Annotated in this window: 82 protein-coding genes, 2 tRNA genes and 1 pseudogene; 50 read left to right on the forward strand and 35 right to left on the reverse strand. The window is 51.4% G+C overall.

Translation table 11 applies throughout. From position 1 onward, the window contains the following. The coding region (locus tag LZ24_RS09710) for a M12 family metallo-peptidase (protein ID WP_222427598.1) at nucleotides 1-918 on the reverse strand (918 nt) is incomplete at its 3' end. Between the two features lie 78 nt (nucleotides 919-996). Next, entirely contained in the window at nucleotides 997-1,563 is a 567-nt protein-coding gene (locus LZ24_RS09715) for a hypothetical protein (RefSeq protein ID WP_144684971.1), read from the reverse strand. A 180-nt stretch (nucleotides 1,564-1,743) separates the two neighbouring features. On the opposite strand from LZ24_RS09715, the pseudogene LZ24_RS17855 reads away from it, so the two are divergent. From LZ24_RS17855 to LZ24_RS17605, 5 genes and pseudogenes are all read left to right on the forward strand, one after another. Next, nucleotides 1,744-1,842, forward strand: a pseudogene (locus tag LZ24_RS17855) (IS200/IS605 family transposase); the annotation flags it as partial. Between the two features lie 218 nt (nucleotides 1,843-2,060). After that, on the forward strand, nucleotides 2,061-3,089 hold the full coding sequence (locus LZ24_RS09720; RefSeq protein ID WP_144684973.1) for a hypothetical protein: 1,029 nt from the start codon (nucleotides 2,061-2,063) through the stop codon (nucleotides 3,087-3,089). Nucleotides 3,090-3,151: 62 nt separating this feature from the next. After that, nucleotides 3,152-3,748: a YigZ family protein gene (locus tag LZ24_RS09725; protein WP_186443049.1), complete on the forward strand. Its 597-nt coding sequence runs from the start codon at nucleotides 3,152-3,154 to the stop codon at nucleotides 3,746-3,748. Nucleotides 3,749-3,794: 46 nt separating this feature from the next. Continuing rightward, on the forward strand, nucleotides 3,795-4,079 hold the full coding sequence (locus LZ24_RS17600) for a flavodoxin family protein (protein WP_222427599.1): 285 nt from the start codon (nucleotides 3,795-3,797) through the stop codon (nucleotides 4,077-4,079). Nucleotides 4,080-4,148: 69 nt separating this feature from the next. Beyond that, nucleotides 4,149-4,613 (forward strand): 4Fe-4S dicluster domain-containing protein, encoded by a 465-nt coding sequence (locus LZ24_RS17605; RefSeq protein ID WP_222427600.1) that lies wholly within the window; start codon nucleotides 4,149-4,151, stop codon nucleotides 4,611-4,613. Between the two features lie 114 nt (nucleotides 4,614-4,727). On the opposite strand, the gene LZ24_RS09735 is transcribed toward LZ24_RS17605, so the two are convergent. Next, nucleotides 4,728-6,716: an acyl CoA:acetate/3-ketoacid CoA transferase gene (locus tag LZ24_RS09735; RefSeq protein WP_144684977.1), complete on the reverse strand. Its 1,989-nt coding sequence runs from the start codon at nucleotides 6,714-6,716 to the stop codon at nucleotides 4,728-4,730. A 243-nt stretch (nucleotides 6,717-6,959) separates the two neighbouring features. Between LZ24_RS09735 and LZ24_RS09740 the strand changes: the two genes are divergently transcribed. Continuing rightward, entirely contained in the window at nucleotides 6,960-7,424 is a 465-nt protein-coding gene (locus tag LZ24_RS09740) for a chemotaxis protein CheX (RefSeq protein ID WP_144684979.1), read from the forward strand. 5 nt (nucleotides 7,425-7,429) lie between these two features. On the opposite strand, the gene LZ24_RS09745 is transcribed toward LZ24_RS09740, so the two are convergent. Next, nucleotides 7,430-8,197: a prepilin peptidase gene (locus tag LZ24_RS09745; protein ID WP_144684981.1), complete on the reverse strand. Its 768-nt coding sequence runs from the start codon at nucleotides 8,195-8,197 to the stop codon at nucleotides 7,430-7,432. Between the two features lie 358 nt (nucleotides 8,198-8,555). Here LZ24_RS09745 and lon point away from each other — a divergent pair, with 358 nt between their 5' ends. Then, nucleotides 8,556-10,997 carry an endopeptidase La gene (gene lon, locus LZ24_RS09750; RefSeq protein ID WP_144684982.1) on the forward strand — a complete coding sequence of 814 codons (2,442 nt, stop codon included), beginning with the start codon at nucleotides 8,556-8,558 and terminating at the stop codon, nucleotides 10,995-10,997. Then, nucleotides 10,994-11,680: a tRNA (adenosine(37)-N6)-threonylcarbamoyltransferase complex dimerization subunit type 1 TsaB gene (tsaB, locus tag LZ24_RS09755; RefSeq protein ID WP_144684984.1), complete on the forward strand. Its 687-nt coding sequence runs from the start codon at nucleotides 10,994-10,996 to the stop codon at nucleotides 11,678-11,680. Before lon ends, tsaB begins: the two co-directional genes overlap by 4 nt. Before the next feature lie 6 nt (nucleotides 11,681-11,686). Here the strand turns inward: tsaB and LZ24_RS09760 are convergent, their stop codons facing one another. Further along, the gene (locus LZ24_RS09760) at nucleotides 11,687-12,619 is read right to left on the reverse strand and encodes a FecR family protein (protein WP_144684986.1); all 933 of its coding nucleotides are present in this window, start codon (nucleotides 12,617-12,619) and stop codon (nucleotides 11,687-11,689) included. Between the two features lie 192 nt (nucleotides 12,620-12,811). Between LZ24_RS09760 and LZ24_RS09765 the strand changes: the two genes are divergently transcribed. Further along, nucleotides 12,812-13,342: a hypothetical protein gene (locus LZ24_RS09765; protein WP_144684988.1), complete on the forward strand. Its 531-nt coding sequence runs from the start codon at nucleotides 12,812-12,814 to the stop codon at nucleotides 13,340-13,342. Between the two features lie 87 nt (nucleotides 13,343-13,429). On the opposite strand, the gene LZ24_RS09770 is transcribed toward LZ24_RS09765, so the two are convergent. The 3 genes from LZ24_RS09770 to LZ24_RS09780 all read right to left on the reverse strand — a co-directional run bounded on the left by LZ24_RS09770 (nucleotide 13,430) and on the right by LZ24_RS09780 (nucleotide 16,862). Further along, entirely contained in the window at nucleotides 13,430-15,088 is a 1,659-nt protein-coding gene (locus LZ24_RS09770) for a hypothetical protein (RefSeq protein ID WP_144684990.1), read from the reverse strand. A 64-nt stretch (nucleotides 15,089-15,152) separates the two neighbouring features. Further along, nucleotides 15,153-16,187 carry an LPP20 family lipoprotein gene (locus LZ24_RS09775; protein ID WP_144684992.1) on the reverse strand — a complete coding sequence of 345 codons (1,035 nt, stop codon included), beginning with the start codon at nucleotides 16,185-16,187 and terminating at the stop codon, nucleotides 15,153-15,155. Between the two features lie 60 nt (nucleotides 16,188-16,247). Further along, nucleotides 16,248-16,862 (reverse strand): penicillin-binding protein activator LpoB, encoded by a 615-nt coding sequence (locus LZ24_RS09780; protein ID WP_144684994.1) that lies wholly within the window; start codon nucleotides 16,860-16,862, stop codon nucleotides 16,248-16,250. A gap of 370 nt (nucleotides 16,863-17,232) precedes the next feature. Here LZ24_RS09780 and LZ24_RS09785 point away from each other — a divergent pair, with 370 nt between their 5' ends. Continuing rightward, entirely contained in the window at nucleotides 17,233-18,312 is a 1,080-nt protein-coding gene (locus tag LZ24_RS09785; RefSeq protein ID WP_144684996.1) for a type IV pilus twitching motility protein PilT, read from the forward strand. Then, nucleotides 18,299-19,393, forward strand: coding sequence for a type IV pilus twitching motility protein PilT (locus LZ24_RS09790; RefSeq protein ID WP_144684998.1), 1,095 nt, complete (start codon nucleotides 18,299-18,301; stop codon nucleotides 19,391-19,393). Before LZ24_RS09785 ends, LZ24_RS09790 begins: the two co-directional genes overlap by 14 nt. A 154-nt stretch (nucleotides 19,394-19,547) precedes the next feature. Here the strand turns inward: LZ24_RS09790 and LZ24_RS09795 are convergent, their stop codons facing one another. From LZ24_RS09795 to LZ24_RS09820, 6 genes are all read right to left on the reverse strand, one after another. Further along, entirely contained in the window at nucleotides 19,548-20,834 is a 1,287-nt protein-coding gene (locus LZ24_RS09795; RefSeq protein WP_144685000.1) for a TRAP transporter large permease, read from the reverse strand. Nucleotides 20,835-21,272: 438 nt separating this feature from the next. Continuing rightward, entirely contained in the window at nucleotides 21,273-21,704 is a 432-nt protein-coding gene (locus tag LZ24_RS09800; RefSeq protein ID WP_144685002.1) for a hypothetical protein, read from the reverse strand. A 129-nt stretch (nucleotides 21,705-21,833) separates the two neighbouring features. Further along, entirely contained in the window at nucleotides 21,834-23,582 is a 1,749-nt protein-coding gene (gene recJ / locus LZ24_RS09805) for a single-stranded-DNA-specific exonuclease RecJ (RefSeq protein WP_186443050.1), read from the reverse strand. Between the two features lie 20 nt (nucleotides 23,583-23,602). Continuing rightward, nucleotides 23,603-24,256 carry a YkgJ family cysteine cluster protein gene (locus LZ24_RS09810; RefSeq protein WP_144685005.1) on the reverse strand — a complete coding sequence of 218 codons (654 nt, stop codon included), beginning with the start codon at nucleotides 24,254-24,256 and terminating at the stop codon, nucleotides 23,603-23,605. 100 nt (nucleotides 24,257-24,356) lie between these two features. Next, nucleotides 24,357-24,782, reverse strand: a complete 426-nt coding sequence (locus LZ24_RS09815; RefSeq protein WP_144685007.1) for a MarR family winged helix-turn-helix transcriptional regulator — start codon at nucleotides 24,780-24,782, stop codon at nucleotides 24,357-24,359. A gap of 217 nt (nucleotides 24,783-24,999) precedes the next feature. Continuing rightward, entirely contained in the window at nucleotides 25,000-25,575 is a 576-nt protein-coding gene (locus LZ24_RS09820; protein WP_186443051.1) for a porin family protein, read from the reverse strand. A gap of 538 nt (nucleotides 25,576-26,113) precedes the next feature. Here LZ24_RS09820 and LZ24_RS09825 point away from each other — a divergent pair. The 3 genes from LZ24_RS09825 to LZ24_RS09835 all read left to right on the forward strand — a co-directional run bounded on the left by LZ24_RS09825 (nucleotide 26,114) and on the right by LZ24_RS09835 (nucleotide 29,152). Beyond that, nucleotides 26,114-26,506: a DUF2914 domain-containing protein gene (locus LZ24_RS09825; RefSeq protein WP_144685011.1), complete on the forward strand. Its 393-nt coding sequence runs from the start codon at nucleotides 26,114-26,116 to the stop codon at nucleotides 26,504-26,506. 182 nt (nucleotides 26,507-26,688) lie between these two features. After that, a complete protein-coding gene (locus LZ24_RS09830; RefSeq protein ID WP_222427601.1) occupies nucleotides 26,689-27,669 on the forward strand; it encodes a protein phosphatase 2C domain-containing protein in 981 nt (326 codons plus the stop codon). Then, nucleotides 27,620-29,152, forward strand: a complete 1,533-nt coding sequence (locus LZ24_RS09835) for an NAD(P)/FAD-dependent oxidoreductase (protein WP_246118573.1) — start codon at nucleotides 27,620-27,622, stop codon at nucleotides 29,150-29,152. Before LZ24_RS09830 ends, LZ24_RS09835 begins: the two co-directional genes overlap by 50 nt. On the opposite strand, the gene mqnB is transcribed toward LZ24_RS09835, so the two are convergent. From mqnB to LZ24_RS09885, 10 genes are all read right to left on the reverse strand, one after another. After that, the gene (mqnB, locus tag LZ24_RS09840; protein ID WP_144685015.1) at nucleotides 29,073-29,819 is read right to left on the reverse strand and encodes a futalosine hydrolase; all 747 of its coding nucleotides are present in this window, start codon (nucleotides 29,817-29,819) and stop codon (nucleotides 29,073-29,075) included. The genes LZ24_RS09835 and mqnB overlap by 80 nt on opposite strands. After that, on the reverse strand, nucleotides 29,816-30,454 hold the full coding sequence (locus LZ24_RS09845; RefSeq protein ID WP_144685017.1) for a TetR/AcrR family transcriptional regulator: 639 nt from the start codon (nucleotides 30,452-30,454) through the stop codon (nucleotides 29,816-29,818). Before LZ24_RS09845 ends, mqnB begins: the two co-directional genes overlap by 4 nt. After that, the gene (aroQ, locus tag LZ24_RS09850) at nucleotides 30,451-30,906 is read right to left on the reverse strand and encodes a type II 3-dehydroquinate dehydratase (protein WP_144685019.1); all 456 of its coding nucleotides are present in this window, start codon (nucleotides 30,904-30,906) and stop codon (nucleotides 30,451-30,453) included. The genes LZ24_RS09845 and aroQ overlap by 4 nt, the downstream gene beginning before the upstream one ends. After that, the gene (gene rpe / locus LZ24_RS09855; RefSeq protein ID WP_144685022.1) at nucleotides 30,906-31,583 is read right to left on the reverse strand and encodes a ribulose-phosphate 3-epimerase; all 678 of its coding nucleotides are present in this window, start codon (nucleotides 31,581-31,583) and stop codon (nucleotides 30,906-30,908) included. The genes aroQ and rpe overlap by 1 nt, the downstream gene beginning before the upstream one ends. Then, nucleotides 31,580-32,680 (reverse strand): PASTA domain-containing protein, encoded by a 1,101-nt coding sequence (locus tag LZ24_RS09860; RefSeq protein WP_144685024.1) that lies wholly within the window; start codon nucleotides 32,678-32,680, stop codon nucleotides 31,580-31,582. The genes rpe and LZ24_RS09860 overlap by 4 nt, the downstream gene beginning before the upstream one ends. 8 nt (nucleotides 32,681-32,688) lie before the next feature. Further along, complete coding sequence (rsmB, locus tag LZ24_RS09865) at nucleotides 32,689-34,071, reverse strand: 16S rRNA (cytosine(967)-C(5))-methyltransferase RsmB (protein WP_144685026.1); 1,383 nt, start codon at nucleotides 34,069-34,071, stop codon at nucleotides 32,689-32,691. Between the two features lie 25 nt (nucleotides 34,072-34,096). Beyond that, nucleotides 34,097-35,035, reverse strand: coding sequence for a methionyl-tRNA formyltransferase (gene fmt, locus LZ24_RS09870; RefSeq protein ID WP_186443052.1), 939 nt, complete (start codon nucleotides 35,033-35,035; stop codon nucleotides 34,097-34,099). Further along, nucleotides 35,032-35,547 carry a peptide deformylase gene (def, locus tag LZ24_RS09875; RefSeq protein WP_144685028.1) on the reverse strand — a complete coding sequence of 172 codons (516 nt, stop codon included), beginning with the start codon at nucleotides 35,545-35,547 and terminating at the stop codon, nucleotides 35,032-35,034. Before def ends, fmt begins: the two co-directional genes overlap by 4 nt. Nucleotides 35,548-35,730: 183 nt before the next feature. Further along, nucleotides 35,731-36,822 carry a lysylphosphatidylglycerol synthase transmembrane domain-containing protein gene (locus tag LZ24_RS09880; protein WP_144685030.1) on the reverse strand — a complete coding sequence of 364 codons (1,092 nt, stop codon included), beginning with the start codon at nucleotides 36,820-36,822 and terminating at the stop codon, nucleotides 35,731-35,733. Between the two features lie 3 nt (nucleotides 36,823-36,825). Then, nucleotides 36,826-37,773 (reverse strand): bifunctional riboflavin kinase/FAD synthetase, encoded by a 948-nt coding sequence (locus LZ24_RS09885; protein ID WP_144685032.1) that lies wholly within the window; start codon nucleotides 37,771-37,773, stop codon nucleotides 36,826-36,828. Between the two features lie 180 nt (nucleotides 37,774-37,953). On the opposite strand from LZ24_RS09885, the gene LZ24_RS09890 reads away from it, so the two are divergent. The 3 genes from LZ24_RS09890 to LZ24_RS09900 all read left to right on the forward strand — a co-directional run bounded on the left by LZ24_RS09890 (nucleotide 37,954) and on the right by LZ24_RS09900 (nucleotide 38,611). Beyond that, nucleotides 37,954-38,040 (forward strand) — tRNA-Leu (locus LZ24_RS09890). Nucleotides 38,041-38,108: 68 nt separating this feature from the next. Continuing rightward, nucleotides 38,109-38,195 (forward strand) — tRNA-Leu (locus LZ24_RS09895). Between the two features lie 209 nt (nucleotides 38,196-38,404). After that, on the forward strand, nucleotides 38,405-38,611 hold the full coding sequence (locus tag LZ24_RS09900) for a hypothetical protein (RefSeq protein ID WP_144685033.1): 207 nt from the start codon (nucleotides 38,405-38,407) through the stop codon (nucleotides 38,609-38,611). 481 nt (nucleotides 38,612-39,092) lie between these two features. On the opposite strand, the gene LZ24_RS09905 is transcribed toward LZ24_RS09900, so the two are convergent. Continuing rightward, nucleotides 39,093-40,043, reverse strand: a complete 951-nt coding sequence (locus tag LZ24_RS09905) for a YbgA family protein (protein ID WP_144685035.1) — start codon at nucleotides 40,041-40,043, stop codon at nucleotides 39,093-39,095. A gap of 514 nt (nucleotides 40,044-40,557) precedes the next feature. Beyond that, entirely contained in the window at nucleotides 40,558-41,748 is a 1,191-nt protein-coding gene (locus LZ24_RS09910) for an exo-beta-N-acetylmuramidase NamZ family protein (RefSeq protein ID WP_144685037.1), read from the reverse strand. A 138-nt stretch (nucleotides 41,749-41,886) separates the two neighbouring features. Here LZ24_RS09910 and LZ24_RS09915 point away from each other — a divergent pair, with 138 nt between their 5' ends. The 11 genes from LZ24_RS09915 (at nucleotide 41,887) to sppA (ending at nucleotide 54,197) form a co-directional block, all read left to right on the forward strand. Further along, nucleotides 41,887-42,297: a response regulator gene (locus LZ24_RS09915; RefSeq protein WP_144685039.1), complete on the forward strand. Its 411-nt coding sequence runs from the start codon at nucleotides 41,887-41,889 to the stop codon at nucleotides 42,295-42,297. An 8-nt stretch (nucleotides 42,298-42,305) separates the two neighbouring features. Further along, on the forward strand, nucleotides 42,306-42,584 hold the full coding sequence (locus tag LZ24_RS09920; RefSeq protein WP_186443053.1) for an STAS domain-containing protein: 279 nt from the start codon (nucleotides 42,306-42,308) through the stop codon (nucleotides 42,582-42,584). Between the two features lie 12 nt (nucleotides 42,585-42,596). Further along, a complete protein-coding gene (locus LZ24_RS09925) occupies nucleotides 42,597-42,977 on the forward strand; it encodes a response regulator (protein WP_144685043.1) in 381 nt (126 codons plus the stop codon). Nucleotide 42,978: 1 nt separating this feature from the next. Beyond that, nucleotides 42,979-45,105 (forward strand): chemotaxis protein CheA, encoded by a 2,127-nt coding sequence (locus LZ24_RS09930; protein ID WP_144685045.1) that lies wholly within the window; start codon nucleotides 42,979-42,981, stop codon nucleotides 45,103-45,105. 4 nt (nucleotides 45,106-45,109) lie between these two features. Next, on the forward strand, nucleotides 45,110-47,782 hold the full coding sequence (locus LZ24_RS09935) for a methyl-accepting chemotaxis protein (protein WP_144685047.1): 2,673 nt from the start codon (nucleotides 45,110-45,112) through the stop codon (nucleotides 47,780-47,782). Next, nucleotides 47,775-48,278 (forward strand): chemotaxis protein CheW, encoded by a 504-nt coding sequence (locus tag LZ24_RS09940; protein WP_144685049.1) that lies wholly within the window; start codon nucleotides 47,775-47,777, stop codon nucleotides 48,276-48,278. Before LZ24_RS09935 ends, LZ24_RS09940 begins: the two co-directional genes overlap by 8 nt. Then, on the forward strand, nucleotides 48,268-48,741 hold the full coding sequence (locus LZ24_RS09945) for a response regulator (RefSeq protein ID WP_246118574.1): 474 nt from the start codon (nucleotides 48,268-48,270) through the stop codon (nucleotides 48,739-48,741). The genes LZ24_RS09940 and LZ24_RS09945 overlap by 11 nt, the downstream gene beginning before the upstream one ends. Before the next feature lie 256 nt (nucleotides 48,742-48,997). Beyond that, the gene (gene hisC / locus LZ24_RS09950; RefSeq protein ID WP_144685117.1) at nucleotides 48,998-50,107 is read left to right on the forward strand and encodes a histidinol-phosphate transaminase; all 1,110 of its coding nucleotides are present in this window, start codon (nucleotides 48,998-49,000) and stop codon (nucleotides 50,105-50,107) included. 484 nt (nucleotides 50,108-50,591) lie between these two features. Then, nucleotides 50,592-51,275 carry a (d)CMP kinase gene (gene cmk / locus LZ24_RS09955; protein ID WP_144685051.1) on the forward strand — a complete coding sequence of 228 codons (684 nt, stop codon included), beginning with the start codon at nucleotides 50,592-50,594 and terminating at the stop codon, nucleotides 51,273-51,275. 105 nt (nucleotides 51,276-51,380) lie between these two features. Beyond that, nucleotides 51,381-53,144 (forward strand): 30S ribosomal protein S1, encoded by a 1,764-nt coding sequence (locus tag LZ24_RS09960; RefSeq protein ID WP_144685053.1) that lies wholly within the window; start codon nucleotides 51,381-51,383, stop codon nucleotides 53,142-53,144. Nucleotides 53,145-53,297: 153 nt separating this feature from the next. Beyond that, nucleotides 53,298-54,197: a signal peptide peptidase SppA gene (gene sppA / locus LZ24_RS09965; RefSeq protein ID WP_144685055.1), complete on the forward strand. Its 900-nt coding sequence runs from the start codon at nucleotides 53,298-53,300 to the stop codon at nucleotides 54,195-54,197. On the opposite strand, the gene LZ24_RS09970 is transcribed toward sppA, so the two are convergent. Continuing rightward, entirely contained in the window at nucleotides 54,192-54,800 is a 609-nt protein-coding gene (locus LZ24_RS09970) for an L-threonylcarbamoyladenylate synthase (protein ID WP_144685057.1), read from the reverse strand. The two genes, sppA and LZ24_RS09970, sit on opposite strands and share 6 nt — an antisense overlap. A 452-nt stretch (nucleotides 54,801-55,252) precedes the next feature. Between LZ24_RS09970 and guaB the strand changes: the two genes are divergently transcribed. From guaB to bioA, 7 genes are all read left to right on the forward strand, one after another. Next, nucleotides 55,253-56,716: an IMP dehydrogenase gene (guaB, locus tag LZ24_RS09975; protein WP_144685059.1), complete on the forward strand. Its 1,464-nt coding sequence runs from the start codon at nucleotides 55,253-55,255 to the stop codon at nucleotides 56,714-56,716. 472 nt (nucleotides 56,717-57,188) lie between these two features. After that, nucleotides 57,189-60,776 carry a DNA polymerase III subunit alpha gene (dnaE, locus tag LZ24_RS09980; RefSeq protein ID WP_342779287.1) on the forward strand — a complete coding sequence of 1,196 codons (3,588 nt, stop codon included), beginning with the start codon at nucleotides 57,189-57,191 and terminating at the stop codon, nucleotides 60,774-60,776. After that, nucleotides 60,754-61,935 (forward strand): aminotransferase class I/II-fold pyridoxal phosphate-dependent enzyme, encoded by a 1,182-nt coding sequence (locus tag LZ24_RS09985; RefSeq protein ID WP_144685061.1) that lies wholly within the window; start codon nucleotides 60,754-60,756, stop codon nucleotides 61,933-61,935. Before dnaE ends, LZ24_RS09985 begins: the two co-directional genes overlap by 23 nt. 9 nt (nucleotides 61,936-61,944) lie before the next feature. Beyond that, nucleotides 61,945-62,619 carry an alpha/beta hydrolase gene (locus LZ24_RS09990; protein WP_144685063.1) on the forward strand — a complete coding sequence of 225 codons (675 nt, stop codon included), beginning with the start codon at nucleotides 61,945-61,947 and terminating at the stop codon, nucleotides 62,617-62,619. Continuing rightward, nucleotides 62,616-63,704, forward strand: coding sequence for a methyltransferase domain-containing protein (locus tag LZ24_RS09995; RefSeq protein ID WP_144685065.1), 1,089 nt, complete (start codon nucleotides 62,616-62,618; stop codon nucleotides 63,702-63,704). Before LZ24_RS09990 ends, LZ24_RS09995 begins: the two co-directional genes overlap by 4 nt. Further along, nucleotides 63,674-64,312 carry a dethiobiotin synthase gene (gene bioD / locus LZ24_RS10000; protein WP_144685067.1) on the forward strand — a complete coding sequence of 213 codons (639 nt, stop codon included), beginning with the start codon at nucleotides 63,674-63,676 and terminating at the stop codon, nucleotides 64,310-64,312. The genes LZ24_RS09995 and bioD overlap by 31 nt, the downstream gene beginning before the upstream one ends. Before the next feature lie 32 nt (nucleotides 64,313-64,344). Continuing rightward, on the forward strand, nucleotides 64,345-65,625 hold the full coding sequence (gene bioA / locus LZ24_RS10005) for an adenosylmethionine--8-amino-7-oxononanoate transaminase (RefSeq protein WP_144685069.1): 1,281 nt from the start codon (nucleotides 64,345-64,347) through the stop codon (nucleotides 65,623-65,625). A 196-nt stretch (nucleotides 65,626-65,821) separates the two neighbouring features. On the opposite strand, the gene LZ24_RS10010 is transcribed toward bioA, so the two are convergent. The 3 genes from LZ24_RS10010 to LZ24_RS10020 all read right to left on the reverse strand — a co-directional run bounded on the left by LZ24_RS10010 (nucleotide 65,822) and on the right by LZ24_RS10020 (nucleotide 69,620). Then, nucleotides 65,822-67,753, reverse strand: a complete 1,932-nt coding sequence (locus tag LZ24_RS10010; protein WP_186443054.1) for a Gldg family protein — start codon at nucleotides 67,751-67,753, stop codon at nucleotides 65,822-65,824. A gap of 65 nt (nucleotides 67,754-67,818) precedes the next feature. Next, on the reverse strand, nucleotides 67,819-68,565 hold the full coding sequence (locus LZ24_RS10015; protein WP_144685073.1) for an ABC transporter permease subunit: 747 nt from the start codon (nucleotides 68,563-68,565) through the stop codon (nucleotides 67,819-67,821). 110 nt (nucleotides 68,566-68,675) lie between these two features. Then, the gene (locus tag LZ24_RS10020; RefSeq protein ID WP_144685075.1) at nucleotides 68,676-69,620 is read right to left on the reverse strand and encodes an ABC transporter ATP-binding protein; all 945 of its coding nucleotides are present in this window, start codon (nucleotides 69,618-69,620) and stop codon (nucleotides 68,676-68,678) included. Between the two features lie 572 nt (nucleotides 69,621-70,192). Here LZ24_RS10020 and resB point away from each other — a divergent pair. From resB to LZ24_RS10050, 6 genes are all read left to right on the forward strand, one after another. Further along, on the forward strand, nucleotides 70,193-71,569 hold the full coding sequence (gene resB / locus LZ24_RS10025; protein ID WP_144685077.1) for a cytochrome c biogenesis protein ResB: 1,377 nt from the start codon (nucleotides 70,193-70,195) through the stop codon (nucleotides 71,567-71,569). A gap of 58 nt (nucleotides 71,570-71,627) precedes the next feature. Beyond that, the gene (gene ccsB / locus LZ24_RS10030) at nucleotides 71,628-72,464 is read left to right on the forward strand and encodes a c-type cytochrome biogenesis protein CcsB (protein ID WP_144685079.1); all 837 of its coding nucleotides are present in this window, start codon (nucleotides 71,628-71,630) and stop codon (nucleotides 72,462-72,464) included. Nucleotides 72,465-72,475: 11 nt separating this feature from the next. Continuing rightward, nucleotides 72,476-73,729 (forward strand): UDP-N-acetylglucosamine 1-carboxyvinyltransferase, encoded by a 1,254-nt coding sequence (murA, locus tag LZ24_RS10035; RefSeq protein ID WP_144685081.1) that lies wholly within the window; start codon nucleotides 72,476-72,478, stop codon nucleotides 73,727-73,729. Between the two features lie 89 nt (nucleotides 73,730-73,818). Then, nucleotides 73,819-74,262, forward strand: coding sequence for a bacteriohemerythrin (locus LZ24_RS10040; RefSeq protein ID WP_144685083.1), 444 nt, complete (start codon nucleotides 73,819-73,821; stop codon nucleotides 74,260-74,262). A 72-nt stretch (nucleotides 74,263-74,334) separates the two neighbouring features. Further along, nucleotides 74,335-76,794: a DNA internalization-related competence protein ComEC/Rec2 gene (locus tag LZ24_RS10045; RefSeq protein WP_186443055.1), complete on the forward strand. Its 2,460-nt coding sequence runs from the start codon at nucleotides 74,335-74,337 to the stop codon at nucleotides 76,792-76,794. 438 nt (nucleotides 76,795-77,232) lie between these two features. Continuing rightward, entirely contained in the window at nucleotides 77,233-78,018 is a 786-nt protein-coding gene (locus LZ24_RS10050; RefSeq protein WP_186443056.1) for a TIGR02757 family protein, read from the forward strand. Here the strand turns inward: LZ24_RS10050 and LZ24_RS10055 are convergent. Beyond that, on the reverse strand, nucleotides 78,008-78,385 hold the full coding sequence (locus tag LZ24_RS10055) for a hypothetical protein (RefSeq protein ID WP_144685089.1): 378 nt from the start codon (nucleotides 78,383-78,385) through the stop codon (nucleotides 78,008-78,010). The two genes, LZ24_RS10050 and LZ24_RS10055, sit on opposite strands and share 11 nt — an antisense overlap. Nucleotides 78,386-78,636: 251 nt before the next feature. Between LZ24_RS10055 and LZ24_RS10060 the strand changes: the two genes are divergently transcribed. The 9 genes from LZ24_RS10060 (at nucleotide 78,637) to LZ24_RS10095 (ending at nucleotide 88,044) form a co-directional block, all read left to right on the forward strand. Then, a complete protein-coding gene (locus tag LZ24_RS10060; protein ID WP_144685091.1) occupies nucleotides 78,637-80,169 on the forward strand; it encodes a RimK family protein in 1,533 nt (510 codons plus the stop codon). A 117-nt stretch (nucleotides 80,170-80,286) separates the two neighbouring features. Then, entirely contained in the window at nucleotides 80,287-80,670 is a 384-nt protein-coding gene (locus LZ24_RS10065; protein WP_144685093.1) for a response regulator transcription factor, read from the forward strand. Next, nucleotides 80,667-80,801 (forward strand): hypothetical protein, encoded by a 135-nt coding sequence (locus tag LZ24_RS17955; protein WP_281282285.1) that lies wholly within the window; start codon nucleotides 80,667-80,669, stop codon nucleotides 80,799-80,801. The genes LZ24_RS10065 and LZ24_RS17955 overlap by 4 nt, the downstream gene beginning before the upstream one ends. 71 nt (nucleotides 80,802-80,872) lie before the next feature. After that, on the forward strand, nucleotides 80,873-82,576 hold the full coding sequence (locus LZ24_RS10070) for a GspE/PulE family protein (RefSeq protein ID WP_144685095.1): 1,704 nt from the start codon (nucleotides 80,873-80,875) through the stop codon (nucleotides 82,574-82,576). 148 nt (nucleotides 82,577-82,724) lie between these two features. Continuing rightward, a complete protein-coding gene (locus LZ24_RS10075; protein WP_144685097.1) occupies nucleotides 82,725-84,344 on the forward strand; it encodes a FumA C-terminus/TtdB family hydratase beta subunit in 1,620 nt (539 codons plus the stop codon). A gap of 44 nt (nucleotides 84,345-84,388) precedes the next feature. Continuing rightward, nucleotides 84,389-85,168, forward strand: coding sequence for a co-chaperone DjlA (djlA, locus tag LZ24_RS10080; protein WP_144685099.1), 780 nt, complete (start codon nucleotides 84,389-84,391; stop codon nucleotides 85,166-85,168). 141 nt (nucleotides 85,169-85,309) lie between these two features. After that, the gene (locus LZ24_RS10085; RefSeq protein ID WP_144685101.1) at nucleotides 85,310-86,065 is read left to right on the forward strand and encodes a substrate-binding periplasmic protein; all 756 of its coding nucleotides are present in this window, start codon (nucleotides 85,310-85,312) and stop codon (nucleotides 86,063-86,065) included. A 505-nt stretch (nucleotides 86,066-86,570) separates the two neighbouring features. Further along, complete coding sequence (locus LZ24_RS10090) at nucleotides 86,571-87,599, forward strand: OmpA family protein (protein WP_144685103.1); 1,029 nt, start codon at nucleotides 86,571-86,573, stop codon at nucleotides 87,597-87,599. Nucleotides 87,600-87,669: 70 nt separating this feature from the next. After that, nucleotides 87,670-88,044, forward strand: coding sequence for a hypothetical protein (locus LZ24_RS10095; RefSeq protein ID WP_144685104.1), 375 nt, complete (start codon nucleotides 87,670-87,672; stop codon nucleotides 88,042-88,044). A gap of 332 nt (nucleotides 88,045-88,376) precedes the next feature. Here the strand turns inward: LZ24_RS10095 and LZ24_RS10100 are convergent, their stop codons facing one another. From LZ24_RS10100 to LZ24_RS10115, 4 genes are all read right to left on the reverse strand, one after another. Next, on the reverse strand, nucleotides 88,377-89,684 hold the full coding sequence (locus tag LZ24_RS10100) for an HlyD family type I secretion periplasmic adaptor subunit (RefSeq protein WP_144685106.1): 1,308 nt from the start codon (nucleotides 89,682-89,684) through the stop codon (nucleotides 88,377-88,379). A 3-nt stretch (nucleotides 89,685-89,687) separates the two neighbouring features. Continuing rightward, nucleotides 89,688-91,784, reverse strand: coding sequence for a peptidase domain-containing ABC transporter (locus LZ24_RS10105; RefSeq protein WP_144685108.1), 2,097 nt, complete (start codon nucleotides 91,782-91,784; stop codon nucleotides 89,688-89,690). Continuing rightward, nucleotides 91,781-93,115, reverse strand: coding sequence for a TolC family protein (locus tag LZ24_RS10110; protein WP_246118576.1), 1,335 nt, complete (start codon nucleotides 93,113-93,115; stop codon nucleotides 91,781-91,783). The genes LZ24_RS10105 and LZ24_RS10110 overlap by 4 nt, the downstream gene beginning before the upstream one ends. Before the next feature lie 64 nt (nucleotides 93,116-93,179). Beyond that, a partial coding sequence (locus tag LZ24_RS10115) for a calcium-binding protein (protein ID WP_281282286.1) occupies nucleotides 93,180-94,063 on the reverse strand: 884 nt, incomplete at its 5' end.

Raw genomic sequence — 94,063 nt, forward strand, 5'->3', positions numbered from 1 at the left:
CGGTACAAGGGTGAAGCTTGTGCTTTCACCATGATTGACGGTTCTTATCGATGGGACGATGCTTCCTCCTGTTCCTGTCTGGGTATTGACCGTATGGGAGGAGGCAACGGTGGCTCTGTAGGCTGCGATGATGTTTTTGGTCTCCCTTATCAGGCGGGCATTGTCCCCATCCTGGGAATGCCCTGCAACCGCTCCTTGCCAATTCACCAAGGGTGTTGAAAAGAGAGGGGCTGGCTGGTGGTGCGTTCCAAACCTGTCTGTGCTGTAGGCCATGATGGTATGGTAACGGGTGCTGTTTGTCCCGGTGAAATACCACCCTGCGGAGTAGGAGCCAAGGGAGGTGTTGGGGCCCGGGGATGTGTTTTGGGTTTTGGCGTGATGGGCTCCAAAGTTGTGACCGACCTCATGGGTCAGGGTATGGCTGACGGCAACGGCTCGAATGCTGCTCACGGTGTATCCGTATGCGGGGCTTCCCCCCCATGAGGAGAGGAGGTAACCCAGCCCGACGGTTCCATAGGCTGAGCCCGTATCTACCAGCAGTGCAACAAGATCTGCGCCATACTGATTCCGAAGGCTGTGGACCAGGGAAAGGGAACCGATGCCCGCCTGTATGGAGGTCAGATCATCACTGAGTCCTTGGTGGGTATAGGCTACGGATACGGCATGTACAAGCCGGAATGTCAGATCAATGTCACTGTTTTGCATGGCTTGGTTCATACGGTTGACGGCTTCTTCTGAAAAAGTGGCGATGCCCCCGTTCTTGCTGACCCAGGTGCTGGCTGTTGTGTCGTAGACCAGCATGATGTCTACCGTTGCGGCTCTGGCAGTATGCCCATGGAAAAAGAGCAGACACAGAAAGAGGATAGAGGTCAGAAGAAAGCATTGTGTCCGTCCGGGCAGTCTCGTGTAGCTGGGCATGAATCCCCCTTTGTCGTATGGTCAGGATTGGTAGGGGCTGGCAGGGAATTTTTCCTTTTGAGAAACAGAAGGATGGTTTTATTCTTCCATCGGGATCAGAGGAGGGGCATGTTCCATGGGTGGCATGGCCAGAAGATCCATCTCCCTGACCCTCCCTTCTCCTGTTTCAGTATTTCCTGTGACGCGGTAAAGCATGGCCGTATCCAGATCCTGCAGGGTGATGAGATAATTTTCCGGTGTCAGGGTGGCGGAAAAGGAGGCTAAAGAGTGTCCTTCCATTTTGCCACTGAGGGAAAGGGTATTGTTCCGAGGCCTTGATTCTCCGTTGATGATGATGGTGTAGGTCTGTTCAGGAAAAAAAGAGAGGGACAGGGGGATGCTATGGAAGCTTATCATGGAGGCAAGCCTGTCTGAGGTATCGGATTTGGGAAGAAAAATATCGGTTTTGAATGTGACCCAGCCTGTACGGCGAAGGGCTGTATCCCACTCTGTAGCGGGCTCTGATGTATTTTCCCTGATGTGGTAGGGTTTGAGGGAAGGAGAGAGTACTTCAAGCTTTGATCCGGCATGAGAGAAGGAAGAAACAAGGATGAGGAATATGAACAGAAAAAAAAACCGCAGGGGGATATCTGACTGACATCTCATGCATGCCTCCTGTAGTACCTTCGGACTCAGATTTAATGATAAACGGGCCTCAGATCGCCAGGACACAGAACCTCACCCTGCCGGGGTTTCCCAAAGTTTGACATTTCCGGGATTAAAAAGGAAACCATCCTTTCAGAACCGCTCAAAGCTCTAAGAAGGAAGATTTCCTATGTATGATTACAAAGTTTAAATCATACCCGGTGGGATTGCAAGTATCATGCTGTCTGGATTCCAAAATGCCGTAAGCAGAAGATTTGTGGAGCAATCCATGAAGCCCTCAACCCTGTGGGATCGGACAACCGCTGTCCCATGGACCGTGCAGCAAAGGAGCTGGGTTATAAACCCCGCATCTCCTATGCAGAAGGCATAAGCCGGGTTGGTGCATATATCAGGGCAGGTGCAAAGGCCTGATCATACGGCCTGCTTTCAGATTTTCCATCTGATGTTATGTCTGTTTTCCCCATCATCCGGTTTTATGAAATGAAAGGAAAAAGGCCATGTTCCGGGTTTTTATTGCAGCCACGGCTCAGGGAGCCATGGAAACGGATACCGTCCGAATCCGGGAAAAATTTTCTTTTTTGCTGAACGATCCGGATCTTAAGGGGCTTTCCCTTACCATAGACCCCCTGAGGGCGGGATGGAACACCCCTATGCAGACGAATCATTACAGGTCAGGCTGTGCTCCCATGGAAGCCCTCCATGATGCCTGTATCCAACTGCGGCAGGGTCGCATCCATTTTGCCACCATTACGGGCAGTGATGCCCTTAAAACAGGATATCTACGGGAAGAAAGAAACCGTATGATGCAGATTTATGGCAGTGATATTTCTCTTCCCGAGGCCTATACGGCACTGGCAGAGAGTTTCTGCCGGAGGCACCATATTGCTGTGGAGACCTTCAGGGAACTGCGGGATGCCCTCTTTGATAATTATCGGCGCTCTGTCCCCTATGCCCGGATTGATCCCCTGCGAATGGGGGCGGTCACGCGCCTTTTCCGGGCCGTGGACTGTGCCAATCCCCTGATGGATTACAGCGGCTGGATTCTCCTGTGCCGGGAGGATGTGCTGGAAATCATCGGAGCGGATCATTCTCCCGTTGAAGTGCTGGGAACAGGTTTTGCCATGGCGGGGGGGGACGGTCCCGCTCATGTGGATGAAATTGCATCCTATCATCATCTGAAAAGGGCATGCAGCATGGCCAATGATCAGGCAGGTTTTGATTTTGCTGATATCTTCAATCGAAAAAAAGCTTTTCTTGAGGCTTATACCTGTTACCCCGTTGTACCCATGGGCTTGCTGCTCGCCGGGGGTTTTGTTCAGGATTGTCGTGACATACCCGACTGGCTTGGGGAACACAGTCTGACCCTGAAGGGAGGCATGAATCTTGACCGGGCTCCCTGGAACCTGCCCGCATTGAGGGCTCTCATTGACATGGGCCGGAAACTCAAGCAGCATACGGGCATGATCGGTGGGGTTCATGGTAACGGAGGGCTGGGTGGCAGGCAGGGCTTTGCCATTCTTGCCTGAGTTTTCCGGCTTGCAGTGTTAAGGTAAAATGACTGGCAGGATGTATGGGAAAAGGGAGGTATATGCGTTCCTGTTTTTATCCGTTGAAAAAAGTGGAAGCAGAGACAGAAGTCCGGAAATCCCGTTTTCTTTCCTTTCTTTTTCCCTGTACCGGAGAAGATGAGGCAAGGGAGCAGATCAGAAGCATGAAGGCTGCGCATAAAAACGCCGCCCATGTGGTCCACGCCTTTGTGCTGGGCCAGAAGGAGCCGCTGATACGGGGAATGTCCGATGACGGGGAGCCGTCCGGAACGGCGGGAAGGCCTGTCATGGCCCTTATGGATGGCAGGGGACTTGTGAATATTCTGCTGGTGATTGTGCGTTATTTCGGGGGCATCAGGCTTGGAACGGGCGGGCTGGTCAAAGCCTATGGGGATGCGGCCATGGCTGTACTGGAAAGGGCAGAACTGGCTGTCTTCATCGAAGAAACAGAGGTTGAAATTGCTTTTCCCTATGCCCTGCTGGGTGCTGTTTCTGCCTGCCTGGCATCCGAAAAAATTATCATCCGCGATGAAGCCTATGGGGAAGAGGTCCGGATGAGCCTGCGTATCCCGAAGGAAAAAGAGGATGTCCTGCGCCAAAAGCTTCGGGATTGCAGCAGTGGCCGTATTTTTTTCTGACATACAGATAGGGTTGAATACAATCCCCTGGAGGGAGGAGTCTGCCATGGATGCAAAAATCAAAACACTTTGTTTCAGCCCAACGGGTACAACCCGGAAAGTGGTCAGGGGGATTGCGGAAAAACTTGCAGTACTTTCCGGTTCGAGTGAAGAGATCAAGCACCATGACTTTACCCTTCCGGCGGCCCGAAGAAGGATTTATTCCTTTGATAAAAAGGATCTTCTTGTGGCCGGGGTTCCGGTGTACGCAGGCCGTGTGCCCAACCTTCTGCTGAAATTTCTGGAGACCCTTTCCGGCAATGAAGCAAAGGCCGTGGCCGTGGTCCTTTAGGGGAACCGCCATTATGATGATGCCCTGATCGAGTTCAGGGACATCCTGACCTCAAGGGGCTTTCGTGTCATGGCAGCCGGGGCCTTCATTGGCGAGCATTCCTTTTCCACCACCCTTGGAGCAGGAAGGCCCGATGCGCAGGATATGGCTGTGGCACTGGATTTTGCTACAGGAATATATGCAAAAGCAGACAATCCCGGATCCTGCCCCGTTGCTGTGAAGGGGAACACCCCCTACAGGCCCCATTACCGGCCAAGGGCGCAGGACGGTAATTTTGTGAATATCCTGAAGGTCAGGCCCAAAGCGGGCAAAGACTGCATAGACTGTAAGCTTTGTGCGGAAGTCTGTCCCATGGGTTCCATTGATGGGGATGATGTTTCCATTGTCAGTGGTGTCTGCATCAAGTGCGGTGCCTGTATCAAAAAATGTCCGGTGGGTGCCAGGTATTTTGATGATGAAAATTATCTGTGGCACAAGCATGAGCTGGAGGTGGATTTTACGGATATAAGGCGGGAGCCGGAGTGCTTTGTCTGATGGGGAGCAGGAGCACTCCCCAAATCCTCCATCGTTCCGGGTTTATATTGCAGTCATGGATGACCGCTGCCACCTGGCCCATAGCAGTCGAAACCGATGAAATTAACAGAAGAGCTATGACTGAAGGTTTTCCAGCGCTTTTCTGGCTTCCTCCGGGCTTTCGTAGATGTGGGGGGCTGCCTGTCGTTTTGCGAGGGCATCCCCCAGTTTCATGCGCATGAAGGTGCTGGTTGTGTAGCGGGTAACACCCGTATAAAAGCGTTTTACAAGGCGGTCAACCATATCAATATATTTATCCATGAGTTCCGGATGGATACGGAAGTTGTCATAGTTGATGATGGCGGCAACTTTGTGCCCGAGGGGTTCCAGTATGGATGTGGCCGTATCCTCAATGGCGTGGATATCCGCCTCCGTCCATATGGAAAATCCTTCAAAATTAACAAAGAAGGTGTTGTCTTCGCTCTGGTAATGCAGCCGGTGGGCAAGGGGAAGTTCCAGAAGGTCTTTTTTAAGCCCCATGGTTTCCGGGGTGAAGATTCTCGGGTCCATGGTGGTGAGGTTGTCTGCGATATTGGGCGTAAAATCCATGTGAGCAAGGATGTCTTTTTCAAGATTCATCCCCGGAGCAATTTCCGTGAGAAGAAGCCCGTCTGTGGTGAGCCGGAAAACGCAGCGTTCCGTAATATACATGACATCCTGCCCCTTTTGTGCCGCAACCCTGCCACTGAAGGTAACCTGTTCCACATCTTTTACAAATTTCCGGCTTTTGCCTTCCTCAAGGATGGTGAGCTGATCGTTTTTGATGGTGATTTCAAGGCCGCATGCGGTGAAGGAACCCAGAAAAACCACCCGTTTGGAATTCTGGCTGATATTGATAAAGCCGCCTGCTCCCGTAAGACTTGTGCCAAAGCGGCTGACATTGAGGTTGCCGAAACGGTCCGCCTGAGCCAGTCCCAGAAAAGCGATGTCCAGACCGCCGCCGTCATAGAAATCAAACTGGGAAGGCTGGTCTATAATGGCATCCGTGTTGCTGCCCGTGCCGAAATCCAGTCCCCCCGATGGAATCCCCCCAATCACCCCCGGTTCTGCCGTAAGGGTGAGATAATCCAGAACCTTTTCTTCGTGGGCAACGGTTGCGACACCTTCGGGCATACCAATACCCAGGTTCACCACGCTGTTGGGCCGCAGCTCCAGAGCGGCCCTGCGGGCAATGATTTTTCTAAGCCCCATGGGCATATCCTCAAGGGACTGGGATGGCACCCGGATTTCTCCGCTGTAGGCAGGATTGTAAAAGGAGGAAAGGGTCTGCCAGTGATTTTCAGGCTTTGCCTGCACCACGCAGTCCACAAGCATGCCGGGTATTTTTACGGAGCGGGGGCAGAGGCTGTGCCGTTTGGCGATGCGTTCCACCTGTACAATGACAAAGCCGCCGGAATTGTGGGCTGCCATGGCCATGGCCTGGGCTTCCAGGGTGAGGGCTTCCTTTTCCATGGTGATATTGCCGTCAAGGTCTGCGGTGGTGCCCCTGAGAATGGCCACATGGATGGGAAAGGTTTTATAGGCGAGATACTCTTTGCCATCAAAATGGATCAGTTCCACCAGATCTTCTTTGGTGCAGGCATTCACCCTGCCGCCTTCCAGACGGGGGTCCACAAAGGTGCCAAGGCCCACGGAACTGATGGTTCGGGGTTTGCCTGCGGCAATATCCCTGTACATATGGGAGATGACACCCTGGGGCAGATTGTAGGCTTCAATCTGGTTTTCCATGGCCAGTTTCTGGAGTTTGGGTACAAGGCCCCAGTGACCGCCGATGACCCTTTTCACCAGCCCTTTGTGACCGAAACGGTTCATACCTTTGTCTTTTCTGTCGCCGATACCTGCAGTATATACAAGGGTAAGATCTCCCGGGGCTCCGGTGCTTAGAAAGTTTTCTTCCAGAGCCAGAAGAATTTCTTCGGGTATACCTGTGGTTACAAAGCCACTGACCACAATGGTATCCCCGGTTCGGATGACGCGTATGGCTTCCTTTGCCGTAACAATTTTACCTTTATTTACCTTAGTGGATGCCAGATTGGAGACGATGGGGTGGCGGGGCTGTGTCATTCATGCTCCTTGTGAAAAATAGAACGGGTTCATTGTGTTGCAGATTGATTGTTCAGGGTTTATAGTTTGAAATCCGTGCTTGGCATCCAAGTGTTATCGGATGTTCTGTGCAGCAAAACCTGAACGACCAGATGATAAGGGAAAACGGGGCTTTCTTACAAGCTGAAATCCCTTAAAAGTTCAGGGAGCCCTGCGGCTCTTTTTGCATATACCCTGAAATGCTACATTATAAAGGAGAGCAGAGTGGATGCATCCCTGATCAACCCCTTTATAGAAGCCGGTCTGAAGGTGATGAAAACCACGGCCACGCTGGATGGCCGCACCCAGGCTCCCTATATAAAAAAAAATAAAAAATGCCTTGGGCCTGTAACGGGTTGCATCCGTATGACGGGAAGTCCGAAGATCTCCATTGCCTTAAGTTTTTCTGAATCCTGTATTCTTACGGTGGTTTCCCGCATGTTTGGAGAAGAGCTTACGGAAATCAATGATGAAATCAAGGACGCCGTGGGTGAAATGATGAACATGATCTGCGGTCAGGTGAACAATACCTTTGGTCAGTCGGGGATTTCCCGCAAGGCTGCCTTTGAACAGGTGCTGTCCGGCCCGGATCATCTTGTGGAACATGGAGAAGAGGGGCCGGTACTGGCGGTTCCCATTAAAACCGAATCCGGGGATTTTTTTATAGAAATCCTCTTTCAGCAGTCATAATCGTTTTACCGGCCAAGACTTTGCATATAAAGACCTATAATTTCAGGCCCCCAGAAGAGATAGAGCAGGGCACCAAAGGCAAGGAAAGGGCCGAAGGGAATGGCAAGGCGCATGCCTTCTTTCTGTCGGATCATGGCCAGTATACCGATGAGGGTACCTGTCAGTGAAGAGGCAAATATGGTGAATAGTACCCCCTGCCATCCGATGAATGCGCCAATCATGGCCAGCAGCTTGATGTCTCCGCCACCCATGCCATCCCTGCCCGTGAGAAGACGGTAGCCAAGGGCCACAGCCAGAAGGCTTCCTCCCCCCACAAGAATGCCGATACCTGAATCCACAAATCCTGTGTAAAAAAAACCGCTGGCAAGAAACCCCAGAGGAATACCCGGAAGGGAAATCACATCGGGTATAATCCGGTGATCCATATCAATAAAGGTAATGACAACCAGTGCAGCGGTAAAAAGGAAAAAAATCAGTGTAACGGGCTGGAGGCCGAAACGCCACATCAGGGCGGTGGCGAGGCAGGCTGTAATCACTTCCACCAGCGGGTATCTGGGGGAAATTTTTATCTGGCAGTTCCTGCATTTTCCCCGCAGCATAAGCCATGAGAGAATGGGGATATTGTCATAAAATGCTATTTTTTTTTCACAGCCCGGACAACGGGAGGGGGGATGCACAATGGAAAGGCCTTCGGGGATTCTTAAAATACAGACATTGAGGAAACTGCCCACAATGGCACCGAAAATAAAAGAAGAAACAAGAAAAAAAGTCACGGGAGTGTTTCCTTAAAGGGGTCAAAAAGATTCTGGTCTGATGCAGTGCATACCATTTTTTCATGGGCATTATGAAAAAAGGAGCTTAAAAAATCAATCCCCCGGTTTATGGTTCATAAGGCTTTTTTTCTAATCTCCCTTGCGTAGCGGACATTCTTCACTATAATTAAGGGTTGGATTCGGGTATGACCCGGATTCATTGTCCGGTCGGCAGCGCAGAGGGCATCCTTTTCCTGTCTTTTAAAAAGACCATGTTTTTATTAATCATTGTCTTTTTCTGACACATTGTTTTGTGTTTAAAAAGGCTTGTACATAAATGTGAGATCCTTCCCATGAAGGATAAGTGCAAGGAGATTCAATGGCAGAAATCGATAAGGACGATCTCATCAGCATCATAGAAGAAAGTTATGATGTGGAGGATGTTCCTGAAATTCTCCCCCTCATGCCTGTCCGGGATGTGGTGATTTTTACCGATATGTTACTGCCCCTGTTTATTTCAAGGGAACGCTCCATTCAGGCCGTGGACAAATCCCTGAGTACAGACCGTTATCTGATGGTGGCGACCCAGAAGGACCCTTCCGACGAAGATCCGGGCCCCGAGGGTATTTATACCGTTGGTACGGCCTGTCGGGTGCTGCGTATGCTCAAGCTCCCCGATGGCCGCATGAAAACCCTGGTTCAGGGAATATGTAAGGTCAGAATCATTGAGTATATCTCCGATGACAATGCCCTGATGGTTCGCATTGAACGCATGCAGGAAGAAGAGATTGGGCAGGAGCTTTCCATGGAAACCGAGGCCCTTATGCGGACGGTCCGGGATCAGAGCGAAAGAATTATGGCCTTCCGCGGAGAATTTTCCGGAGATGTGGGGAGTATTCTTGAGAGTATTGAAGAACCGGGTCGCCTTGCGGATATTGTGACATCCAACCTCCGGTTGAAACTTTCCGAAGCCCAGGAACTCCTTGAAATAGAAGATCCTCTGGCACGGCTGCGCAGGGTCAGTGATTTTCTGATCCGGGAGGCGGAGCTTTCGGCCATGCAGGCCAAGATTCAGTCGGAAGTACGGGAGGAAATATCTAAAACCCAGCGGGATTATTTCCTGAGGGAACAGGTGCGCCTGATTCACAGGGAACTGGGGGAGGCGGATGAGCGTACCCAGGAAGTGGGTGAGTACAATAAGCGCATCAAAAAGGCGAAAATGCCCAAGCCTGCCCAGGAAGAGGCCAGAAAGCAGTTGCGCCGCATGGAGCAGATGCATCCGGATTCTTCGGAAACCGCTGTGGTGCGAACCTATCTGGACTGGCTGCTGGATATGCCATGGAGCAAGAGCACAAAGGACGTGCTGGATATCAAAAAGGCCAAAAAACTGCTGGATCAGGAGCATTTTGGTCTGGAGCGGGTCAAGGAGCGTATTCTTGATTATCTCAGTGTACGCAAGCTGAACCCTGCCATGAAAGGCCCCATTCTCTGCTTTTTAGGCCCTCCCGGTGTGGGTAAGACCTCCCTTGGCCGTGCCATTGCTGCAGCCATGGACCGGAAGTTTTATCGTCTTTCCCTTGGAGGCATCAGGGATGAGGCGGAAATCAGGGGGCATCGCAGAACCTATATCGGTGCCATGCCCGGCCGTATTCTTCAGGGCCTGAAGCAGTGTGAGTCGAAAAATCCCGTATTCATGATGGATGAGATAGACAAGGTGGGGTCCGACTACAGGGGAGATCCTTCATCAGCCCTGCTGGAGGCGCTGGATCCCGAGCAGAACTTTGAATTTTCTGATCATTACCTGAACCTTGCCTTTGATCTTTCGTCTGTCATGTTCATTCTCACGGCCAACATGACGGACACCATTCCTTCGGCACTTCTGGATCGTATGGAAATCATAGAGATTCCCGGATATACACCGGAGGAAAAGCTTGAGATTGCAAAGCGTTATCTTCTTCCTCGTCAAATCAGGGAAAACGGTTTGAAGGAGGATGCCCTGATTCTCGGGGATGCGGTCTTAAAGCTGATCATTGAAGAATATACGGCAGAGGCCGGTGTCCGTAACCTTGAGCGTGAAATTGGTACCATCTGCCGTAAGGCTGCCAGAAAAACAGCAGAAGGCCACAAGGGGAAAATCCGGGTGGACAGGGCCAATCTTTCAAAATTTCTGGGTGTCGCAAAATTTCAGCCGGAGATGGACAAGGATGAGAATCAGGTGGGCCTTGCCACGGGCCTTGCCTGGACTTCCGTTGGGGGTGAGGTGCTGTACATAGAAGCCTCTCTGCTTCCGGGCAAGGGGGAGCTGATCATGACAGGACAGATCGGAGAGATCATGCAGGAGTCCGCCCGTGCGGCCCTGACCTATGTGAAGGCCAATCTGGGACGCATGGGAAAAGAGACTTCCTACCTTGATGATCTGGATATTCATATCCATGTCCCTGCGGGTGCTATCCCCAAAGATGGACCGTCTGCGGGTGTTGCCATGATAACGGCGCTGGCTTCGGCCATAACGGAAAAGCCGGTGAATCAGGATATTGCCATGACAGGGGAGGTGACGCTCCGGGGAAGGGTGCTGCCCATCGGCGGTCTCAAGGAAAAGGCACTGGGCGCCTTGCGGGGTGGGGTGACAACCATTTTTATTCCGGAAAAAAACCGCAAGGATCTTGCGGAGATTCCTTCTGCTCTGAAGCGCAGAATCCAGTTTATTCCTGTGAAGGATGTGGATGAGGTGCTGGAAAAAGCCATCTCCGAAGATATTCTTTCGGCGGCCCCGCCAGCCCCTAAGGCGGTGAAATCTACGAAAAAGAAGGCTTCTTCATGAAAATTCTGGCTGCGGATACCACAACGGCTTCGGCCAGTGTCTGTGTCATGGAAGAATCAAAGATGCTGGCAAGGCGTTTCAGGAATCCGGGCCAGACCCATTCCCGCCATCTTCTCCCCATGATTGAAGGGGTTCTTGGGGATGCGGGGATGGATATGCGTCACCTTGATGCTCTGGTAACCACCCTTGGTCCGGGCAGTTTTACGGGCCTGCGTATCGGTGTGAGCACCATGAAAGGCCTTGCCATGGCAAAGGGACTGCCCATGTTTGGTTTTTCTACCCTTGAGGTCATGGCTGCCCGTTTTCTTTCCCATCCGGCGCCTGTCTGTATCATGATGGATGCCCGGCGCGGGGAGGTATATGCTCAGAATTTTGATGTTTCCGGAAATATTCCAAAAGCTATGGGGCCTGCAGTGGTTGCATCTCCCCATGATGTTTTGGCTCAGATCCAAGGTGCTTTCCTTTTTGCTGGAAGCGGGGCCCTGCTTTACAGGAAAGAGATTATGGAACAGGCAGGGTTGCAGGCCCTGTGGCCCGGAATCTTAGCCCATGAACCCGATGCAGGGGAAGCGGCATTCCTTGCCATGGCGGCAGGCCGGGATGCTGCTCTGCCTCCGCACCTGATCATGCCTCTTTATCTGAGAAAATCCGATGCGGAGCTGCAGTGGGAAAAAAAGCTTTAAAAGGCATCATTCCTTTTCCTGTGTTTGTTTCGGGCTGTTTTCAGTCCGTTTTTTCCACTGTTGAAGGGATCTGGCCTTGTCTCTGGTTTCCTTATCAAGATCAGCTTCCACGGCTTCGGGTTTTTCTCCTGCACCGATGGTGAGTTTTTTTCCAGGCGTCAGATCGATTTCTTCTTTGAAGGCCTGAAATTCTGCAGCCATCGTGGCTTTGTAATCGTTAAAATCCTGCAGCAGCATTTCTCTGTAATCTCCAAAGCTTTTTTTCTGGAATGCCGCATACTCAGAAAAGGTCATTTCCCCCGGTTTTTTTGCCGTATAATGGGCCATGGCCTGTTTATCCTGCCTTTCTATGCCCACATGTCCTTTGAACAGTGCCACATCTTCACGTTTTTCATTGGATGAAACGAGAAAATTTGTGCCCTTGACACCGATGACCACCAGAGGGGTCTGGGCCGTTACCCTGCGACCATCCCTTGCTGTTATTTCAAAAAGGGCCACGCCGGATTCCAGTTGTGCGGAATCGGCTTCCAGCACCTTGAAAACACTTTCCGCATCCAGTATGACTTCACTGTCCGGGGAAAGAATGAGGGCACGGGCATTGCGCTGGGTCTGCACCTTGTCCCCTGCCTTTAATATTCTGGGCAGTTCCCCCGGAGATTTTGGAAAGGGTGATCCTGCTTCAAGGATACGTACCGGACCCTCGGTCTGTATCAGGCTCAGTGCTGAAGATGCCCCATTGTTTTCAGAAGCCAGATCCGCTTCTGCCATCTTTTTTTCCTGGGAGAGGGCAGGGGAGAGAGATTCATTTTCGGATAGTCTGGTTTCCGTCTCTGGGGGGCTCTGGGGAGAGGTACCCAGAGCAGAGGCTGGGCTGAAAATAAAAAATGACAGAAAAATATACAGGAGAAAGACATGGGAACGGGCGGATGAAATAGGCATGGAAGGCTCCTTGTTATTATCGGATTTTTAAAACGGCCTTGTTTTTTACTATAATTTTTTTTGTTGCCTTTGTCATCCTGTAAAGGGCCATGGATTTTTCTCCTTTTTTCCGGCGGGAATTTTTTGTATCGGGGCTTTGTAAACTCTCCTGCCGACTGAGGAGATGCGGATTAAGCAATTCTGGAGAAAACGATGTTTATTGCAGGTATTCAGGAAGTATCCATGCAGGGAGCGTGGGTCACGGTTCTCCATATGGACCGCAGGAATGTTCAGAAAAAATACCGGATGGAGCGTTTGTTTTTTTATCCATGGGAGTCAGAAAAAAGCGCTGGCGCTCTCTTTACGGATCTCTGTCAGGATAAGGGGCTGGTAACGGTAAAAAAACAGTTCAGTCAGATAGGCAGGCCCCCCAAGTACAGACAGGTGATGCCCAGAATCCTTTTTTGTCCGGGCAAAGGTATTCTGTCAGAAGGGCACCGAAGCATGCTGGCTTCCCTCTCCACTCCCCTGCCCTTTATTCTGCTGCCGGAAAAGGATGAAAACATGGCATCTGAAAGGGCAGGGGAAGACGATCTGGTAGCACTTGCGGAAAAGGTGCTGGCAGAAGGCAGGCTGGATGTAAAGGACGGGCAGCCTGAACTCAGGAGTCCAGCCGGGATGAGCCTCGGGGCCGCCTTATGGGGTGGAGAAAAAATATGGCGTCTGGTTCGGTATGGAGGGTGATGCTGACATCAAAAGTCCCATGGCATCATGACCTGCGCAGACCCTGACCAGAAAAAAGTAGCCGGTCAGGGTCTGCGCAGATGGTTTTCATGGTCTGTAAACGGTTCTTTGCCTTATGATCTTAATGCTTCCGGGAATCAGTTCTTTTGTAAAACTGTCAACGTTTCTGAAATTTCTATTTTCGCTGATGATACTGATCTCGTACTCTCCTTCGGGCAGAATCAGTCTTTGCATACGGATGGTGTGGGGAAGGGTAAGCCAGGAGCGGGTATCCGCCATGCATGTGGCTGCTGCTGCCAGTGAACACCCAAAGGACGGCATTCCTGTAAGAAGGCAGCTGGAAAGACGGAGGGATTCCACGGCCATGGCCTCCGTCAGTTCCCTCTGGGCCCGAACCAGGGTATTGGCCATGTGAAGACCTGCAATATTATCCGCATCCATCATGCTGACTGTGCTGTGACCATCTACCATAAGCCTGCTTGTAAAAGGAGGGGCATCGTAATAGAAGAGCGGCACTGCCAGACGGACACCGGTTTCAAGGGCATTAATGAGCCCAGGAATCTGTTCCATGACAGACATGACAGGGCCCACCCCTATGGTTTTTGGGCGGATTTCGTTGGGGTTATAGTAGCCTTCCCGATGGATACGCTGTACGGCATTGAGAATTCCCTTGGGTGCGTAAAGATAGTAAAACCATGAAAGCTGATATCCCTGTTCCTCCTTTGTTCCTATAAGCAAAGGGCGTATTTCAAGCTGATTTTTATTTTTATTCAGCTTCATTACAAGATTCAGCTCCCCCTTGGGAGAAGTGAGGTCTACTTCCTGAAGAACGAGGAGGTTGGCCTCTTTGTCGGGTATATACTGATTCAACAGATTTTTCAGGTCTCTGCTGCTTATGGTGCTGGCAACACGCTGCCATCGCGAATCTCTTTGGTGTTTCAGAATTCTGGCGGTGTCAAATTTTGCCTGGTCCACCATTCCTGGATCAAGTTCATATTGTTTTACATATCCCCTTTCATAGACATTGGCAGCCCTTTCGTAACTGATGCGGGCATTGTCCAGTTCTCCGTATTTTTCATACATGACTCCCATGATATAATGCATGAAGGCATTGTCCCTGAAGGTCAGCTCCCTTGGATTGATAACCTCGCCATTAAGCTTTGCATACAGCGCCAGTATCTGGTTGAGCAGCCTTGCTTTATCTTCTTCAGCTTCTTCGTAGGAGCCAGTTTGAAAAACCCGTTCATCCAACAGTATCTGTGCCCTGCGTCCTTCTATACGGACGGCATCCAGTAACTGATTTTTTTCTTGCCTGCTGAGATCGCCCTGGGCCAGAAAGATGTAGTTGAGCATCTTGTAATAGTGAATGTAAGTTCTTTCAAAAACCTCGCTTTTATAGGGCAGCATGCCCGCATTGCTGCTGGCGCGGGTCATCAGTTCTCTGATGGAAGTGCCATACAGTCCTTCTGAGAGCTGATAGGCCTGTTCCAGAAGACGGTTGCTCTCTCTGTAATCTCCCAGCTCATGCCTGATGACCCCAAGTTCCATATAGCGCAGCAGTTTGTTGCGATCAGCCTCCAGAACTTCCTGCATTTTCTGTTCGGCTGTGGCGTAATCACCATCCCGGAAAGCGTCTGTTGCCTGATCAATCTGTTTTGAATAGCTGGCACAGCCACTTATAATGATAACCAGGCAAATGGTGCTTAAAAATTTAATCAGAAAATCTGTGGCCTGCGGTTTTTTCATGGAAACTTCCTTAAAAAATTAAGTGTCCTGTGCCAACTTCCCTTTTTCACGCAGATCTTGCATTTTAAATGTTTTGAAAAAGTCCTGCAGCAAGGGCATCGGCCAGTTTTCGGGCCATGTCTTCTACGGCCATGTTTGATGCAATGGCTGCATCGCTGGACGTGGATCTGCCGGATTCCTGCAGGGCATAGAGAATTCTTCCCTGGGGATTTTTAACCTGTCCCCTGGCCTGGCTGACCACATGGTGAAGCTGATTGCGCTGTACGGGTGTCATGGTAATGGCAAGGGAAATAAGGAGGTCAGGATTGTCATCATGGATGTTAAATCCCATGCTGGTCAGGGTCTGCGCCAGAATACCTTTCATTTGCATGGCATCGTTGTTTTCCGGCTCCAGACGGATGGTGAGGCTGGCAAGGAGATTCTGAATTTCTGTCTCCAGGGCATCTACCTGCCTGCTGTTTTTCCGCTCGCTTATTTTTTGGCCTGCGGAGAGGAAATTGAGTTGATGTATCAGATGCCGACGCTCTTCCAGTTCTTTGAGGCTGGGAAAGATGTGCCGGATCCGGCTGAGGGTTGATCCGCTGCCCGTACCCCGTTCAAGGAGTTTATCTTCTATATCTTCCAGTGCAAAAATCAGTTCACTTTCTGTTTTTGCCCGGTTCATGCGTGCCAGTGCCCAGACTTCCGTTTCAGATGGATTGACCCATGTTTCAATGATTTCCATGCCGGTCATCTCAATTTCTTCCACTCTGGAGCTGGTCTGCTGCTGCACAATTCTCTGGATGCTGGTAAAACGGCTTTCATCCCCTTCCGCCCGGATACTGGTCTGTATATCTCCACCGACCGTAACCCTTAACTGGGATAAAAGATCCACCCGTGCCGCCCCATGGGCCCTCTGTACGGCGGCGCGGGTGTTACCGTAGGTTTCTACACTGCCAACCCCAAAGAGATAACCCGCCTGACGGGGGGGGGCCGTTGTCCATGCGGGTCTTGTAATTTCTGAACCCTGACTGGTTTTTACACCGGTACCGGATCCCATGCAGGCGCTGAAAAGAATAATTACAGGAATGAGTAACAGAATCTGTCTGTGTCTGAACATTACAGGATCTCCTTTTTGGGACCTTTCCAGAGGCTCCTTACCCGCTGCAGGCCTGATGATTTATAACCGAAGGCGACTTCTCTGCTGGAATTTCTGAATCCTTTTCTGACCTGTCCAGACTTCACGGTTGGTGGTCATGTCGATGAGGGTAAGGTCAATCTGGTAGCTGGTCACACGGCGTCCGTCCAGCTGGTCCACAAAGGAATCAATGGAGCCGGAGAGGGCGAAATTGGCACCGGTTTCCTGGGCCAGAGCCGCTGCGGTTTCAGGTGTTGCCTGAAACTCCTGATCCAGCCTTTCTTCCCGGATGGCATCCCTTGTATCCCCACCTGCAACAAAGTCCACCTTACCTGAGCGTATCATGGCCCTGCGGAGATCATTGACGAAGGTATCGACTGCGATATGTTCGTGGGAACGGTTGCGGATGCCCATGACAAGGACCGTAGGCTGGGGATTTCTGGGATTGCTGCTCTGCCAGCGGGATATCCATGGAAAGGAGAGCATGTCATTGATCATTTCTTCGGAAACCAGACGGGAGTCCGTGGCATTCCAGCGGTCCGTAAGAGCCACCTCTTCCGTTGTATCCAGTCTCTGGACAGTGGTTCCGGCGCAGCCCGTAAACATCAGTGCCCACGCAGCAAAAATACACAAAAACAACATGTGCTTCCGGATCATGACTACCTCCTTGGTTTGAGAAGAGACGATTCAGGTTTAAAGCATTTTTTCGGATAAAATGAAAGAAAAACAGAACTGATATTATTTATATTGTATCTTATTTTTTTAAAACATCATTATAAAAATGTCAATCCATCCCCGCTTTTTTCCTGTTTTTGAATCAAATGAGCTTGTTTTTTTATAGAAAACGACTGTTTTTTTGGGGGAGAACCATTGACTTCGACTCAAAAAAAACGGTATATATTTTAAAAATACATATTTAAAAAATACATGGGGGCTGATTTAAGGTTCGGCCACTTTGCAATGGGTGCTTCCCATTGGTGTCTTTTGTGCAGTTTTTCTGAATGCAACCCAGATATGGGAGGAAAACATGGCCACCCTTCATAAGCTGTTTAAAGCAGCCATAGATTATAAGGCATCGGATATCCATGTGGCCCCCGGAGAACCTTTCATGATCCGACGGATGGGCAGGCTGCAGAAACTGAAAGCCTCACCCCTTACGGCAGAGCAGAGCAGCAGTCTGATCTTTGAAGTTTTGAACAGGGAACAGCAGGCAAGGCTTGAGGCAGAACAACAGCTGGATTTTGCCCTGGATGTGGAAAACCTTGGCCGTTTCCGGGGAAGTGCCATGTATCACAACAATGGAATTTCTGCGGCTTTCCGGGTCATACCTGCCGGAATTCCAACCCTTGATTCTCTGGGGATGCCCGATACCATCAAAAGGGTGCTGGACAATCATCAGGGGCTGATACTTGTCACAGGTGCCACGGGCCATGGTAAATCCACCACACTGGCTGCCATGGTGGATTATATCAACAGCACCCGGAGCCACCATGTTCTCACGGTGGAAGACCCCATTGAGTTTGTCCATCCCATCAAAAAAAGTGTCGTCAACCAGCGGGAGCTGGGCAGGGATACGGGAAGTTATGCCAATGCCCTGAAAGGGGCACTGCGTCAGGATCCCGATGTGATTGTGATTGGGGAACTCAGGGATCTTGAAACTATTTCTTTGGCCATTTCCGCATCGGAGACAGGCCATCTGGTCATCGGAACCCTTTCTACCTCCAGTGCGGCCAAGACCATTGACAGAATCATTGATTCCTATCCTCCCAATGAGCAGAGCCAGATACGTGCCACCTTAAGCGAATCGTTCAAGGCGGTGATCACCCAGCGTCTGATTCCGGGGAAAGATGGCAAATCCATGGAGATGGCCCTTGAAATTCTTATCGGCACACTGCCCCTGACAAACCTGATCAAGGATGCCAAGACCTTTCAGATTCCATCCATCATGCAGACGGGCAGAGCCGTTGGAATGATGATGATGGATGACTCCATCATGGGCCTGCTCAATGCCGGGAAAATCACAGCGGCTGAAGCCTGTGCCAATGCCCTGAATCCCGGTCGCTTTCAACCCTTAGCAGAGAGGGAGAGTGCCAATGGCGATCATTGATGCCTATTTTAAGAAAATGAAGGACCGGGGTGGCAGTGATCTTCATATGACCATTGGTTTTCCGCCCCTGATCCGTTTCCGGGGAGAACTGGTTCCCCTTGATGAGCCGGTTCTGACTCCGGATTCCAACCGGAGAATCCTCACGGAAATCATGCCTTCGGATAAGCTTGCCCATCTGGATGAAAACCTGGACTGTGACATGGCCTATGCCCTTGAAGGGGTCGGCCGGTTCCGGTGCAATTTCTTTTTCCAGAACCGGGGGATCGCTGCGGTTTTTCGTATTATTCCTACGGAGATCATGACACTGGAGCAACTGAATCTGCCACCTGTGATACGGACCATTGCTGAATTCCGTAAGGGGCTGGTGCTGGTCACAGGCCCGACGGGCAGCGGTAAATCCACAACTCTGGCAGCAATCATCGATTATATCAACAACACCCGCAATGCCCATATCATCACCATCGAAGATCCTCTGGAGTTTGTCCATCCCAATAAACAATGCCTTTTCACCCAGCGGGAAATCGGAACCCATGCCAGAAGTTTTGCCGATGCCCTGCGGGTGGCAAGCCGTGAAAATCCCGATGTGATCCTTGTGGGGGAAATGCGGGATCTGGAGACCATCTCTCTGGCCCTGACCTGTGTGGAGCTGGGGATTCTTGTGTTCGGCACCCTGCACACCAACAGCGCGGCCAAGACCATTGACAGGATCATCAATGCCTTTCCGTCGGATCAGCAGGCCCAGACCCGGACCATGCTGGCCGATGCCTTGAGTGCCGTGGTGGCCCAGCAGCTTCTCAAAACCAGTGACGGAAAGGGCCGCTGTGCAGCCAACGAGGTGCTTTTGGGTTCTCCCGCCCTTGCCAGCATAATCCGGGACGGTAAAATTTCCCAGATCAGTTCCATTATCCAGACGGGCAGTGCAAGGGGGATGCAGACCATGGACCAGCATCTGACCCTGCTTGTGAGGGATAAGCGTATTACAAGGGAAGCGGCCTATGAAAAAGCCATAGATAAAAAACTTTTTGCATCCTCAGAAGAAAATCACGGTTATCTTACACGTGAAAACGCCAGGAATGCTTAAGTTTTTATGGCATAAGTATAAATATTTTTGACTTATTGCCTATCAGGGATTCAGCTGGAAAATGAACTGTATTTCAGGGCAAAGTCCTGCAAGGGCTTTTTTGCTGGTTGATTTTTTGGCAAATGCCTTTGTTTCTGCTGAGCGTTATTGCATTTTATGTTTGAAAGGCCATATCCCTTAAGAAAAGGGCAATTTGTGGAAAGGCAACGATGAGAACACCGACAAGAATCAAGATGAAAATAAAGGGCGGGGTTCCCCGGATGACTTCCCAGTAGGGTCTTTTGAAAATGGCGATGGCCGTAAAGATATCACAGCCAAAGGGGGGAGTGGCCGAACCGATGGCAACCATGAGGGTAATGAGAACGCCCACCAGCACGGGGTCGAGTCCAGCATTGGCAACGGCAGGAGAGAAGATGGGGGTGAGGATGAGGATCACCACAATGGGATCGACAAACATACAGGCAATGAAAAAAGCAAGGGCAATGGCAAACATGACCATATAGGGCCCGGCTTCGTTTATGCCGATATTTGCCAGCAGGGTCTGGGGGATCTGGGCAAAGGACAGAATCCAGGAGAAGCCGTTGCCTACGGCTACCAGAATAAAGACCACCGCCGTGATCAGTCCCGTTGATTTTGCTATCTTAAAAAGATCCGGCAGAAAAAGTGTGCGGAAAATCAGAAATTCCAGAATGATTGCATAGAGGACACAGACCGCAGCCGCTTCCGTAGGGCTGAAAATGCCGCCGTAGATACCACCGACAATAATAAAGGGAAAACCTAAGGGCCAGAGGGCCTCTTTTACGGCAAGTCCCCGTTCTTTCCAGGTGGATCTGGGCTCTGTGGGAACTTTTTTGATGCTTGCGTAAATCATGCAGTATATGGAGAAAAGAAGAAGGATCAGCAGCCCCGGTCCGATACCTGCAATGAAAAGCTCGCCAATGGATGTGCCCGATATAATACCATAAAGAATCAGGCCGATGCTGGGCGGTATGAGAAAGGCAATATCGCTGGAGTTGATGATGAGGGCAAGGGTGAAGGAATCCTTGTAGCCTGCTTCCAGCATTCTGGGCCGCAGGGGAGAGCCGATGGCCACAACCGTTGCCTGGGTGGAGCCGGAAACAGCGCCAAAAAGCGTACAGGAAGCAGCGGTACTTACTGCCAGTCCGCCCTTGATATGACCGATAAAGGCCATGACCAGATTGACAAGACGTTCCGATGAATGCCCCCTTGTCATGATTTCCGCAGCAAAGATGAACATGGGTACCGCAATGAGGGCTGTGGGACGGATTCCACCCATGAGCTGCTGTATCAGGATATTCATCTGGGAGAAACCGTCAAAGGTCATATAAAAACCTGCAATGGCACCAACAATGAGGGGAATCATCATTGGAAAACCCATAATCAGCAGTACAACCATAATGGTCAGCATGATGGCTGCCATGGATCTTTCCTTTCTGACTTCAGCTCCGAAAAATTATGAAACTATTACCTGAAAAGTATCTTATAATTTTTTAAAGATTATTTAATGCTCGTTGCTTCAGATGTCTGATTTTTTTATTTTTCAAAACTTTGTCACTTCTGTTCAAGCGTTTTTTTATGTGCTGTGAGTGATTTTTCTTTGAAACAAAAAATCCTCATGATTCAGTCTCTGGCAGATCAGGCGATGTGCCGTCTCGGAATGGATGCATGCCGGTGACAGTCATATTGTGAAAGCCATGCGCTTTCAGCATGGCTTTCACACTTTCTTCCGTGGCAATGCCAGATTAAAAAGCCAAAATCCCGATACTTTACGGGTTTCGGCTTTTATTTAATAAATGCTTGAGGATGGCTTCACCCCGGTTTTATTGAAAACCGGATTATGGGCAGGACTATTTTGTCTTCAGGCCTTTTCCAGTGCCATGAAACGTTCCACCTGGGGATGGATGCAGTGGTAGATATCCTCATCGGATCCGTACACATCCACAACATCTTTGTTTTTGATGAGATCCTCTATGACAAAGGCCGTGAGATACAGGGAGACCACATTGGGGTTGGCAACGACCTGACGGTAGGGAGCAATTTTAAAATCAAGATCAAAGTCTTCCATCTTGCCCAGCTTTTCGAGACCCTGTGCAATCTGTGCCTGGAGTCCGTTTTTATTCGTGGTTTCAATGATCTCATTTTCCACAAGTTTCATGGAAACGGTATTGCTCAGCATGTCGGCATGGTTGCGAACCATATGCAAGGCCTGCCCCCGCTCCCGTTCTTTGGAGGATTCGATCCTGGAGAGGATTTTTGATTCACGGTTACTCGGGCGGAAAACCTTTGCCATTGAATGACCTCTGCGGCTTATGGTGTCAATGTAAACAGGGCTCCTGAATTATTCTGAACACGCCCTGCGTCAGTAATTCTGTATCATAGGGAAAGCCTTGTTCCGAAGCAAGAAAAACCTTTGTTTTTTTCAGCACCAGGCTTCAATTTGTATCTGAACGGCTTCGTCTTTTCCCCATCCTTTGCGGATACGAAAAAGGATGGTGTCCAGATGATGGGGGAAAAAGGCATTTTTTCCTGCACCAAAGACCACGGCGGTGACCCTCCGGACGCGTATGCATGCAGCCTGCCGCAGAAGAAGGCGGCGGTGTTTCCCATCGCTACCCATGGCAGTGTTTCCCATGACTTCCAGGTGGCGTGCCACAAAAAGAGGGGCCGGATTTTCCATGCCAAAGGGACCTAGGGCCTGTATCTCATCCAGCAGTTCAGGACAAAGATCATCCAGGGTGATCAGGGCATCGGCAATGAAGGCCGGGGGCTGACCGATAATATCCTTGTGGCTGGTCATCAGAGAGCAGAATTCCTTCTGAAAGGAGAGGATATTTTTGGGTTGAATTCTGAACCCCGCTGCCATGGTGTGCCCTCCGAACTGTTCCAGCAGAGAACGGCAATGGCTTAAGCTTTTATAAAGATCAATGCCCGGAATGCTTCGGCCGGAAGCCTGACCATTTTCTCCGCGGGTGGCGATGAGGATGGCGGGTCTGTGGTGACGTCGGACCAGCCTTGAGGCCACAATGCCGATGACTCCGGGAGACCAGTCCTCACTGTGGAGAATCAGGGCCGGTTGTCGGGAAAGGGCTGGATTTTCTTTCAGGCAGTTTTCAATGGGCAGAAGAATACGGTTTTCTTCATCCTGACGGCTTCCGTTGAGCCGGTCCAGCTCCATGGCCATGGGCATGGCCTCTTCCACTGAGCTGGCACAGAGCAGGCGGGTGGCAATCTCCGGGTGGGCCATGCGGCCTGCGGCATTGATGCGGGGAGCCAGACGGAAGGCAATGGCTTCGCTGTCCAGATCCTCACAAGAGATACCAGCAACCCGGCACAGGGCCTGAATACCGGGCCTTGGATTTTTGCGTATGGCATTTATTCCTGCATGGACCAGAATGCGGTTGATGCCCGTAAGGGGGACGAGGTCCGCCACGGTTCCGATGGCCACCAGATCCGTTTCCTGAAGCAGGGGAGGCTCAGGAAAACCTTCTTGCCAGAAACCGGCTTCCCTCAGTTTTTTCCGGATAGCCATGACAAGGTAAAAGGCAACACCCACGCCGGCAAGTTCCCTGAGGCCGGATCTGCAGTCAGGGCGCTGGGGGTTCACAATGGCAGAGGCATCGGGCAGGTGATCTCCGGGTCTGTGGTGGTCCGTAATGATCACATCCATTCCGTTTTTTCCAGCCTCAAGTACGGCATCATGGCTGGATATGCCACAGTCCACGGTGATGATCAGGCGGATGCCTGAACGGGCAAAATCCGGAATATGGGAGCTTTTCAGACCATAGCCTTCCTTTTCCCTGTGGGGCAGATGAAACCGCACTTCGGGGGTAACCCGCAGAAGAAATCCATAGACAAGGGCTGTGGATGTGACACCATCGGCATCGTAATCCCCGAAAATCATGATGGGTTCCCGGTTAAAAACAGCCTGAACAATTCTTTCGGAAGCTCTGGAGAGGTCGCTGATGCTATCCGGATGGGGCAGGTTTTTCACGGAAGGGTGGAGGAACTTCCTTAAGGCCGTCATGCGGGTAAGGCCTCTGGCCGCCATGACTGCGGCGGTGGCAGGCAGGCAGCCTGTGGTCTGGATGATTCGCTCACAGGCTTCTTCCGGAGCCTGCCTGAGGTGCCAGAGCAGGGGAGGGCGGCCTTGGGGGCTGTTTTTTTCCAAATATGGGATATTGTGCATCATCAGTTTTTTGATCTGTCGTAGGCGGCCACCTTACGTGCCAGTTCTGCCCATCGGAGTCCCTGAAGCTCCTTGGCCGCATCATGCTGGAGGCCTTTTTTCAGAATTTTTCTCCGGTCTCCGGCCTTGGTGACACCATAAAAAGGCAGCATGTGGAAAAAAGCCTCATCCATATATTCCCGCAAGGGGATGAGAACATCCTTTTTTCTTGTAAAAAAGGCATCCTCTCCTTCGGCACAGGGAGTTGTAAAAACATTGAAATGCCGACATGCAAGGGGCCGCATGGGATGAATGGCGCAGATGCCCTTCACAAGAAAGACACAAGGATCACCGGGGGTATGCTTTTCAAGGCATGCGGCAAGATCGCTTCGCATGGGTTCTTCGAGTTTTTCCGTGACATACCATGTTATTCCCACCAGTTCAATGGGATATACGGGAATGGATCTGTGGGTGATGCAGCAGGCGGCACATCCCTTGGTACAGGCAAGTTTTCTTCCTTTTTTTTCTTCCCGGCGGATGGCCGCATCAACACCCTGATCGGCAATATGATAGGCGTCCAGCAGCATGGGCAGCCAGGCGTGTTTTTTTTCTGATTCCGGGAAAAAAAGGCGTTTGATGTGATGGGCAAGGGGCAGGGGGGTATTTTTTTTTGCCATGGAAAATCCTTAAGATCAGATGTCCGGTCCGGGGAACAGAATTTTTTAAGCATCTTTCCATGACCGGAGTATCCTGTAGTAAAGCGGGAGCTGAATGGGATCAGCGGTCGTTTTCCAGATAAAGATCCCTTAGAAGGCGTTTGAGAATGATGCGTTCCTCATGGGAAAAGGGAGCCAGAATTTCCTGGGAAACCTTTTCCCTGTCCCCATGGAGCATCTTTTGATGATCCATGGCCATCCGGGTAAGGGAGACGCGGATGACACGGCGGTCTTCCGTGTCACCGGTTTTATGAATCCATCCGGCCTCGGAAAGCCGTTCCAGCACACCGGATACGGTGGCATTATCCAGAAGAAGGCGTTTACCTATTTCTCCTGCAGTCAGGGTTGCCTCATTGTATAAAGCTTCAAGGACCAGCCCCTGAACGGGTGTGAGACCATAGGGCTTCAGGTAACGTTTAAGAACGCCTTGCGCCTTCTGATTGGCTTTGGCCAGAAGAAAGACAATAAAATTCTGATAGCTTGGCATAGTATTTCCCGGCGGTTCCGCCGGATATCCGGCTGATAAGGGGTGGTGGAGAAGGGGATGGCAGATTCCATTTTTTACTGCACAGACTTTTAGGAAGAACAGCGCGGTCTGTCAAGCGGGAGATTGTTTTCCTGCATTCTCCCTTGACATGGTATACTGCTCTGGCCTGCCCGCAGTAAAGGTTTTCTGCACGATATTCACGGGCAGGCCATTCATTTTAAAATCTGTACTTCAGCCCCACATGCCAGGTGAAATAGTCAATTTCATCCAGCCCGTCATGACCGCCCACATAGCCTGCTGCTCCTTCAAGGATCCAGTGTTCACTGATGCTGCGCTCAAGGCCCATGCCCAGTTTGCCACAGGCCCGGGTGCGGTTGCTTACATAGCCGGGCAGCTTTTTTTCATCACCTTTGTAATTCACCGTCACATCCATGAGTCCCACACCCAGTCCAAGATAGGCCCGGGTCACTTCACCAAAGGGAGGGTAGTATTTGAACATAAGGATATAGGTGTTCACATCCAGACTGTCCCGGGAAAAGGGATTATCCACATCAAATCTGCGCATGTGATCAAACTGGAATTCTGTTGCCAGAGCATCCATCCAGCGATACCCGATATTTATTTGGGCTGCAAATGAATTGTCCTGATCCGGATCTATGTTAAAGTTTTCCACGGCGTAACCAATGGCAGCACCCACGGTAAAGGGTCTATCCACGTTAGCCGCTGATGCGGAAAAGGCCAGTGCGATACTGCAGATGGCAGTAAGTGTGAAACAAAGAATACGGTTGCGCATAGGTGCCTCCTTAATAAAAGAGTGAAAAAGATGTGCCCCGTTTCTTAGCCTTCGGGGCTGATGGGTTTTATACTGAGAGCTTGTTTTTGCAAGCTTGATACCATGTGAATATATAATCACCTTTCGAATGTAAATCCATTTTTTATTATAAGATATCGCTTGTTTCTTTTTTAGTTCTTTGATTTTGCTTTGTTTTTTAGTCATCTTTTTTGAAAATAAAAGGAATTCTAAAGGCCTCAGCGATTGGGGTGGGAGACAGACGGATTCGGTGTCCGTAAATCAGCATTTTTTTTAAGAAGAGTGTCCGTTTTTTTGCCACTTTCAGCTTTTTACATATGAAACTGGCCGCTTTTTTTCTTTGTCCCGGAATATGCAAAGTGGTATGAATTAAAAACTTTGTTTCAATGCCAGATGATGCAGTATGGGATTTAATGGCCTGCAGGTCTGCGGATGGTTTCAGGGGAAGCAATCTTAGTCTGTAAAGCAGCTTTTCTAAAGTCGTCATTGCACCTAAAAAAATTACCGGAGGGGATTCTTTATGAAAAAAAGTATGCTGGTATGTTTTTTCACCATGTTGGCCATGGTTCTTTCTTCATCAGCATCTGCTGAAGGATTCAGCATCGGGCGTCTGATTGTTACGGAGGGCATTGAAGACAGGGAACCGGTGGGCAGAACCTCCTTGTTTCCTCCGGGTACATCCCGGGTTGTCTGCTTTCTTGAAGCAAGGGATATCCCCGAAGATACAAGGGCAACCGTTGTCTGGATTTATGGTGGCGTAGAAATTCATTCAGCAGAACTGCCCCTTTCGGCAGGCCCTCGCTGGCGGACCTGGGCAGAAAAAACGGTCCATGGTCTTCAGGGCTACTGGACTGTGGGCGTCCGTGATGAATCCGGAAATCTTGTCGGCGTGACCTCATTCATGATTGAATGATTTTAATAATATAATTGATGCCATTATTGTTTTTGGCAAACAGAATAAAATAGCCCATAGATTTTTTCCATGGTCCGGCTCTTTTACATTGGCATTAGCAATTTGAATAACGGCCTTTTCTATACTAATTTTAAAGCCTTAACATCTGTACCATCTGTTTTATTGGAAAGGGCCGGATATTCATGCTGAAAATGTCTTATCTGTTTGAAAAGGGGACGGGAACCCTGAATGAGGATGCCATTTTTTGCAATGGTTCATCCTTTGGTGTTTTTGACGGAGCCACCAGCCTGATGAAAACCAGCTGTGACAGGGGACTGACCGGTGGATTTCTTGCGGCCCATACGGCAAAGGATGTCTTTTCAAACAGCAGGGATTGTCTGGTCCGGCTTTCGGAACAGGCCAACAGGGCCATTTACAGAAAAATGCTGGAGCATGAGGTGGATACATCGGATAAATCCGCCCTCTGGAGTACGGCAGCGGCGGTGGTCAGGATGAAGAACGGAAAGCTCCACTGGGTTCAGATTGGTGACAGCCTGATTCTGCTCATCCACAAAGACGGCTCCTTCAGAATCCCCGTTACGGATTTTAACCATGATGCAGAAACCCTTGCCATGTGGAAAAAAATAGCGGATACAAGCCCTGCGCCCATCATGGATGCGCTGGGTCATCAGATCCGCAGGGTCCGCTGTCGGATGAATGTTTCCTATGGTGTCTTTAATGGTGAAAAAAACTATGCCTCCTTTCTCAGGTCCGGAGTGGAGGAGCTGAAGGATATCGCCCACGTGCTTTTATTCACCGACGGCCTTTTTATTCCTTCGGAAAATCCTTCTGAAAACCGCTTTGATATCATGGTCAGGCTTTATCAGGAGGGCGGACTGTCTGCCGTGAAAACATATGTGAGAACACTTGAAGAGAGTGACCCTGAGTGCAGGCGGTATCCCAGATTCAAAACCCATGATGACATTGCAGCCCTTGCCCTTGATATCCGGGATGGCGTACCTTGCAATCTCCCGTTTCTTTTCCACGATGCCCTTGAAAAAAATAGAGGCCAGATACTTGCAGCTTGTCATCCCTCTGAAAATTCCCATCGAAGAAAATACCCCGGAAAACATCATGCATGCGCTCCGGAAGCAACTGGCCCTGGACGATGTGCATATCCTTAGGGTTCTCAGCAGTGCTCTGGACATTTCGGATCCGGAACAGTTTTACTGCAAGATGATTTTTGCGGTTGCAGTCCCCGATAATTTCAGCAATCCCGAAAAACTTCCCTTTTATACAAAAAGCACCCCTCCCTTTAAAAAAAAGATTCAAAGCAGCCAGAATCCCCTTGTGGTGGGACTGGGTCCGGCCGGTATGTTTGCGGCACTGGAACTTCTGGACCATGGAATCAAGCCGGTCATTTTTGAGCGGGGGAAAAGCATAGAGGAGAGGTCTCTGGATGTCCGGCGCTTCATTGAAGAGCGCAGGCTGCATCCCGAATCCAATATTCAGTTCGGGGAGGGCGGGGCAGGATCCTATTCCGATGGCAAGCTTTTTTCCCGGCGTAACCGCAACACAGGCTATGTGAGCCGGGTGCTGGATACCTTTGTCCGCTTTGGTGCTCCCCCGGAAATTGCCTATATGGACAAACCCCACCTTGGAACCGATGTTCTTTGCCGGATTGTGGCCAATATCAGGGCATATATTTTGGAAATGGGCGGGGAAATCCATTTTTCCTCAAAAATGACGGATATCCTTCTTTCAGAAGACAAAATATCGGGTATCCGGATCAATGGGAAAAAGGAATATCACTCAGACACGCTCTTTCTTGCCATGGGCCACTCTTCACGGGATACCTTTGAGATGCTCCGGGAGAGGGGGGTTGCCATGGAACCCCGTTCCGTTACCGTGGGTCTGCGCATCGAGCACAGTGCAGAGACCATCAATCTCATGCGTTATGGGAAAAAGTATAAGGGGTATCCCGGTCTCGGGGCGGCCACCTATTCGATGAATTATACGGACCGGGCCAGCAAACGGGGAGTCTACACCTTCTGCATGTGCCCCGGTGGTGAGGTGGTGAATGCTTCTTCCGAAGAAGGAGGGCTTGTACTCAATGGCATGAGCTATGCCGCACGTTCATCCCCCTTTTCCAATGCCGCCCTTGTGGTCTCCTGCCATGTCAGTGATTATCCCGGAAAGGGGCCTCTGGCAGGGCTGGCTTTTCAAAGGGAGATAGAGGAGAAGGCTTTCCGGGCCGGGGGATCGGACTGGAAAGCGGCTGCCCAGAGTCTTAAAAATTTTTCAGAGAAAAAAACAGGGGACTTTCTACCTGAAAATTCATTTAAAATGGGCGTTCAGGCTGGGGACATGCATGATATTTTTCCCACCTTTATTCTTGATCAGCTCCATGCTGCCTTTGAAAAATGGAAAAAAGAGCAGCCCCTTTTTGTATCGGAAGGGGCCATACTGCTGGCTGCGGAAACACGGACATCCTCTCCCGTAAGAATCCTCCGCAAAGAAAATGTTGAGTCTGTCAATGTTCAGGGGCTTTTTCCCATCGGTGAGGGCTCCGGTCATACGGGCGGCATTACAAGTTCGGCTTCGGATGCCATATGTGCCGTGGAAGCGTATGCAGCAGATAAAGGGCGGCTTCCCCGGCGCGGATAAAGGCCGTTTCAAGGTCCCAGTCTTCGCTTTTTCTGGAGCCGACGGGGTTGCTGATACTCCGGATTTCAAAGATGGGAATGCCGAAAAGGGCTGCCGTGTGAAAGGCTGCGGCACCTTCCATGTTTTCCACAAGGCCGCCCGTTTCCCTGCCTATGGAAGCGGCGGTTTCTTTTGATGCCGTCACCGTACTGACGGTAATAAAGGGGCCATGGGGAAGCATGCGGCCTTCTTTTTTTGCAAAAAGGCTTAAGGCCCCATGGAGAAGTCCTGTATCCGCATCATAGTATCCGGGTATCCCGGGGCCGTTTTCCATAAGGGGAAAGGGCAGGGGAGAAGGGATGGCAGATTTTGACTCAAGGCCTGTGTGCAGATCCCTTTCGGAAGCTGCAAGGACAATATCTCCCATGGAAAGACCGCTTTCGGGGTACATGCCGCCGCAGCCTGCCTGAAGAATCCATTCCGGCTGCAAGGAGGGAAGAACTGCCCCAAGTTTTGCCGCCGTATTGAAAACACCCGGACCGGAGACAAGAATGTACACCCTTCTTTTTCCTGCGAATCCCAGAGTAAGGGGTATACCGGACAAAATAACATCTTTGGTCTGATCCAGTCCGGCCCGTACAGGGGCGGCTTCCCTGTCCACGGCTGTAAGTACAAGAAGGGATTTCAAGGTCTTTTATTTCCCATTCCCTTTTCAAGGATATCCATGAAACCGGGAATATGGTTTTCCATGGTTTTTTTATCGGAAAAACCCTCTCCGAGATAGGGCAGTACCGAGGCCAGCAGGAAGCGGTCCATCAGCGCTTCCAGAAGAAAGAGGGCTTCCTGCATGGGAAGATCCCTTCGGATTTCACCCCTGTCTGCGGCTTTTTCCAGAAGCTCTGCAAGGAAGTCTTTGCCTTCCTTCCGGATGCGGGTCAAAAGGAAATTTCTTAAGGGCATATCCGGTGTGCTGAGAAGATGGGTGTAGAGTCTGTAGATCAAAGGATGGGTCCGGGTAAAATCAAGGCCTGTGTGCAGAATCTGAGCAAGCCTTGTAAAAATATCCGTCCTGGCCGGATTGTCCCTCACCTTGCGGAGCTCATCCTTGACCTTTTCAAGGCTGTGGGCAAAAACCGCAGCAAAAAGACCTTCTTTATCTCCAAAATACTGAAAAACAGATCCCTTGGCGATTCCCGCTTTTTCCACCATGCGGTTGATGCTGGCCGCAGCATAGCCCTTTTCCGCAAACTCCATGAGGGCGGCCTGCATGATTCTCTCTTTTTTTTCTTCGGGAAGGCGCTCAAAGGTGGTGTTTGGTATCACATCAGGTCTTCCTTGTCCGTGAGTATGGCCATCATGGCATCCAGTGCCAGAAGATAGCCCCTGGCGCCCAGTCCGACAATCTGTCCTGTGGCAATATCAGAAAAATAGGAATGGCTGCGGAAAGCCTCCCTTTTGTGAATATTGGAAATATGTACCTCAATGAGGGGGGTATCATGCAGAAGCAGGGCATCCCGGATGGCAACACTGGTATGGGTGAAGGCCGCAGGATTGATAAGGATGCCATGGACCTGACCAAAGGCCTCCTGAAGGCAATCCACAAGGGCCCCCTCATGGTTGGACTGAAAGGTGGATAGCAGAAAGCCTGCACTGGATGCCCTTTCTTTCAGGGCTGCGTCAATGTCCTTCAGGCTCAGCTTCCCGTAAATCTGAGGCTCCCTTTTCCCCAGCATGTTGAGATTGGGGCCATGGAGTACAAGGATATGCTTTTGCATCACAGCCCCCTGTCCGGGTCCCGCCTGAGTATGTGGTGAAATTCTTCGATGGTTTTTTTGTAATCTTCGGTCTGAAAAATCGCTGAACCCGCCACCAGCACATCAGCCCCGGCCATGGAAACCTGCTTCAGGGTGTCAGGATTGATTCCCCCATCCACCTGAAGATGAACGGGCCGACCACTGCGGACAATGCGTTCACGGATACGGGCGATTTTATCAAGGCAGCGGGGGATGAATTTCTGTCCGCCGAATCCCGGATTTACGGTCATCACCAGAATAAAATCAATGTCATCCATGACATAATCCAGCATTTCCGGTGGGGTTCCGGGATTTAAGGCCACACCGGGTTTTGCTCCGAGACTGCGTATGAGCTGAATACTGCGGTGCAGATGGGGGCAGGTTTCCGCATGCACGGAAACAAGGTCTGCCCCTGCCTTTACAAAGGCGGGAATGATGGCATCGGGCTCAACAATCATGAGATGTACGTCCAGGGGAAGATTCGTACATTTTCTGGCAGCTTCCACAATAATGGGGCCATAGCTGATATTGGGCACAAAGCGGCCGTCCATGACGTCAATGTGAATCCAGTCTGCACCAGCGGATTCCACAGCACGGATTTCCTCACCCAGACGGGTAAAGTCTGCGGACAAAATGGATGGGGCGATGAGGTGTTTCATGGCAGGGTACTTTCATCTGGGTTTGGGGTTGCATGGTCAGAAAAAAGAAAGGGGATGGGCAGAAGCGGCATGCCATAGCGCCCCCCCTCGTAGAGGATATCCGCCCTGAACCGGAACGGGTCGAGGGTGGCTTCATATACGGGAAAGCCGTTTTCTTCGATGCGGACACGGGCTTCCGCAGTACCGGGTATGAGCAGGGTGACTTCGCTGTTGCCTTCAAAGACATCATCCACAAAATCAAAGGTCATTCCCCAGGCCGAAAGGCTGCCCCGGATATGGGAACGGATCAGGGTATGGGGAAGACGGTAGCGCACAAGGCGCATGCCGGAAACAATTCCCTGGGCTTCTCTGCCCTGTCCCTGTTTCCGGTTCATGAATACGTTGACGCCTTCATGGGCCCTGAGCAGGCTGCCGGGGGCAGGGTTTTGATCCATAACACGGTTAAAGGGCATATCCGGCAGGTGTACACTCTCGATTTTTTTTACATGGAGCTGACGTTTTTTCAGGATGTCCAGCATTTCGTCTGCATGCATACCGCCAAGATCCGGCATGCGTATGAAGACAGGACGTTTCCCGGCACTGACTAAAAGATGTACTGCTGTTCCTGATTTTGCAGGCAAACCTGCCTGCGGGTCCGATGCAATCACATGGCCTGCGGGAATGCTGCCGTGGTAAAGAAGGGAGAAATGTCCTGTAAGAAAATTTCTGTTTTCAAGCAAACGCAGGCTTTCTTCCCGCCGCAGTCCACGGGTATCGGGGATTTCAAATTTCTGCAGTCCCCTTGAAAGGAAAACCCGGACTTCCCGCCCGGCTTTTAAGGTATGGCCGGGAAGGGGCTCCTGACGGATCACATGGTTGTGGGCGATGGTGGATGAAAATTCAAAGCCCGCAACACGCAGTCCGAGACGGTCGGCTTCCATGCGCTCCAGCACATCCACAATGTCTTTTCCCATGAGATCCGGGACGATGATTTCCGGTGTTCTGTCGAAAAGAACAGCAAGGCTGATATAGGCCCCAAGAACCATGAGGCTGCAGAAAAATGCCAGCCCCAGTATGCCAGCAGCGATTTTTTTTATGCCTGATGCCTTTTTCATCATGGGTATCTTCAGGATGCGACGACCTTGCGTCGTCCGGTCTTGCGCAGGGCCGTGGCAAAAAATCCGTCCAGTTCAAAGGTTTCCTGCCATGGCATAAAATCATTATTTTCCGTCAACAGGGGCCTTGCCTGATCCGGGAACCGGGCACCGGGGGCTTCCCTGTGCATTTCCGGGTGATGGGCAAGAAAATGATCAATCACCTCAGTGGTTTCCTCGGGCTCTGTGGAGCATACGGCATAGACCATGAGTCCACCGGGTTTGAGCAGGGCCGCCATGGTTTCCAGAAGTTTTGACTGGCGAAGGGCAAAGTTTTTCAGGCCTTCTTCATCCCTGTTCCATTTGATGTCCGGATTTCTGCGGATCACACCCATGCCCGAGCAGGGCGCGTCCAGAAAAATCCGGTCAAAGCGTCCAAGGTTCATGGCTGCTTTGCTGTTGGTCAGATCCTGGGTCTGGGTCTTAACGATACTCACCCCTAAACGTTGCATTTCATGGCTCAGCCGCATGAGTTTGGAGCCGTTCAGATCCACGGCTGTGATTTCCCCCTTATTCTGCATGAGCAGGGCAAGGTGGCCGGTTTTTCCGCCATAACCGGCACAGGCATCCAGAATACGCTCCCCACTGCGGGGGGCCAGCATCAGACCCGCAAGCTGGGCCGAGGCATCCTGAATCTGAAAAAAACCCTCCCGGAACCCCGGAAGCCGGTCTATGGCACCTTCGGGATGGGAAAAATTCAGGGCATCATTGACCCAGATGTTGGGAGAAACTTCTCTTACCTTTTCATCCATAAGCCCCAGCAGTTTTTCCGTATCCGTCCGCATCCGGTTCACCCTCAGGGTGATGGAGGGAATCCGGTTCACGGACTGGGCCAGAAGCTCCGTCCGCTCTTCTCCGAAGCGGGCTGTCCACCTTTCAAGCATCCATTCAGGGATGGCATGCTTCCAGGCCATGCGCTGGATGAAGGGGGTTTCCGGATGAGGATCATAAACATTTTTCCATACTTTCTGAACATTGCGAAGAACACCGTTGACAAAACCCGGTGCCCCGCGGGTGGAGCTGATGAACTTGGTCAGTTCCACGGCCGTATGAATGGCAGCGGATTCAGGAACCCTGTCCAGATAAATCAGTTGAAAAATGGCAATGCGCAGAATATCCCGGATTCTGGGTTCAATTTTGTGAAGGGGTGTTCTGGAGCTTTCCGCAATGACCCGGTCCAGACGGCTGCGCCAGCGCAGTACCCCATAAACAATGGCATTCATCAAACGCCGGTCCTTGGGATCCATGGCATTGATGGTGTTCTGAAAATCTTCAATCACAAGGTCCAGCGGAAGTTTTTTGGCCTGGATTTTGATAAGAATCTGCAGGGCAGTTTTTCTGGCGTCGCTTTGCATTCGGTTCCTTGGTCTTTAAAAATATTTATGAAAAAAGCATACCCGCATTGAGGGGTTTTCCCCGTAAAAAATCTGCAATGCCCATGCGTTTTCCCGATGGCCCCTGAAGTTCGCTGATGACAACGGCATCCTTTGCGGCAGCAATGATCAGACTTCCGGGTGGAGACGGCAGGACCGTACCCGGCAAGGACTGATGTTCCATGGCAAGGGGCTGAACTTTAAAGATTTTATAGTCTGTCTCTCCAAGCCGGGTAAAGGCGCCGGGCCAGGGATTCATGCCGCGGACATGGGCGTCAATGGCAGGGGCTGGCAGGTCCCAGTTGATGCGGCCATGGGATTTTTTTAAGAGGGGAGCATATGTGGCTTCCCCGGCGTTCTGGGGCAGCGGCTGGATGCTTCCTTCAGCAAGCCCTTCGAGGGTTTCCAGAATAAGCTCTGCGCCAAGTATGGACAGTTTGTCATGGATGTCTGCGGATGTATCCTGCGGGCCAATGGGAAGGCTTCGCTGCAGCAGAATATCCCCTGTATCCATCCCCGCATCCATGCGCATGGTGGTAACACCTGTCCGGGATTCTCCTGAAGTAACAGCCCACTGGATGGGAGCTGCGCCTCTGTAACGGGGAAGGAGGGAGGCATGGATATTCACGGCGCCTAAGCGGGGAATCTCCAGAAGGCGTGCCGGAAGAATATGACCGTAAGCCACCACCACAAAAACATCGGGGCTGAGGGCCGACAGCTCATGGTAGATTTTTTCATCCTTCATGGAAGAGGGCTGAAATACAGGGATTCCAAGGGACAGAGCCGCTTCCTTGACAGGGGGGGGCTGAATTTTTTTTCCCCGTCCTTTGGGTTTATCGGGCTGGGTGTATGCGGCAAGGATACGGTGGCCTGCCCCTGCAAGGGCTTGCAGGGGGGGCAGGGCAAATTCCGGCGTTCCCATGAAAACAAGATTCAGCGGTATCATACGGCCTCTCTGCGGAGCTGTTTGTTTACACGTTTGACGTATAAGCTGCGCTTCAGGGAGCTGATGTGATCGATAAAAAGAATGCCCCTGAGATGATCCATTTCATGCTGCACAATCACGGCCTCAAAACCTTCAAGATCCATGACAAGGGGCTCCCCCCTTTCATCCATGGCCGATACTTTGATACGTGCATGGCGTTTTACGTTGGCCCTGAAATCGGGGACACTGAGGCATCCTTCGTCTTCGGACAGAAAAGAACCTTCCGATTCAAGGAGTTCCGGGTTGGCCAGTACCTTGAAATTCCGAACTTCCGGGTCCGGCTCCGCATCAAAGATCAAAAGAGAATAGTCTTCTCCAATCTGATTGGCGGCCAGTCCCACACCGGGGGCTTCGTACATGGTATCGGCCATGTCGCCTATGAGGCGCTGCAGTTCAGGGCCAAAGTCTTTTACTCTGGCGGGAATTTTTTTTAAAAAAGGATCCGGGTAAGTCAGAATGGAACGTATGGCCATGGTACACCTTTCTCAGGAAACAAAAAAGCTGCTGGGGCAGCCTTTAAAAAAGCCTTGGGGTTGTTGATAAAAAATCCAGGGGGTTCACACACCCCCTATGAAGCACCATGATTATAGTTCATGATCCGCAAATGGAAAGAAAAACCTGCATGAAAAAGAGTGCCGCTTCTGTTCCATAAAAACTCAGCCTCCAGATTCCAGAGATTCCCTGTCTGAGGCCCTTTTTCCCGAAGAAATCCTGAAGCCTGTCATGAAAGCCGAAGCCAGCCCCACAAAAATAACGGGAAACATCAGTACCGCATGGCTGAGCAGGGCGTAACCTGCGGCATCGGCACCCCGGATACCAAAAAAAGCAAGGCTGAATACAACACCAGCCTCCCAGATGCCCCAGAAACCCGGAACCGATGGAATGGCAATGAAAAAATTGACCAGAACCATGACCGCTGCAAGCTGAATGAGGTTTGCGGAAATTCCTTCACTGGCCTGGGAGAGAAACCAGAAAGGCAGCACCTGTATTCCCCATACACACAAGGAAAGAAAGACACAGACAAGAAGTTTTGGGGGACTTTTCAATCCGTCAAAGCCTGAAGCCACCTGATCCACCAGCTTTTCCAGTGCAGGAAGAAGACGGTCCGAAAGGTTTTTTCTGAAGCCCGACGGAAGCCCCGGAAAAGAAAGCACAAGCCCCCTCAGCAGCTTTTTCTCCTTTTCCCTCATCCATGGCACCTGAAGAAAAACAATTCCCCCTACAAGAGCAAGGCAGATCCATGCCATGTTTCTGGCAATCCGGGTGAGGGTTTCTCCGCTCAGCTCAAAACCACCGATGATCTGGGTTTCCGCTGCCCCCATATTGGTAAGGCCGAAGATAAAACTGAGAAAGGCCAGAAGAACCGTCAGATCCAGAACCCGTTCTGCCGCAATGGTGGAAAAGCTCGTGACAAAGGGGATTTTTTCCTTTCTGGCAAGCAGGGCCGGACGAACCAGTTCCCCGACACGGCCCGGAAGAATGCTGTTAAGCATAAAACCGATCATCATGGGATGAAAGGCCGAAAAAAAAGTCACCTTCCGGGTGCGGGACAGCAGGTGCTGCCAGCGCCATGCCCTGAGCACATAGCCCATGAGACAGAAAAAAATGGCTGGCAGGAGCCATATGTAGTCAAGGTTTTTAAAATAGGCGGCCAGCTCTGCCATGGGAACATTGCGGAAGGCCAGCCACAGGGCAGCAATGGATATGGGAAGGGCTATCAAGAGACCTATCCCTTTTGTTTTTTTCATGATCTATACCAGTTTTTTTTCATGAAAAATTTCTCTGGCCCTGATGATGTCTTTTTGAATCTGCTCAGAAAGGGCTTCGATACCGGAAAACTTTTTTTCTCCCCGAAGTCTTTCAACAAAGTTGATGCGGATCTGTTGTCCGTAAAGATTTTCAGAAAAATCCAGTATGTGAACTTCAACGGTGAAGATATTGTCATCAAAGGTGGGGCTGTAGCCGATATTGGCCACTCCGGTGTGCCTGCCACAGGGTGTTTCAACCGTAACGGCATACACGCCCGAAGCGGGACAGAGTTCATCCTGCAGCCGGATATTTGCCGTGGGAAATCCCAGCAGGCGTCCCCCACGCTGGCGTCCGGTCTCAACCTCTCCGCGAACCTGATAATACCTGCCCAGCATGGGAACGGCTGCTGTAACATCACCCTTTCCCACCACCTCACGGATTCTTGTGCTGCTGATGCGGTCTTCCATGTTGTCCGGGGTGATCCATCCGGGAACAATCACTTCAAATCCAAGTTCTTTTCCCATTTTTTCAAGGAGATGGATATTGCCTTCACGGTTGCGGCCAAAGGCATAGTCCGGACCGATGACAATGGCCTTCATGCCAATGGTTTTTATAAGGAAATCCCTTATAAAGTTTTCTGCGGGAATGCTGGCAAATTCCCTGTCAAAGGGAAGAACCATCAGAATATCCAGAAGACCAGAGGCGGTAAAGAGTTCGATTTTCTGTTCCCTCAGGGTAATGAGGGGAGGGCGGCGTTCCGGCCTGACAACTACGAGGGGATGGGGATCAAAGGTAATGGCAACGGCTGTTCCCTGAAGGGAATCTGCCCTGTCACGGACCTGCCTGAAAAGGGCAACATGCCCTTTGTGAACGCCATCAAAGTTTCCGATGGTTACCACAGCATCCTTAAAAGGATGGGAAATTTCTGAAATATGCTCAATGAGTTGCATGGTACCCTGACTTCCTGTTCTGAAAGGATTCATCGGCAGTCCACAGCTTTTTATGGCTTTGGTGCTGCCCTTGAAATTTTTTCTTCTTGACACCACAAGCTGCGGGCTATATAAAACTTCGCGTTGCTGAGGTCAATAGACTTTATTTTTATATAAAAGTCTTTGAAATTTTAGTGAAATGCCGAAGTGGTGGAATTGGTAGACACGCTAGGTTCAGGGTCTAGTGGACGTATGTCCATGGGAGTTCGAGTCTCCCCTTCGGTACCATAAGAAAAACATTGACAGTCTCTTCACTAAAAGATATTTGGTCAGCGCATACACAGTGTTCTTTTTGTGCCGAAGTGGTGGAATTGGTAGACACGCTAGGTTCAGGGTCTAGTGGACTTAAGTCCGTGGGAGTTCGAGTCTCCCCTTCGGTACCATCCGTTTGAGTCGGTTTTTAATTCATTCGGATTTTTAAAACTGGAATTGATTTTAGTTGATTCAGGTCAGGTGTTTACACCGGTTGTCATTTTTTTGATGATGAAAGCTTGGGTTATTCAAAAATCAGCCGGTTTTTTTTATGAAATAAATTTGGAACGAACGGTACGAGCCTGAAGCTTAAGGCTTACGTGCGGCCCAGGAAGTTGATATGAAGGCAAAAACATCTTCTTTATCCATGAACCATACCTATCACTATCCATGGACTCCCCATTACGCCCTTCCATCCAACAGCACACACCTCACCCTCATCATTCCAAGAAATACCGCTAAATCCCTTACGGGCATCCGGGAACACAATTCAAGACACAACCGTTGGGATACTCCGAATTTTCCCCTTCCATATTTCTGCTGGTAACCAGTATTTCTCACTCTGTCATGCCCTGAAAATAAACGTTTTGGCATCATCGGCAAATTCGGCTTTATTTGGTCTTCTGTTCTGGTTGTGTCCCGTGCTTCAATCGGTGTTTGGAGGATTGTTCATGCGTTTATCGTTTTGCAATAGTTTTTCTTCTATGGAGGGTACCCATCGTCCAGTAGACCCGAACGTAAAACATGCGTAAAAGCGTCTGCATCTGTCAAATTGCGTGTCCACAGAATAATCCCCTCCACAGTGTCTGTTCCCGAACCGCAGGCACAATGACTACAAGAGCCTTTGGTGTGGGTAGGGTGCAAGTTGCTTGAGGCAGGAAACCGCTTGATTTTCGGTCAGCCCCGCTCAAAATTTGCTTTCCAGGAAGACGCGCGGCTGGTTATCGGCGAACCCCACATGTCGGGGCGGATTGCCTTATAAGGGCGGTGAGGCCTTTGAGTAAAAAGAGCTGGTCTTTTGCTTATTGCTACACATGGTTACGCAGGGCGAGCTCTGCGGGATGAGGGTTGAGATAGCTCTGCCGGGCCAGATATGCCACATCATATTTACGGACATGGTGGCTGAACAGGGTGATGGGCACAACCAGGGGGAGCTGACCATCGTGATAGCGGGTGATGATGTCAAGGAGTTCATGGCGTTCCGCATCCGGAAGCAGGCGTTTGAAGTATCCCAGCATGTGCTGTAGCACATTGGTGTTTTTTTTTCGGGTACTTTTCCGCGACAAAGCTGTCAGCAGAAGTTTTTCATATTCCCGGAAGAGGCTTTCCCTTTCCAGTTCCTTTCCCTTTGCCACCAGCTTTCCCATTTCCCTGTAATGCTCCGGGCTGTGGCCGAGAATCAGCAGTTTGTTATCCGTATGAAAGGCCACCAGATCACCCTGCTTCATGTTCTGCCTTGCCCTGCGCCATCGGGTCAGGGCAAAAATTCGTATGATGAAGTTTTCACGAAGCACAGGGTCATGCAGTCTGCCATCCTCTTCCACAGGAATCAGGGGGAATCGTTGCATGAAAGCCTTTGCAAAAATTCCCACCCCGTTTTTTGTGGCTGCATTGCCTGTCTCACTGTAAACCTTGACCCTCTCCATGCCGGAACTTGGGGATTTTGACTTAAAAATAAAACCACAGAGATCTTTTTCTTCCAGCCTGTCCAGACGTCCGGCGGCCCATTCCTGCATCTTCTGCGTATGGTCTTCTCCGCTTTTACGGGTGATGAGACGGGGATTTTCCGGGTTTCCCACAAGGCGCAGGGATTCCCTTGGGATGGGCATACCGCACTCCACCTCAGGGCAGACAGGCACATATTCCACATACTGGCCCAGGGTATGGATGAGGTAGGGATCTCTCTGGTGTCCACCGTCATACCGGACATTGTTTCCCAGAAGACAGGAGCTGATACCAAGGGTGATGGTCTGGGGCATGGTGTACTCCTTTATAAAATTTAAGGTAATTATTCAGCACAGTTTTCCAAGTACCATAGTTGCAAGACAGATGCACAGGCCCCAGGCTATTTGCCTGTGACGCAATCCGGCACTCAAGCTGAAAAGCTCAAGCCCTTTACGGGAGCAAAAATGCCTATGGGTCTTGAGTGCCGGATTCGGGAGCTTCTTGCCCTGTGCGGAAGCGGCAAAAACTCGCCGCCACAGGCAGGATAAGCTTTTTGATTACCATGGCAGGCTTAAGAACGCTGCCTTTGTGGCGGCTCAGACAGTTTGCCGCTTTTATAGCACTCCGGCACTCAAGCTTGCAAAAGCCCTTTGTTTTCATCGCAGGCTCTGGGTTTATGGCTTGAGTGCAGGACAAAGCTCTAATCCGAAACGATTGCAATGTCACTTGCAAATAGCCACGGAGCCTTGCAACAGTACGATGCTGCTGTAATTACAGCATTGTCAGTTTAAAATAAACTGTGCTGAATAATTACAATTTAAGATGATATCAAAAGTCAAAGGATGTTTTGGGTCCATACAGCAGAAATTCTTCTGCCTGCCTGCAATAGTCTCTTTTTGCTTCCAGCCAGTTATTCCGGAGTTCTGCAACACTTTCACCGGCGCTGATGGCTTCCCTCAGCCGTTTGCTTCCCAGTATCATATCCATGGGGAGCATCTCGTTTTCGTATTCATAGGGGGGATTTTTAAAGGAGAAATTATTTGGGTGCCTTTCCATGACGGCCTTCAGAAGACAGAGGCTCTGATAGCAGGAGTTGTGTTTTTCGGGTGAGGTTACATGGATCTGGAATCCTCTGCAGGCCTGTCCCGCCTGCTTGCCCGATGTGGGTTCAAAAATGACGGGCCTCAGAACACTGCCCCCAAGGGCATCTTCGGGGATTTTTCTGATAATGGCATCCGTATCCAGCCAGGGCGCACCGAAAAATTCAAAGGGCTTTGTTGTGCCGCGGCCTTCGGAGAGATTGCTTCCTTCCCAGAGAACCTGTCCGGGGTATACCAGAGCCGTTTCCGGTGTGGGCATATTGGGTGAGGGCAGTACCCAGGGGAGGCCGGTGTCTTTGAAAAACATCTCACGCTGCCATCCGGTCATGGGAACCACGGCCAGACTGGCAGCGATGTCAAACCTTTTATTGATCATCAGGGCATACTCACCGATGGTCAGTCCGTGGCGCATGGGAATGGGATAAAGGCCTACAAAGGAGGCATATTCCGGCTCGAGGACATTGCCTTCCACCTTCATGCCGGATACGGGGTTGGGCCGGTCCAGTACCAGTATGGAAACATCCGCATCCCGTGCGGCTTCCATGCACAGGGCCAGGGTGTGTATGAAAGTGTATACCCTTGTGCCCACATCCTGAATATCCACAAGCAGGATATCGATGTGGGCCAGCATTTCCTTTGTGGGGATGCGGGTTTCCCCGTAAAGGCTGAAAACAGGTATGCCCAGCACCCTGTCATGGCTGTGATCCGACTCAATCATGTTGTCCTGTTTTTCCGCAAAAAAACCATGCTGCGGAGAAAAAAGGGCAGAGAGCTGGCCGGGAAAACGCCGGTGGATCAGATCCTTTGCATGGGTAAAATCCGGACCGATGGAAGCGGGGTTGGCCAGAAGCCCCAGTTTCTTGTTTTTAAGAAAAGCAGGGGGATTTTTCAGAAGATTTTCAAGTCCTGTCTGTGTCATGGTTTCTCCGAAAATACAGGTGGGCTGGATTATGCCTTTGCCTTGGACTTTGATTGTGCTACAAATCAGAATAAGTTGCAAACAAGGCCTTCTTTGGCAAGATATTTCCTCCCATAAGACACTGTTCAGGTGCCCCCCATGAATCCTTGTATCTTTTTTGTAGATGATGAACCCCGCATTCTTCAGAGTCTCCGCCGCCTTTTTCGAAATGAGGTCTATGAGATTCATACCTTTGAAAATCCTCTGGAAGCCCTTGATGCCATCATGGATGCCCGGCCATGGGTTGTGGTTTCGGACCAGCGCATGCCCCGGATGACGGGCCTTGAGCTGTTGGGAAAGGTAAGGGATCTGGCCCCTGAGACCGTTCGTATCATGTTGACCGCCTATGCCGATGTGGATGTGGCAGTGGGCGGGCTTGATTCATGGACCGTGAATGTTTTTTTGAAAAAACCATGGGATGATGCGGAACTGCTCATGGAAATACGCAATGCCATTAAATACCACCGGCATCTTGTGGGCGGTGGCCCGGAACCCGGACAGGGTATGTGAGGAGGCCTGTGGAAGTGTCCGAAACCTGTGTGCTGGATGGTCCTTTAACCATCTATGAGGTGGCAGAACTGAAAAAGCGCATGCTGGAGATGCTGGAAAAGGCTTCCCCTCCTGTGCTGGACTGCAGTGCTGCCACCCGCTGTGATACGGCTTTTCTTCAGCTTCTTTTCTCTTTTTACCGGACCTGTGGGGAAAGGGGGATTGCTTTATATCTGGTTCCCGGAACACCGGTTCTGGATGCGGCATCCCGCATTGGTATGGATCTTTCCCCCATGATCCGGCGCTGACGGGAATATTGTATGGAAAAAAGGGTGCTTGTGGTGGATGATGCCCCCAGCATACGCATGCTGGTGCGTTTTTCCCTGACAAAGGCCGGATATCTTGTGGAAGAAGCCTGTGATGGCAGAGAAGCCTTGATCCGGCTGGAAGAGCCGCCCTTTCCGGATCTGGTGGTAACGGATCTGCATATGCCGGTGATGAACGGGCTGGAGTTCATTGAGCGGGTACGTTCCCATGGGACCCTTCGCTTTATACCTGTTATTATATTCACCAGTCCTCAGGAGCCGGAAAAAAGGAAGGAGGCCCGCCGTGCAGGAGCCTCTGCATGGATAGAAAAACCCTTCAGGCCGGAGGCTCTTCAAAGGATGATCCGCCGCTTTATCGGTGTTCCGGGAGTCTGATATGATGGATGTGGATGCAGACCTTAGAAAGGAACTGGATGCGGTTTTCCGCAGTGAGGCTGCCGATCTCTTTATGCAGATAGAGTCGGCTGTGCTGGATCTGGAATCCGGCACAGGGGGGGGCGATGCCGTACACCGCCTCTTTCGTGCCGTACATACCCTGAAGGGCTCCGGTGCCATGTTTGGTCTTATCCCCCTTGCGGAGCTGGCCCATGAGCTGGAAAACCTTATAGAAAGGGTCCGGGAGCTGGAAATCCAGCCGGATCGCAGGCTGATTTCTCTGGTTTTAAGGGTGACGGACCGTTTGCGGGTCCTTGCCGAATCCCAAGGGGAAGATGAAGGGGATGATGCCCCCCTGCTGAAGGATATGGCCGGGGCCCTTGCGGATCTGGAAAAAGGTGCAGATGCTTCCGGTCTTCGTAAGGTTTCTGTTTTTTTCAGGCCTTTTACGGATATATTCAAGTCGGGCATGGATCCTGCCATGGTGCTGGAAGAGCTGCGGGAGCTGGGGAGGCTTGAGGTCAGATTCAAAGGGGAAGATGTGCCGGATCTGGCATCCCTGAACCCTGAACAATGCAGCCTTGCCTTTGATATGGTGCTGGAAACGGATGCTAAGGATGAAGACATAGAAGAAGTGTTTCTTTTTGTATCCGAAGACAGCGATGTCCGCATCAGGCCTTTTGGGAGTGAGGATTCTGAAAGCACCACCAGGGAAGATGCCTTAACTGAAAGGGTAATACCGCAAACAATAAAAGGGCATGGAGATTCTTCAGGTGAGGATTTTTCAGACGGGGACTCTTCAGAAAGGGTCATGGTTCAGAAGGAGCTTTCTGATGAGAAGAAAGATAGCCCATCGCCGCCTGCAGCCAATGGGATGGTATCTTCCGGGAAATCCGCAGACCATCCCCATCCGGACAGTGAGGATATCCGCATTGCAGCACCGAGACTGGATACCCTGATGAATCTTGTGGGCGAGCTGGTCATGCAGCAGGCCCGCCTGAAAGAACTGGGAAGAACCCTGAAGATTCCGGAACTGGAGGAATCCCTGGAAGGGCTGGATCTCATCGCCCTGAACCTGAAGGACTGTGTGCTGAATCTCAGAATGACCCCCATTGCCGCCACCTTCAACCGCTTCCGGAGGCTGGTCCGGGATCTTTGTCAGGAACTTGGCAAGGAAGTAAACTTTGAGGTGACAGGCGGTGAGACGGAGCTGGATAAGGCGCTGATTGACGGACTGGGAGAGCCCCTTGTGCATCTGGTGCGCAATGCACTGGATCATGGGATTGAGCTGCCCGAAGAGCGCTTGGAAAAAGGAAAGCCTGCAACGGGCACCCTGCGCCTTGCTGCCGCTGCCGCAGAAGGCCGGGTGGAGATCTGTGTTTTTGACGATGGCCGGGGAATTGACCGGGATGCGGTGCTGGAAAAGGCCAGAAAAAGAAAGCTTGTGCGGGAAGGGGAGCTGCTTTCGCCTTCTGAAATAGATGCCCTTGTTTTTCATCCGGGACTTTCCACCTCCACTGCCGTAGGCAAGGTATCGGGCCGTGGTGTGGGCATGGATGTGGTCCGGCGGCAGATTGAGTCCATTTCAGGGCGTATTGCCATAGAAAGTCAGGCGCAGAAAGGGACAAAAATAGTACTCTCACTGCCCCTGACCCTTGCCATTGTGGAATGTCTCATGGTTCGTGTGGGGGAAGGGCTTTTTGCCCTGCCCATTACACAGGTGGAAACCTGTATGGATTTTATGGGGTCTTATCCTGTAAAAGAAGGGGATCAACGCTGGATTTATCTCCGTAACCGGCCCGTATCCTATGTGTTTCTCAGGGATTTTTTTAGAATCAGATCCCGTCAGCTTCAGGATGCCCATGTGGTGGTGGTTCGGTCGGAGTCGGGTTTTTTCGGGCTTGTGGTGGATGCCCTTGCGGGTACGCAGCAGGTGGTGATTAAATCCATGGGAGACTGGTATGACAGGCAGGACGGCATTGCCGGTGCCACTGTGATGGGAGATGGTGACATTGCATTTGTTCTGGATGTGCAGGGGCTCTGGCGGAGGGCCTGTGCAGAGGCATCCGGGAAAAATACGGCGAAAACAGGTGAGGCATCCCTGAAACAGGCTGAGGGGAAAGGATAGGTCCATGCAGTGGAAAGATCTGAGTATAGCTACCAAGCTGGGGCTGGCATTCGGCCTTGTTCTCTGTTTTCTTGCGGCAGTGATCCTTACCGGTTTTTTGGGGATTGACCGCATGGTTCAGCGGGGAAACATCCTCATTGACGGCAACCGGATGGACAGTATCCTCGCCCTGAAGGAAGTAGAGCTGTTGCAGAGTTCAAGGAAGGTGGGAACCCATCTCATTGGCGGGGATACGGTATATGTGGACAGAAGAATTGAAAAAACATCCTTTGGGCAGTGGCTGAAAAGCGAAGAACGGGAATGGATGGAGATGCGCATCCCTGATATGAAGCCGGTTTTCAGCAGGCTGGATGGGCAGTATGCGGATCTTCACAGGGAGCTTCTTAAAACCCTTGATGCCTATAAAAAGGACCATGCGGATTTTCTGCAGGAGCTTCAGGCTTTTAAACAGCAGAATCAGGTCTGGGGCCAGCAGGTGGCGGAGCAACTGGCCCTGGGAGCGGGTTCCCTGTTCCGGTATCAGGATATGCTGAAAAATGTTGTGCTTCAGGCGGAATCCATTGCCAGGGCAACGTATGAAGAGCCTGATCTCAGTGATGAAGCAGGCAGGGAAAAGGCACTGAAGCTTCTGATGTCCATGCGCTACGGGGAAGAGATGAGGGATTATTTCTGGGTGCATGACAGGCAGCCCCGCATGGTGGGTCATCCCTACTTCCCTGAACTGGCTGGAATGGAGCTGGGGGAGGAGCATCAATATCTGAAAAAACTGTTTTTAACCATCAACCGTAAGGTGGGTGCCCATGGGGAGGGGTATCTGCTGTATGAGTGGCCCCATTATGACAGCAAAGAGATGGTGCCCAAGCTGGGTTATGTACGCTACTTTGAACCCTGGGGGTGGTATCTGGGTACGGGGGTTTATTTGTTTGAAGAAAACCGGGCCCTTTTGCAGAGGGCAAGGGAATTTTCCGACGGGACGCCATTTACCCTTCAGGTGCAGCAGAGCGTGGGAGACTCTGCCTTGGGGCGTTTTCTTGTGAGAGAAGATCTCTGGCCTGCGGGGCTGGGGCTGGAAGAGGGGTTAAGGGCGTGCACAGGCCCCCTGGAAAGGCTGTATGCTTCGGCAGGTCACATAGAAGAGGCCATTAATCTCAGTGACGTTGAAAGGGCCATGGCCATTTATGAGATTGAAACCATGGGGGCTCTGGCGGATCTGGATTTCCATATGGGGGCCATGATCCATCAGCTTGCAAGGCACAACCGCGCTTCCGCAGAGGCCAGGGAAAGATTTGATATCATCGTCATGCCGGTTTTTGAAAATATGCTGCTCAGCCTTCAAGGCCTCAGGGACATCGTGGCTGTGCATACAGAAGACGTGGAAGCCATGGCAGAGGCTGCAAGGCAGACCCGCTGGCTTTTTGGTGTTCTGGGTATTTTTGCTCTGGTTGCGGGTTTTGTTATGGCAGCCGTGATGATCCGGGTGATTCGCAGACCTTTGATGTCCCTTGTAAAGGTTGCAAGGAATATAGAAGGTGGGCAATATAATCTTTCCTGTGGTTTGAATCAGAAGGATGAGCTGGGCTGTCTGTCCCAGGCCATGGACCAGATGCTTGCGGGTCTTCGCAGGACATCTGAGCTGGCAAGATGCGTTTCAGACGGAGATCTGAACCCTTCCTTTGAAGGTATGTCCGAGGGGGACACCATTGGTGCTGCCTTGAGGGAAATGGTGGGTAATGTCAGCGGTGTGGTGGACAAGGTTCGCCATGCCGCGGACCAGGTGGGAACGGCCAGCAGGGAGCTGAAGGAGACGGCCATGCTGGTGGCCCAGGGGGCTTCGGAGCAGGCGGCCTCCGCAGAGCAGAGTTCTGCTTCCATGGAGGAAATGAGTTCCATCATCCGCCAGAATGCGGACAATGCCAGAGAAACAAGGGGAATTGCCGGTAAAGCAGCGGAAGAGGCGAGAAAATCCGGTGATTCCGTGGCAAAAACGGTTCTTGATATGCGGGAAATTGCCAGCCGTGTCAGTGTGATAGAAGAAATTGCAAGGCAGACCAACCTGCTGGCCCTCAACGCAGCCATTGAAGCGGCCAGGGCAGGGGAGCATGGCAGGGGCTTTGCCGTTGTGGCTTCCGAGGTGAGAAAACTTGCCGAACGCAGTCAGAAAGCGGCAGGGGAAATTGGCAGCCTTGCTGAGGCCAGTGTGGCACAGGCGGATGAAGCAGGTGTCATGCTGGAGCGTCTGGTGCCTTCCATTGAAAGGACTGCAGACCTTGTAAGACAGATTGCTTCCGCAAGTCAGGAGCAGAGTGAAGGCGTCAGTCAGGTGAATCAGGCCATTTTGCAGCTCGATGAAATCATTCAGCAGAATGCCCATGTGGCAGAGGAAATGGCTGCTTCCGCAGGGCAGATGGAAGAACAGTCCTTTCATCTGCAGGAAGCCATGGCTTTTTTCAGGGACGGCTCCGAAAGGGAAAAAAAGAAAGTAAAAAAAGGCGGAGATAAAAAGCTGTCTGACAGGAATCTGTCTGGATTTTCTGGTGGTTTCCCTGCGGTCAGTTCCCCGGCTACCTATGGCCAGCCCCTGAAGGCTTCCCCGGAAAAAATGACGGATTTTGATTCAGACTGGGGCATGGGAGACGAGGAATTCCGTCCTGCTGAAAAGGATTTCCGCCATGAATGATCAAAAGCGCCAGTGTCTTACCTTTTATCTTCTGGATGTCATGTTTGCCCTCCCCATAGAGGTTGTGCAGGAGGTTCTGCAGGATATCCGTGTCACAAAGATTCCCAGAACCCCGGATTTTCTGGACGGTGTCATGAACTTAAGGGGCCGGATTGTACCCGTGGTGGATCTTAAAAAAAAATTTGGACTGGAAGAAACACCCCCAACACCCGAAAATGCCGTGGTTGTGGTGTTTATTCCCTTTGAGGGAAAAAGCCTCCTTGCAGGCATCCGTGTGGACGGCGTGGACAGTGTGCTGGGTTTTGAAGCGTCGGCACTGACCCCGCCACCGGAGATTGGAACCCTTATTCCCCTGGATTTTCTTGACGCCATGACTCTGGTTGAAGAAAAAGTGCTGCTGTTTTTAAATATAGAAAAGGTTTTCACCCGTTCGGAGCTTGGGGATGTGCACAGGGCCCAGAAGAACAGGGATGCGGGAGACAGGGATGATGCATGAAAAAAGGGACGAAGGACTCCGGGTGCTGATTGTGGATGATTCTGCCCTTTCCAGAAGAATGCTGCAGAGCATTCTGGAAAAAGATCCTGCCATCGTCAGGGTGGAAACAGCCACGGATGCCTATAGTGCAGTGGAAAAAATCCGCAGGGAAACCCCGGATGTCATTTTGCTGGATGTGGAAATGCCCCGTATGAACGGATTGAAATTTTTAAAACGTATCATGGCCCAGCATCCTCTGCCGGTCATTGTCTGTTCCGCTCACATCGAAGGACGGGGGGATGCCCTTGCCAGGGAAGCCCTTGCCCTTGGTGCCCTTGATATTATTGCAAAACCGGGTGTGGAGGATGCCGTTACCATGAGTGCGGTGAGTATGCGGATTCTCAATGCCATCCATGCGGCGGCTGGCAAGGGAGGGGAGCTGGCTTCTGTGCCGCAGATTGACAAACCTGTGACTTCATTTTAATTGATTCTCTATGAACAGTGGGATGGTCGCTGTATCTTTAGTAAAGATGCAGGCGGCTGTTTTTTTTGATTGGGGTAAATATTCAGCAGATTTCCCCTCTCCCTCTGGGAGAGGGGGCAGGGGTGAGGGCAAAAAGCTGTAAAAAGCACCTTGTTCATTGGCTTTTTATAAATATTTTAGAAGATTGCAAAAGTCAGGAAGCCCATGCTGAATAGTTACTAATTGGGATATAATTATGATTGTGAAGGATGGTGTCATGGAACCTGTTGTACCGGATTTTATCCGTGCCATTGCTCCCTATGTTCCCGGAAAACCCATAGAAGAGCTGGAGCGGGAATACGGGCTTTCCGGGATTGTGAAGCTGGCTTCCAATGAGAACGCCCTGGGCGCTTCACCCATGGCCCTTGAGGCCATGCAGCAGGCCATGGGCAGGCTGCACCGTTACCCCGACGGGTCTGCCTATTATCTGACAGCCGCTCTGGCCCGGCATCTGGGCGTTGAAGAAGGATCGCTTGTTACGGGAAATGGTTCCGATGATGTCATTGCCATGGCTGTCCGTGCCTTCATGCGCACCGGTGACAAAGCCGTCATGCCGCACCCGGCCTTTCTCATGTATGATATTCTGGTGAAAACCGCAGGGGGTGTTGCCGTACCTGTGAATCTTGATGGGATGGATATTGCTCTGGATGCCATGGCCGCAGCAGTGGATGCGGATACCCGCATGGTCTTTGTTACCAATCCCAACAATCCCACGGGCCGTTTTATTCCGCAGGATAAGATGCGGGCCTTTCTGAATGCCATTCCCCCTTCCGTTCTCGTGCTGCTGGATGAAGCCTATGTGGAGTTTGTTGCGGAGGATAAATTTTATTCGGGCATTTCTCTTCTGGAGGAATATCCCAATCTTCTGATCCTGAGAACCTTTTCCAAGGCTTACGGTCTGGCGGGTATCCGTGTGGGCTATGGTGTGATGGCAAAGGAAGTGGCCCAGTGGCTGCACAGGGTCCGCCAGCCCTTTAACGTGAATCTGCTGGCCCAGGCTGCGGCATGTGCGGCATTGGATGATGTGGATTTTTTGAACAGAACCAAGGCCCTTGTGCGGGATGGTAAAACATGGCTTTTTGCACGTCTGGAAGAAATGGGACTGAGGGCCCATGAAACTGAGGCCAATTTTTTTCTTATTGATGTGAAAAGGGAAGGCAAGGCTGTTTTTGAGGCCATGCTGCGCAAGGGTGTGATTGTACGGTCCATGCATGGCTACGGATTTCCCCGCTGCATCCGCGTCACTGTGGGACTTCCTGAAGAAAATGAGATTTTTATTTCTGCCCTGAAGGAAGTGCTTGCTGACATTCCGGAAGTATCTGTATAAACATCAGGATTTTTCTTCCGGGCTGTCCCTAAGGTGCTTTTTTTGTAACTTCTGAGTAACTTCAAAAGTTACTTTATGACAAAACGCCGCAACACGGCGTGGGTTGCTGTTCTGTACAGCTTTCCAGGTACCATACCTGCCAGGCAGATGCACAGGCACCCAGGCTGTTTGCCCGTGACGCAATCTTATTCGGGAGTTTCTTGCCCTGTGCGGAAGCGGAAAAAACCCCCCGCCACAGGCAGGATACAATCTTTTATTACCATGGCAGGCTTCAGCACGCTGCCTTTGTGGCGGCTCAGACAGTTTGCCGCTTCTTTCGCACAGGCCTTCGAATCTCTGATCCGAAACGATTGCAATGTCACTTGCAAACAGTCAGGGTGCCTTGCACCAGTAGAAGCTGCTGCAATTACAAGATTGGAATTTCAGAATAAACTGTGCTGAGCTACTATATTTTTTTAGACGTAAAGAGGCGAAAAAAGATATTATGGAACCCATTGTCATTACCATTGACGGACCTGCAGGTGCAGGAAAAACCACCATCAGCCGGAGGCTTTCGGATCTTCTTTCCTATCGTTATGTGGATACGGGAGCCCTGTACCGGGGGGTTGCCCTTTGCGCAGAAAAAGCCTGTGTGGATCTGACCAATGAAAAGGAGCTTTCTTCCTTCCTGCAGAGCCTTACACTCTCCCTTGTGCGGGATGCCGCTGGCGGACTGACACTTGTTGCCGACGGAGAGGATATTACATCCCTGATCCGTACACCGGCCATGTCCATGGCTGCATCAAAGGTTGCAGCCCTGCCCCTTGTCAGGGCCTGGCTTCTGGAAGTGCAGCGGCAGCTCGGCAGGGAAAAGGCGGTTGTTTTTGAAGGCCGGGATATGGGAACGGTGGTTTTTCCTGAAGCAGATGTCAAATTTTTTCTGACGGCCGATATTTCCGTCCGTGCCCGGAGAAGATATGCGGAACTTCCTGAAAACTCCGGCCAGAGCCTGGAAGATGTTCTGGAAGATATGAAAAAAAGGGATGATCAGGATGCGGGAAGGGATCTGGCCCCCCTCGTGGCGGCCTCCGATGCCATATATATTGATGCCTCCGCTTTTTCCATCGATGAGGTTCTTGGGCAGATGATGGTCCATATCCGTGCAAAATCGGGTGCTGGATCAGATTGAATATTTTATCTTGTATCCTCCGGGGCTTTCTGATATTTATTGCAGGATATGCCAACCTTGAAAAACAGGGATGCGCATGAATAACGCTTAGGGGGATAACTTTTAATGGGAAACCGTAACAACATGGACGCTTTCGAAGACTACGAAGAAATGGATGACCTTGAATTCGACGGGGAAGAACTTCCCAGTATGGAAGAACTTCTCAACGAGTACGAGGAAAGTTTCGGCAGGTTCGCCGAAGGCGAGGTGGTGAAGGGCAAAATCATCTCCGTAGACCGCGAGTTTGTTCTGGTGGATGTAGGATACAAATCCGAAGGGATGATTCCTGTCCATGAGTTTAAGAACGAAGCGGGCGAAGTAGAGGCTGCCGTCGGCGATGAAGTGGAAGTCATGATTGAGCTCTGGGACGAAGAAGAAGAGCGGGTTGTGCTTTCCAAGGAAAAAGCCGAAAAAATCAAGGTGTGGGAAGAAATCAAGAAGATTTACGACGAAGATGGCATGGTGGAAGGTGTTATCACCAACCGTGTCAAGGGTGGTTTCTCCGTCGATATCGGTCTTCAGGCCTTTCTTCCCGGTTCTCAGGCGGATCTGCGGCCCGTACGCAACCTGGATGAACTTGTGGGTAAATCCTTTGAATTCAAGGTGCTCAAGTTTAATCGGAAACGGAGCAACATTGTCCTTTCCCGCCGGGTGATTCTTGAGGATGTTCGGGAAAAAGCCCGTTCCAAGACCCTGTCTGCCCTGGAAGAGGGCAAGGTCATGGATGGCGTGGTCAAGAACATCACCGAATACGGGGTGTTCGTGGATCTGGGCGGTGTGGACGGACTTCTTCACATCACAGACATTTCCTGGGGTCGCGTCAAGCATCCATCGGAGTTGTTCTCCGTGGGCGATCAGATCAAGATCAAGGTGCTTTCCTTCGATCTGGAGCGCGAGCGTGTGTCTCTGGGTATGAAGCAGCTTACGCCGGATCCCTGGACCATTGCTTCTGAAAAATACCCCGTCAGCACCCGGGTACAGGGCAAGGTTGTCAGCCTGACGGACTATGGCGCTTTTGTGGAACTGGAAGAGGGCATTGAAGGCCTGATCCATGTTTCTGAAATGTCATGGACCCGTAAAATCCGTCATCCTTCCAAGGTTCTCACCGTGGGAGAAGTGGTGGACGCCATGGTTCTTGACATCAAGCCCGACAGCCGCCGCATCTCTTTAGGGATGAAGCAGGTGATGACCAACCCCTGGGAGGTTATCAGCGAAAAATATCCCGTGGGAACCATCATTGAGGGCAAGATTAAGAATATTACGGACTTCGGTCTTTTCATCGGCATTGATGATGACATCGACGGTCTTGTACATATTTCCGATATCTCCTGGACCAAGCGCATCAAGCATCCTTCCGAGGTGTACAAGAAGGGGGATACGGTGCAGGCTGTGGTTCTGGATATTGACAAGGAAAATGAACGCTTCTCTCTGGGAATCAAGCAGACCCATGATGATCCCTGGAAGAGTGTGGAAGAACGCTATGCCGTAGGTACTGAGATCAGTGGTAACATTACCAATATCACCGATTTTGGTATCTTTGTGGAACTGGAAGAGGGTATTGAAGGGCTGGTACACATTTCTGAAATCAGCACGGAAAAGGTAAAAACCCCTTCCGAAGCCTTTAAGGTGGGTGACCCCATCACGGCAAAGGTAATGAACATCAACTCCGATGAGCGTCGTATCGGCCTTTCCATTAAAAGACTGGATATGGACGATGATGAAGCCATCATGAGTGAGTACCTGAAAAACATGGACGGCGGCAGCAAGCCGACTTCCTCCCTTGGAGAGAGCCTGAAGGAAAGCCTTGAGGCGAAATACAAGGATCAGTAAATAAAATGAAAAGCCCGGAATCATCCCTTTCAGATGGTTCCGGGCTTTTTTGTTGCAGTGGAAGGAGCGTATGAACGGCCATGGAATTGCCATGCCGGAAACAGACGCTCCTTTTTTATACTCTTTTTGACATTCACGGAGGAAGGTATTTTCATGTTCTCCCGCAGACATCCCTACCTGTTTTTTATCCTTCTCATGACGGCCATGGTTACGGGCAGCAGTATGCTGATGCGTCTGGGTACGGCAATGACAAAATCCGAGGTCCAGGGTGAAAGCATTGGCGTGGTGGAGCTTTACGGTCCCATCATGGACAGCAGTCAGATCCTGGAAGATATAAGAAAATTTCGTGACAATGAAAAGATCAGGGCCATTGTCCTGCGGGTGGATTCTCCCGGTGGCGGTGTGGGGCCTTCCCAGGAAATTTACAGGGCCCTGCAGATGGCCAGAAAAGAGAAGCCGGTTATAGCCAGTTTCGGCTCCGTTGCCGCATCCGGCGGATATTATGTGGCCGCAGCCACCGACGGCATCATGGCCAATGCCGGAACCGTAACGGGCAGCATCGGTGTGATCCTTGGCTATACGAATTTTCGTGAACTTGCCGAAAGGATCGGTCTTCAGTCCGTTGTTATCAAAAGCGGAGAACATAAGGACATGGCTTCTCCTGTGAAGGATCTCAGCTCTGAAGACAGGGATATTCTTCAGGCACTGGTGGACCGGATGCACAGGCAGTTTGTCAGGGATGTGGCCACTGGCAGGGACATGGAAGAAAATACCGTTGCAACTCTGGCGGATGGCAGAATCTATGCCGGTGAGGAAGCCATGGAGCTGGGTCTGGTGGATCGTCTGGGTAATTTTGAGGATGCCCTTTCCTGGGCAGCGGAAAAGGCTGGAATTGATCCGGATAAATGGGTGGCCGTTTATCCGGAGCGGGAGCGTTCATGGCTCTGGGATATTATTGACGGGGGTGCCCAGTCTCTGGTGAATGCCATGGACAGAAAAATGGGGTTCACCGGAGGATACCTGTGGACACCGGGAATGCAGCAGGGTTTATAAAAACTCGCTTACATCCCCAAGTCCCTCCCGCAGCACTTCCGGTATCTCTCCGGAAAGATCAATGACGCTGGAGGGAATGCCGGGAACGGGTCCGCCGTCAATGACCATATCCACCATGGATCCGAAGATCTCATGGAGAAGGCTGGCATCGGTTTCCAGCTCTTCCCCTGATCTTGCGGCCGTGGTTGAAATGATGGGGTTGCCCAGCTCCCTTACAAGGGTCTGGGCAATGACATGATCCGGAACCCTTATGCCAGCGGTTTTTCTCTTTGTGAGCATCATTTTCGGGACTTCCTTTGTGCCTTCGAGAATAAAGGTATAGGGTCCCGGCAGAAGACGTTTTAATACACGGTAAGCCGCATTGTGTACCTTGGCATAGCGGCTGATATCCGTTAAGTCGGGGCATATGAAGCTGAAGGGTTGCTTTTTGTCTTTCTGGCGGATCTGATAAATGCGTTCAATGGCTTTTTTATTCTGGATGTCACATCCCATGCCATAATGGGTATCCGTGGGGTAAATAATCACGCCGCCACTTTTCAGGCATTCCACAACCTGATGAATCTGCCGTGTGTGCGGTGTTTCCGGGTGCATGGTGATCAGCATGGAAAATTCTCCTTTTATGCCCTTTTGCAGTATCACTGCCCTGTAGGGCAAAATTCATTTCATACCCGTTTCCAGTATGGAGTGGAACCTACAGAATAAAATCATACAACACAACTTTATACTTTTATATCATGTTTTTTTTCTTTAATATGGTGAGCATAAAAACATGCAGTATCTGATGATCAGAAAGGAAGCCGATGGGCTCTGTAGGGGCGAGAGGTTATCTTATATCCGGAAACCTTTTTACACCTTGCACAATGCCCCTGAGTTTGTTAGTTATACGCCCACTTTTGGACCGGCCCTGCAGTCTGTGGTCGGTTTCTCTGTTTTGACGGCCGGTCAGGGTTTTACCCACCGGCCGCCCCTATATCCGAAATCACGTCCGACATCACCCGTGCACGGGCGTGCTCCTGCGCCACAAGCGTTTTGACCCACCGACTCCGGAGGAATCCATGATAATTGCGCCACCCGAAGAAGCCTTTTCCTTTGATGATGTACTTCTTTTACCCAATTATTCCGATGTGGTACCCAGTGACTGTGATGTTTCCACCCGTCTGACCCGTGAAATCACCCTCAATGTTCCCATCATTTCCGCAGCCATGGATACGGTAACAGAATCCCTGACCGCCATCAGCATGGCCCGTACAGGAGGCATGGGTATTATCCACAGAAACCTGACCATTGAGGAACAGGTCCGGGAAGTGGATCAGGTAAAAAAATCTGAAAGCGGCATGATCGTGGATCCTGTCACCATTTCACCGGGGGCCCAGATAGGGGATGTGCTCAAGCTCATGAGCCGGTACCGGATTTCCGGTGTGCCCGTGGTGGATGGCGATAAGCTGGCAGGGATTGTTACCAACCGGGATCTGCGTTTTGAAACGGACATGACCCGGCCCGTAAGCTCGGTCATGACCTCTGAAAATCTCGTTACCGTTCAGGAAGGCATCACCCTTGAGGAATCCAAGGAGAAGCTTCACCAGCACCGCATAGAAAAACTCCTTGTGGTGGATAAGGACGGTCGCCTCACGGGCATGATTACCATCAAGGACATTGAAAAAATAAAAAAATATCCCCATGCCTGCAAGGATGCCATGGGCAGGCTGCGTGTCGGTGCCGCCGTTGGGGTGGGGGCAGATATGATGGAACGCACCGAAGCCCTGATTAAGGCCGGTGTGGATGTCCTTTGCATTGATACTTCCCACGGGCATTCAAAAAATGTCATGGATGCCGTCCGGACCATCAAGGCAGCCTTTCCCAGGTGCCAGCTCATTGCAGGCAATGTGGCAACGGGTAAGGGGGCTGAAGCCCTCATTGAAGCAGGCGTGGATGCGGTGAAGGTGGGGATCGGTCCCGGTTCCATCTGTACTACCCGCATTGTCGCCGGTGTGGGGGTTCCCCAGCTTTCCGCCATCATGAACTGCTGTGCAGCAGCAAACAAGCATGGTGTACCCCTTATTGCCGATGGTGGCATCAAGTTTTCCGGTGATCTGATTAAAGCCATTGGTGCCGGAGCCCATTGCGTTATGCTTGGCGGGCTTCTGGCAGGCACCGAGGAAAGCCCCGGAGAAACCATTTTGTATCAGGGCCGGACCTATAAGGTGTACAGGGGCATGGGTTCTCTGGAGGCCATGAAAAAGGGCAGCAAGGACCGGTATTATCTGGGAGATGAGGAAGAAGACGACAAGCTGGTTCCCGAAGGCATTGTGGGCAAGGTTCCCTACCGGGGAACCGTTGCAGAAAATATTTACCAGCTGGTAGGTGGCCTCAAGGCCGGCATGGGCTATGTCGGTTCCCACAACATTGAAGAGCTTCGGGAAAAGGCACGCTTTATCCGCATGACAGCGGCAGGTCTGCGTGAAAGTCATGTCCATGATGTTATCATCACCAAGGAAGCTCCCAACTATCGTGTAGACTGACAGGTATTCGTTTTTTTTAAGAAAAAAGCGATAAAGATACCCGCCGCCGTGCCTTTCAGGGGTGCGCGGCGGGTTCTTTTTTTCAGAGCGTCAGAGGAAAGTGACAGCGGGAACTTGCTGTGCTATGAAGGGCTGGCAGCAACCGGACCCGCAGACCATGGCCGGGTCAGGGCAGTCATCAGATTTCATACGAGCTGCTTGTTTTTTATATGCTTGAAAGAAGGTACTTATTCAGCACAGCTTATTCCGAACTGCCAATGCTGTAGTTACGGCAGTTTTGTACTGTTGCAAGGCTCCGTGGCTATTTGCAAGTGACATTGCAATCGTTTCGGATTCCGGCACTCAAGATCCCTAAGCATTTTTGCTCCCGTAAAGGGCTTGAGCTTTTCAGCTTGAGTGCCGGATTGCGTCACGGGCCAATAGCCTGGGGCCTGTGCATCTGTCTTGCAGGTATGGTACCTGGAAAACCGTGTTGAACAGTTACGAAAGAAGAAAGGTTTTTTCCATGGAAACCCCGGTTCCGGATTTTGTTCATCTTCACCTTCACAGCCAGTACAGCCTTCTGGATGGTGCCATCCGCCTTGATCCTCTCTTTGCCCGTGCAAAGGAGTATGGCATGCATTCCGTGGCCATTACGGATCATGGTACCATGTTCGGAGCCATGGAGTTTTACGAAAAAGCCCTCAAAGCCGGAATTAAACCCATTATTGGCTGTGAGTGCTATGTGGCACCGAGATCCCTTAAGGATAAAAGTACGGAAGATGCCAAAGGCCTTTCCCATCTGGTGCTGCTGGCCCAAAACAATGAGGGGTACAAAAATCTCTGCAAGCTTGCCACCATCGCCCAGATGAAGGGGTTTTATTATAAACCCAGAGTGGACGATGAGGTGCTGGCGGCCCACAGTGAAGGCATCATTGCCCTGTCTGCCTGCCTTCAGGGCGAAATACCCAAACTGCTTTTAAAGGGGCAGGTTTCCGCAGCGGAGGAAAAGGCCCGGTATTATGAGAAGATTTTTGGTGAAGGGAATTTTTTCCTTGAAATTCAGGAAAACGGACTCATGCCCCAGCGGGAGGCCAATACTCTGCTTGTGGACATGGCGGAGCGCCTTTCCCTGCCTCTGGTGGCCACCAACGACTGCCATTATCTGGATGCGGAAGATACAAGGGCCCATGAGCTGCTTTTGTGCATACAGACGGGAAAAACCATCCATGATCCCAACCGCTTCCAGTTTGGTACGGATGCCCTGTATTTTAAAAGCCGGGAAATCATGGCCCGTGAACTGGGTCATTTCAAGGGAGCCCTTGCCAATACCGTTGACATTGCCAGCCGCTGTGATGTGAGCTTTGATTTCAATACCTACCATTTCCCCAATTTTCCCACGGAAGAAACAGGGACGGCCGGTGAGCTTTTTGCCGCCACGGCCCGCAGGGGCTTTGAAAAGCGCATGGTGCTGATCCGGAAAAACAATCCCCATGTGGATGAAAAGCTCTACCTTGACCGCCTCAACTACGAGATTGAGACCATCAATACCATGGGCTTTCCCGGTTACTTTCTCATCGTTGCGGATTTTATCCGTTATTCCAAGGAAAACGGCATTCCCGTAGGCCCCGGCAGGGGGTCCGCCGCAGGCTCCATGGTAGCCTATGCCATGGGAATCACGGATCTTGATCCCATCGAACATGGCCTGATTTTTGAGCGTTTCCTCAATCCAAGCCGTATTTCCATGCCGGATATTGACGTGGATTTCTGCATTAATGGCAGGGAAAAGGTTTACGACTATGTTGTAAAAAAATACGGGGGCGGGGACTATGTGGCCCAGATCATTACCTATGGGAAAATGAAAACCCGTGCTGTGATCCGGGATGTGGGCCGCGCCCTTGGCATTCCCCTGAAAGATGTGGATGAAATTGCCAAGCTTGTTCCGGAAGTGCTGAACATCAGCCTTGAAAAGGCACTGGAACAGGAACCGGAAATCTTAAAAAGGGCTGCGGAACGTTCCGACATCAAAGAACTGCTGGATATTGCAAGAAAGCTTGAGGGCCTGCCCCGCCATGCCTCCACCCATGCGGCGGGTGTGGTCATCGGGGATAAACGGCTGGATGATTACCTGCCCCTGTACAGCGGTAAAAAGGGTGAAGTTGTCACCCAGTTTGACATGCATTATGTGGAAAAAATCGGGCTGGTAAAGTTTGACTTTCTGGGGCTTCGTAACCTCACCGTCATCAAGGATGCCCTTGATCTCATTGCCCTTCAGGGCCTTGAGGTGCCGGATCTTGATGCCATTCCCTTAGATGACCCTGAAAGTTATGCGCTTCTTTCCAGAGGGGATACCACCGGTGTTTTTCAGCTGGAAAGCTCCGGTATGAAGGATCTTCTGGTCCGCCTGAGGCCTTCGACTTTCGGTGACATTACGGCCCTTGTGGCCCTTTACCGGCCCGGTCCTCTGGAAAGCGGCATGGTGGATGACTTTGTGGAACGTAAGCACGGCCGGGCAGAAGTTTCCTATCCGCTTCCCCAGCTGGAGCCCATCCTGAAGGATACCTACGGGGTTATCCTTTATCAGGAACAGGTCATGAAAATTGCCGGGGTGCTGGCCAATTATTCCATGGCCGAAGCCGATGGTCTGCGTAAGGCTATGGGAAAAAAGATTGCTGAAATGATGGTGGCCCAGCGGGAACGCTTCATGAAGGGGGCCGCTGAAAGCAGGGTTGATCTGGATAAGGCTGGCCATATTTTTGATCTTATGGAAAAATTCGGGGGCTATGGTTTCAACAAATCCCATTCCGCAGCCTATGCCCTGATTGCTTACCAGACAGCCTATCTCAAGGCCCACTATCCCCTTGCTTTCATGGCCGCCCTCCTTACTTCTGAAATGAATTCCTTAGACGGTGTTGTGAAGTTCATTGAAGAATGCCGCAGCCACAACATTGAGGTGCTGCCCCCGGATGTGAATGAGTCGGGCCTTGCTTTCACCGTGGTGGGTAATGCCATCCGTTTTGGCCTTGTGGCCGTTAAAAATGTGGGGGAAGGGCCCGTTGCGGCCATTCTGGCGGAAAGGGAAGCCGGAGGCCCGTTTGGGGATCTTTTTGATTTCTGTGAGCGCATCGATCTGAGAAAGGTGAATAAGCGGGTGCTGGAGGCACTGATCAAATGCGGTGCCTTTGACAGCACGGGCGTGGAGCGCAGCCGCATGATGGCGGTGCTGGATGAGGCTGTGGATCACGGAACAAGGACGCAGAAGGAAAAGAACGATCCGCAGATGGGGCTTTTTGACATGGTGGAAGATCCCGTTGCCGAAGGACTGCGACCCGTATTTCCGGACATTCCGGAGTGGGAGGACAGGGATCTTCTTTTTCTGGAAAAGGAACATCTGGGACTCTATCTTTCCGGCCACCCTTTAAAAAAATATGAAGAAGCCATCGCCCGCTATGCCACAACCGATGCCGAAGCGTTAAAGGAAGTTCCCAGTGGTGCCGCTGTCCGCCTTGGCGGCAGCATCCATGATATGAAGGTCATTATAACCAAAAAAGGGGATAAAATGGCCTTCATGAATGTAGAAGACATAAGCGGTGCCCTGGTGGAGGTGGTGGTTTTTCCGGTTCTTTTTGCACTGGTTACGGACCTTCTGGAAACGGATACACCTGTGATTGTGGAGGGAGAGGCTCAGGTTGAAGGTTCTGCTGCCAAGATCAAGGCAGAGAAAATTGTCCATCTGGATAAGGCCGGGGAAGTCTGGACCGGTATGCTTCACCTTAAAGTGCGTACGGATACCCACAGAAGAGAAGACCTTGTGAAGGTGCAGGAAGCCCTGCGCCGTTATCCCGGCAATTGTGCTGTGCAGCTCCATGTCAGAATTCCTGAAAAAACGGAAACCCACATTGAGTTGCCGGATCTTCTTAAGGTCAGTCCCGGACCGGAACTCATGGCAGAGCTGGAAGAAATCCTCGGGCCGGAGGGCGTTGTCACTGCCTGTGCCCCTGCAAAGCTGGAGGACAGGGGAAAGAACGGGAAAAACGGGTACAGGAAAAGGGGAAGCAATGGAAACGCCGCCTCAGCCTGAAGTTTTTTCTTTTATGGAAAGGGCCCTTGAAAAAAGGAGGAAGGCCGGAACCCTTAGGCGTCTTTTACCCATGGAGCTGATGGACGGAGGCCGGGTGCGTGTGGGGGATCGGGTTCTGGTGAACTTTTCCGGTAATGATTATCTGGGGCTTTCCAGAGATCCCCTTCTCTTGCAGCGGGGAGAAGCCTTTGCAAGGCGTTTTGGGGCTGGTGCCACGGCATCCCGGCTGGTTTGCGGAAACCTTTCCTGTACGGAGGAGGTGGAGAAAAAAATTGCCCGGATGAAGGGTTTTGAATCCGCACTCATGCTGGCATCGGGTTATCAGGCCAACCTCAGTCTGCTGGCGGCCCTCTGCGACAGAAAAACCCTTATTTTCTCCGATCGCCTCAACCATAACAGCCTGATACAGGGTGCAAGGCTTTCCGGCGGTACAATCATCCGTTTTCGGCACAATGACCTCAGCCATCTTGAACAACTGCTTTCCCATGGACCGGAAGGGTTGAGGAAATGCATTGTGACAGAATCTGTTTTTTCCATGGACGGTGATGTGCCGGATCTGGAGGGCCTCAGCCAGCTTGCCGCAAGGTATCAGGCCCTTTTGGTGGTGGATGAGGCCCATGCCACAGGGGTTTTGGGTGATCAGGGCATGGGGCTTGTGAAGCCCGGCATGGCCCATGCTGTTGTGGGAACCTTTGGCAAGGGTGCCGGGGTTTTCGGGGCTTATGTGGCAGGGTCTTCTCTTCTTAAAGAATATCTTGTCAATGAGATGGGCGGTTTTGTTTTTTCCACAGCCCTCCCTCCTTCGGTGATGGGTATGGTGGATGCCAGTCTGGACCGCATGGCAGAAATGGATGCGGAAAGAAAGCACCTTGCAGCCCTTGGTGATCAGCTTCGCCATGGATTACATTCTCTTGATTTTTATACCGGAGCTTCCTGCACCCAGATTGTACCCGTCATGGTGGGGGAAGCAAAAAAAGCGCTGGCCCTTTCGGCCCATCTGGAAAAGGAGGGTTTTTTGGGTGTTGCCATCCGTCCACCCACGGTACCTGAAGGAAAAAGCCGTATCCGCATTTCCCTTTGCGCCCTGCACAGTAAAGAAGATGTGGAAGGTCTGATCAGGGCTTTTTCAACTTTTTTACAGCATACAGACATAAAATGACGGATCTCTATGATGTCTTTTTCCCCCCATTCCATTCTCTGCGTACACGGCTGGGCCCAAAGTCCTGACTTCTGGGCTCCCCTCGCTTCCCTGATGAAAAGGCCGGAAGCCCTCTGCCTGATGGACCGGGGGTATTTTGGCAGACCGCATCTGCCGACCTTGCCCCGGCATAGCGGGGTGAAGGGCATTGTCACCCATTCCTTCGGCCTGCACCTTGTTCCTGATGTCTGGCTGAAGCAGGCTGATTTTATAATTATTGTTTCAGGTTTTAACAGTTTTTTGCCCGAAGAGCGCAGCAGACGGCGCAGGTCGGAACGGATTCTTTATCTGATGCAGAAAAAACTCAAAGAAAATCCAGAAGGCCTTGTGGCCCTTTTTCGCAGTCTCTGCGGACAGAAAGAAGCTGGCCAGCGCCCTGTCAATACGACCCTTATGGCCGAAGATCTGCAAAGTCTGGTGCATTCCCGCCTGGATCCGGAGCTTTTTTTTACAATTCCTGTGATTCATATTCTCCATGGCAGAAAGGATAAGGTGGTGGATGCCAGTAGAGCAGAGGCACTGCATGCCGCATTTCCCCATGCCCGTCTTCACATGGTGGAGGAGGCGGACCATGGTCTTCCCCTGACCCATCCTGAAATACTGGTGGAGCTGATGACGCGCGCCATGGAGGCCTGTCTGCCATGAAGGAAAAAGTGGCTGCTGCCTTTTCTGCCAATGCCCGAACCTATAATGAACATGCAAGGGTGCAGCGCAGGGCATCGGAGATTTTTTTGGATTATCTGAAAGAATTTGAAGGAAGTCTGCCCGCAGGCCCTGTCCTTGAAATTGGTTGCGGAACGGGTTTTGTCACAGGGGGTCTGCTAAATCTTTCAGGGCAGAGGCACCATGTGATAACCGACCTTGCTCCTGCCATGGTGCGCCTTTGCGAGGAGACTCTGGGAAGGGATTTTCCTGAGGCATCCATGGAATTTCTGGTGATGGACGGAGAGGCTTTGCAGGAAAAATCTTCCTTTGGACTTGTGGTTTCGGGCTTTACCATACAGTGGTTTTCAAGCCTTGGGGCAAGTCTTGAAAATCTTGTGGAATCCCTTGTGCCCGGTGGTCTTCTGGCCCTTTCCTTTCAGGGGGAGGGTTCCTTTGAGGAGTGGAAGAAAATCTGTGAAAAAGAAAATCTGCCCTTTTCCGCCAATCCCCTGCCGGATGGGAGGACTGTGGCGCAGATCCTTCAAAGGGCCGGATGTCATGTGAAAATATTTAGCGGCCGCATGGTGGAAACCCACCCTTCTCCGAAACATTTTTTCCGTTCACTGGGGGCCATTGGTGCAGGTACATCGCTTTCAGAAGAAAAAAGAGACCCGATGCTCCTTTCCCGCATCATGAAAGCCTGGACCAGAGCATGCGGGGGCAGGCCGGTGGAGGTCAGCTACAGGATGCATTTTGTTTTTGCGGTAAAGCAGGAAGATGAGCGTGCTGCCAGAAATAAGTCCATCCTTCATCCCCCTTTCCCGCTGGCTGAGGCTTCCGAAGCCGAGGGTTTGGGTGAGGGCTCAACAGATCTCCCTCTCCCTGTGACGGTGGCTGAGGTTCCCGAAGCCAGGGGTTTGGGTGAGGGTTCAGCGAATCTTCCTCTCCCTCTGGCGGTGGCTGAGGCTCCCGAAGCCGAGGGCCGGGGTGAGGGTTCCTTCTCCGGAAGGATGCAACCGGGAAAACAGCCCGAAGAAAAAAAAGGATATATTGAATGGCAAACCTTCCCCGACGTTTTTTTGTAAGCGGAACGGATACGGACATCGGCAAAACCTTTGTTTCCGCCCTCTGTGTTGCAGGGCTTTCTGCCATGTACTGGAAGCCTGTGCAGACGGGGTTTCCGCCGGATCGGGACCGGGATACGGTGCAGCGCCTTACGGGTCTTGGTGATGATCATTTTTTCCCGGAGCGTTTTTGCTTTAAAGAGCCCATATCTCCCCACAGGGCTGCGGAGAAGGAAAAAAGTCTGATCAGGCTTGAAGATTTTGTGTTGCCGGATTCAGGAGACCGCCATCTGGTGGTGGAGGGGGCAGGGGGGCTGCTGGTTCCCCTTGCAGATCATTTATATATGACGGATCTGATACGGCATCTGGATCTTCCCGTTCTCCTTGTATGCCGCACGGGCCTTGGCACCCTGAACCATACTTTTTTATCCGTGGAGGCCCTGAAAAACCGGGGTATCCCCATTGTTGGCATTGTGGCCAATGGCCCTCTTCACCGGGATAATCTTGAAGATCTCACCCGCATGACGGGTGTTCCCCTGCTTGCCCATGTGCCTTTCTGTGATGATATGCAAAAACAGGATCTGAAAGCTCTTTTTGATTCCTGTTTTGATCCGGAAGCAGACAGATAATCGTTTTTTTTATCGGAATATAAGGAGTGATTATGAATTCTTCCACCTTCTGGATGCCCTTCACCCCCATTGAAGCGGCAAAAAATCCTTTGCGTGTGGCCTCAGGCCAGGGAAGCTGGCTTGTCCTTGAAGATGGCAGCAGGATTCTTGATGGTATTTCCAGCTGGTGGGTGAATCTGCACGGCCATGGAAGAAAGGAAATTGCCGAGGCCATTTATCATCAGGCTTTAACCCTTGAGCAGGTGATTCCCGCAGGACTCACCCATGGGCCTGCCGAAGCCCTGGCCGAAGGGGTATTGTCCCACCTGCCAGAAGCCCTCTGCCGGATGTTTTACTCCGATGACGGCTCCACCGCCGTGGAGGTGGCTTTGAAAATGGCGGTGCAGTACTGGTGGAATCAGGGAGAAACCCGGCGCACCCGTTTTCTTGCCTTTGAAGGGGCTTACCACGGGGATACCTTGGGTGCCATGAGTGTGGGAGACAGATCCAGCGGATTTTCCGATCCCTTCAGGCCCCTGATGTTTGATGTCGCCTATCTTCCCTGGCCTTCAACCTGGGATAATGATGAAGATATTGAATTAAAGGAGAATGCAGCCCTGAAGGCACTGGATGAGGCCTTGGAAAACCATGGGGATACCTTTGCAGGGCTTATAGTGGAACCTTTGATTCAGGGCGCAGGGGGTATGCGGTTTTGCAGGCCGGAATTTCTTCTGGGAGTCCAGAACCGCATGAAGGCCGCAGGGCTTCTTGTAATCTATGATGAGGTCATGACGGGCTTTGGCCGGACAGGAGAGTGGTTTTCCTGTGTGAAGGCAAAAACCTCTCCGGATATTGTCTGCCTTTCCAAGGGAATTACGGGTGGTTTTTTGCCGCTGGGGGCTACGGTGACCACAAAAAAGGTGCAGGATGCTTTTCTGGGAGACGATTCTTCCCGTACCTTCTGGCATGGACATTCCTATACGGCCAATCCTCTGGCATGCGCAGCCGGTCTTGCTTCCCTCCGTCTCATGGAGAAGGAGCCTTTCCGAAAGTTTGAAAGCTGGCACCGGGAGCTGGGAGAAGCCTTGCAAGATCATCCCCGTATCCGCCGGTTCCGGGCCATGGGCACCATTGCAGCCATGGAGCTTTTATCCGATGGCAGTGGTGGATATTTTGATGCTTCCGGGCCTTTGCTGCGTAAAGCTTTTCTGGATGCGGGGGTATTGCTCAGACCCCTTGGCAATGTGATTTATATTCTGCCGCCCTATTGTACGACAAGGGAAGAGCTTGCCCTGATTTATGAAACCATTGCAGCCGTTGTGGAGGGTCTGTAGTTTCGGTTTCATGGGGCGGGGAGTTCCGGGGTTTTTTTATATCCTTTGGGAGGCGGTGGGAGGCGGGCTTTTTCCTTTGTCAAAAAACTCTCCGGATATTTTACGCCTGTTCCCGAAGCTCAGGTGCCGGGCCTTCTGGAGCAACCGAAGCCGGGAATAAAGCATTCCCGGCTTCGGAAAGGAACTTAAGAAGGCCCTAAGCCACAGGCTCCCTGCTTTTTCTGCGTCTTTTGATGCCAAGCACAATGCCTGCACCTGCCACAAGAATGGGCATGGCCAGCATATTGATGAATGTAAGCCGGGTTCCCAGGGCATCGATGTCGGAGCGGAGGTTGCGGCGGACTTCCTTCAGCTCCTGATTGATGCGGATTTTTTCTTCATTGAACCTGCGGAGTTCTGTTTCCTGCTCTTCACTGAGAACAAGGGCATCTTCGCCCTGTTTCTGGCTTTCCAGCATCTGAATGCGTATGGAGGCTTCCTCTGCCCTCTGCAGCAACTCCTGCTCCCTTGCCAGCCAGCGGGTTTCGGCCTGACGCTCCAGATCCCTCACCCTGTGGAAGGGGCGATCTGTGATATCCCTTGTGCGTACATGGATGAGATCCGGGCTGCCGCTGAGCATTTCCACGCTGTTGAGAACAAAATTCAGGTTGTCATTGAAAACCCTTGCCATTTCAAAGCCCAGAAAGCTCTGGCGGCTCATGTAATAGGCATCAAAGAGAAGATCCGCATCTCCAATGAAAACAAGGGTGGCGGGCTTTTGCTCCTTTGCCCTTGTTTCTGCCTTACCTTTGGAAAGCCCTTCTGCCTTGTCCCTGTCCTCTGCTTTATCTGCCTTGTCTTCTCCGATGCTTTCGGCCTGAATGCCCTCTTCTTCGGGGGGACCATCGGGGAAGGCCACGGGGAACTGACCCGTAAAGATCATGGCCAGAGGATAGGATTTGCCATCTGCCGTAAAGGATCTGCGGATATTTTCCATGCCCATGCGAACTTCCACAGGATCAAAGAGGGCGGCGTTTTTCGAAGAGGAAACCAGAACCTCTGCCTTGAGGGGGCTGTTTTCCCCAAGGCTCACACTACCTGCCATGGGCAGGAGCAGGGAATCCAGCGTGGCGGTGATGAGGTGGTCCGCATTAAGGGCAGAGGCATCGAGGCTCAGCCATGAAGGATTGCTTTCCACCTGATTGTTCTGGCCCATAAGTCTTGTTGCGGCATTAAAATCCACCACAACCCGATCATCCTTTTCAATGCCCCATGCTTCAAGGAGGGGATCAAGGGGGGATTCCGAGGGACCGTAGGCGGACATGGGATCGCTCACGGCGGCAGGATCATTGAAAATCATCAGGTTGCCGCCGGTACCCACATGGACGTCAATGGCATGGAGCATGGCGGGAGAAAGATAATCCGGCTGGAAGAGGATGAGAAGATCAAGATTCTCAGGCAGTGTTTCATCGTCTCCGTTCAGGGTGTGCAGACGGACGGTCTTTTCCATTTCCTTGAGGAAAAACCACCGGCTGCTGCCGCCCATGCCCATTCCCGGCATACCCCCATGGCCGAAAATGTTCATGCCGGAAAGAATAGCTACCCGGGGTTTCTCTGCCCGGCTGACCTGGGTAAGGGTGCGGGTAATGTCATATTCAAGGCTGGCTTCTCTGGCAGGATCCATAAAAGCCATGGTCTGTTCTTTGTCGCCGGAAATCGCCACCAGCCCCAGATAGAGGTTATCCCCACGGGGGGTGGGCAGGGCTTCGATCCCATAGGTTCTGGCCCAGTCTTCTTCCTCGGAATCCGGCTGGGGGTGGATGATTTCCAGCCGGATTTTTCCTCCGGATCTTTCCTCGTACTCTTTAAGAAGATCGGCGGCCCTGCGTCCGAAGGCCCTGAAATGTACGGGCATCTCCAGGGGATCATCGCTGAAATAGTAGCGGATACTTACTGGCTCTTCCAGTTTTTCAAGGATGTTTATGGTGCCTGTGGAAAGGGAATGTATCTTGTCTTCGGTGGCATCCCAGCGGATGCGGATGCCTGAGAAAATAACATTGAGCACAAGGAGGCCGAGAAAGAGAAGGCCCAGCAGGGCAAGGCTTTTCTGAAGGGTTGGGGCGGAATGCTTTTTTGTGTTGTCTGTCATTGCATACTCCATGGAAATCCATAGGGAATGGATGGTCGTTTTTCAGTTGGGAAGATGAAAGATGCTCAGGAACGGCGGTTCACAAGGAGGATGCCGTTGGCCGTAAGCATGAAAACAATGACGGAAAGATAATAGACAAGATCCCTGAGATCAAAAATGCCCATGGCAAAGGTGTTGAAATGGGTGAGAAAACTTAAAGACGCAATGAAGGAGGCAAGGCTTTGGGGTGCACTGGTCCCCAGCATGTCCATGACCGGCGGATAACCGGCAAGAACAAAAAGCAGACAGAAAATAAGGGTGAGAACAAAGCTGATGACCTGACTGCGGGTGAGGGCAGAGGTGAAAATGCCCACGCTGAGAAAGGCTCCGGCCATGAAAAAACTGCCGATATAGGCACAGAAGATGGCAGAAAGATCCGGATTGCCGAGATAGAGCACCGTGAGCACCACGGGAAAGGTAAGGAAAAGGGCCAGTGCGATGAAGGTCCATGCGGCCAGAAATTTTCCCAGAATGATGGCTGTCAGGGAAAGGGGCAGGGTAAGGAGCAGTTCTAAGGTGCCCTGCCTTTGTTCATCGCTCCAGAGTCTCATGGAGACAGCGGGGATGAGGAAAAGAAAAATCCATGGATGCCAGTCGAAAAAGGGCCTGAGATCCGCCTGCCCGGATTCAAAGAGTCTGCTTACCTGAAAGGTGAAAAAGGCCTGCAGGATGAGAAAGATAACGAGAAAGACATAGGCTACGGGTGTGATGAAATAGCTCATGAGTTCCCGCTTGAACACAGCGCGTATGGAATGGAAGGAAGAGGGTATCATGGAATGCTCCCTGTATCATGTTGGTTCGCTAGGTATGATGTCGCTTTTGGGATTGAATCTGTCCGAAAAAGAGAGGTTTCCCCCGACATAAAGGCCCGGTTTTTATGGCCTCAGGCCGCATTTTTTGGGGTGGTCAGCATACGGAAAACCGTGTCCAGCCTGCCCTGTGAAATGAAAAGTTCATTGATGCCGGTGCCGGACCTGCGGCAAAGCCCTTCGATCTGTGAAGAAAGGTCCGGCTGATACTGCCGGGGCCGGATGTGGAGTTTTGCAGTATTCGTATCCCTGTCAGGGTGTTCTTTTCTTACTTCCCCAAGGCTGCTGAGTTCCTGCATGAGTCCGGCAGGCGGCGGGTTGTTGAGGGTGAGGGTGCAGGCACCGTAATCCGGATCCTGACGCCTGAGCTTTTCCGGGCTGTCATCGGCAACAATGCGACCTTCTGAAATGATAAGGGCTCTGGGACAGAGGGCTTCCACCTCATCAAGGATATGGGTGGAAATGAGGATGGCCTTGGCTTCTCCCATGGCCTGAATCATCTGCCGGACTTCATGTTTCTGGTTGGGGTCCAGACCGTCTGTGGGTTCATCCAGAATCAGGTAGGCGGGATCATGGAGAATGCTCTGGGCAAAACTGACACGCTGGCGGTATCCCTTGGAAAGGGTGTGGATGGGCTGGTGAACCACGTTTTTAAGGAAACACCGGTCCATGGCATCATCGGCGGCCCTGTCCCGGTTTTTTCCGGAAAAGCCCCGGACTTCCGCACAGAAAAGCAGAAATTCCCGCACGCTCATTTCCGGATACACAGGGGCCGTTTCCGAGAGGTAGCCCAGTCTGGCTCTGGCTTCTATGGGCTGCGTGAGAATGTCAAAACCATCGATGACAGCCGTTCCGGAAGAGGGGGGCAGATAGCCTGTGATCATGCGCATGGTGGTGGATTTACCTGCGCCGTTGGGTCCAAGAAAACCCAGTATTTCTCCCTTGTCTACGGTAAAGGAGATGGCATCAACAGCCCTTTTGCCGTTGAAGTCCTTGCTGAGATCTTTGACTTCGATCATGAAACTGGTCTCCTGAATCTTGTGGTTTGGGTTTGGTGATTTTTTTTGTGTGGCGGCATTTGTATGGGGTCGTTTCTGCGCTGCGGCCCGAAGCATCGCGGTGGAATGCCGGACAGGGCATGAAACAATGTAAAAAAATGTAAATTTTATCCGGTGCCGTTTATCCATAGTCCGGAAAAAACTAAGGGCAGATGGATTTTTTGTCAAATGGGCTCCCGCCCGAATGACGGGTTGACTTGCGCAAGGCCATGGCTTCTGTTAGGAAGACAGGGCTGGAAAAACAAAGCATGTTTTTCCGGTTTACCTGTCACGGCGAAGGATTTCCTTTGCAGCCCATAGCCTGTCACCCGGTCCTGCCGGAACCCTGCGGCTTTCACCCAAGGCTTACAATATCGCTGGAACAAAGTAAAAATCATCTATTATATGAGGCTGAACTTCAGGTGATGCTGGCCTGTTGAAGAAATAAGCTCAGAACAAAGAGTCTTTCATGAACGGGGTGGTTTTTCTTGCCCCCAAACAAGTCTTAAGCCCCTTATGCCGCTGCTTTGCGGCAAGATCAAGGAAAGGGCCTGATGGAAAAGAACAGAACAACAGAGGAAGAAGGTGTCATCCGGCAGGTCTGGATGATGTTTGCATCCATAAAGCTCTCCATTATTGTGCTGCTTTTGCTTGCGGCAACTTCGGTGGTGGGGACCCTCATTCCCCAGAAACCCGGTGCCCGGCCCGAGGCCGGAGAAGGTCTCTGGTCACAGATATCCTCCTTTCTGTATCTCCATGACATGTACAATTCATGGTGGTTTCAGCTTCTTCTTCTGCTGCTGGCCGTCAACCTCATTGTATGCAGCCTTGAGCGTCTGCCTGCCGTGTGGCGCTGGGTTCGGAAAACCCCCCGCCCTCCCCGTGCGGAAAGGGTTCGGAAGCTGGATAATGCCGCTGTTTTTGTCCTGAAGGAAGATATGGACAAGGCAGAAAAAAAAGCCCTTGATGCGCTGGGGGGCTGGGGAATCCGTACCGGTGTGGAAAGGGATGGCGATGCCCGGCTGGTGCATGGTGAGTTCGGACGCTGGACAAGGCTTGGGGTGTATGGGGTCCATCTGAGTGTTCTGCTCCTTCTCGCAGGCGGCCTTGTGGGCTCCCTTTTCGGGTTTTCCGGCTTTGTGAATATCCCGGAGGGAGATACGGCCCATGAAATAAGGCTTCGGGGCGGTGCTGGAACCAAAGATACCGGTTTTTCCATCCGCTGTGATTCCTTCTACGTCGGGTTTTATCCCGATGGGACACCCAGGGAATATCGTTCTACCCTCACCCTTCTGGACAGGGACGGAGAGGAGATCCTCACCCAGGATATTCGGGTGAACCATCCCCTGACCTATCAGGGTGTCCGGATGTATCAGTCCAGCTATGGCACGGCTGCTGCCCGTTCCGTTTCCCTGAAACTGATTCCCGAAGAGGGAGAGCCCATACTGATGACGGGCGAGGTGCGGGAGCCTTTTTCCGTTCCTTTTACGGACGGTCATATCGTTCTCATGAATTTCATGGATAATTTTCAATTAAGGGGTCACAGGCTGGGGCCGACCTTTCTGGGCTTTTATGAGTCCGCCGAAGGTAAACGTGAAACCCTTGTGCTTCCCCGGAGACATCCGGGCTTTGACCGTATGCGCATGGGAGAGCGGGGCTTTGCCATAGAAATAAACGATTATGAGCCCCTTTATTTTACAGGTCTTCAGGTCAGCAAAGACCCCGGTGTGGGGCTGGTGTATCTGGGTTTCACCCTCATGCTTCTGGGCTGCTGGGTTGTCTTTTATCTTTCCCACAGAAGGATTTTTGTACTTCTGGAAAGAAGGGAAGATGGCAGTGTAGAGTACACGCTGGGGGGAACTGCCAACCGGGGGCACCATGCCCTGAAGCAGCGGCTTGTAAAAATTGAGGAAAACCTGAAAAAGGCCTGAACCATCAGAATTCTGTGAATGGGGATTTCATTTTTTCTATCAATTATAAGGAAGAGCGATGAACAGTTCTCTTATTCTTTCCATTGTTACCTTTGTTTATGGTGCCGCAGCCCTTTTGTATATTTCGGCATGGATTTTTCAAAAGCCTCTCTGGGGTAAGGGGGCTACGGCCCTGCTGTGGGCGGGCTTTCTGGGCAATACTGCAGGGTTCTGCCTGCGCTGGGCAGAAAGCTATCAGATGGGGATCGGTCGTATTCCCCTATCCAACCTCTATGAGTCCCTTGTTTTCTTCTCCCTTACCATGGCCGCCCTGTATCTCTTTGTGGAATGGAAAACGGGCCGCAGGGAGGTGGGGGCTTTTTTCGGGCCTCTCATTTTCCTTGCCATTGCCTATGCTTCCCTTTCTCCCAACATCAGTGACCAGATTCGGCCTCTGGTACCTGCTTTAAAGAGCAACTGGCTGACAATCCATGTGGTGACCTGTTTTCTCGGCTATGCGGGATTTGCCCTGGCCTTTGCCACCAGCATTATGTTCCTCATTCATCCGGGAGAGGGCAGTAACAGGGGCTGGCGGACCCGCTTTCCGGCTCCGGAGGTACTGGATGACCTGACCTATCGCATGGTGGTGTTTGGTTTTCTTTTTCTTTCTCTGGGTATTATCAGCGGTTCCGTCTGGGCCAATTCCGCCTGGGGCAGTTACTGGTCATGGGATCCCAAGGAAACCTGGTCTCTCATTACCTGGATTATTTATGCCGTACTGCTCCATGTCCGGCTCATGCGTTCCTGGACGGGTAAAAAAATTGCGTGGCTGTCCATCTTAGGTTTTGCTGCGGTAATGTTTACCTACTTTGGCGTTAACTTCCTTCCCGGACTGCACAGCTACGGCAGTTTCTGATAAGGGATTTCATGGATACCATAGAGATTAAAGGCGGCGTGCGCCTTGAAGGGGAAGTACCCATCAGCGGTGCCAAGAATGCAGCCCTTCCCATTCTGGCTTCGGCCCTGCTGGTGGAAGGTGCCTGCGGGTTTTCCCGTGTGCCTAAGCTCAAAGACATTGATTCCATCCTCCTTTTGCTGGAAGATCTGGGCTGCACGGTAACAAGGGATGGGGACAGGGTTCAGGTGGATGCACGGGGTCTGAACCGTACCGAGGCCGCCTATGATCTGGTAAGAAAAATGCGGGCTTCCATTCTGGTGCTGGGTCCCCTTGTGGCCAGACTGGGCAAGGCCAGGGTTTCTCTGCCCGGAGGATGCGCCATTGGTGCCCGGCCCGTGGATCTGCACCTGAAAGGCCTTGAGGCCATGGGAGCCCGTATCCGTCTGGAGCATGGCTATGTGGAAGCCGAAGCAGAGCGGCTGAAGGGGGCGGACATCTGTTTTGACGTTCCCACGGTGGGGGGTACGGAAAATCTCATGATGGCCGCAGCCCTTGCCGATGGGGAAACCATTTTGAGAAATGCGGCAAGGGAGCCGGAAATAGTTGCTCTGGCCGATGTGCTCAATGCCATGGGGGCTTCCGTGGAAGGGGCTGGCACATCGAAAATCGTGATTCAGGGGGCCTCTTCCCTGAAACCCGTAGATGTCGAAATTATCCCTGACCGCATAGAGGCAGGAACCTTTCTTGTGGCAGGGGCTTTAACGGGAGGGGATGTGAAGGCCTGTGGCTGCAATCCGGATCATCTGCGGGCTGTCATTGACAAGCTCCGGGCGACGGGGGCCAGTGTGGAAACCGGGCCGGACTGGATCCGGGTACGGGGAAACAGCCCTGTGAAAAGTGTGGACATCACCACCCAGCCCTATCCGGGTTTTCCCACGGACATGCAGGCCCAGTTCATGGTATTGCTGAGCATGGCCGAGGGAACCAGTGTCATTTCCGAAAATATTTTTGAAAACCGGTTCATCCATGTCAGCGAACTACAGCGCATGGGGGCAGCCATCAGTCTCCATGCGGGCAATACGGCCAAGGTTCGGGGCGTGAAAGAGCTTTCCGGTGCGCCGGTCATGGCTTCGGATCTGCGGGCCAGTGCCTCCCTTATCCTTGCGGGGCTTGTGGCCACCAATACAACGGTGGTGCACAGGGTCTATCATCTGGACAGGGGCTATGAAGCCATGGAAGAGAAGTTTTCAAGGCTGGGTGCCCGTATCCGGCGTATCCGCTGAGACTGCCGGTTTCATGAAGAAGGCAGGCGTACCCCTTGAGTGCCTTGCTAAGGTACGGAGTGGTATACAAAACAGTCAGGAGATTGAACATGACCTACTGGAGCTGGGTTCCGGGTCTGGAAATTGATATTCCGGAAATTGATGCGCAGCACCGACAGATTGTTGACTATATCAATATTCTTGCCAGTGCAGTGGAAGAGGGGAATACCGCCAAGACATCGGTGGTGCTGGAAAAACTGATCCAGTATACGGTCACCCATTTTGGCTTTGAGGAAAAACTCATGAAGGGGGCCGGTTATGAATATCTGCCGGAACATCGTCTTCTCCATGAGGCTTTCAAGGTTCAGGTTCTTCGTTACCAGAAACGACTTGTTGAGGGAGAGGATGTTGCCCGAGACCTGCTTGCCATGCTCAGTCGCTGGCTTGTGAATCATATTAAAAATGAAGATAAAACCTTTGCGCCCATTGTTATTCCCCACCTGAAAAAAGGGTGGATGCAGAGGGCTCTGGCACATTTTTTTCCGGGCAGGTGATATGCCAGACCCGGTGGTCTGGGGTCTGAGGTTTTTTGGTCCCTCCATACCCGTAACCATGGGCTGAAATCTGTGCTTTTTTCTTCTCTGACATTCTGGAAAAGGCCGGCCATTCCCCTCTTGCTGGCCTTTACTGCCGGTATTTTCTGGGCCAGATTCTGGCCCTTGTCCGTTGTCTGGATACTGCTGGTCAGCCTGATCGGCTTCGCTCTTCTGGCCCTGTCTCTTTTCCTTTCCCGCTCCCTCTTTTTTTCCTGTTTTCTTCCACTTTTATGTTTTGTTGCCGTCGGTCACCTGACCGGCCTTCAGGTTCACGGGCCGGAGAGGGAAGCCCTTCGCCTTACAGCCTTTGCCATGGACGATACCGTGGAAGTGACGGGCCGCATCCATGGTCTGCCAAGGCCCCGCCATGGCAGAACCCAGTCCCATCTGACAGAGGTGGAAGTCCGCCGTGATTCCGGTGAGAAGATCTTATTGAATGGAAAACTGATGTTCACCCTGGTGGGTGAGGCTGAGATGCCCCTTCCGGGAAGCCTTGTGCGGTTGAAGGGTAAAATCCGGCCTTTTAATAACTTTGAGAATCCCGGAGGTTTTGATTACAGGAGATTTCAGCATGGCAGGGGTATTATGGGCCGGATCTGGTGCAGGGACAGGGATCTTAAAATACTGGAAACGGAAGCGGATGCTTTTATCTCAGGCGTGGACAGGTTCCGTTTATTCCTGGGAGAAAAGATCCGGTCTAACGTTCAGGATATAGATGCCGGAGCGGTTCTTTCCGCCATGCTCATCGGTGACAGGGGCCATGTGACGCCTGCTTTGCGGGAAGCCTATACAAAAAGCGGCATCGCCCACCTCATGGCCATATCCGGTCTGCATGTGGGCTTGCTTGCAGGAGGTGTTTTCTGGCTTACGGAGCGCCTTTTGCGGTGGTTTCGTTTTTTTACGGAGCGGGGTCTGACCCGCAGGGTGGCAGCCTTTCCTGCCCTTGCCATGGCCCTTTCCTATGCCATGATTTCCGGTGGTGCCCCTTCGGCTTTGCGGGCTGTGGTCATGGTGGCCTGTGGTCTTTTTGTTCTGGTAATGCACCGCAGTACGGATGTATGGAGCCTTCTGGTGCTGGCGGCGGGTCTTCTTCTGGCTGCGGACCCTGAGCGCCTTGTGAATGTGGGTTTTCTCCTCAGTGTCACCGCCGTTGCCGGTCTGATTCTGGGGTTTCAGCGGTATCCCCAGTCCTTTAGGGATGCAAAGGGTTTTCGGGCGAAGGCTTTGCTGTGGCTGAAAGGACTTTTTAAGACCTCCCTTTTTGCAGCTCTTTTTACGGCACCCATCTGCCTTTACGTGTTCCGGGAAGTATCTCTCATTGGTATTGCCGTTAATTTTGTAATGGTACCGCTCATGGGAATGCTGACCCTGCCCCTTGCCATGGCAGGTCTTTTCCTCTCCCTTTTTTTCCGTGGGGGCGAGCTGCTTTTGCAACTGGCCGGTGTGCTGACCTCGTGGGGAAATGGACTGGCAGGTTTTACGGGCAGCCTGCCCTTTGCCGTATTGCGGCCCGGTGCCCTGACCCTGCTGGAAGTTTTTATTTTTTTTGGTTTTCTTCTTCTCTGGCTGGGTTTTGACAGTAAAAAAGGATGGCAGAAACCAAGGGTGGTGCTGGCCCTTTTTCTGATACTGCTTCTGTCAGGAGACATCCTGCGCTGGACCCTTTCCCGCATGGGACCATCCCGGCCCCTTGTGACCATGCTGGACGTGGGGCAGGGTTCGGCCGCTGGTATCCGGCTGCCGGGTGGCGGGGTGATGCTGGTGGATGGTGGCGGTTTCCCATGGCCTGACTCCATGGACACGGGCCGCATTATTCTTTCCCCATGGCTGGATTTTCAGAAGATCCGCACCATTGATGTGCTGGTGGCATCCCATCCCCATGGGGATCATATCAAAGGGTTTTTCTATCTGGCGGAACGGTACCGGGTAAAGGAGCTCTGGATAGCCGAAGCTGCCATGGAGGAAAGGATGGGGCAGGAGCTTGTGGCGGCCTTCAGGGAGCGGGGCACCCGCATCCGGCACCCTTCCATGGAAAAAAAACCCATAGAGATTAAGGGAACGATGTTTGAGTTTTTCGGTCCCGGAGAACTTCGTTTTTCCAGTGTCAATGATGATTCTCTGGTTTTCCGCATGCAAACGCCCCATGGGAGCATGATGTTTACGGGAGATGCGGAAAGAAGGGCTGAAAATCACTATGCGCAAACCCATGGAGAGGCACTGGCCTCCGATGTGCTTCTTGTGGGCCATCATGGCAGCCGGACATCCACGCAGGCCCCGTTTTTGAAAGCGGTGAATCCTTCCCTTGCCCTGATTTCATGTGGCGTCAGAAACCGCTACCGCTATCCTTCAGTTGAAGTTCTCCGCAGGCTGGAAGCCGCCGGTGTAAAGGTGTTCAGGACGGATACCGGAGGGGCCGTCACCCTTGATTTTAAGGAGAATGGCATTGGGGCGGGGTATACCCCCATCGGACGCTGGGACAGACTGTGGTAACAGGTAGTTTTTTAGTAACTTCTGAGTAACTTCAAAAGTTACTCTATGACAAAACGCCGTAACACGGCGTGGGTTGCTGTTCAGCACCTTTTTCCAAAGACCATACCTGCAAGACAGATGCACAGGCCCCTGGCTATTTGCCCGTGACGCAATCTTATTCGGGAGCTTCTTGCCCTGTGCGGAAGCGGCAAAAACTCCCCGCCACAGGCAGGATAAGCTTTTTATTATCATGGCAGGCTTTGGTACGCTGCCTTTGTGGCGGCTCAGACAGTTTGCCGCTTCTTTCGCACAGGCCTGCAAAGCTCTGATCCGAAACGATTGCAATGTCACTTGCAAATAGCCACGGAGCCTTGCAACAATACAAAACTGTTGTAATTACAGTATTGGCAATTCAGAATAACTATTCTGAATAGTTACGTTTTTTTGAAGGAAAGTTCCGTGCTTTTTACCCGTGATATTCTGGAAGCCATTTATGACCGCTATACCCACAGGGCCTTTGTCCATCCAGACCCTTTGGAGACGCTTTACGCCTTTGAAAATCAAAGGGATATCGAAGTGGCGGCTTTGATGGCCGCAGCTCTGGCCTATGGTCGGGTGGAGCAGATTCTGAAAACCCTGGAGGGGTTTTTTTTCCTGACAGGACCCCATCCTGCGGCATGGCTGATGGAGATGAATCCGTCCGGGCTGGAAACAGCCTTTCGGAACTTCAGGCATCGTTTTGCCAAAGGTTCCCATATGGTGGGATTTCTCTGCGGGGTTCAGTCTGTGCTGCACCGGCATGGCAGCCTGAGGGCTGTTTTTGCCCTGAAAGACAGGGGCGGAGATATTGAAGAAGGCCTGCAGGGTTTTGTGGATGAAATTTTAAAGTATGCCCCTCTGGACCCGGGCCATCTGCTTTCCCGGCCTGAAAAGGGCAGTGCCTGTAAAAGGCTTCATCTTTTTTTACGCTGGATGGTGAGAAAGGATGCGGTGGATACGGGGCTCTGGGAGGATGTGGGGGCTCAGAGACTTCTTGTTCCTTTAGATGTACACATGCACAGGATGGCACGGCTTGCAAAAATGACGGACCGGACCTCAGGAGATATAAAAACCACTAGGGAAATTACCCGGGCCTTTGCCCGTTTTGCACCTGAAGATCCGGTCCGCTATGACTTTGCCCTGACCCGTGCGGGCATCCTTGAGAAGAAGGATCCCGCAGCGTTTCTGGCAGATTTTATACCATGATGTCCACCTGCTGGCCCTGCTGAATGGAATTATTGGCCATCTGGGTGAATTCACGGATCACACTTTCCGGCTGCTGGTAAAGATTCTGTGCCCTTTCAGCGGCAGAAGGTGTTGTGGGTGCCTCAGCAGGCTGTGGAGCTGAAGCCTGAAGGGTTTCAGAAGCCGGTGCTGAGGTTGCAAGACCATCGGGGCCGTATCCGGAAGCCATGGCCGCTTGCGCAGCTTCGGAAGGCTGAAATATGGCCGCATCCTGCAGCGGTCTGGGCTGAACCTGTTCCAGCTCCTGACTTTGGGGAGGCCTTGGGGCCACCTGCTGGATCTGGGATACGTTATAAGGGTTGTTTGTACCTGAAATGGGCTGAATCATGGGAACCTCCTTTGCAGCCATGGGGGTGAAACCCGCCATACTACTGAACTTTGTTTTATAATAAAGCATAAAGTCTTGAATGGGAAGGGAAAAAAATAAAAATTTGTGTCTTTGTTTTTCAGACTGTTTTTTTGTTAAGCTTTGGCGTATTAGGCTTTTAACGGTGAAGCGGCGCAGTGGCAGCCTTGAAGCCTCACAATGTAAAACTTTTTTATCCTGATTCCGGGAAAGGAATTCGAGGCCATTATTTCATGAATGATATTATTGTGGTGGACATGCCTTCCAGATGGCCTGTCTCCATCTCTGGCGCGGAAGTTGTGGGATCCCGTGAGTACCTTATGGAGACCCGTTTTCTTACCATGAAACGGGCACGGGTATTCAATCTCTGCCGTTCTTACCGGTACCAGTCCACGGGTTACTATGTTTCCCTGCTGGCTGCGGCCAGAGGCCATAAGGCCTTTCCGACCATTGCTTCGGTGCAGGATATCAAATCCATGCCCGTGGTGCGCCTTGTTACGGAAGATCTGGACCGGATGATCCAGAAGACCCTTGCCAGCCTGCAAAGGGAAGAGTTTGAGCTGAGCATTTATTTTGGCAGGAACCTGAATCCCCTTTATGACAGGCTTGCCATGGAAATCTTCAACCTTTTCCAATGCCCTCTTTTGAGGGTCAATTTCATGAAAAAGGATGGCAGGTGGCAGATCCGCACCATGCGCATGATCGGAGTCAGTGAAATTCCGGATATCCATTTTAAGGATCTTGTGGATTTTGCGGAATCCTATCTTGCGGGCCGGGGATCTAAAAGCAGAAGGCCTGAAAAAAAAGGTTATGATCTTGCCATTCTGACGGACCCGGCAGAAAAAATGCCGCCATCAAACGCTGCAACCCTGAAACGGTTCATCCGGGCCGGCCAGAGGATGGGGCTGAATGTCAGCCTGATTACCCGTAATGACTACCACCGCATCGGATTTTTTGATGCCCTTTTCATACGGGAAACCACAGCCGTGAATCACCACACCTTCCGTTTTGCCCAGCGGGCGGAAGCCGAAGGACTTGTGGTGGTGGATGATCCCCTTTCCATAATCAAATGTACCAATAAGGTGTACCTTGCGGAGCTTCTGACCCACCACGGCATTGCCACCCCGGAAACCCGCATCCTTTCACGCCAGACCCTCAGGGAGGCGGCACTCAGCGGATCCTGGCCCCGTATTCTCAAGCAGCCGGACAGTGCCTTTTCCCAGGGCGTTGTCAAGGTGGATGACAAAGCCTCCTTTCTCCGGGAGGCGGAGCGTTTTCTGGAGGGTTCCGATCTGATTATATCCCAGGCTTTCACCCCCACGGAATACGACTGGCGCATTGGTGTGCTGGCGGGTGAACCCTTGTTTGCCTGTAAGTATTTTATGGCCCGGAGTCACTGGCAGATTGTGAACTGGAAGAAGACCGGCAACAGCCGTCTGGGAGATGCGACCACGCTGGCCCTGGAAGCGGTGCCGGATATTGTCTTGAAAACAGCCCTGAAAGCTGCAAGGCTTGTGGGAAACGGTCTTTATGGTATTGATCTGAAGCTGATCGGGAAAAAAGCCTATGTCATTGAGGTCAACGACAATCCCAATATCGATGCGGGAATAGAGGATGCCGTTTTAAAGGAAGCCCTTTATGACCGTATCATGGGCTACTTCCATGATGCCGTGATACGTAAAAAAAGCGGTGGTGAAACCGGGGCTGGTAAAAAATGCCATGGAAATGGAAGCTGTGTTACCATGGGCTGTGACGGGCATCTGTGATAAAAGCGGCTGTTGCCTTTTTTGACGGATTTTTTTTTTAAGATTCGTATCAGGCATGATTTATGGTGAGGCAGGTTGTGAAAAGGGGATGCCTGCCGCATCCCCTGGGGAGGATGGATGAGAAAAATCCGAAGTATTGTTGTGGACGATGAGGCCCATATACGCCTTTTCCTGCGAACCGTATTGCAGAGGGCGGGGCTTGATGTGGTGGGTGAGGCGGTTAACGGGGATGAAGGCCTCTTGCTTGTGGAAAAGGAGATGCCGGATCTTGTTTTGATGGATATCAATATGCCCGTTAAAACAGGAGATGAGGTCATAGCGGATATGAAGAGAAGGTCTCCCATGTCAAAAATCATCATGCTTACTTCCGTGGCCGATGCGGGCACCATTACCCGCTGCATTGAGGCTGGAGCCGATGATTATATAAGAAAAGACACACCCTATCAGGAAATGGCGGCACTCATTAAAGAGATCATAGGGGATATGGAGGTGGAGGTATGAAAGAAAAATACCGTCTTTCCGAGCTGATGGATGAAATCCGTAAGGATGAAGAGGTTAAAAAACAGGATATGAACAGAAAGCTCTCCCAGGATCAGATCAGAAAAATGTTGAAGGAAATGAAGAAAAAATAGGGGGAGGCGGCCGGATTGAAGGTCACCCATAGCGCGTTGGAGAAACTTTAAAAATTAAAGGATTCTTTGCCATGAACAATCCTTCCTTTGTTAAAAAAGTGGTGGAATTTGGTTTCCTCACGGATGAGGATGCTCAAAATCTCAGGGAAAAATTTAAGGGGAATGATCTTGAGATTCTGAGTTTTCTTCACAAGGGAGGGGTGGCCTCCAAAGGCTTTCTTGGAAAGCTCTGGGGGGATGCCATCGGCTATGCCTATGTGGATCTGGTAAAAAGTATTTTTCAGCCCGATGCCATTGCCATGATCAAAAGGGATCTGGCCATCCAGAAGAAAATTATTCCCCTGTATCGTCTGGGTTCTGCCCTCACCGTTGCGACGGCTGAACCTCAGGATCTCGGGCTTCTGGAAATGGTGTCCAAGGTGGCGGGTCTTCCCATCAGTCCTGTATTCGCCTTTCTTGAGGACATTGAGGATGCCACCCAGATTCAGTATCAGTCCAAAGAAAGTGTGGAAGAGTTCATCAATAAAATTTCCGAGAACTCGCTTTTTAAGGGCACCAGCAAAATTACCGACGAGCAGCTTAAAAAAATAGCCGGTGACAAGGCCGTTGTGGATTTTACCAACGGCGTGATTCTCTTAGGAATCAAGGAAAGGGCGACGGATATACATATTGATCCTGCGGATGAGCTGGTGCGGATACGTTTCCGCATCGACGGTATGCTTCAGACCCGTCTGAAAATAGATCTTTCCCTGCTGGCCCCTGTCTTGTCCCGGCTGAAGGTCATGGCCGGTCTCGATATCACGGAGAAAAGAAGACCCCAGGACGGGCGCATTTCCCTGAAACTGAAAAACCGCTCCATAGATATCCGCTTTTCGTCCGCCCCCGCCATTGCAGGGGAAAAGGTTGTCATGAGGCTTCTCGGGCAGCTGGCAGTCCGGGAGATTCCAAGCATTGAAGATCTGGACTTTTCCCACAGAACCTTCCGCCATATTGAGGCGGTGACGAGTTCCCCCAACGGGGTTTTTCTTGTCACAGGGCCTACGGGTTCCGGTAAAACCACCACCCTTTTTTCTGTTCTTAAGCGTCTGAACACCGATGAAATCAACATCCTTACGGTGGAAGATCCCGTGGAATACCGTTTGGAAGGGGTGAATCAGGTGCAGGCCAATGCGGCCATAGGGCTGGATTTTGCCGCTGTACTCCGCTCCTTTCTGCGTCAGGACCCCGATGTCATGCTGGTGGGTGAGATCAGGGATCTGGAAACCGCAAGGATAGCCTGTCAGGCGGCCCTCACCGGGCATATGGTGCTTTCCACCCTGCACAGCAATACAGCCCTTCAGGCCACGACCCGGCTGATGGATATTGGCGTACCTTCCTACATCGTATCTCCGGCCCTTCTGGGGGTTATGTCCCAGCGCCTTGTCCGGAGAATCTGTGAGGATTGCAAAGAATCCTACACCTTATCCGATGAGGAAGCGGACCGGTATTTCATCCGCAAGGAGGGAGAAAAGGTTGTCTTCTACAGGGGAAAGGGGTGTGTCAGGTGCAATTTCACAGGCTATCTTGGCAGGCTGGCCCTGCATGAAGTGTTTCTCATTACCAATGACATCCGGGATCTTGTATCCAGAAATGCCTCCCTTGTGGAAATTGAGGCCACAGCCAGAGCAGAAGGCTTCAGGGATATTTACCACGACGGGCTGAAAAAGGTACTGCGGGGGATGACCACCATCGATGAGGTGAACCGGGTCATTGATAAGGCAGTGGTTTTGGATTAGTTTTTTTAAAGATTCCAAATGGATGCGATTGTTTTTTGGAAATTATCATTCGTGGCCGGGCCTTAGTTATCTCTAAAAAGTTCCATTTTATTGTGAAGGATTGTTGCATGAACCGTATCTGTGACCATTTGCTGGTGGTCCTTAAAAAATGAAATCATTTGAATATCAGAAGGTGCTCTGTCCTGCGGATAAAGACATCCGCTGGCGTTTTTTAGGGAAAGAATTTATCCGGCCCTTATCCTTGGGAAAAAGGACTTTTCTTGAAGTAAAACCTGAAGGACTTGCCATGCTTGCCAGAGAGGCCTTCAGGGATGCCTCTTTTTTTCTTTCTACCGGACATCTGGAACAGCTTGCCTTAATTCTGAACGACCCTGAAGCCTCGGCCAATGACCGCTTTGTGGCCATGGAGCTTCTGAAGAATGCGGCCATCAGTGCGGGCGGTGTTTTTCCCATGTGTCAGGATACGGGAACGGCCCTTGTCATGGCAAAAAAGGGCGAAGGCGTACTTACGGGTACGGACGATGCCTTCTGGATTTCAAAGGGCGTATTTGAGGCCTATACAGGTGAAAACCTCCGCTACTCCCAACTGGCCCCCCTTTCCATGTATGGGGAAGTGAATACCCAGAACAATCTGCCCGCCCAGATTGATATTTCATCTGTGCCCGGCGACCATTACGACTTTCTTTTTGTGGCTAAAGGCGGTGGTTCTGCCAATAAAACCTTCCTTTATAATAAGACGGCACAGATTCTTGCCCCTGAAGAGCTGCTTCCTTTTCTGGCAAAAAGCCTAGGCGAAATCGGAACCTCTGCCTGCCCGCCCTATCATCTGGCTGTGGTGGTGGGGGGGATGAGTGCCGAATACACCCTGAAAACCCTTAAATTAGCCTCGACCGGATATCTGGATTCCCTGCCGGACAGGGGAAACGGGAACGGGCAGGGATTCAGGGACAAAAGCCTTGAGACTGAAATCCTTGAAATGAGCCGCAGTCTCGGGCTGGGTGCCCAGTTCGGCGGGAAATACTTCTGCCATGATGTGCGGGTGATTCGCCTTCCCCGCCATGGGGCTTCCTGTTTTATCGGCGTGGGCGTGAGCTGTTCGGCCCATAGAAATATTCTGGGCAGGATATGCGGGGAGGGTCTTTTTCTGGAGGCGCTGGACAGGGATCCGGCCCGTTTTTTCCCGGACCCGGCATTTGAACCTGAAGAAGCCGTGTCCATTGACTTGAACCAGTCCATGGATGCCATACGGGCCTGCCTGTCAAAACTGAAGGTTGCCACCCGTGTCATGCTGAATGGTCCTCTGGTGGTGGCAAGGGACATTGCCCATGCAAGGCTGAAGGCCATGCTGGAAAGGGGAGAGAGTCTTCCTTCCTATTTCAGGGATCATATGGTGTATTATGCAGGCCCTGCCAAGACCCCTGCGGGGTATGCTTCCGGCTCCTTCGGGCCAACCACCGCAGGCCGCATGGACCCCTATGTTCCCTGTTTTCAGGAGCAGGGGGCTTCCCTTGTGATGCTGGCCAAAGGTAACCGCTCATCTCTGGTCCGGGAGTCCTGCAGAAAGCACGGGGGCTTTTATCTGGGTTCCATCGGTGGCCCTGCGGCCCGCCTTGGCAGGGATTGTATTACAAAGGTGGATATGATTGATTTTAAGGATCTGGGCATGGAAGCGGTATACCGCATTGAGGTGAGGGATTTTCCCGCTTTTGTGATTGTGGATGATAAGGGCAATGATTTTTACGAGTCCTTTCTTGTGCAGAAGGGCTGAGCTGTTTCATGGGTGGATATAAAAGAAATCATGGGGATTGATATATGGGCTGGATAGGAAAACTGGTGGGAGGCACTCTGGGATTTGCCATAGGCGGCCCTCTGGGGGCCATTCTCGGGGCGGCCTTTGGCCACGGTTTTGATAAAAGGGATGATGCCTACCTTGCCGGAAAGGGAGGGCGTCCGGGTTATGGGTACAGGCGCATTGAAGCCAGTGATGACACCCGGCACATGACCTTTTTTGTGGCGGCCTTTTCCATGCTGGCCAAGCTGACCAAGGCCGATGGCAGGGTTTCCGAAGTGGAGATTCGCACCATAGAAGAAATCATGGAAAAGGATCTGCGCCTGAATGCCGATTCCCGTAAAATTGCCATACAGATTTTTCGTACAGCGGTGCAGTCTCCCGAAAGCTTTGATTCCTTTGCCGCACAGTTTGCCGATGCCTTCAGGAACCAGCGGCAGATTCTGGAGCTGATGGCGGACATTCTCATGCGGGTGGCGGTGAGTGACGGGAAGCTGGCTTCCGAGGAAGAGAGGATGATCCGCAGTGCCGTGCAGATTTTCAGACTTCCCGCTTCCTTTTATGAACAGCTCCGTTCCCGGTACATGAAAACGGGCAAGGGAGCCTATGATGTGCTGGACCTTGATCCTTCAGCCACGGATGACGAGGTAAAAAAACAGTACCGCAGGCTGGTGAGGGAATACCACCCCGATGCCATTGCATCCAAGGGACTTCCCGAAGAATTTACGGAACTTGCCGAAGAAAAGTTCAGGGCCATCCAGGAAGCCTATGAAACCATAAAAAAGAGTCGGGGGATGTCCTGAGAACGGGCCGGTCTTAGCTGAATTCAGTGCCTCCATCACTGGCCGAAATGAGTCTGGATCTGACACAGGGAGTTGAGATTTTCTGATAATTTCTTTAAGGATAAGGATTAATAGAAATTATCAGAAAAAAGGGGGGCTGTTATGAAGCGTATAAAAGTTGCTTTTATTCTAATGATTTTCTTTTTCCTCAGCCCTGATTTTTCCCTGTCTGCCCAAGATAAGATTATATCCGTCGGCTTTGCACCTGTTCCCCCCTATGTAATGCTGGACAGCTGCGGTGCCTTCAGTGGCCTTGAGTATGAAATAATAAATGAATCCTTTGCTGCAAGGGGCTATACTGTAAAACCTGAAGCCTTTCCTCTTGCCCGTCTTATTGAAACCGTAAAAGAAGGTGGTATTGATGTGGCTGCGAGGATTCTGCCTTCCCATGAAACAGGCCGATACCTGTCTGATATCTATATTATTTTTAACAATATTGCCTTGGGATTGCAAAGCAGCAGGCTTAAGATAAATTCAGTTACAGATCTGAAGGGTAAGAGTATTGTTGCTTTTCAGCGGGCCTCTATTGTTTTAGGCCCTGAATTTGCTTTGATGACAGATGATAAAACACGGTACCGGGAAGTGGCCAATCAGGCCCTACAAATCAGGATGCTTTTTGCAGGCAGAGCTGATCTTGTCATTGGTGAAGCAAGGATATTGAATTATTATCTGCATGCTAAGGAAACAGGAATTGAATCAGTTAAGCCGGTGGTAGAATATCATCTCTTCCCTGAAACCCCATATCGAGTGGCATTTGTAAATCGTCAGCATAAAAAGGAATTTAATCTGGGACTGGCAGAGATCCGACAGAATGGAAAATATGATGAAATAATACAGAAATACCTATTGGCCCCTTAGCAGGACATAAAACAGTCTTATTAAATTGTAACTTCTTCTGAGTAACTTCAAAAGTTACTTTATGACAAAGCGCCGTAACACGGCGTGGGTTGCTGTTCAGCACAGTTTTCCAAGTACCACCTGTAAGGCAGATGCACAGGCCCCAGGCTATTTGCCCGTGACGCAATCTTATTCGGGAGCTTCTTGCCCTGTGCGGAAGCGGCAAAAACTCCCCGCCACAGACAGGATAAGCTTTTTGATTACCATAACAGGCCTTGGTACGCTGCCTTTGTGGCGGCTCAGACAGTTTGCCGCTTCTTTCGCACAGGCCTTCAAAGCTCTGATCCGAAACGATTGCAATGTCCCTTGCAAATAGCCACGGAGCCTTGCAACAGTACAAAGCTGCTGCAATTACAGTGTTGGCGGTTCGGAATAAACCGTAATAATTACATTGAATTTTTATTTCTGAAGCATGTTCCTGCATCATCCACATGTGCATTGACTCATTGATAAAGGAGAAAATACCATGCAGCATATTCTATTGAAATGTGTCATCGGCCTTGCCTCACTTAGCCTGATGGCCTCATCGGTTTATGGTCAGGCGGCGTTTGTGCGTGGCTCCACCGTTATTTTTGAGGACAATCTGAAACATGAAAAGGCAGGAGAGTTTCCCTCACAGTGGCGACTGGTAAGGGGAAGTGCGGAAGTGGCCCGATACGAAGGGGAAAACGTCCTTTCGCTGCTGGTGACCCGGACGGAAGTCGCCCCGCTGATGCGGGAAAAAAGCTATTTGCCACAGGCCTTTACCATTGAATTCGATTATCTGATGAACGATCTCAGGCAGCATGCCTACGAAGTCAGCTTCTTCAATGAAAATGGGCGGAGATCCGGTACACTGCGTTTTAATGGAGAGCGGTTCACATTGGGCGGGCGAGGCGGTACCGTTGCCGAAGGAAGCACTTCTGAAACCAGGGCCGGTTTTCAGCCGGGGTGGAGACGGCTGGCCCTCTCGTTCAATCAGCATGAACTCCGCATCTTTTCCGACGGCGTTCGTGTTTTGAATGTCCCCCGTTTCGAGGAGGAATTGCGCAGCTTCCAGATCCAAGGAGGGCGTCCCAGCAATGCCAGACCCAATTCGGATGCGTTCATCAGAAACGTGGTTGTGGCCGAAGGTGGCATGCCGCTTTACGAGCGCGTCATGTCGGAGGGGCGTTTTTCAACCACGGAAATTCAGTTCGACGTGAACAGGGCCGACATCAGGCCGGAGTCAGCCGGGGTCATTGACCAGATCTTTCAGCTCATGCGGGATCATAAGGATCTTCGCTTTTCCGTGGAAGGCCATACGGACTCCGATGGAAACGTTGAGCTTAACCAGCGTCTTTCCCAGCAGCGGGCTGAAAGTGTCGTCCGTGCATTGGCTGAGAAGGGGGTCAGCCCGGATCGCCTGACGGCAAAAGGGTGGGGCGCTTCCAGGCCCGTGGCCGATAATGCGACCGAGGAAGGAAAAGCCCAGAACAGGCGGGTTGAGTTCGTTCGGCTAGAGACGACGGAATGATGGCTGAAGCAGGGCCAGCTTCGCTTGTTTTGGAGCAGTCCTTCCTCCACCTGCTTATAGAGTCAGGCGTATGCGCATCTGGTATCGTATCAGAGGATTGAAGAGACTGATTCTCAGCCTGTCTGCTCCGGATCATGTCCGCCGGATTGCGGGCAATTTTTTCGATATGAAGATCCGTTTCAAAAAGCTGAAGTTGCCCATAAAGCAGAGCTTCAATGGCATTGGCAAGCTCTTTGAACTGTTCCTGGGGCACATCGAGAATCCCCAGACTCAAAATGATTCATACACCTTCTTGCTGTTACGGTTAGATGTACGGACGCGTTTGATATACATGCCCGTCACTGTAGCTAAAAAACGGGGGGGGCAAATTATTATTTCTTCTATGGGCCACTACATTCGAAATTCACCTGATTGGAGTCAATTATTTCAAGGGTTTATGGTATAAAAATGTTGGGTTTTTGGCAAAAAACACCCGTTAATCGATCAATTTTGACGAAGTTGGGTTAGAGATTTTACAAAGTGAGACATTGTAATTTCGGTTGTTTGGAACAAAAATAGGCCTCCCAACTGTAGAAAATGAGCTTAAATTTCTTCGGTTGTCGTCTCCTGTTAGCGCAGAGGAAGTCGCCAAAGAACTTGGGCCTACACTACGTCGACATTTCGAGTTCTAACAACCGCTTCCAGCCGACGTCGGCGCTGAAGCGGATCATTACATTTCAAGGGACTAAATAGTGCATAATTAGAAATTAAGTTTAAGAACTATGCTCCAGGCAAACCTTATCGCACACGAACACCCTCATCCAGATACCGGATAAGGGGATATATGAAAAATTCAATGATACGGCGTTTGCCTACCTTGAGTTCCGCGGTTGCACCCATGCCGATCGATATTTCCACCTCGCGTCCTTCAACCCACAGATGGGTTTTTTCTGGTTGTACAAGAATTTCAAACATAAGCCCTAAAGATTCATCTTCAACACTGTTTTTGGAGATCTGGATCAAATGCCCATCAATCAGACCGTACTTCTGGAATTCAAAGGTATCTATCTTGATGGAGCTGGACATCCCGGCTTCAATAAAGCCCACATCCCTGCCCGAGACCAGAGCCTTGATCAAAAGGGGAGAATCAACGGGAACAATATAGGCGAGTTTCTCTGCGGGGGTAACCACACCGCCTACGGTATGAAGCTGAAGATGGGCAACATAGCCTTTAACCGGAGCCGTAATCTGTTGTCGTCTGCTGCGGAATTCCGCCTGCTCAATTCTGGCATCAAGGGCAGTCCGGCGTTGCCTTGTTTCCGCAAGTTCCGTCAGAAGACGTGTCTTTTCCTCATCCCGCAAAAGGGTCATTTCCTCTTCAACCCTTTTCAATCCTGCCTGTAAAGCCTCAAGGTCATGGTGGGCATTGCGCTTCAGGGTTTCAGACTCACTGGCGCTGAGCTGTGCCTGCTCCATTTCATCCAGACTGAGCAGATCCTGAACTTTTTCTAAACGGCTTAAACGCTCCAGGGCCTGGGCATGGTGGATCCCTGCCTGACGGGCCACCTTGATCTGTGCCTGGAGCTTTTCAGTAATCTGCTGTTTTTCCTGTTCCTTTACGCGGATCTGTCCATCCAGACGATCCCGAAAGGCGAAATACAGATCCTGCTGTATCCGAACAAGGGAAGCATCATACCCCGCAGGGGCAATAAATTCCTGATCCGCCAGCAGGTTCTCCAGCCGCAGCAGGGCAAGGGCGGCCTGCTGCACCTCCATGCGCATGGATTCAAGCTCTGGGTCGATGTCGGATGGATCGATTTCCATCAACACCTGTCCCTCTTCAACCAGATCTCCGGGCTGAACCAGGATGCTTCGGACCACGCCGGCGTTCAGGGGCTGCACCACCTTCACCTCTCCTGCGGGAATTACCTTGCCCCTGGCAGTCACCACAACATCAATTTTCCCGAGGGTCAGCCAGAGTACAACTAAAAAAATAACCGCCAGCAGAATCCAGAAGGTAAGACGGCCCAATGGGTTCAGGGGGCGTTGTTCTATTTCAACGAGCAGGGGACGGAATTCATGTCCGTCTTTTTCATTGAATGCCATGGACTAGCCCTCCTGCTGACAGTGAAGATGATGGTAATAGCCCTTCCGGGCCATCAGGCCTTCATGGGTGCCGCTTTCCACAATTTTTCCCTTTTCCATTACAACAATCCTGTCGCAGTCTTTTATGGTGGAAAGCCTGTGGGCGATAATGAGAATGCTGCGACCTTTTCGTATGGTTTTCATGTTATCCCGGATGACTTTTTCAGATTCATAATCCAGCGCACTTGTCGCTTCATCAAAAATCAAAAGGCGGGGATTGGTAATCAGGGCACGGGCAATGGCGATGCGCTGCTTTTGGCCTCCGGAAAGGGAGCCTCCCCTTTCCGTGACTTCCGTATCATAGCCCTCGGGCAGCTGTGCGATAAACTCATGGGCTCCCGCCATCATGGAGGCCTGCAACACATGCTCCATGGGGGCATCGGGTCTTGGCAGGGCAATGTTGTCCCGGATGGTACCACTGAAAAGAAAATTTTCCTGAAGCACCACACCGATATTGCAGCGCAGCCAGAAGGGGTTTAAGTGGCGGACATCAATATCATCAATGAAAATATTGCCCTCATTGGCGATGTAGAGCCGCTGAAGAAGCTTTGCGAGGGTGCTTTTGCCGCTTCCGCTGCGACCGACGATCCCCAGGCTTTCTCCCGGTGCCATGCGCAGGGAAACCCCGTCCACCACCTGGGTACTGCCCGGTGCATACTGGAAACGGACATTTTCAAAGCGTACGCCTCCCTGTAAGCGGGGCAGGGTGATGGCTTTGTCTGAAGTCTGTTCCAGAGGATGGTTCAGTATATCGCCCAGTCTGTTGACCGAAAGAAGGGCCTGCTGGAACTCATGCCACAGGGTCACCAGGCGCAGCACAGGTCCGGAAAACTGGCCTGCAAACATCTGAAAAGCAATGAGCTGCCCTATGGTCATCTCATGATCCAGAACAGCCCGCACTCCCAGATACAGGATGCTGATGGTCATCAGACGCTGCAAAGCCCCGGCCAGGGCTCCGGAAATATTCCCCATGTTGGCCAGCCTGAAACTGGAGTTCACATAGCGGCCCAGATGATCTTCCCACCGTCGCTGCATTGCCCCCTCTATGGCCAGGGATTTTACGGTCTGCATGCCCGTGACAGATTCCACCAGGTAGGAGCTGGAATGGGCGCCCATCTGAAATTTCTGTTCCAGTCTCCGCCTCAGTTCCGGAGTGATGATCAGGTACAGCAGGGCAATCACAGACACAAAGGCCAGTACCACAAGGGTAAGCTTTACGCTGTAAAGCAGCATCACGGCTACAAAAACAAAGGAGAAAAAAAGATCAATCACCACACTCACGGCCTTGCTGGTGATAAACTCCCGGATGGTGTCCAGCTCCCGGACACGGGCTGCGATAACACCGACCTTTCGCACCTCAAAATACCGGAAGGGAAGCCCCAGAAGATGCCTGAACAGTTTGGCTCCAAGCTTGGCATCCAGCTTGCTGGCGGTATGAATGAAAATATAGTTTCTTGCGATGTTGAGCAAGAGCTCAAAAACGATGATTCCCAGAAAAGCCACGGCCAGCACATCCAGGGTGGTCATGGTTCTGTGCACCAGAACCTTGTCCAGGATCACCTGGGTAAAAAGCGGAGTGACAAGCCCGAAGAGCTGCACCACAAAGGAGCCGATGAACACTTCCGCCATGATGCGTCTGAATCTGAGAATTTCCACAAAAAACCAGCGAAAACCAAAACCATGTGTAGAAGGTGACTTCCGATGGGTGAGAATTATGAAACTATGGTTGCAGGCTTCAAAAGCTTCTATCTCTTCTTCTGTGGTTTTTTTAAGGGCAGGATCAAAGAGGAGTAGTTTTTTGGCATCCGCATCCACTTTCAAAAGTACGGAATAGCTTCCGTCTTCCCTGATGACAATGGTCGGAAGCGGGTAGGAACCGACAAGACGCTTCAGAGTCATTTTTTTGATTTTGGCCCTGAATCCGCATCCTTTGGCTATGCGCAGCAATTCTTCCGGGCTTACCTCCTGCTGTACATCATACTGGCGCATCAAAGCGCGAATATCCACATCCACCCGGTTCAGCCGGGCGACCACTTCAAAGGCGATCAATCCTGAGCTCATAAATCCTTTCCTTGCTTCCAAAAATGAAGACGCAGGATATCCGCCTGACGCCGGATACGCGTCAGTTCCGCATCCAGAAATTCTTCCAGGAGATTCATTTCCCGCTCCAGTGCCGCCGTATAATCCAAAAGCCCTTCCATCCGCATGCGCTCTGTGGCGTCCGTCTGCGTTTCAAGAAGTTCCTGCCTGCGCTGGAGATGCGTCCCTCCCGATTCCTGCAGCAGTGCAATCTGTTCCAGGCCGGATATTTCCCGTTTGAGTTCTGCGATACGCTGGCTGCGCTGTATGGTAAGCCTCTGTATCTGCTCATCCAGTCTTTCCACCTGAATTTTCTTTCTGCCGCCCGAAAAAAATTCCCAGTTCACAACCAGCGTTACGGCAGCATCCCTTTCTGAAAGTTCCCCAAGGGTTTTTCCCGGGCTCTCACGGTCTGCGGCATAAAATCTGTAGTTACCGGAAAGGGCAAGACTTGGCAGCATCTGCCGATGCAGGGCAGACCGCTCTGCCTGTAAGGATGCAAGCTCCGCATCAAAAAGCCTCACCCCCGCAAGATCTTCCACATTGAAATCCCCCTGAATTTTATGGGCCATGAAATTCAGGGGGGCAAACCTGACCTCACCCACCGGATAAGAATCTCCCGTCAGCTCCGAGAGGCGTGCAAGGCTGCGGATTTTTTCGGCCTCCGCATCTTCCTTTCGGGTGGAAGCAACAGCCAGCCGCATGGCAGCTTCCTGCAACTGGAACTGACCGATTTTTCCTGCTTCCAGTAAGCGTTCCGAGGCCCGGAATGCACGCTGGCTGAGCACTGCGATCTCGCTTGTCATCTGTACGCGCTGCTGGGTCTGCAAACCATGGGCAAAGGCATCCAGCACAGAAAGAAAAAGCTGCTGCTGCATTTCTTTATACCGCAACTCAGCGGAACGAATTTTATTCTGCACACCCGCCATACGGTATCTGTGGTCACCAAAATCATAGAGAAGCAGGTTTGCATTCAAACTGAGGGAATTTTGCCAGGTTGAAGAATCGCTGGCGCTTACACCATCACCGATTGCCACAACATTATCCCTTTTATCTAAGGTCCAGAGATGGCCGAAATCGTATCTTAAGGATAAGGTCGGCAGCCACAGGGACCGAATTTCCCTCTGATCAAGGGATCGAAGTCTGATATCGCTTCTGGCAAGCTGAAGGTCCGGGGAATGTGCCTCCGCTTTCTCTAAAAGTTCATCCAGCACAAGCACTGCGGCGAATGCTGGGGAAAAACCACAGACAAAGGGAATCAGACATAGGTAGAAAAGTTTGAATTTTTTTAAGATGCACGCATCAGAAAACATCTTCACAAAGATTCCGTCACCGGCCGGGCAATGCCGACCGGTGATCTGTTAAGGGTTAATTCAATCAGGCCGCAGGCTGCCAGCTGGCTGAAACCATGGTCATGAGGCTCTCGTTGCGACGAACCGCATCCAGGGAATCCAGAGCAATTCCTTCTTTGACCGCATAGGCTGACATCTGCTGAATGATGGCATCAATATCCGATGAGGTGAGATAGGCTCCGTCATCCGTCAGATGCACTTCTTCCACCCTGTAATTGGTATGGGCGAAGTGATTGCTGACTGTCACTTTGTCTGTGCCACTGCCATATCCGATTTCAAGATGATTTCCGTTCCTGAAAAAAGCAACATCAAGAACACCAAGGCCGCCATCAAAAAGAATCCGATCAAATCCAGAAGTTTCCCGGATGACATCCTGCCCGTCCCCCGGACTGAAAAGATAGGTGTCATCTCCATGGCCACCTTCAAGGAAATCGTTCCCCCGGCCGCCGATCAAAATGTCATCCCCGTCTCCGCCGTAGAGGTAGCTGGTACCATCCGCGCCAATGAGGGTGTCGTTGCCGTCTCCGCCGTAGAGGCGATCGTTTTTGCCTGCAATGAGCAGATCATCCCCGGCACCGCCATGGAGGTGGTTGATACCCTCGTCGTGGCCGGTCATGATGTTAACACCGTCGTGGCCGCGGAGGGTCTGATTGCCGGGCAGTGCCTCGCTGTGCAGGGTTTGGGCCGTGACCCAGTCTGTGGCATTGAGCACGGTGCCGTCTGCCAGATGGAACTCACCGACCTGATAGCGGGCTTGGGAGAACCAGTTCTGCATGACCATCTGCCGCTCGCCAAGGAGCATGTGCAGATGGTTGCCATGGCGCTCCAGGCGCGCATCCTCCAGTGATATGCCCTCGCCGAACTCGATGATCCCCAGTCCGTCCCTGCTGTTGTGGTGGAGGGTGACAT

The organism is Desulfobotulus alkaliphilus (assembly GCF_007830435.1).
GTDB lineage: Bacteria > Desulfobacterota > Desulfobacteria > Desulfobacterales > ASO4-4 > Desulfobotulus > Desulfobotulus alkaliphilus.

Excerpts from the sequence above, each read along its gene's own strand:
- LZ24_RS09885 (WP_144685032.1), bottom strand. The coding sequence starts at position 37,773 with ATGCAACTCATTGAGCATATTTCAGAAATTTCCCATCCTTTTAAGGAT.
- bioD (WP_144685067.1), top strand. The coding sequence starts at position 63,674 with ATGGCAAACCTTCCCCGACGTTTTTTTGTAAGCGGAACGGATACGGAC.
- LZ24_RS09815 (WP_144685007.1), bottom strand. The coding sequence starts at position 24,782 with ATGCCAAGCTATCAGAATTTTATTGTCTTTCTTCTGGCCAAAGCCAAT.
- LZ24_RS09820 (WP_186443051.1), bottom strand. The coding sequence starts at position 25,575 with ATGCGCAACCGTATTCTTTGTTTCACACTTACTGCCATCTGCAGTATC.
- LZ24_RS10020 (WP_144685075.1), bottom strand. The coding sequence starts at position 69,620 with ATGATCGAAGTCAAAGATCTCAGCAAGGACTTCAACGGCAAAAGGGCT.
- LZ24_RS09880 (WP_144685030.1), bottom strand. The coding sequence starts at position 36,822 with ATGAAAAAAACAAAAGGGATAGGTCTCTTGATAGCCCTTCCCATATCC.
- LZ24_RS10065 (WP_144685093.1), top strand. The coding sequence starts at position 80,287 with ATGAGAAAAATCCGAAGTATTGTTGTGGACGATGAGGCCCATATACGC.
- LZ24_RS10090 (WP_144685103.1), top strand. The coding sequence starts at position 86,571 with ATGCAGCATATTCTATTGAAATGTGTCATCGGCCTTGCCTCACTTAGC.
- LZ24_RS09810 (WP_144685005.1), bottom strand. The coding sequence starts at position 24,256 with ATGGCAAAAAAAAATACCCCCCTGCCCCTTGCCCATCACATCAAACGC.
- LZ24_RS09985 (WP_144685061.1), top strand. The coding sequence starts at position 60,754 with ATGGAAACGCCGCCTCAGCCTGAAGTTTTTTCTTTTATGGAAAGGGCC.
- LZ24_RS09925 (WP_144685043.1), top strand. The coding sequence starts at position 42,597 with ATGGAAAAAAGGGTGCTTGTGGTGGATGATGCCCCCAGCATACGCATG.
- LZ24_RS09910 (WP_144685037.1), bottom strand. The coding sequence starts at position 41,748 with ATGACACAGACAGGACTTGAAAATCTTCTGAAAAATCCCCCTGCTTTT.
- djlA (WP_144685099.1), top strand. The coding sequence starts at position 84,389 with ATGGGCTGGATAGGAAAACTGGTGGGAGGCACTCTGGGATTTGCCATA.
- LZ24_RS10070 (WP_144685095.1), top strand. The coding sequence starts at position 80,873 with ATGAACAATCCTTCCTTTGTTAAAAAAGTGGTGGAATTTGGTTTCCTC.
- LZ24_RS09935 (WP_144685047.1), top strand. The coding sequence starts at position 45,110 with ATGCAGTGGAAAGATCTGAGTATAGCTACCAAGCTGGGGCTGGCATTC.
- LZ24_RS10040 (WP_144685083.1), top strand. The coding sequence starts at position 73,819 with ATGACCTACTGGAGCTGGGTTCCGGGTCTGGAAATTGATATTCCGGAA.
- LZ24_RS09725 (WP_186443049.1), top strand. The coding sequence starts at position 3,152 with ATGCGTTCCTGTTTTTATCCGTTGAAAAAAGTGGAAGCAGAGACAGAA.
- LZ24_RS09945 (WP_246118574.1), top strand. The coding sequence starts at position 48,268 with ATGATGCATGAAAAAAGGGACGAAGGACTCCGGGTGCTGATTGTGGAT.
- LZ24_RS17600 (WP_222427599.1), top strand. The coding sequence starts at position 3,795 with ATGGATGCAAAAATCAAAACACTTTGTTTCAGCCCAACGGGTACAACC.
- LZ24_RS09720 (WP_144684973.1), top strand. The coding sequence starts at position 2,061 with ATGTTCCGGGTTTTTATTGCAGCCACGGCTCAGGGAGCCATGGAAACG.
- LZ24_RS09775 (WP_144684992.1), bottom strand. The coding sequence starts at position 16,187 with ATGTTCAGACACAGACAGATTCTGTTACTCATTCCTGTAATTATTCTT.
- LZ24_RS09785 (WP_144684996.1), top strand. The coding sequence starts at position 17,233 with ATGGCCACCCTTCATAAGCTGTTTAAAGCAGCCATAGATTATAAGGCA.
- LZ24_RS09900 (WP_144685033.1), top strand. The coding sequence starts at position 38,405 with ATGAAGGCAAAAACATCTTCTTTATCCATGAACCATACCTATCACTAT.
- LZ24_RS10010 (WP_186443054.1), bottom strand. The coding sequence starts at position 67,753 with ATGACAGACAACACAAAAAAGCATTCCGCCCCAACCCTTCAGAAAAGC.
- LZ24_RS09960 (WP_144685053.1), top strand. The coding sequence starts at position 51,381 with ATGGGAAACCGTAACAACATGGACGCTTTCGAAGACTACGAAGAAATG.
- LZ24_RS09780 (WP_144684994.1), bottom strand. The coding sequence starts at position 16,862 with ATGATCCGGAAGCACATGTTGTTTTTGTGTATTTTTGCTGCGTGGGCA.
- LZ24_RS17955 (WP_281282285.1), top strand. The coding sequence starts at position 80,667 with ATGAAAGAAAAATACCGTCTTTCCGAGCTGATGGATGAAATCCGTAAG.
- sppA (WP_144685055.1), top strand. The coding sequence starts at position 53,298 with ATGTTCTCCCGCAGACATCCCTACCTGTTTTTTATCCTTCTCATGACG.
- LZ24_RS09735 (WP_144684977.1), bottom strand. The coding sequence starts at position 6,716 with ATGACACAGCCCCGCCACCCCATCGTCTCCAATCTGGCATCCACTAAG.
- resB (WP_144685077.1), top strand. The coding sequence starts at position 70,193 with ATGGAAAAGAACAGAACAACAGAGGAAGAAGGTGTCATCCGGCAGGTC.
- LZ24_RS10055 (WP_144685089.1), bottom strand. The coding sequence starts at position 78,385 with ATGATTCAGCCCATTTCAGGTACAAACAACCCTTATAACGTATCCCAG.
- LZ24_RS10085 (WP_144685101.1), top strand. The coding sequence starts at position 85,310 with ATGAAGCGTATAAAAGTTGCTTTTATTCTAATGATTTTCTTTTTCCTC.
- rpe (WP_144685022.1), bottom strand. The coding sequence starts at position 31,583 with ATGAAACACCTCATCGCCCCATCCATTTTGTCCGCAGACTTTACCCGT.
- bioA (WP_144685069.1), top strand. The coding sequence starts at position 64,345 with ATGAATTCTTCCACCTTCTGGATGCCCTTCACCCCCATTGAAGCGGCA.
- tsaB (WP_144684984.1), top strand. The coding sequence starts at position 10,994 with ATGAAAATTCTGGCTGCGGATACCACAACGGCTTCGGCCAGTGTCTGT.
- rsmB (WP_144685026.1), bottom strand. The coding sequence starts at position 34,071 with ATGCAAAGCGACGCCAGAAAAACTGCCCTGCAGATTCTTATCAAAATC.
- LZ24_RS10060 (WP_144685091.1), top strand. The coding sequence starts at position 78,637 with ATGAATGATATTATTGTGGTGGACATGCCTTCCAGATGGCCTGTCTCC.
- LZ24_RS10110 (WP_246118576.1), bottom strand. The coding sequence starts at position 93,115 with ATGTTTTCTGATGCGTGCATCTTAAAAAAATTCAAACTTTTCTACCTA.
- aroQ (WP_144685019.1), bottom strand. The coding sequence starts at position 30,906 with ATGCAAAAGCATATCCTTGTACTCCATGGCCCCAATCTCAACATGCTG.
- LZ24_RS09970 (WP_144685057.1), bottom strand. The coding sequence starts at position 54,800 with ATGCTGATCACCATGCACCCGGAAACACCGCACACACGGCAGATTCAT.
- LZ24_RS09915 (WP_144685039.1), top strand. The coding sequence starts at position 41,887 with ATGAATCCTTGTATCTTTTTTGTAGATGATGAACCCCGCATTCTTCAG.
- LZ24_RS09800 (WP_144685002.1), bottom strand. The coding sequence starts at position 21,704 with ATGGCAAAGGTTTTCCGCCCGAGTAACCGTGAATCAAAAATCCTCTCC.
- LZ24_RS09825 (WP_144685011.1), top strand. The coding sequence starts at position 26,114 with ATGAAAAAAAGTATGCTGGTATGTTTTTTCACCATGTTGGCCATGGTT.
- LZ24_RS10100 (WP_144685106.1), bottom strand. The coding sequence starts at position 89,684 with ATGGCATTCAATGAAAAAGACGGACATGAATTCCGTCCCCTGCTCGTT.
- LZ24_RS09795 (WP_144685000.1), bottom strand. The coding sequence starts at position 20,834 with ATGGCAGCCATCATGCTGACCATTATGGTTGTACTGCTGATTATGGGT.
- lon (WP_144684982.1), top strand. The coding sequence starts at position 8,556 with ATGGCAGAAATCGATAAGGACGATCTCATCAGCATCATAGAAGAAAGT.
- LZ24_RS09830 (WP_222427601.1), top strand. The coding sequence starts at position 26,689 with ATGCTGAAAATGTCTTATCTGTTTGAAAAGGGGACGGGAACCCTGAAT.
- LZ24_RS09905 (WP_144685035.1), bottom strand. The coding sequence starts at position 40,043 with ATGCCCCAGACCATCACCCTTGGTATCAGCTCCTGTCTTCTGGGAAAC.
- LZ24_RS09715 (WP_144684971.1), bottom strand. The coding sequence starts at position 1,563 with ATGAGATGTCAGTCAGATATCCCCCTGCGGTTTTTTTTTCTGTTCATA.
- LZ24_RS09835 (WP_246118573.1), top strand. The coding sequence starts at position 27,620 with ATGCATGCGCTCCGGAAGCAACTGGCCCTGGACGATGTGCATATCCTT.
- LZ24_RS09990 (WP_144685063.1), top strand. The coding sequence starts at position 61,945 with ATGATGTCTTTTTCCCCCCATTCCATTCTCTGCGTACACGGCTGGGCC.
- LZ24_RS09930 (WP_144685045.1), top strand. The coding sequence starts at position 42,979 with ATGATGGATGTGGATGCAGACCTTAGAAAGGAACTGGATGCGGTTTTC.
- LZ24_RS09760 (WP_144684986.1), bottom strand. The coding sequence starts at position 12,619 with ATGCCTATTTCATCCGCCCGTTCCCATGTCTTTCTCCTGTATATTTTT.
- LZ24_RS10105 (WP_144685108.1), bottom strand. The coding sequence starts at position 91,784 with ATGAGCTCAGGATTGATCGCCTTTGAAGTGGTCGCCCGGCTGAACCGG.
- LZ24_RS09940 (WP_144685049.1), top strand. The coding sequence starts at position 47,775 with ATGAATGATCAAAAGCGCCAGTGTCTTACCTTTTATCTTCTGGATGTC.
- guaB (WP_144685059.1), top strand. The coding sequence starts at position 55,253 with ATGATAATTGCGCCACCCGAAGAAGCCTTTTCCTTTGATGATGTACTT.
- LZ24_RS09770 (WP_144684990.1), bottom strand. The coding sequence starts at position 15,088 with ATGAAAAAACCGCAGGCCACAGATTTTCTGATTAAATTTTTAAGCACC.
- LZ24_RS10095 (WP_144685104.1), top strand. The coding sequence starts at position 87,670 with ATGCGCATCTGGTATCGTATCAGAGGATTGAAGAGACTGATTCTCAGC.
- LZ24_RS10015 (WP_144685073.1), bottom strand. The coding sequence starts at position 68,565 with ATGATACCCTCTTCCTTCCATTCCATACGCGCTGTGTTCAAGCGGGAA.
- hisC (WP_144685117.1), top strand. The coding sequence starts at position 48,998 with ATGGAACCTGTTGTACCGGATTTTATCCGTGCCATTGCTCCCTATGTT.
- LZ24_RS09860 (WP_144685024.1), bottom strand. The coding sequence starts at position 32,680 with ATGATGAAAAAGGCATCAGGCATAAAAAAAATCGCTGCTGGCATACTG.
- cmk (WP_144685051.1), top strand. The coding sequence starts at position 50,592 with ATGGAACCCATTGTCATTACCATTGACGGACCTGCAGGTGCAGGAAAA.
- fmt (WP_186443052.1), bottom strand. The coding sequence starts at position 35,035 with ATGATACCGCTGAATCTTGTTTTCATGGGAACGCCGGAATTTGCCCTG.
- LZ24_RS09765 (WP_144684988.1), top strand. The coding sequence starts at position 12,812 with ATGTTTATTGCAGGTATTCAGGAAGTATCCATGCAGGGAGCGTGGGTC.
- LZ24_RS17605 (WP_222427600.1), top strand. The coding sequence starts at position 4,149 with ATGGCAGCCGGGGCCTTCATTGGCGAGCATTCCTTTTCCACCACCCTT.
- LZ24_RS09995 (WP_144685065.1), top strand. The coding sequence starts at position 62,616 with ATGAAGGAAAAAGTGGCTGCTGCCTTTTCTGCCAATGCCCGAACCTAT.
- ccsB (WP_144685079.1), top strand. The coding sequence starts at position 71,628 with ATGAACAGTTCTCTTATTCTTTCCATTGTTACCTTTGTTTATGGTGCC.
- def (WP_144685028.1), bottom strand. The coding sequence starts at position 35,547 with ATGGCCATACGTTCCATTCTGACTTACCCGGATCCTTTTTTAAAAAAA.
- LZ24_RS10075 (WP_144685097.1), top strand. The coding sequence starts at position 82,725 with ATGAAATCATTTGAATATCAGAAGGTGCTCTGTCCTGCGGATAAAGAC.
- LZ24_RS09790 (WP_144684998.1), top strand. The coding sequence starts at position 18,299 with ATGGCGATCATTGATGCCTATTTTAAGAAAATGAAGGACCGGGGTGGC.
- murA (WP_144685081.1), top strand. The coding sequence starts at position 72,476 with ATGGATACCATAGAGATTAAAGGCGGCGTGCGCCTTGAAGGGGAAGTA.